At 50.0% G+C, this 114,249-nt stretch carries 119 protein-coding genes, 2 tRNA genes, 1 pseudogene, 1 riboswitch and 1 other annotated feature (2 of these 124 running past the window's edge); of the genes and pseudogenes, 71 read left to right on the top strand and 51 right to left on the bottom strand.

The window, feature by feature from the left end:
• The 29 genes from gmd to ugd all read left to right on the top strand — a co-directional run.
• A protein-coding gene (gene gmd / locus OGV94_RS08165) for a GDP-mannose 4,6-dehydratase (protein WP_047410111.1) crosses the window boundary here: on the top strand, window positions 1-916 show its 3' portion. Its footprint begins 206 nt before the window's first position; 916 of the gene's 1,122 nt are visible here — the last part of the coding sequence; its start codon lies beyond the left edge, outside the window; the stop codon is at window positions 914-916.
• Window positions 917-918: 2 nt separating this feature from the next.
• Window positions 919-1,884, top strand: a complete 966-nt coding sequence (fcl, locus tag OGV94_RS08160) for a GDP-L-fucose synthase (RefSeq protein WP_286523042.1) — start codon at window positions 919-921, stop codon at window positions 1,882-1,884.
• 2 nt (window positions 1,885-1,886) lie between these two features.
• Window positions 1,887-2,366, top strand: a complete 480-nt coding sequence (locus OGV94_RS08155) for a GDP-mannose mannosyl hydrolase (RefSeq protein ID WP_200007740.1) — start codon at window positions 1,887-1,889, stop codon at window positions 2,364-2,366.
• Window positions 2,363-3,589: a colanic acid biosynthesis fucosyltransferase WcaI gene (wcaI, locus tag OGV94_RS08150; RefSeq protein WP_100194540.1), complete on the top strand. Its 1,227-nt coding sequence runs from the start codon at window positions 2,363-2,365 to the stop codon at window positions 3,587-3,589. Before OGV94_RS08155 ends, wcaI begins: the two co-directional genes overlap by 4 nt.
• Window positions 3,589-5,025 carry a mannose-1-phosphate guanyltransferase gene (gene cpsB, locus OGV94_RS08145; protein ID WP_075145955.1) on the top strand — a complete coding sequence of 479 codons (1,437 nt, stop codon included), beginning with the start codon at window positions 3,589-3,591 and terminating at the stop codon, window positions 5,023-5,025. The genes wcaI and cpsB overlap by 1 nt, the downstream gene beginning before the upstream one ends.
• Window positions 5,026-5,152: 127 nt before the next feature.
• Entirely contained in the window at window positions 5,153-6,523 is a 1,371-nt protein-coding gene (gene cpsG / locus OGV94_RS08140) for a colanic acid biosynthesis phosphomannomutase CpsG (RefSeq protein WP_047410126.1), read from the top strand.
• A 54-nt stretch (window positions 6,524-6,577) separates the two neighbouring features.
• A complete protein-coding gene (gene wcaJ / locus OGV94_RS08135) occupies window positions 6,578-7,972 on the top strand; it encodes an undecaprenyl-phosphate glucose phosphotransferase (RefSeq protein WP_043016870.1) in 1,395 nt (464 codons plus the stop codon).
• 1 nt (window position 7,973) lies between these two features.
• The gene (gene wzxC / locus OGV94_RS08130; RefSeq protein WP_286523038.1) at window positions 7,974-9,452 is read left to right on the top strand and encodes a colanic acid undecaprenyl disphosphate flippase WzxC; all 1,479 of its coding nucleotides are present in this window, start codon (window positions 7,974-7,976) and stop codon (window positions 9,450-9,452) included.
• A 63-nt stretch (window positions 9,453-9,515) separates the two neighbouring features.
• The gene (gene wcaK, locus OGV94_RS08125) at window positions 9,516-10,796 is read left to right on the top strand and encodes a colanic acid biosynthesis pyruvyl transferase WcaK (protein ID WP_286523036.1); all 1,281 of its coding nucleotides are present in this window, start codon (window positions 9,516-9,518) and stop codon (window positions 10,794-10,796) included.
• Window positions 10,793-12,013 (top strand): colanic acid biosynthesis glycosyltransferase WcaL, encoded by a 1,221-nt coding sequence (gene wcaL, locus OGV94_RS08120; protein ID WP_200007732.1) that lies wholly within the window; start codon window positions 10,793-10,795, stop codon window positions 12,011-12,013. Before wcaK ends, wcaL begins: the two co-directional genes overlap by 4 nt.
• Window positions 12,014-12,024: 11 nt before the next feature.
• A complete protein-coding gene (wcaM, locus tag OGV94_RS08115) occupies window positions 12,025-13,419 on the top strand; it encodes a colanic acid biosynthesis protein WcaM (protein WP_286523034.1) in 1,395 nt (464 codons plus the stop codon).
• A gap of 165 nt (window positions 13,420-13,584) precedes the next feature.
• Window positions 13,585-14,478: a GalU regulator GalF gene (gene galF / locus OGV94_RS08110; protein WP_000609089.1), complete on the top strand. Its 894-nt coding sequence runs from the start codon at window positions 13,585-13,587 to the stop codon at window positions 14,476-14,478.
• A 443-nt stretch (window positions 14,479-14,921) separates the two neighbouring features.
• Complete coding sequence (gene galE, locus OGV94_RS08105; protein WP_043016865.1) at window positions 14,922-15,938, top strand: UDP-glucose 4-epimerase GalE; 1,017 nt, start codon at window positions 14,922-14,924, stop codon at window positions 15,936-15,938.
• Between the two features lie 33 nt (window positions 15,939-15,971).
• Complete coding sequence (locus tag OGV94_RS08100; RefSeq protein ID WP_172863158.1) at window positions 15,972-18,188, top strand: glycosyltransferase; 2,217 nt, start codon at window positions 15,972-15,974, stop codon at window positions 18,186-18,188.
• Window positions 18,185-18,964 carry an O89/O101/O162 family O-antigen export ABC transporter permease subunit gene (wzm, locus tag OGV94_RS08095; RefSeq protein WP_043016863.1) on the top strand — a complete coding sequence of 260 codons (780 nt, stop codon included), beginning with the start codon at window positions 18,185-18,187 and terminating at the stop codon, window positions 18,962-18,964. Before OGV94_RS08100 ends, wzm begins: the two co-directional genes overlap by 4 nt.
• A 6-nt stretch (window positions 18,965-18,970) precedes the next feature.
• Window positions 18,971-19,723 (top strand): O89/O101/O162 family O-antigen export ABC transporter ATP-binding subunit, encoded by a 753-nt coding sequence (wzt, locus tag OGV94_RS08090; protein ID WP_000018741.1) that lies wholly within the window; start codon window positions 18,971-18,973, stop codon window positions 19,721-19,723.
• 16 nt (window positions 19,724-19,739) lie between these two features.
• The gene (locus OGV94_RS08085) at window positions 19,740-20,819 is read left to right on the top strand and encodes a glycosyltransferase (protein WP_230586317.1); all 1,080 of its coding nucleotides are present in this window, start codon (window positions 19,740-19,742) and stop codon (window positions 20,817-20,819) included.
• Window positions 20,820-20,828: 9 nt separating this feature from the next.
• The gene (locus OGV94_RS08080) at window positions 20,829-21,983 is read left to right on the top strand and encodes a glycosyltransferase family 4 protein (RefSeq protein WP_043016862.1); all 1,155 of its coding nucleotides are present in this window, start codon (window positions 20,829-20,831) and stop codon (window positions 21,981-21,983) included.
• Window positions 21,984-22,029: 46 nt separating this feature from the next.
• Complete coding sequence (locus OGV94_RS08075; RefSeq protein WP_172863157.1) at window positions 22,030-23,220, top strand: class I SAM-dependent methyltransferase; 1,191 nt, start codon at window positions 22,030-22,032, stop codon at window positions 23,218-23,220.
• A gap of 2 nt (window positions 23,221-23,222) precedes the next feature.
• Window positions 23,223-25,304 (top strand): glycosyltransferase, encoded by a 2,082-nt coding sequence (locus OGV94_RS08070; RefSeq protein ID WP_286523029.1) that lies wholly within the window; start codon window positions 23,223-23,225, stop codon window positions 25,302-25,304.
• A gap of 89 nt (window positions 25,305-25,393) precedes the next feature.
• The gene (gnd, locus tag OGV94_RS08065; RefSeq protein WP_172863155.1) at window positions 25,394-26,800 is read left to right on the top strand and encodes an NADP-dependent phosphogluconate dehydrogenase; all 1,407 of its coding nucleotides are present in this window, start codon (window positions 25,394-25,396) and stop codon (window positions 26,798-26,800) included.
• Window positions 26,801-27,073: 273 nt separating this feature from the next.
• The gene (locus tag OGV94_RS08060) at window positions 27,074-27,874 is read left to right on the top strand and encodes a glycosyltransferase family 2 protein (protein ID WP_286523026.1); all 801 of its coding nucleotides are present in this window, start codon (window positions 27,074-27,076) and stop codon (window positions 27,872-27,874) included.
• A 1-nt stretch (window position 27,875) separates the two neighbouring features.
• On the top strand, window positions 27,876-28,745 hold the full coding sequence (locus tag OGV94_RS08055) for a lysylphosphatidylglycerol synthase transmembrane domain-containing protein (RefSeq protein WP_087052560.1): 870 nt from the start codon (window positions 27,876-27,878) through the stop codon (window positions 28,743-28,745).
• Between the two features lie 11 nt (window positions 28,746-28,756).
• Window positions 28,757-30,238, top strand: a complete 1,482-nt coding sequence (locus tag OGV94_RS08050) for a capsular biosynthesis protein (protein ID WP_172863153.1) — start codon at window positions 28,757-28,759, stop codon at window positions 30,236-30,238.
• 9 nt (window positions 30,239-30,247) lie between these two features.
• On the top strand, window positions 30,248-30,646 hold the full coding sequence (locus OGV94_RS08045) for an HAD family hydrolase (RefSeq protein ID WP_085452483.1): 399 nt from the start codon (window positions 30,248-30,250) through the stop codon (window positions 30,644-30,646).
• Window position 30,647: 1 nt separating this feature from the next.
• Entirely contained in the window at window positions 30,648-31,382 is a 735-nt protein-coding gene (locus tag OGV94_RS08040; protein WP_167373422.1) for a glycosyltransferase family 2 protein, read from the top strand.
• A gap of 110 nt (window positions 31,383-31,492) precedes the next feature.
• Entirely contained in the window at window positions 31,493-34,273 is a 2,781-nt protein-coding gene (locus OGV94_RS08035; protein ID WP_286523023.1) for a hypothetical protein, read from the top strand.
• Window positions 34,263-34,637 (top strand): GtrA family protein, encoded by a 375-nt coding sequence (locus OGV94_RS08030; RefSeq protein ID WP_043016855.1) that lies wholly within the window; start codon window positions 34,263-34,265, stop codon window positions 34,635-34,637. The genes OGV94_RS08035 and OGV94_RS08030 overlap by 11 nt, the downstream gene beginning before the upstream one ends.
• 276 nt (window positions 34,638-34,913) lie before the next feature.
• Entirely contained in the window at window positions 34,914-36,080 is a 1,167-nt protein-coding gene (ugd, locus tag OGV94_RS08025) for a UDP-glucose 6-dehydrogenase (protein WP_087052563.1), read from the top strand.
• A 46-nt stretch (window positions 36,081-36,126) separates the two neighbouring features.
• On the opposite strand, the gene hisIE is transcribed toward ugd, so the two are convergent.
• From hisIE to hisL, 9 genes are all read right to left on the bottom strand, one after another.
• Window positions 36,127-36,738 (bottom strand): bifunctional phosphoribosyl-AMP cyclohydrolase/phosphoribosyl-ATP diphosphatase HisIE, encoded by a 612-nt coding sequence (hisIE, locus tag OGV94_RS08020; protein WP_075145972.1) that lies wholly within the window; start codon window positions 36,736-36,738, stop codon window positions 36,127-36,129.
• Window positions 36,732-37,508 (bottom strand): imidazole glycerol phosphate synthase subunit HisF, encoded by a 777-nt coding sequence (gene hisF, locus OGV94_RS08015; protein WP_019077116.1) that lies wholly within the window; start codon window positions 37,506-37,508, stop codon window positions 36,732-36,734. The genes hisIE and hisF overlap by 7 nt, the downstream gene beginning before the upstream one ends.
• The gene (gene hisA / locus OGV94_RS08010; RefSeq protein ID WP_087051366.1) at window positions 37,490-38,227 is read right to left on the bottom strand and encodes a 1-(5-phosphoribosyl)-5-[(5-phosphoribosylamino)methylideneamino]imidazole-4-carboxamide isomerase; all 738 of its coding nucleotides are present in this window, start codon (window positions 38,225-38,227) and stop codon (window positions 37,490-37,492) included. The genes hisF and hisA overlap by 19 nt, the downstream gene beginning before the upstream one ends.
• Window positions 38,227-38,817 (bottom strand): imidazole glycerol phosphate synthase subunit HisH, encoded by a 591-nt coding sequence (hisH, locus tag OGV94_RS08005; RefSeq protein ID WP_043016851.1) that lies wholly within the window; start codon window positions 38,815-38,817, stop codon window positions 38,227-38,229. Before hisH ends, hisA begins: the two co-directional genes overlap by 1 nt.
• Window positions 38,817-39,884: a bifunctional histidinol-phosphatase/imidazoleglycerol-phosphate dehydratase HisB gene (gene hisB, locus OGV94_RS08000; RefSeq protein ID WP_043016850.1), complete on the bottom strand. Its 1,068-nt coding sequence runs from the start codon at window positions 39,882-39,884 to the stop codon at window positions 38,817-38,819. The genes hisH and hisB overlap by 1 nt, the downstream gene beginning before the upstream one ends.
• Window positions 39,881-40,960: a histidinol-phosphate transaminase gene (gene hisC, locus OGV94_RS07995; RefSeq protein ID WP_286523021.1), complete on the bottom strand. Its 1,080-nt coding sequence runs from the start codon at window positions 40,958-40,960 to the stop codon at window positions 39,881-39,883. Before hisC ends, hisB begins: the two co-directional genes overlap by 4 nt.
• Entirely contained in the window at window positions 40,957-42,261 is a 1,305-nt protein-coding gene (gene hisD / locus OGV94_RS07990; RefSeq protein ID WP_286523019.1) for a histidinol dehydrogenase, read from the bottom strand. Before hisD ends, hisC begins: the two co-directional genes overlap by 4 nt.
• A 5-nt stretch (window positions 42,262-42,266) precedes the next feature.
• Window positions 42,267-43,166, bottom strand: a complete 900-nt coding sequence (hisG, locus tag OGV94_RS07985; protein ID WP_003030161.1) for an ATP phosphoribosyltransferase — start codon at window positions 43,164-43,166, stop codon at window positions 42,267-42,269.
• A 44-nt stretch (window positions 43,167-43,210) separates the two neighbouring features.
• Window positions 43,211-43,333: a sequence feature (His leader region), on the bottom strand.
• Window positions 43,309-43,356: a his operon leader peptide gene (gene hisL, locus OGV94_RS07980; RefSeq protein WP_100250077.1), complete on the bottom strand. Its 48-nt coding sequence runs from the start codon at window positions 43,354-43,356 to the stop codon at window positions 43,309-43,311. Its footprint overlaps the feature before it by 25 nt.
• Before the next feature lie 174 nt (window positions 43,357-43,530).
• Here hisL and OGV94_RS07975 point away from each other — a divergent pair, with 174 nt between their 5' ends.
• From OGV94_RS07975 to plaP, 4 genes and pseudogenes are all read left to right on the top strand, one after another.
• Window positions 43,531-44,355: an SDR family oxidoreductase gene (locus tag OGV94_RS07975; protein WP_080624969.1), complete on the top strand. Its 825-nt coding sequence runs from the start codon at window positions 43,531-43,533 to the stop codon at window positions 44,353-44,355.
• A gap of 40 nt (window positions 44,356-44,395) precedes the next feature.
• Window positions 44,396-45,380, top strand: a pseudogene (locus OGV94_RS07970) (LysR family transcriptional regulator).
• A gap of 164 nt (window positions 45,381-45,544) precedes the next feature.
• Window positions 45,545-45,607, top strand: a complete 63-nt coding sequence (yoeI, locus tag OGV94_RS25100; RefSeq protein ID WP_100194947.1) for a membrane protein YoeI — start codon at window positions 45,545-45,547, stop codon at window positions 45,605-45,607.
• Window positions 45,597-46,958 (top strand): putrescine/proton symporter PlaP, encoded by a 1,362-nt coding sequence (gene plaP / locus OGV94_RS07965; protein WP_016153551.1) that lies wholly within the window; start codon window positions 45,597-45,599, stop codon window positions 46,956-46,958. The genes yoeI and plaP overlap by 11 nt, the downstream gene beginning before the upstream one ends.
• A 59-nt stretch (window positions 46,959-47,017) precedes the next feature.
• Here plaP and sbcB read toward each other — a convergent pair whose 3' ends face one another.
• A complete protein-coding gene (sbcB, locus tag OGV94_RS07960) occupies window positions 47,018-48,442 on the bottom strand; it encodes an exodeoxyribonuclease I (RefSeq protein WP_047410206.1) in 1,425 nt (474 codons plus the stop codon).
• A gap of 69 nt (window positions 48,443-48,511) precedes the next feature.
• Here sbcB and OGV94_RS07955 point away from each other — a divergent pair, with 69 nt between their 5' ends.
• From OGV94_RS07955 to OGV94_RS07920, 8 genes are all read left to right on the top strand, one after another.
• Window positions 48,512-48,709 (top strand): hypothetical protein, encoded by a 198-nt coding sequence (locus tag OGV94_RS07955; protein ID WP_286523017.1) that lies wholly within the window; start codon window positions 48,512-48,514, stop codon window positions 48,707-48,709.
• Window positions 48,710-48,843: 134 nt separating this feature from the next.
• Window positions 48,844-51,117 carry a thiosulfate reductase PhsA gene (gene phsA, locus OGV94_RS07950; RefSeq protein ID WP_193145029.1) on the top strand — a complete coding sequence of 758 codons (2,274 nt, stop codon included), beginning with the start codon at window positions 48,844-48,846 and terminating at the stop codon, window positions 51,115-51,117.
• 14 nt (window positions 51,118-51,131) lie between these two features.
• Window positions 51,132-51,710 carry a thiosulfate reductase electron transport protein PhsB gene (gene phsB / locus OGV94_RS07945; protein ID WP_080624974.1) on the top strand — a complete coding sequence of 193 codons (579 nt, stop codon included), beginning with the start codon at window positions 51,132-51,134 and terminating at the stop codon, window positions 51,708-51,710.
• The gene (gene phsC, locus OGV94_RS07940) at window positions 51,707-52,474 is read left to right on the top strand and encodes a thiosulfate reductase cytochrome B subunit (RefSeq protein ID WP_286523013.1); all 768 of its coding nucleotides are present in this window, start codon (window positions 51,707-51,709) and stop codon (window positions 52,472-52,474) included. The genes phsB and phsC overlap by 4 nt, the downstream gene beginning before the upstream one ends.
• 139 nt (window positions 52,475-52,613) lie before the next feature.
• Window positions 52,614-53,786: a serine-type D-Ala-D-Ala carboxypeptidase DacD gene (gene dacD, locus OGV94_RS07935; RefSeq protein WP_043016841.1), complete on the top strand. Its 1,173-nt coding sequence runs from the start codon at window positions 52,614-52,616 to the stop codon at window positions 53,784-53,786.
• Between the two features lie 122 nt (window positions 53,787-53,908).
• Complete coding sequence (gene sbmC, locus OGV94_RS07930; protein WP_043016840.1) at window positions 53,909-54,376, top strand: DNA gyrase inhibitor SbmC; 468 nt, start codon at window positions 53,909-53,911, stop codon at window positions 54,374-54,376.
• An 85-nt stretch (window positions 54,377-54,461) separates the two neighbouring features.
• A complete protein-coding gene (locus OGV94_RS07925; RefSeq protein ID WP_043016839.1) occupies window positions 54,462-55,520 on the top strand; it encodes an FUSC family protein in 1,059 nt (352 codons plus the stop codon).
• A gap of 237 nt (window positions 55,521-55,757) precedes the next feature.
• Window positions 55,758-56,093, top strand: coding sequence for a DUF496 family protein (locus OGV94_RS07920; protein ID WP_043016838.1), 336 nt, complete (start codon window positions 55,758-55,760; stop codon window positions 56,091-56,093).
• Between the two features lie 40 nt (window positions 56,094-56,133).
• Here the strand turns inward: OGV94_RS07920 and OGV94_RS07915 are convergent, their stop codons facing one another.
• From OGV94_RS07915 to pduA, 21 genes are all read right to left on the bottom strand, one after another.
• Window positions 56,134-57,000, bottom strand: a complete 867-nt coding sequence (locus tag OGV94_RS07915) for a GHMP family kinase ATP-binding protein (protein ID WP_075145982.1) — start codon at window positions 56,998-57,000, stop codon at window positions 56,134-56,136.
• Window positions 57,001-57,092: 92 nt separating this feature from the next.
• Window positions 57,093-58,307: an acetate/propionate family kinase gene (locus OGV94_RS07910; protein WP_043016836.1), complete on the bottom strand. Its 1,215-nt coding sequence runs from the start codon at window positions 58,305-58,307 to the stop codon at window positions 57,093-57,095.
• Window positions 58,292-58,744, bottom strand: coding sequence for a propanediol utilization protein PduV (gene pduV, locus OGV94_RS07905; RefSeq protein WP_080624976.1), 453 nt, complete (start codon window positions 58,742-58,744; stop codon window positions 58,292-58,294). Before pduV ends, OGV94_RS07910 begins: the two co-directional genes overlap by 16 nt.
• A gap of 3 nt (window positions 58,745-58,747) precedes the next feature.
• A complete protein-coding gene (pduU, locus tag OGV94_RS07900; protein WP_003030198.1) occupies window positions 58,748-59,098 on the bottom strand; it encodes a propanediol utilization microcompartment protein PduU in 351 nt (116 codons plus the stop codon).
• Window positions 59,098-59,652 (bottom strand): propanediol utilization microcompartment protein PduT, encoded by a 555-nt coding sequence (pduT, locus tag OGV94_RS07895; RefSeq protein ID WP_200007723.1) that lies wholly within the window; start codon window positions 59,650-59,652, stop codon window positions 59,098-59,100. Before pduT ends, pduU begins: the two co-directional genes overlap by 1 nt.
• A gap of 2 nt (window positions 59,653-59,654) precedes the next feature.
• Entirely contained in the window at window positions 59,655-61,010 is a 1,356-nt protein-coding gene (gene pduS / locus OGV94_RS07890; RefSeq protein ID WP_100194520.1) for a cobalamin reductase PduS, read from the bottom strand.
• Window positions 61,007-62,119, bottom strand: coding sequence for a 1-propanol dehydrogenase PduQ (locus tag OGV94_RS07885; RefSeq protein ID WP_200007721.1), 1,113 nt, complete (start codon window positions 62,117-62,119; stop codon window positions 61,007-61,009). The genes pduS and OGV94_RS07885 overlap by 4 nt, the downstream gene beginning before the upstream one ends.
• A gap of 10 nt (window positions 62,120-62,129) precedes the next feature.
• Window positions 62,130-63,515 (bottom strand): CoA-acylating propionaldehyde dehydrogenase PduP, encoded by a 1,386-nt coding sequence (gene pduP, locus OGV94_RS07880; protein ID WP_200007719.1) that lies wholly within the window; start codon window positions 63,513-63,515, stop codon window positions 62,130-62,132.
• Window positions 63,512-64,519, bottom strand: coding sequence for a two-domain cob(I)yrinic acid a,c-diamide adenosyltransferase PduO (pduO, locus tag OGV94_RS07875; protein WP_043016831.1), 1,008 nt, complete (start codon window positions 64,517-64,519; stop codon window positions 63,512-63,514). Before pduO ends, pduP begins: the two co-directional genes overlap by 4 nt.
• Window positions 64,520-64,527: 8 nt before the next feature.
• Window positions 64,528-64,803 carry a EutN/CcmL family microcompartment protein gene (locus OGV94_RS07870; protein ID WP_043016830.1) on the bottom strand — a complete coding sequence of 92 codons (276 nt, stop codon included), beginning with the start codon at window positions 64,801-64,803 and terminating at the stop codon, window positions 64,528-64,530.
• A gap of 3 nt (window positions 64,804-64,806) precedes the next feature.
• Window positions 64,807-65,298 (bottom strand): microcompartment protein PduM, encoded by a 492-nt coding sequence (gene pduM / locus OGV94_RS07865; protein ID WP_087051372.1) that lies wholly within the window; start codon window positions 65,296-65,298, stop codon window positions 64,807-64,809.
• Window positions 65,295-65,927, bottom strand: a complete 633-nt coding sequence (locus tag OGV94_RS07860) for a phosphate propanoyltransferase (RefSeq protein WP_043016828.1) — start codon at window positions 65,925-65,927, stop codon at window positions 65,295-65,297. Before OGV94_RS07860 ends, pduM begins: the two co-directional genes overlap by 4 nt.
• Complete coding sequence (locus OGV94_RS07855) at window positions 65,927-66,391, bottom strand: BMC domain-containing protein (RefSeq protein ID WP_075145986.1); 465 nt, start codon at window positions 66,389-66,391, stop codon at window positions 65,927-65,929. The genes OGV94_RS07860 and OGV94_RS07855 overlap by 1 nt, the downstream gene beginning before the upstream one ends.
• 23 nt (window positions 66,392-66,414) lie before the next feature.
• The gene (gene pduJ / locus OGV94_RS07850; protein WP_001057752.1) at window positions 66,415-66,690 is read right to left on the bottom strand and encodes a propanediol utilization microcompartment protein PduJ; all 276 of its coding nucleotides are present in this window, start codon (window positions 66,688-66,690) and stop codon (window positions 66,415-66,417) included.
• A gap of 19 nt (window positions 66,691-66,709) precedes the next feature.
• On the bottom strand, window positions 66,710-67,060 hold the full coding sequence (locus OGV94_RS07845) for a glycerol dehydratase reactivase beta/small subunit family protein (protein WP_043016826.1): 351 nt from the start codon (window positions 67,058-67,060) through the stop codon (window positions 66,710-66,712).
• Window positions 67,050-68,882, bottom strand: coding sequence for a diol dehydratase reactivase subunit alpha (locus OGV94_RS07840; protein WP_075145987.1), 1,833 nt, complete (start codon window positions 68,880-68,882; stop codon window positions 67,050-67,052). Before OGV94_RS07840 ends, OGV94_RS07845 begins: the two co-directional genes overlap by 11 nt.
• 15 nt (window positions 68,883-68,897) lie before the next feature.
• Window positions 68,898-69,416, bottom strand: coding sequence for a propanediol dehydratase small subunit PduE (pduE, locus tag OGV94_RS07835; RefSeq protein WP_043016824.1), 519 nt, complete (start codon window positions 69,414-69,416; stop codon window positions 68,898-68,900).
• A 14-nt stretch (window positions 69,417-69,430) separates the two neighbouring features.
• A complete protein-coding gene (pduD, locus tag OGV94_RS07830; protein ID WP_043016823.1) occupies window positions 69,431-70,105 on the bottom strand; it encodes a propanediol dehydratase medium subunit PduD in 675 nt (224 codons plus the stop codon).
• A 10-nt stretch (window positions 70,106-70,115) separates the two neighbouring features.
• The gene (pduC, locus tag OGV94_RS07825) at window positions 70,116-71,780 is read right to left on the bottom strand and encodes a propanediol dehydratase large subunit PduC (protein WP_003030249.1); all 1,665 of its coding nucleotides are present in this window, start codon (window positions 71,778-71,780) and stop codon (window positions 70,116-70,118) included.
• Window positions 71,781-71,798: 18 nt separating this feature from the next.
• Window positions 71,799-72,611: a propanediol utilization microcompartment protein PduB gene (gene pduB / locus OGV94_RS07820; protein WP_003834129.1), complete on the bottom strand. Its 813-nt coding sequence runs from the start codon at window positions 72,609-72,611 to the stop codon at window positions 71,799-71,801.
• On the bottom strand, window positions 72,611-72,892 hold the full coding sequence (gene pduA / locus OGV94_RS07815) for a propanediol utilization microcompartment protein PduA (protein WP_003030255.1): 282 nt from the start codon (window positions 72,890-72,892) through the stop codon (window positions 72,611-72,613). The genes pduB and pduA overlap by 1 nt, the downstream gene beginning before the upstream one ends.
• Before the next feature lie 524 nt (window positions 72,893-73,416).
• Between pduA and pduF the strand changes: the two genes are divergently transcribed.
• The 23 genes from pduF (at window position 73,417) to ldtA (ending at window position 93,477) form a co-directional block, all read left to right on the top strand.
• Window positions 73,417-74,226: a propanediol diffusion facilitator PduF gene (pduF, locus tag OGV94_RS07810; protein ID WP_043016822.1), complete on the top strand. Its 810-nt coding sequence runs from the start codon at window positions 73,417-73,419 to the stop codon at window positions 74,224-74,226.
• A gap of 201 nt (window positions 74,227-74,427) precedes the next feature.
• Window positions 74,428-75,339 (top strand): transcriptional regulator PocR, encoded by a 912-nt coding sequence (gene pocR, locus OGV94_RS07805; RefSeq protein WP_043016821.1) that lies wholly within the window; start codon window positions 74,428-74,430, stop codon window positions 75,337-75,339.
• A gap of 332 nt (window positions 75,340-75,671) precedes the next feature.
• Window positions 75,672-75,846: riboswitch (cobalamin riboswitch) on the top strand.
• Between the two features lie 88 nt (window positions 75,847-75,934).
• Window positions 75,935-77,314, top strand: a complete 1,380-nt coding sequence (locus tag OGV94_RS07800) for a cobyrinic acid a,c-diamide synthase CobB (RefSeq protein ID WP_199994422.1) — start codon at window positions 75,935-75,937, stop codon at window positions 77,312-77,314.
• The gene (gene cbiB / locus OGV94_RS07795) at window positions 77,311-78,270 is read left to right on the top strand and encodes an adenosylcobinamide-phosphate synthase CbiB (RefSeq protein WP_220771882.1); all 960 of its coding nucleotides are present in this window, start codon (window positions 77,311-77,313) and stop codon (window positions 78,268-78,270) included. The genes OGV94_RS07800 and cbiB overlap by 4 nt, the downstream gene beginning before the upstream one ends.
• 10 nt (window positions 78,271-78,280) lie before the next feature.
• Complete coding sequence (locus OGV94_RS07790) at window positions 78,281-78,913, top strand: cobalt-precorrin-8 methylmutase (RefSeq protein ID WP_008785140.1); 633 nt, start codon at window positions 78,281-78,283, stop codon at window positions 78,911-78,913.
• The gene (cbiD, locus tag OGV94_RS07785) at window positions 78,910-80,046 is read left to right on the top strand and encodes a cobalt-precorrin-5B (C(1))-methyltransferase CbiD (protein WP_043016817.1); all 1,137 of its coding nucleotides are present in this window, start codon (window positions 78,910-78,912) and stop codon (window positions 80,044-80,046) included. The genes OGV94_RS07790 and cbiD overlap by 4 nt, the downstream gene beginning before the upstream one ends.
• Window positions 80,040-80,645 carry a cobalt-precorrin-7 (C(5))-methyltransferase gene (locus tag OGV94_RS07780; protein ID WP_181231299.1) on the top strand — a complete coding sequence of 202 codons (606 nt, stop codon included), beginning with the start codon at window positions 80,040-80,042 and terminating at the stop codon, window positions 80,643-80,645. Before cbiD ends, OGV94_RS07780 begins: the two co-directional genes overlap by 7 nt.
• Complete coding sequence (locus tag OGV94_RS07775) at window positions 80,635-81,204, top strand: decarboxylating cobalt-precorrin-6B (C(15))-methyltransferase (RefSeq protein WP_043016815.1); 570 nt, start codon at window positions 80,635-80,637, stop codon at window positions 81,202-81,204. Before OGV94_RS07780 ends, OGV94_RS07775 begins: the two co-directional genes overlap by 11 nt.
• Window positions 81,197-81,970 (top strand): cobalt-precorrin-4 methyltransferase, encoded by a 774-nt coding sequence (locus tag OGV94_RS07770; protein WP_043016814.1) that lies wholly within the window; start codon window positions 81,197-81,199, stop codon window positions 81,968-81,970. The genes OGV94_RS07775 and OGV94_RS07770 overlap by 8 nt, the downstream gene beginning before the upstream one ends.
• Entirely contained in the window at window positions 81,951-83,006 is a 1,056-nt protein-coding gene (gene cbiG / locus OGV94_RS07765) for a cobalt-precorrin 5A hydrolase (RefSeq protein WP_043016813.1), read from the top strand. Before OGV94_RS07770 ends, cbiG begins: the two co-directional genes overlap by 20 nt.
• Window positions 83,006-83,731: a precorrin-3B C(17)-methyltransferase gene (locus tag OGV94_RS07760; RefSeq protein WP_003030278.1), complete on the top strand. Its 726-nt coding sequence runs from the start codon at window positions 83,006-83,008 to the stop codon at window positions 83,729-83,731. Before cbiG ends, OGV94_RS07760 begins: the two co-directional genes overlap by 1 nt.
• Window positions 83,728-84,513: a cobalt-precorrin-6A reductase gene (locus OGV94_RS07755; protein ID WP_047410264.1), complete on the top strand. Its 786-nt coding sequence runs from the start codon at window positions 83,728-83,730 to the stop codon at window positions 84,511-84,513. Before OGV94_RS07760 ends, OGV94_RS07755 begins: the two co-directional genes overlap by 4 nt.
• A gap of 10 nt (window positions 84,514-84,523) precedes the next feature.
• Entirely contained in the window at window positions 84,524-85,318 is a 795-nt protein-coding gene (cbiK, locus tag OGV94_RS07750; protein WP_043016811.1) for a sirohydrochlorin cobaltochelatase, read from the top strand.
• Window positions 85,315-86,028: a cobalt-factor II C(20)-methyltransferase gene (locus OGV94_RS07745; protein WP_080624987.1), complete on the top strand. Its 714-nt coding sequence runs from the start codon at window positions 85,315-85,317 to the stop codon at window positions 86,026-86,028. The genes cbiK and OGV94_RS07745 overlap by 4 nt, the downstream gene beginning before the upstream one ends.
• The gene (gene cbiM, locus OGV94_RS07740) at window positions 86,025-86,762 is read left to right on the top strand and encodes a cobalt ECF transporter S component CbiM (RefSeq protein WP_043016809.1); all 738 of its coding nucleotides are present in this window, start codon (window positions 86,025-86,027) and stop codon (window positions 86,760-86,762) included. Before OGV94_RS07745 ends, cbiM begins: the two co-directional genes overlap by 4 nt.
• Before the next feature lie 2 nt (window positions 86,763-86,764).
• Window positions 86,765-87,046, top strand: coding sequence for an energy-coupling factor ABC transporter substrate-binding protein (locus OGV94_RS07735; protein WP_043016808.1), 282 nt, complete (start codon window positions 86,765-86,767; stop codon window positions 87,044-87,046).
• Entirely contained in the window at window positions 87,033-87,710 is a 678-nt protein-coding gene (locus OGV94_RS07730) for an energy-coupling factor ABC transporter transmembrane protein (RefSeq protein ID WP_043016807.1), read from the top strand. The genes OGV94_RS07735 and OGV94_RS07730 overlap by 14 nt, the downstream gene beginning before the upstream one ends.
• An 8-nt stretch (window positions 87,711-87,718) precedes the next feature.
• A complete protein-coding gene (locus OGV94_RS07725; protein WP_043016806.1) occupies window positions 87,719-88,534 on the top strand; it encodes an energy-coupling factor ABC transporter ATP-binding protein in 816 nt (271 codons plus the stop codon).
• Window positions 88,531-90,051 carry a cobyric acid synthase gene (locus tag OGV94_RS07720; protein ID WP_286523003.1) on the top strand — a complete coding sequence of 507 codons (1,521 nt, stop codon included), beginning with the start codon at window positions 88,531-88,533 and terminating at the stop codon, window positions 90,049-90,051. The genes OGV94_RS07725 and OGV94_RS07720 overlap by 4 nt, the downstream gene beginning before the upstream one ends.
• The gene (gene cobU / locus OGV94_RS07715) at window positions 90,048-90,593 is read left to right on the top strand and encodes a bifunctional adenosylcobinamide kinase/adenosylcobinamide-phosphate guanylyltransferase (protein WP_043016804.1); all 546 of its coding nucleotides are present in this window, start codon (window positions 90,048-90,050) and stop codon (window positions 90,591-90,593) included. The genes OGV94_RS07720 and cobU overlap by 4 nt, the downstream gene beginning before the upstream one ends.
• On the top strand, window positions 90,590-91,333 hold the full coding sequence (gene cobS / locus OGV94_RS07710; RefSeq protein WP_019077089.1) for an adenosylcobinamide-GDP ribazoletransferase: 744 nt from the start codon (window positions 90,590-90,592) through the stop codon (window positions 91,331-91,333). Before cobU ends, cobS begins: the two co-directional genes overlap by 4 nt.
• A gap of 24 nt (window positions 91,334-91,357) precedes the next feature.
• Window positions 91,358-92,422 carry a nicotinate-nucleotide--dimethylbenzimidazole phosphoribosyltransferase gene (gene cobT / locus OGV94_RS07705; RefSeq protein ID WP_043016802.1) on the top strand — a complete coding sequence of 355 codons (1,065 nt, stop codon included), beginning with the start codon at window positions 91,358-91,360 and terminating at the stop codon, window positions 92,420-92,422.
• A 125-nt stretch (window positions 92,423-92,547) separates the two neighbouring features.
• Window positions 92,548-93,477, top strand: a complete 930-nt coding sequence (ldtA, locus tag OGV94_RS07700) for a L,D-transpeptidase (RefSeq protein WP_043016801.1) — start codon at window positions 92,548-92,550, stop codon at window positions 93,475-93,477.
• 22 nt (window positions 93,478-93,499) lie between these two features.
• Here ldtA and OGV94_RS07695 read toward each other — a convergent pair whose 3' ends face one another.
• The 5 genes from OGV94_RS07695 to mtfA all read right to left on the bottom strand — a co-directional run bounded on the left by OGV94_RS07695 (window position 93,500) and on the right by mtfA (window position 98,138).
• Window positions 93,500-94,183, bottom strand: coding sequence for an ABC transporter ATP-binding protein (locus tag OGV94_RS07695; protein ID WP_286523001.1), 684 nt, complete (start codon window positions 94,181-94,183; stop codon window positions 93,500-93,502).
• 10 nt (window positions 94,184-94,193) lie between these two features.
• Window positions 94,194-95,882, bottom strand: a complete 1,689-nt coding sequence (locus OGV94_RS07690; protein WP_047410289.1) for an ABC transporter permease — start codon at window positions 95,880-95,882, stop codon at window positions 94,194-94,196.
• Window positions 95,866-96,903, bottom strand: coding sequence for an extracellular solute-binding protein (locus tag OGV94_RS07685; protein WP_075145995.1), 1,038 nt, complete (start codon window positions 96,901-96,903; stop codon window positions 95,866-95,868). Before OGV94_RS07685 ends, OGV94_RS07690 begins: the two co-directional genes overlap by 17 nt.
• Window positions 96,904-97,165: 262 nt before the next feature.
• A tRNA-Asn gene (locus OGV94_RS07680) sits at window positions 97,166-97,241 on the bottom strand.
• Between the two features lie 99 nt (window positions 97,242-97,340).
• Complete coding sequence (gene mtfA, locus OGV94_RS07675; protein WP_075145996.1) at window positions 97,341-98,138, bottom strand: DgsA anti-repressor MtfA; 798 nt, start codon at window positions 98,136-98,138, stop codon at window positions 97,341-97,343.
• Between the two features lie 93 nt (window positions 98,139-98,231).
• On the opposite strand from mtfA, the gene OGV94_RS07670 reads away from it, so the two are divergent.
• A tRNA-Ser gene (locus OGV94_RS07670) sits at window positions 98,232-98,321 on the top strand.
• A gap of 169 nt (window positions 98,322-98,490) precedes the next feature.
• On the opposite strand, the gene ompC is transcribed toward OGV94_RS07670, so the two are convergent.
• The gene (gene ompC, locus OGV94_RS07665; protein WP_286522998.1) at window positions 98,491-99,681 is read right to left on the bottom strand and encodes a porin OmpC; all 1,191 of its coding nucleotides are present in this window, start codon (window positions 99,679-99,681) and stop codon (window positions 98,491-98,493) included.
• Between the two features lie 441 nt (window positions 99,682-100,122).
• On the opposite strand from ompC, the gene OGV94_RS07660 reads away from it, so the two are divergent.
• The 3 genes from OGV94_RS07660 (at window position 100,123) to OGV94_RS07650 (ending at window position 102,770) form a co-directional block, all read left to right on the top strand.
• Window positions 100,123-100,815 carry a phosphohydrolase gene (locus OGV94_RS07660; RefSeq protein WP_047410411.1) on the top strand — a complete coding sequence of 231 codons (693 nt, stop codon included), beginning with the start codon at window positions 100,123-100,125 and terminating at the stop codon, window positions 100,813-100,815.
• A 76-nt stretch (window positions 100,816-100,891) separates the two neighbouring features.
• Window positions 100,892-102,322 carry a DNA cytosine methyltransferase gene (locus tag OGV94_RS07655; protein WP_075145999.1) on the top strand — a complete coding sequence of 477 codons (1,431 nt, stop codon included), beginning with the start codon at window positions 100,892-100,894 and terminating at the stop codon, window positions 102,320-102,322.
• Window positions 102,303-102,770, top strand: a complete 468-nt coding sequence (locus tag OGV94_RS07650) for a very short patch repair endonuclease (protein WP_043016793.1) — start codon at window positions 102,303-102,305, stop codon at window positions 102,768-102,770. The genes OGV94_RS07655 and OGV94_RS07650 overlap by 20 nt, the downstream gene beginning before the upstream one ends.
• On the opposite strand, the gene yedA is transcribed toward OGV94_RS07650, so the two are convergent.
• Complete coding sequence (yedA, locus tag OGV94_RS07645) at window positions 102,762-103,682, bottom strand: drug/metabolite exporter YedA (RefSeq protein WP_181231303.1); 921 nt, start codon at window positions 103,680-103,682, stop codon at window positions 102,762-102,764. The two genes, OGV94_RS07650 and yedA, sit on opposite strands and share 9 nt — an antisense overlap.
• Window positions 103,683-103,857: 175 nt before the next feature.
• Here yedA and OGV94_RS07640 point away from each other — a divergent pair, with 175 nt between their 5' ends.
• Both OGV94_RS07640 and OGV94_RS07635 read left to right on the top strand, forming a co-directional pair.
• Entirely contained in the window at window positions 103,858-104,772 is a 915-nt protein-coding gene (locus OGV94_RS07640; RefSeq protein ID WP_170928033.1) for a DUF808 domain-containing protein, read from the top strand.
• Window positions 104,773-104,849: 77 nt separating this feature from the next.
• A complete protein-coding gene (locus tag OGV94_RS07635; protein WP_043016790.1) occupies window positions 104,850-105,032 on the top strand; it encodes a YodC family protein in 183 nt (60 codons plus the stop codon).
• A 206-nt stretch (window positions 105,033-105,238) separates the two neighbouring features.
• On the opposite strand, the gene yodD is transcribed toward OGV94_RS07635, so the two are convergent.
• Complete coding sequence (gene yodD / locus OGV94_RS07630) at window positions 105,239-105,466, bottom strand: YodD family peroxide/acid resistance protein (RefSeq protein ID WP_286522994.1); 228 nt, start codon at window positions 105,464-105,466, stop codon at window positions 105,239-105,241.
• 163 nt (window positions 105,467-105,629) lie between these two features.
• Between yodD and dsrB the strand changes: the two genes are divergently transcribed.
• Window positions 105,630-105,818 (top strand): protein DsrB, encoded by a 189-nt coding sequence (dsrB, locus tag OGV94_RS07625; protein WP_003030419.1) that lies wholly within the window; start codon window positions 105,630-105,632, stop codon window positions 105,816-105,818.
• A 51-nt stretch (window positions 105,819-105,869) separates the two neighbouring features.
• On the opposite strand, the gene rcsA is transcribed toward dsrB, so the two are convergent.
• From rcsA to fliH, 12 genes are all read right to left on the bottom strand, one after another.
• Window positions 105,870-106,493: a transcriptional regulator RcsA gene (rcsA, locus tag OGV94_RS07620; RefSeq protein WP_043016789.1), complete on the bottom strand. Its 624-nt coding sequence runs from the start codon at window positions 106,491-106,493 to the stop codon at window positions 105,870-105,872.
• Window positions 106,494-106,781: 288 nt separating this feature from the next.
• Window positions 106,782-107,567, bottom strand: a complete 786-nt coding sequence (gene fliR, locus OGV94_RS07615; protein WP_047410421.1) for a flagellar biosynthetic protein FliR — start codon at window positions 107,565-107,567, stop codon at window positions 106,782-106,784.
• A gap of 8 nt (window positions 107,568-107,575) precedes the next feature.
• Entirely contained in the window at window positions 107,576-107,845 is a 270-nt protein-coding gene (gene fliQ, locus OGV94_RS07610) for a flagellar biosynthesis protein FliQ (RefSeq protein WP_003030425.1), read from the bottom strand.
• A 9-nt stretch (window positions 107,846-107,854) separates the two neighbouring features.
• Window positions 107,855-108,592 (bottom strand): flagellar type III secretion system pore protein FliP, encoded by a 738-nt coding sequence (gene fliP / locus OGV94_RS07605; RefSeq protein ID WP_006684053.1) that lies wholly within the window; start codon window positions 108,590-108,592, stop codon window positions 107,855-107,857.
• Window positions 108,592-108,966, bottom strand: coding sequence for a flagellar biosynthetic protein FliO (gene fliO / locus OGV94_RS07600; protein ID WP_047410425.1), 375 nt, complete (start codon window positions 108,964-108,966; stop codon window positions 108,592-108,594). Before fliO ends, fliP begins: the two co-directional genes overlap by 1 nt.
• A gap of 2 nt (window positions 108,967-108,968) precedes the next feature.
• On the bottom strand, window positions 108,969-109,382 hold the full coding sequence (gene fliN, locus OGV94_RS07595; protein WP_003030433.1) for a flagellar motor switch protein FliN: 414 nt from the start codon (window positions 109,380-109,382) through the stop codon (window positions 108,969-108,971).
• On the bottom strand, window positions 109,379-110,383 hold the full coding sequence (gene fliM, locus OGV94_RS07590; RefSeq protein ID WP_003030434.1) for a flagellar motor switch protein FliM: 1,005 nt from the start codon (window positions 110,381-110,383) through the stop codon (window positions 109,379-109,381). Before fliM ends, fliN begins: the two co-directional genes overlap by 4 nt.
• A 4-nt stretch (window positions 110,384-110,387) precedes the next feature.
• Window positions 110,388-110,855 (bottom strand): flagellar basal body-associated protein FliL, encoded by a 468-nt coding sequence (fliL, locus tag OGV94_RS07585; protein ID WP_003030435.1) that lies wholly within the window; start codon window positions 110,853-110,855, stop codon window positions 110,388-110,390.
• Between the two features lie 104 nt (window positions 110,856-110,959).
• Window positions 110,960-112,174, bottom strand: a complete 1,215-nt coding sequence (fliK, locus tag OGV94_RS07580) for a flagellar hook length control protein FliK (RefSeq protein ID WP_075146001.1) — start codon at window positions 112,172-112,174, stop codon at window positions 110,960-110,962.
• The gene (gene fliJ, locus OGV94_RS07575; protein ID WP_003839084.1) at window positions 112,171-112,614 is read right to left on the bottom strand and encodes a flagellar export protein FliJ; all 444 of its coding nucleotides are present in this window, start codon (window positions 112,612-112,614) and stop codon (window positions 112,171-112,173) included. The genes fliK and fliJ overlap by 4 nt, the downstream gene beginning before the upstream one ends.
• Before the next feature lie 21 nt (window positions 112,615-112,635).
• Window positions 112,636-114,006 carry a flagellar protein export ATPase FliI gene (gene fliI, locus OGV94_RS07570; protein ID WP_047410431.1) on the bottom strand — a complete coding sequence of 457 codons (1,371 nt, stop codon included), beginning with the start codon at window positions 114,004-114,006 and terminating at the stop codon, window positions 112,636-112,638.
• A protein-coding gene (gene fliH, locus OGV94_RS07565; protein WP_043016784.1) for a flagellar assembly protein FliH crosses the window boundary here: on the bottom strand, window positions 114,006-114,249 show its 3' end. It continues 464 nt past the right edge of the window; the window shows 244 of its 708 coding nt (coding positions 465-708); the start codon falls outside the window, past its right edge — the gene reads right to left on this strand; it ends in the stop codon at window positions 114,006-114,008. The genes fliI and fliH overlap by 1 nt, the downstream gene beginning before the upstream one ends.

The raw sequence follows: 114,249 nt of genomic DNA, 5'->3' as shown, positions 1-114,249 counted from the left end.
CAACCTGACCCGTATTCTACAAGAGGTCCAACCGGATGAGGTCTATAACCTGGGCGCCATGAGTCATGTCGCGGTGTCGTTTGATTCACCGGAATATACCGCCGATGTCGATGCGATCGGCACCTTACGTTTGCTGGAAGCCATCCGCTTCCTCGGTCTGGAAAAGAAAACGCGTTTTTATCAGGCTTCCACCTCTGAACTGTACGGCCTGGTACAGGAAATTCCGCAGAAAGAGACTACGCCGTTCTACCCGCGCTCGCCGTATGCCGTTGCTAAGCTGTACGCGTATTGGATAACCGTCAACTACCGTGAATCTTACGGTATGTATGCCTGTAACGGCATTCTGTTTAACCACGAATCTCCGCGCCGCGGCGAAACCTTTGTTACTCGCAAAATTACCCGAGCGATCGCCAACATCGCTCAGGGGCTCGAGTCTTGCCTGTATCTGGGCAACATGGATTCACTGCGCGACTGGGGCCATGCCAAAGATTACGTCAGGATGCAGTGGATGATGCTGCAGCAGGATAAACCGGAAGATTTCGTGATTGCCACCGGCGTGCAGTATTCCGTGCGCCAGTTTGTGGAAATGGCGGCCGCTCAGTTGGGGATTAAATTGCGCTTTGAAGGCGAGGGCGTGAATGAAAAAGGCATTGTGGTTTCCGTAACCGGACACGATGCGCCAGGGGTAAAACCTGGAGATGTCATGATTGCCGTCGACCCGCGTTATTTCCGTCCGGCTGAAGTGGAAACGCTGCTGGGCGATCCAGCTAAAGCACATGAAAAACTGGGCTGGAAGCCGGAAATTACGCTGCGCCAGATGATCTCGGAAATGGTTGCCAACGATCTTGATGCGGCGAAGAAACATTCCCTGCTGAAGTCGCACGGTTACGAGGTCGCTATCGCGCTGGAGTACTGAGGATGAAGACACAACGTATTTTTGTGGCGGGCCATCGCGGTATGGTGGGGGCCGCCATCGTCAGACAACTGTCTCAGCGAAATAATATAGAGCTGGTGCTGCGTACCCGCGAGCAACTTAACCTGCTGGACGCCAGCGCAGTGCAGGCGTTCTTTGCCACTGAACGCATTGACCAGGTTTATCTGGCGGCGGCAAAAGTGGGCGGGATTGTGGCGAATAATACTTATCCTGCTGATTTTATTTATGAAAATATGATGATTGAGAGCAACATTATTCATGCTGCGCATTTGCATAACGTGAATAAACTGTTGTTCCTCGGGTCATCCTGTATTTATCCAAAGCAAGCCACCCAGCCAATCGCTGAGAGTGAATTGTTGCAGGGGCAACTTGAGCCGACCAATGAGCCGTATGCGATTGCCAAAATTGCCGGTATCAAGCTGTGCGAATCATATAACCGGCAGTATGGCCGGGATTATCGCTCAGTAATGCCGACCAATCTGTACGGACCGCATGACAACTTCCATCCGAGTAATTCGCATGTGATCCCGGCGCTGCTGCGCCGCTTTCATGAAGCTCGCGAGCAAAATACGTCGGATGTGGTGGTGTGGGGTAGCGGTACGCCGATGCGCGAATTTCTGCATGTCGACGACTTGGCGGCGGCCAGTATTCATGTGATGGAGCTGGCTCAGGAAGTCTGGCAGGAATATACCCAACCAATGCTGTCGCATATCAACGTGGGTACTGGCGTTGATTGCACCATCCGTGAACTGGCCCAGACCATCGCGCAGGTCGTGGGTTACAAGGGGCGAGTGGTGTTCGACGCCAGCAAACCGGACGGCACGCCGCGCAAATTGCTCGACGTTACGCGGTTGCATCAGTTGGGTTGGTATCACGAGATATCCCTGGAAGCGGGGCTTGCCAGTACATATCAGTGGTTCCTTGAAAACCAGCAGCACTACCGGGGGTAAGTATGTTTTTACGTCATGAGGATTTTGCCACCGTTGTCCGTTCAACCCCGCTGATTTCCATCGATTTAATCGTGGAAAACGCCGACGGCGAATTTCTGCTCGGTAAGCGTCTCAATCGTCCGGCGCAGGGGTGCTGGTTCGTGCCCGGCGGTCGGGTGCAAAAAGATGAATCGCTGCGCGTGGCCTTTGAGCGGCTTACTGAAGCTGAGCTGGGGTTACGTTTACCGCTGTCCGCTGCGGAGTTTTACGGTGTCTGGCAGCATTTCTATGACGACAACTTTTCCGGGGAGGATTTCTCAACGCATTACATCGTGCTGGGATTTCGTCTGCGGGTGTCGGAAAACGACCTGCACCTGCCTGACGTTCAACATGATGCGTACCGCTGGCTGGCAGCTACACAGATTCTGGCCAGTGACCACGTGCACGACAACAGCCGGGCTTACTTCTGTGAAACGGCCCAGACCGGAGTACCCGGTCTATGAAGATCCTCGTGTATGGCATCAACTATTCACCGGAGTTGACCGGTATCGGCAAATACACCGGTGAAATGGTGCAGTGGATGGCGCAACAGGGGCATGACGTTCGGGTGATCACCGCGCCGCCTTATTATCCGCAGTGGAAGGTCAACGGTCGCTATTCATCCTGGCGTTACCGTCGTGAAGAGGGTGACGCCATTGTCTGGCGTTGTCCGCTGTATGTGCCTGAGCAACCCTCTACGCTCAAACGGCTGCTGCATTTGGGCAGTTTTGCCCTGAGCAGTTTTTTCCCGCTGCTGGCGCAACGTCGCTGGAAGCCGGACCGCATTATCGGCGTGGTGCCGACGCTGTTTTGTACGCCGGGCATGCGTCTGCTGGCAAAACTTTGTGGCGCGCGCACGTTGTTGCACGTTCAGGATTACGAAGTCGATGCCATGTTGGGACTTGGCATGGCGGGCACAGGCAAGCGCGGTATGGTGGCAAAACTGGCCAGCGCCTTTGAGCGCAGTGGACTGTTGAATATGGACCATATCTCGACCATCTCCCGGACCATGATGCACAAAGCCATGGAAAAAGGCGTTGCGCCGCACAAAGTTATTTTCTTTCCAAACTGGTCGGAAGTGGCACGTTTTCGCGGCGTGAACGATACCGATGCCCTGGCGTTGCGTCAGCAACTGGGCTTGCCTGTCTCCCAAAAGATCGTTCTTTACTCGGGCAATATCGGTGAAAAGCAGGGGCTGGAGAGCGTGGTTGACGCGGCTGTCCTGTTGAGCGAACAGCCCTGGCTGTTTGTGATCGTCGGGCAGGGCGGTGGTAAAGCGCGGCTGGAGAGTATGGTCAGCGAACGCGGCCTGAACAATGTGATGTTCTTTCCACTGCAATCTTATGACGCGCTGCCGGCATTGCTCAAGATGGCGGATTGTCATCTGGTGGTACAAAAGCGCGGTGCGGCGGATGCCGTACTGCCCTCCAAACTGACCAATATCCTCGCCGTTGGCGGTAACGCGGTCATTACCGCCGAGCCTGAAACCGAGTTGGGGCAGCTTTGTGACACTTATCCTGGCATTGCGGTGTGTGTGGAGCCGGAGTCGGTTAACGCGTTGGCCTGCGGTATTCAACGGGCGCTGATGATGCCAAAAGTGAACACGATGGCACGTGATTATGCCGAACGCACGCTGGATAAAGAAAACGTGCTGAGTCAATTTATTGCTGATATTCGGGGTACATGATGAGTCAAAGCAAACTCTTTCCGGTAGTGATGGCCGGTGGCTCGGGTAGCCGTTTATGGCCATTGTCCCGCGTGCTGTATCCAAAGCAGTTCCTGTGTCTGAAAGGCGATCTCACCATGCTGCAGACAACGATCTGCCGTCTGAACGGCGTGGAGTGCGAAAGCCCGGTGGTTATCTGTAACGAACAACACCGTTTCATTGTGGCGGAACAGCTACGACAACTGCACAAGCTGACTGAGAACATTATTCTCGAACCCGCCGGGCGTAATACGGCACCGGCGATAGCGCTGGCTGCGCTGGCGGCAAAACGCCAAAGTCCGGGGGAAGATCCGCTGCTGCTGGTGTTGGCAGCCGATCACATGATTGCCGATGAAGAAGCATTTCGCGAGGCGGTTCGTAATGCGATGCCCTATGCCAGTGCGGGTAAGCTGGTGACGTTTGGTATCGTGCCAGACCAGCCGGAGACCGGCTACGGCTATATCCGTCGTGGCGAGGTTTCACCGACGAATACCGACGCCGTGGCTTTTGAAGTGGCGCAGTTTGTTGAAAAGCCCAATCTGGAAACCGCGCAGGCTTACGTGGCGAGCGGCGACTACTACTGGAACAGCGGCATGTTTTTATTCCGCGCCGGGCGTTATCTGGAAGAACTGAAAAAATATCGTCCCGATATTCTTGAGGCCTGCGAAAACGCCATGAGTACGGTTGACCCCGATCTCGATTTTATCCGCGTTGATGAACAGGCGTTTCTCGCCTGCCCGGAAGAGTCTGTGGACTATGCGGTTATGGAACGTACGGCCGATGCGGTGGTGATGCCAATGAACGCAGGCTGGAGCGATGTTGGCTCCTGGTCATCATTGTGGGAAATCAGCGCCCATACCGCTGAAGGTAATGTGCATCACGGCGACGTCATTAGCCATAAAACGGAGAACAGCTATGTGTATGCCGAATCTGGCCTGGTGACGACCGTCGGGGTGAAAGATCTGGTGGTGGTGCAGACTAAAGACGCAGTGCTGATAGCCGATCGCAACGCGGTGCAGGACGTTAAAAAAGTGGTAGAGCAAATTAAAGCTGACGGACGTCATGAGCACCATATTCACCGTGAAGTTTATCGCCCATGGGGCAAGTACGATTCTATTGATGCCGGAGACCGTTATCAGGTGAAGCGAATTACCGTCAAACCCGGTGAGGGATTGTCCGTGCAGATGCATCATCACCGGGCTGAACACTGGGTTGTGGTGGCTGGCACCGCGAAGGTGACGATTAATGATGATATCAAGCTGCTCGCTGAAAACGAGTCTGTCTATATTCCGCTGGGCGCGACCCATTGTCTGGAGAACCCCGGGAAAATCCCACTCGATCTGATTGAGGTGCGCTCCGGATCTTATCTCGATGAGGATGATGTCGTGCGGTTTGCGGACAGATACGGGCGCGCTTAACACAACATCCTCGTTGCCGGATGGCGGCGTGTACGCCTTATCCGGCCTACAAACGAACGGTTAGTCATTTTTTGAAAAATATCTCCAGTCAGGAGAGGGCTAACTGTTGCCTGAAGAAGGGTAAATCATGACGAAATTAACCTGTTTCAAAGCCTATGACATTCGCGGCAGGCTGGGCGAAGAACTAAATGAAGAGATTGCGTGGCGTATTGGCCGCGCTTACGGCGAGTTCCTGAAGCCAAAAACGATTGTTCTGGGTGGCGACGTGCGCCTGACCAGCGAGACGCTAAAGCTGGCGCTGGCAAAAGGGCTGCAGGATGCGGGGGTGGATGTGCTGGATATTGGTATGTCGGGCACCGAAGAGATTTACTTCGCCACCTTTCATCTGGGCATTGACGGCGGTATTGAAGTGACCGCCAGCCATAATCCAATGAATTACAACGGCATGAAGCTGGTGCGGGAAGGGGCGCGCCCCATCAGCGGTGATACCGGTCTGCGCGACGTGCAGCGCCTGGCGGAAGTCAACGACTTCCCGCCGGTCGATGAGGCAAAACGTGGCCGCTACCAGCGTATTACTACCCGCGATGCCTACATCGACCACCTGTTAGGGTACATCAATCCCGGCAACCTGAAACCGATGAAGCTGGTGCTCAATTCCGGCAACGGCACGGCAGGTCCGGTGATTGACGCCATTGAAGCCCGTTTTAAGGCGCTGGGCGCACCGGTCGAATTTATCAAAATCCACAATACGCCGGATGGCAACTTCCCCAACGGTATTCCCAATCCTCTGCTGCCGGAATGTCGGGCTGACACGCGCAATGCGGTGATTAAACACGGCGCAGATATGGGGATTGCCTTCGATGGGGATTTTGATCGTTGCTTCCTGTTCGATGAAAAAGGTCAGTTTATTGAGGGTTACTACATTGTCGGTCTGCTGGCGGAAGCGTTTCTGGAGAAGAATCCGGGGGCGAAAATTATCCACGACCCGCGCCTGTCCTGGAATACCGTGGATGTGGTGACGGCGGCAGGCGGTAAACCGGTGATGTCAAAAACCGGGCACGCGTTTATCAAAGAGCGCATGCGTCATGAAGATGCCATTTATGGCGGTGAAATGAGTGCGCATCACTATTTCCGCGACTTTGCTTACTGCGACAGCGGCATGATCCCGTGGCTGCTGGTGGCGGAGTTGCTGTGTCTGAAAGGACAGTCGCTGGGCGAACTGGTCCGCGACCGGATGGTGGCCTATCCGGCGAGTGGAGAAATAAACAGTACGCTGGCAGAGCCGGCGGCAGCGATTGCGCGCGTGGAGCAGCATTTTTCCCGTGAGGCGTTGACGGTGGACAGAACGGACGGTATCAGCATGTCGTTTGTCGACTGGCGCTTCAATTTACGCTCTTCCAATACTGAACCGGTGGTGCGTCTGAACGTGGAATCGCGCGGAGATATTCCGTTGATGGAAGCGCGAACGCGCACTCTTCTGGCGTTACTGAATCAGTAATGCCGGTGCTTCCTTTGCCCGATTACGGGCAAAGGGTGACTAACAGGAACCACGATGACACATCTAAAAAAGCGCGAACGCGCCAAAACCAATGCGTCGTTAATTTCGATGGTGCAACGCTTTTCAGATATCACCATCATGTTTGGCGGATTGTGGGTAGTCTGCGAATTAAGCGGTTTGCCTTTCCTGTATATGCACCTGCTGGTGGCGCTGATCACGCTGGTTGTTTTTCAGATGCTCGGGGGCATAACAGATTTTTATCGCTCCTGGCGCGGCGTCAAAATTTCAACTGAGCTGGTGCTGTTGTTGCAAAACTGGACGCTGAGTCTGATTTTTTGCGCAGGTCTGATCGCCTTTAATAACGATTTCGATAACCGTCTCGCCGTCTGGTTGGCGTGGTATCTGTTATCTAGCGTTGGCCTGGTGTTGAGTCGTTCGTTTATTCGCTACGGCGCGGGGTGGCTGCGTAATCGCGGTTACAACACTCGCCGGGTGGCGGTGGCTGGCGACATGCCCGCCGGACAACTGCTGCTGGACAGTTTTCGCCATGAACCGTGGCTGGGATTTGAAGTAGCGGGTGTCTATCACGACCCCATCCCTGGAAAAAACTCTCGCGACTGGGCCGGTAATCTGCAGCAACTGGTGGATGACGCCAAATCCTCGCGTATTCATAACGTTTATATCGCCATGTCGATGAGCGATGGCGCCAGCGTAAAAAAACTGGTGCGCGATCTGGCCGACACCACCTGTTCGGTACTCCTCATTCCCGATGTCTTTACCTTCAATATCCTGCATTCACGGATTGAAGAGATGAACGGCGTTCCGGTGGTGCCGCTGTATGACACGCCGCTCTCGGGGATTAATCGCCTGTTAAAGCGTGCGGAAGATATCGTGCTGGCTTCACTGATCCTGCTGCTTATTTCCCCGGTGCTATGTGGCATAGCGCTGCTGGTAAAACTGACCTCCAAAGGACCGGTGATTTTCCGCCAGACTCGCTATGGCATGGACGGAAAACCAATCAAAGTCTGGAAGTTTCGCTCAATGAAAGTGATGGAAAACGACGCTGTGGTGACGCAGGCGACGCAAAACGATCCGCGCGTAACTCCTGTGGGAAATTTCCTGCGCCGGACGTCGCTCGATGAACTGCCGCAGTTTATTAACGTGCTGACCGGGGGAATGTCTATCGTCGGGCCACGTCCGCATGCGGTGGCGCATAACGAGCAGTACCGCCAGTTGATTGAGGGGTACATGTTACGCCATAAGGTGAAACCGGGGATTACCGGCTGGGCGCAAATCAACGGCTGGCGTGGTGAAACCGATACGCTGGAAAAAATGGAAAAACGTGTGGAGTTTGACCTCGAATACATTCGCGAGTGGAGCGTGTGGTTCGATATCAAAATTGTTTTTCTGACAGTATTCAAAGGCTTTGTTAACAAAGCGGCGTACTAACATGAGCTTACGAGAAAAAACGCTTAACGGCGCTAAGTGGTCGGCGATTGCCACGGTGATCATTATTGGACTCGGACTTATTCAGATGACCGTCCTGGCGCGGATTATTGATAACCACCAGTTCGGGTTGTTAACCGTGTCGCTGGTGATCATTGCGCTGGCCGATACGTTGTCTGACTTTGGTATCGCCAACTCAATTATTCAGCGTAAAGAAATTGGCTATCTTGAACTGACCACGCTGTACTGGCTCAACGTTGGGCTGGGTATCGCGGTATGCGTGGCGATGTTTCTGTTGAGCGAGACGATTGCCCGTGTGCTCAATAACCCCGAACTTGCGCCGCTTATCAAAACCTTATCGCTGGCGTTTGTGGTGATACCGCACGGGCAGCAGTTTCGTGCGTTGATGCAAAAAGAGCTGGCCTTTAACAAAATCGGCATGATCGAAACCAGTTCGGTGCTGGCTGGTTTTACCTTTACCGTGGTCAGCGCCCATTTCTGGCCGCTCGCGCTGACCGCCATTCTTGGGTATCTGGTAAACAGTACGCTACGTACGCTGCTGTTCGGCTATTTTGGCCGTCGGATTTACCGCCCGGGGCTGCATTTTTCGCTGGCATCCGTTTCGTCGAATCTGCGTTTTGGCGCATGGCTGACGGCAGATAGCATCATCAATTACATCAATACCAATCTTTCCACGCTGGTTTTAGCCAGAACGTTGGGAGCTGGTGTGGCGGGTGGATTTAATCTTGCATGGAACGTGGCGGTTGTCCCCCCGATCAAACTGAACCCGATTATTACCCGCGTCCTGTTTCCGGCTTTCGCCAAAATCCAGGACGACAGTGAAAAGCTAAAGGTGAATTTTTACAAACTGTTATCGGTGGTCGGGATTATCAACTTCCCGGTGCTACTGGGATTGATGGTGGTGTCGAACCACGTAGTGCCTTTGGTGTTTGGCGAGAAGTGGAACGGCATTATTCCCGTCTTGCAACTGCTGTGCATCGTGGGTCTGCTGCGCTCGGTAGGGAATCCAATAGGATCGCTTTTGATGGCGAAAGCGCGGGTTGATATCAGTTTCAAGTTTAATGTGTTCAAAACCTTTCTGTTTATTCCAGCCATTTTTATCGGTGGTCATCTTGCCGGGGCGATTGGCGTGACGCTGGGCTTTTTGCTGGTTCAGGTGATTAACACGATCCTCAGCTATTTCGTGATGATTAAGCCTGTTCTTGGCCCCAGCTACCGCCAGTACATGCTCAGTCTTTGGTTGCCGTTGTATCTCTCTTTACCCACCCTTGTGGTGAGCTATGCGCTGGGCTTAACGCTGCGCAGCCACCTGCCATTAGGCGCGTTGCTGGGGATGCAGATTGCGGCAGGTGCGCTGGTATTTGCGGTGATGATTGTGCTGTCGCGCCATCCGCTGGTGGTGGAAATAAAACGTCAGCTTTGTCGCAGTGAAAAAATGAAAACCTTGCTTCGTGCAGGATGAATTGTGCTTGTTGCATGCCGGAGGGCGACAGCCGCCCTCCGGCAATGATTAGAAGAGGTCAGAATGAAATTACTAATTTTAGGCAACCATACCTGTGGGAACCGTGGGGATAGCGCGATTCTGCGCGGTTTGCTGGATGCCATTACCGCCTTGCGTCCCGAGACTGAAGTGGATGTGATGAGCCGTTACCCGGTGAGCTCCTCATGGTTGCTGAACCGCCCGGTGATGGGCGATCCGCTGTATTCGCAGATGAACCAGCACAATAACGCAGCGGGCGTCATGGGGCGCGTGAAGAAAGTGCTGCGTCGTCGCTATCAGCACCAGGTACTGCTCTCGCGCGTCACTGATTCCGGTAATCTGCGCAATATCGCTATCGCCCAGGGATTTACCGATTTTGTTCGTCTGCTGTCGCGCTACGACGCCATTATCCAGGTCGGCGGATCGTTTTTTGTCGATCTGTATGGCGTACCGCAGTTTGAACATGCCCTGTGTTCGTTTATGGCAAAAAAACCGCTGTACATGATTGGCCACAGCGTGGGGCCATTCCAGGATGAGCAGTTTAACCAACTGGCGAACTACGTATTTGGACACTGTAATGCGCTGATTTTGCGTGAGTCCGTCAGTCTGGAACTGATGAAGCGCAGTGCAATAAACACGGATAAAGTCGAAACCGGGGTGGATACCGCCTGGCTGGTAGATAACCATCATGAGGATTATGAGCCCGGTTATGCCGTCCAGCATTGGTTAAAAATGGCGGCTAAACAGAAGACGGTTGCCATAACGTTGCGTGAGTTGGCTCCTTTTGATAAACGCCTGGGGACAACGCAGCAGGCCTATGAGCAAGCCTTTGCCGGAGTGGTGAATCGCATCCTCGATGAAGGTTACCAGGTGATTGCACTGTCAACCTGCACCGGTATTGATAGTTACAACAAAGATGATCGCATGGTGGCGTTAAACCTGCGCCAGTATGTTAACGACCCGGCCCGGTATCACGTGGTGATGGATGAACTCAACGATCTGGAAATGGGGAAAATTTTGGCTGCCTGCGATCTGACGGTGGGGACTCGCTTGCACTCTGCCATCATCTCAATGAATTTTATGACGCCAGCCATCGCCATTAACTACGAGCATAAATCGGCAGGGATTATGCGACAGTTGGGGTTACCAGAGATGGCCGTCGATATTCGCCATCTGCTCGATGGTAGTCTGGAAGGGAAGGTCGCCGATGCTCTCGGACAGCTACCTGAGCTGCGCATACGTCTCGGCGACGCGGTTACGCGTGAGCGCGAACGCGGGGTGAGCATGGTGCAGTCGGTTTTATCGCGTATTGAGGGGGAAAAATGAAGATTGGCTTTTTCCTGCTTAAATTTCCGCTCTCCTCTGAGACCTTTATCCTCAATCAGATTACCGCATTTATCGATATGGGCTACGACGTGGAGATTGTCGCGTTGCAGAAGGGCGATCTTGAAAATACCCATGCTTCATTTAATACCTACCGTCTGGGTGAAAAAACGCGCTGGTTACTGAATGAACCACAGAGCAAGCTGGCGAAGCTGAAGTATAGAGCGGCGGCGACGCTGCACGGGATTACCCGCGCAGCCACCTGGAAAGCGCTTAATGTGGCACGCTATGGCGATGAGGCGCGCAATCTGATTTTAGCGGCTATTTGTGGCGGGAATCCACGGGCGTTTGAGGCGGATGTCTTTATCGCTCATTTTGGACCCGCAGGCGTAACGGCCGCCAAACTGCGTGAGCTTGGGGTGATCCGCGGAAAAATCGCCACGGTATTTCACGGCGTTGATGTTTCGCATCGGGATGTGCTTGCTCACTATACCCCTGAATATCAGCAGCTGTTTCAACGTGGAGATTTGATGTTACCCATCAGTAATCTCTGGGCTGGACGTTTAAAAAACATGGGGTGCCCGCCGCAAAAAATCGCGGTTTCCCGTATGGGTATCGACATGACACGTTTTACGCCTCGTCAACTGAAAGCCCCAGCCGCACCGCTGGAGATTATCTCTGTCGCCCGGTTAACCGAGAAAAAAGGACTGCATGTCGCCATCGAAGCCTGTCGGCAGTTGAAAGAGCAGGGCGTCTTATTTCGCTACCGCATTCTTGGCATTGGTCCCTGGGAGCGTCGTTTGCGTACGCTTATCGAGCAATATCAGCTTGATGATGTGATTGAGATGCCCGGCTTTAAACCTAGTCATCAGGTAAAGGAGATGCTTGAGCAGGCGGATGTATTTTTGCTGCCGTCGATCACCGGAAGGGATGGCGATATGGAGGGTATCCCAGTGGCGCTGATGGAGGCGATGGCAGTGGGGATCCCGGTCATTTCTACCGTCCACAGTGGGATCCCGGAGCTTGTCGAGTCGGGTAAATCTGGCTGGCTGGCACCGGAAAATGACGCGCAGGCTTTGGCAGAGAGATTAGCGGCATTTAGTCTGCTCGAGAGTGAGCAGGTGCAACCGATTGTGCAGTGCGCGCGCGAAAAAATTGAAAAAGAATTTAATCAATTAGCGATCAATAAACAGTTAGCCAGTCTGTTACAAACGATGTAAATCGAGGTTGTATGTCAGAGAACAAACTCTCACGCCGTACTTTTCTGACGGCAGGCTCTGCGCTTGCCGTACTGCATTTTCCCGTTGTCCGGGCGCTTGAATCAACGGTCAGCGTCAACATTCAGGATTACAACCCAAATGATTGGGTCGCTTCTTTCCGGCAGGCGTTCAAAGAAGGACAAACTGTAGTCGTGCCAAAAGGACTGGAATGTAAGGATCTTAATACCGCTATCGTTATTCCCCCTGGCAAAACACTATCCGTGCAAGGTCGAATAAGCGGTAATGGCCGTGGCCGCTTTGTTCTGCAGGATGAATGTAAGGTGCTGGGCGAGCAGGGCGGGAACCTGAGGAATGTTACCCTGGATGTACGGGGATCGGACTGCGTGATAAAAGGGATTGCCATGAGTGGTTTCGGCCCGGTGACGCAAATCTATATCGGCGGAAAAACCTCAAGGCTGATGCGCAATCTGACTATCGATGATATTACCGTCACGCGCGCTAACTACGGGATCCTGCGACAGGGTTTTCATAACCGTATGGATGGTGTGAAGATTACCCACTGCCGTTTTAGCGATCTTCAGGGCGATGCCATTGAGTGGAATGTGGCGATTAACGACAGCAACATCCTCATTTCTGACCACGTCATCGAACGTATCAACTGTACCAACGGCAATGTGAACTGGGGCATAGGCATCGGGCTGGCGGGCAGTACCTATGACAATACCTATCCCGATGAGCTGGCGATAAAAAACTTTGTCGTGGCGAACATCACTGGTACCGACTGTCGACAGTTAGTCCACGTGGAGAACGGCAAGCATTTTATCATTCGTAATATTACCGCGCGAAATATCACCCCGGATTTCAGTAAGAAAGCGGGCATCGATAATGCGACGGTCGCTATTTATGGATGTGATAATTTCGTCATTGATAATATCAATATGGAAAATAGCGCGGGTATGCTCATTGGTTATGGCGTTATCAAAGGGCGATATTTATCCATACCACAAAACTTTAAGTTGAATAATATCCATCTCGATAACACCAAACTTGAATACAAATTACGCGGCATTCAGATCTCATCGGGTAATGCAACATCATTCGTGGCCATTACCAACGTGGAGATGAAGCGCGCTACGCTTGAGTTGCACAACCAACCACAGCATCTTTTCTTGCGTAACATCAGGGTGATGCAGCAATCTGTAACAGGGCCCGCGCTTAAGATGCACTTCGATCTCCGTAAGGATGTACGCGGCAAGTTTATGGCTAAACAGGACACATTGCTCTCACTGGCAAATGTCCATGCGGTAAACGAAACGGGACAAAGTTCAGTTGACATTGACCGCATAAACCATCAGGTGGTGAATGTTGAAGCGGTGAATTTTCGACTGCCAGGGAAGGGGGGGTAACTTTGCGACCATTCCTGGCTAAAGTTGCACCTCCCTGGGATTAAGATTACTGCATTCCGCAGTTAAGCGGCGTAACATACGCTGCATCGGAGTAATGTAATTCATACTGGCTAAAACAAGCTAAAAAGCTATAATTCAGCAACAATTGAATAGGTGAATGACTTAATGATTAATTTGAAAGCAGTTATTCCGGTAGCAGGTCTGGGGATGCACATGTTGCCTGCCACGAAGGCAATCCCTAAAGAGATGCTGCCGATCGTAGACAAGCCGATGATTCAATACATTGTCGACGAAATTGTAGCTGCAGGTATCAAAGAAATCGTTCTGGTAACTCATGCGTCTAAGAACGCGGTTGAGAACCACTTCGACACCTCTTACGAACTCGAATCGTTGCTTGAGCAGCGTGTTAAGCGCCAGCTTTTAGCCGAGGTGCAGTCTATTTGTCCCCCTGGCGTGACTATTATGAACGTTCGTCAGGCTCAGTTGCTGGGCTTAGGTCATTCCATTCTTTGCGCTCGCCCAATTGTTGGGGATAACCCGTTTGTCGTCGTATTACCGGACGTCGTTCTGGATACCGCGAGTGCAGATCCTCTGCGCTACAACCTGGCTGCCATGGTGGCTCGTTTTAATGAAACCGGGCGTAGTCAGGTCTTGGCAAAACGTATGGAAGGCGATCTGTCCGAATACTCGGTTATTCAGACCAAAGAGCCTTTGGACAACGAAGGCAAAGTCAGCCGGATCGTTGAATTTATTGAAAAGCCGGACCAGCCGCAGACGCTGGATTCCGATCTGATGGCTGTAGGGCGTTATGTGCTGTCTGCTGATATTTGGGCCGAATTAGAGCATACCCAACCTGGCGCATGGGGACGTATTCAGTTGACGGATGCCATCGCAGAGCTGGCTAAAAAACAGTCTGTTGATGCCATGCTGATGACAGGCGATAGCTACGACTGCGGTAAGAAAATGGGTTACATGCAGGCATTCGTTAAGTACGGACTGCGCAACCTGAAGGAAGGGCCTAAGTTCCGTAAGAGCATTGAGAAGTTGCTCGGGGAATAATCAAGACAACAGATTATTTATATTGGTAATACTTCATATTAAATGGCAGGGGAAGTCTCTTGATGCTATCGGTAGACAGCATGACTCTACTGCCTTTTTTATGATAAAAATCAAGCAGTAAAAAAATCAATGTTCTACCTTTTCTTGTAGCAAAAATCGATTTTTCCTTGTTTCTTAGTGCGATTAATACGACAATATTTGGAATGTTCTGGGGCTAAATGTGTCAAAATGTAATCGATAATTGACAGGTTGAGCCCCGCAAAAATTGGAGTGTACAGTAGACTGGTAGCTGTTGAGCCAGGGGCGGTAGCGTGTCTGAACAAATTAACATTTCGGTGTTAAAATAAGATAACGTTATGTTAAAGGCTAATTTACAAAATATATAAGATCAAATAATTGAACACGTAATTAGCATAAAAGATTAATACAATTTCGGAGACTTCATGACTATACTTGTGACAGGTGGCGCTGGTTATATTGGTTCACATACCGTTTTACAATTAATTGAGGGCGGTTATGATGTGGTTGTGCTTGATAACCTGAGTAATTCATCCCAAGAGTCACTTCATCGCGTTGGGTCTTTGGTTTCGAAAAATATTCCATTCATTAAAGCTGATATCAACGATAAACAAAAGCTTGAAGAAGTTTTTAAAAACTACGATATTGATGCAGTGATTCATTTTGCAGGATTAAAATCTGTTGGTGAATCAGTAAAGAAACCACTGGAATATTACATTAATAATGTCAGTGGAACCCTCACTCTGCTTGAAGTTATGAAGCAAGCAAATGTTTACAAATTCATTTTTAGTTCGTCTGCGACTGTTTATGGTAATCATTCTCCAGTTCCCAACCTGGAGGAATATCCTATTGGAAATGCTTCATGCCCCTATGGAACTACTAAAGTCATGCTGGAGCAGATTTTATCAGACTATGCGAAATCTGATGATAAATTAAAAATTATTGCTCTGCGTTATTTTAATCCTACAGGTGCACATCCTAGTGGCCTTATTGGGGAAGATCCGAACGGCATTCCAAACAATCTTGTTCCTTATATTTCTCAAGTTGCTATTGGCAAATTGGAAAAACTGTCCGTTTATGGTGGCGATTATGAAACTATTGATGGAACAGGAGTACGCGACTTTATCCATGTAGTAGATCTTGCAGCAGGCCATGTTAGTGCTTTAAGGTATATCGATAAATTGCAAGGATATGACATTTTTAATCTTGGTACCGGCACTGGTGTCTCAGTTTTACAAGTAATTGATGCCTTTGAAAAAGCAAGTAACCAGAAAGTTAATTATGAAATTGTCGCCAGACGTGAGGGCGATATAGGATCTTCTTGGGCTGATGTATCTAAAGCAGAAAGGATTTTAGGCTGGAAATCCAGGTACAATATTGAAGATATGATGGTCCATACCTGGAATTGGCAAAAACAAAACCCTAATGGCTATGGAAGCTAGTACCAATCTATTTAATATTATAATGGCGTATCAATGAATTTATTTTTCATAGTCGATAAGTTGGATTGGGCATTCGGTAGAATAGCCCAAAATATAGCAACAGAATTAAGCGGTTTTAATGTAAAAATAGTTTGCACCGATGATTTTAAAACTGTGGCAGACTTTGTTATGCACCTGGATAAAAACGTAAAAGAAAAGAGTATTTTACACTTCTTTTGGCGTGATTATCTCATGGAAGTGATGAACTTCACTCAGCGGAATCCCCAATATAAAGAAATTTTGATCAGCAATATTGTTACAACGCATATTCCTGATCATCTTTTTACTTATGATGATATTGCAAACTATGAGAGAAGAATTCCTCTTATGAATTTTGTGGATGGGTATTTTGTTACATCCGGAAAATTGAAAGAGCTATATTCTGAACTGTCTGATTTTCCGCCTCCTCATAGTGTTATCTATGATAATCCAGAAATTCCAATGAGCGAGGTAAAAAGTTATGATAATCGTGACAGAAAAAAACTCGTATGGATTGGCAATAGTAAATGGGGGGAATACCTCGGTTACCAGGATTATAAAGGCCTGAATACAATAGTATTGCCGGCTCTAGATAAATTAAAAAAATCTGGATATACATTTGATTATATTGAGTTTGACAGTTCTAAGGGTAAGACCGATCGTGAGGTAATTCTTAAAACACTTTCTGATGCAGATATTCTACTGATTAGTTCGGAATGTGAAGGTACACCATTGCCACTTCTTGAAGCAATGGCAAACAGTTGTGCTGTTGTGTCGACAGATGTTGGCATAGCCAATGAAGTATTACCTGAAAAGCAGCTACAGTATATTGTGTCTCGGGATGCAGAGGCATTTTATGATTCATTGAAAGGTCTTCTTGACGATCAACGTGGTCTTGAAGAATTACAAAGAATGAATTATTTAGCATATCGCCAGCAATTTGTAGATGGTGGCCTTATAGCTGACAAATGGGCATTGTTCTTCAAAGATATGTGTTCAAAATCGCAAAATGAATTTAAGAATATATTCCTTCGCGAGCAGAAAGCTCCATCATTTAAAGAACGATTGATATCAAAAGCTATTTATAATCTAAGCAGACTAGCTCTTCGTTTGAATTTGATGAATACGCTAAAACAATACAGCCTGCTACGAAAAATATATTATAAGGTTGCAGGAACAACCACAAATCAAGTTGATTATGATTTGTTGGATGAGTTTTATAGTAATGCAACAGCAGATAAAGAAGTATTAGCATTTTACTCTGCATATTGGTCTGGTGTTGCCACATCAACTGCTAGTTTCTTTAAAGATGATAGTATCCAATATCCATATTATTCATATGAGTTCCCACAGGTTTCTACTCATGTCTATCTAAACAGGTTGGCAGAAAAACTTGCTGCATCTAAAACACTAAAAAGTGTGATCATGAGCGGTGGAACACAATTACAAATGGAACTTGCCAAAAAAATTAAGGCATTAAGTCCGAAAATAAAAATATTTTTTGCATGGCATGGTTCACCTGCTCAGTGGGTTGACTCCTCGCAATATTCAACGTTTGATGGATGGTATGAACTTTACCGAGAGCGAATTGTTGATGGGGTCATCTCGTTTAAGCCTGAGCTAGATGAAATACTCAATGCTTACGGTATTCGTGCATTCTCAGTATCGAATTATGTTGTATCAGGCACTTCGTTTTCTAAAAAATTAGCTGCACCTGATTCTGCCAATTTCCGCGTAGGTTTGTTCGCTGCAATGTTCAGTTGGTATAAAAATCCATTTCCTCAGTTACTAGCAATTGGTTCATTAAAAGGATGTGAGCTAGTTACAAACCTGCATCTTGAAAATAATATGAAGTGGGTTACTTCAAATATTAAACTTACGGCCTTATCAGAGAATTTAAATAATAAGCGGTTTATCGAACTGCTATCTCGTTTACATGTAGTGTGCTATGTAACGAATACGGAATGTTCACCAATGATAGCGTTGGAATCTGCAAGTGTCGGAACGCCATGCGTTGTGGGGCCAGCCGGAAACATATATAAAGGTTTTCCTGAGTTAGAATTGTATTTGGTTGAAAAAGAGGTTGATAATCCAACTGCAATCAGGAATCGGTTACAATTAGTTCGTGATAATTACGGGGAAATTAAAGTTTTGCTTAACGCATTTGTTTTGGAATACAACTCCCGGTTAGAATTAATTAAAGAAAAGATGTATAAAGAGCTGAAGCAATGAAAGAATCACTAACAGATATATATTCGTCAATAAAATCTTGGCATCTTTGGACTACATTAGGTTGGTTGGAATTAAGACAGAGATATAAAAGATCCATTGTTGGACCGTTTTGGATTACATTAAGTATGGCGGTCCTTATTATTGCCTTAGGGGTGATTTATGGAGAGCTTTTTAAACTAGAAGTTAAAGAATATCTCCCGATGCTAGCAGTTGGTTTGGTTTTCTGGAACTTTATTAGCGGCGTTATAAATGAAGGGTGTGTTACTTTCATATCGTCCAGCTCTTTTATAAGTCAATTACCAACTAAGAAATTCATATATATTATGCAAATGTTATGGCGAAATTTTATGATGCTTTGCCATAATATAGTAATAGTGATTGGTGTGTTGATTATATTCAACGTTTTTTCGTTAAGGAATTTTCCTCTTTTTATACTTGGTTTTATGATCGTAGTTGTTAACTTGATCTGGATTGCGACTTTGTTCGCGGTGATTTCTGTACGTTTTAGAGATTTTCCGCAAATGGTTATGAGCTTTATGCAGGTTGTCTTTTACATAACTCCGATATTATTTTCTGGAACAATGCTGGCTAAATATAGCTTACTGCTGAAGTTAAATCCATTTGCCTGGTTTATTGAGATTATTCGTTCGCCTTTAGTGGGCAAAATGCCAGAGCTATACTGCTATTATAATTCCATTATCCTTGCATGCGTAGGAACAGTTATCTCCCTAATTACATTTGCAAAATGTAGAAACCGCATTGCATATTGGGTGTAAATTATTATGTCTCATTTGATTGACTTGAAAGATGTGGGTGTTGAATTTCCCATTTACGACGCTAAAAGTAGATCGTTTAAATCGCAGGTGGCAAATTTAACCCGTGGTGTAATTTCTTCAAAAAAAGAAAGCAGCACAGTTACGGTTAAATCATTGGACGGTTTGACGTTTAGTCTGAAAGAAGGTGATAAACTCGGACTTATTGGAAACAATGGTGCGGGAAAATCTACGCTACTGAAACTCTTGGCTGGTATTTATGAACCAACATCCGGCACAATTAAACGAAAGGGTAAGATAGTTCCTCTGTTGGACATCGCTCTAGGGATGGATGATGATTCCACAGGATACCAAAATATAAAGCTACGTGGTTTATTACTAGGTATGACGAATGCAGAAATCGAATCCAAAATAGAAGAGATCGCTTGTTTCACTGAACTAGGTGATTATCTAAATCTACCAATTCGTGTCTACTCTACCGGCATGCGCGTGAGATTAGCATTTGCAGTATCAACTTCAGTTGATCCAGATGTACTTCTACTCGACGAAATTATTGGTACTGGCGATGCTTCCTTCTTAAATAAAGCAAAGAAAAGATTCGAGGAATTACAGGAGAGGGCAAAGGTAGTTGTGTTGTCTTCGCATGACAATAATGTCATTCTGAAAACTTGTAATAAAGTCCTGTGGCTAGAGGGCGGTAAACCAAAGATGATTGGAGATCCGGAAGAAGTACTAAATAAATATATGGATAGTGTGATTTAAAAAACAGGTGGTATGAGTGAAAATTGATTATGTCATTACAGGCATGAATGTCGGAGGCGCGGAAATGCAGGTAGTTGAACTGCTTCTCGAGCTTAAAAGGTGTGGGCATTCTGTTCGGTTAATTTCGCTTACACCACCAGTTGATTTGATCGATAGGCTAATTAGAAATAACATCCCAGTTGTTTCATTGGGGATGAAGTCCAAATTAGCTTTACCATTTGCAGCATTTAAATTAGCCAGGTTGATAAGACAGAATTCTCCAGATATTGTGCATTCGCATATGTTTCATGCCAATATCCTGGTACGTCTTGTAAGAGTATTTTTGGTGGATAGCACATCTATTATTTGTACTGCGCACAGCGTTCGTGAAGGTGGCAGTGCCAGAGACTGGCTTTATCGTTTAACTAATAAATTCTGTGACTTAAATACAGTCGTAAGCGATGCGGCACGGCAGCGGTTTATTAACGACAAAGTATTTCCATCAGAGAAAACACTTACTGTTTATAATTGTATCAATATTGATCATTTTCGTATCATTGATAGACAGAGCAGGAAACGATTTCGCTGGATAACCGTTGGGCGGCTTGTAAAAGTAAAAAATCAACTGCTGATTTTGCAAGCGATGATGAAGTTGCCACATAGTGAACTCATCATAATTGGAGAAGGCGAGGAACGACTCTCATTACAAACATTTATCGATCACAATTCTCTAAGCGAACGAGTTACTCTCTTGGGGAAAAAAGATAATGTTGTTGATTATTATCATGATTCCGATGCTTTTGTGCTGGCCTCAGACTATGAAGGATTTGCACTCGTCGTTGCCGAAGCTATGGCATGCGGATTGCCAGTTGTCGCAACAAACTGTGGTGGGCCGGCAGAAATTATTGGAAATGGACAGGATTTTGGCATAACAATTTCGGTTAATGATGTACATCACTTAACCGCTGCGATGCAACAAATTGAATCATTAGATGTTGAACAGCGTAGAGGAAGTGGCTATCGTGCTCGGGAAAGAGTCATTGAGAAATTTTCTGCTAAAAAAATCGTATCTCAATGGGAAGATATCTACCTGCGCATACAGAAAAACAGAATCTAGAACTCACCTATGAAAATAGCATTAATCGGTACTACAGCAGAAAGTCTAATCCAATTCAGAAAAGAACTGATTAATTTATTACATAAAAATGGCCATGTTGTGTATGCGTTTGCAATTGACTATGATGATGTAACAAAAGAAAAAGTTAAATCATTTGGTGCTATACCAGTACATTACCGTTTCAGTCGAACAGGGCTAAATCCATTTTCTGATATTATCAATACCTATAAATTATATAAGATTCTAAAATCACTTAAGTTGGACCTGGCATTTTCATATTTTTCAAAGCCAGCCATTTTTGGTACTTTAGCAGCAAAATTTGCAAGAATACAAAAGCGTTATGCGATGCTTGAAGGGCTTGGTTTTTTCTTTACCAATTCTGGAGGGCAGGTTTCATTACGGACTAAATTACTAAAGAAAGTATTAGTATCGCTTTACAAATTAAGCTTCAGACATATTGAAAGTCTCATCTTGCTTAATGCGGATGATAAGCGAGACCTTTTAGTTAATGAAAAAATTCAAGTCAAAAAGGTTCATATATTAGGGGGGATTGGATTAAATATGTCTGATTACCCCTACTGCCCACCCCCTGTTGATCCAGTGTCTTTCATTTTTGTCGCTAGATTTTTACAAGAAAAGGGAGTTTATGAATTTATTGAGGCTGCAAAAGTAGTCAAAAAGAAATTTCCTGAAACTCATTTTTGCATGCTGGGTCATCTGGATCTCCATAATCCGGGGAGCTTAACTATAGAGCGGCTTAATGATTTGAAGTGTAATAACATCATTGAGTTACCTGGCCACGTTGATAACGTGCAGGAGTGGCTTGCTAAAGCGAGTGTATTTGTATTGCCTTCCTGGCGTGAAGGGTTTCCGAGGAGTACACAGGAGGCGATGGCAATGGGACGCGCTGTCATAACCAGCGATGTGCCAGGCTGCCGAGATACGGTGGTTGATGGTGTTAATGGGTTTTTGATTAAGCCACGTTCTTCTCATGCTTTAGCGGAAAAAATGCTTTGTTTTTTACATCAACCTGAACTAATTACCCAAATGGGGAATGCAAGTCACCAAATAGCTTTACAACAATTTGACTCATATATAGTTAACTCAAAGCTTATGAAAATACTGCGCGTAGATTATGAAAATACAAAATCTAATGACTGTTAAATCATATAAATAAAACTTTATAAAAACACAATTTAGTAGGAATATTATGGAAAGATTAAATTTGAGTGAAAAACCTGCTCACTCTTTACAAGAATCAGCTATTCATTGCGCCAGATATGCTAATATCTTACATCTTGTTAAAGATAAAGTAGTCCTCGACATTGCCTGCGGCGAAGGATATGGCTCAGCACTATTAATGAAGGCTGGTGCTAAACGAGTTGTGGGGGTTGATATCTCTGAAGAGTCAATTGAGCACGCAAAGAAACTTTTTGGGGAATATGATGTTGAGTTTATTGTAAGTGATGCAAACACCATCTCAGATCGTTATGGCGAAGACTTTTTTGATATCGTTGTTTCAATAGAGACAATAGAACACATCAATACCCCTGAAGTTTTTCTTAGTGCTATCAAAAAAACTGCTAAAGAAAATGCGATTTTTTATATAACTTGCCCTAATGATTATTGGTATTATCCAAATGATGAACAATCCAATCCCTTCCATGTACGAAAATATACTTTTCAGGAGTTCACAGAACTTAGTTCAGGGATTTTGGGTAAGAATGTTCAATGGGCATATGGTGGTTCTGTTTTTGGATTTGGCACAGTCTCAGCAAACAATCGAGGTTTTGAAAAGATAGGTTCTTCATGGATGGAAATAAGCAATTCAGAAAATTCAATTAATGTTCTAAACACAGATATTGATGCAGTTAGTGAAAATAATTGCAGTTTTTTTGTGGGCTTATGGAATGCACCTGAAACAAACTTTAGTAACAGTACATTTCCAATAAGTATGGATGCTTATTCGCGCATGACAGAAGAGTTCGAGTCGAATGTAAGTCTGGTACTTCGTGAGGATCAGGCAGAAAATAAAAAAGCCATATCAATATTAAAACAAGATATGAAAAAGTTAACAATGGACCTGAGAAAATCAAACCTTTTATTATCTGCATTAAAAATTGAAAACATTGCGCTGCGTACGAATATTTCCGAATTGCAACAACAGCTTGCCAGACAAATCGCGATGCATGATGAAGTAACCAATACAAAAAATAATTTAGAATTAAAAAACGCAGATTTAATATCGTTGAGTGAGGATTTAGAAACTAAAAATTCAACATTGATGGAAAGAGTATCACAGATGGAAATTCCATATTATCGATACTTAAGGCTCTCCGCTCTTCTTCCGGATGTTTTGAAAAAAATGATACTTAAAATTGTGCGTTTGATCAGGAAATAAAAATGTCTGCACGTTTAAAATTATTACCAGGATTAAAATCAACTGAATATGTGTATTCAGACCTTCATGCTTTGCTCGATTCTAATGCTGGAAGCTCGTTTGGTCCGAATATCGGTAGTGATGGTTCCAACCTAACAATAACATGTTTATCGATGAGCAGAGTTTTTCTTACTGAAAAACTTGTTAATTCTATATATCAGCATATACCTAATTTTAAAGGTGATATCCTGATTGTTGATAATGGCAGTACAGTAGAAGAACTTTCAGTTTTACAAACTTTAAGTGACAGGGTTCCACTAAATATTAGGGTCGTCGAACTTGGTGATAATTTTGGCGTAAGTGGCGGAAGAAATAAAACTTTAGAGCATATAAAAACAGAATGGGCAATGTTTCTTGATAATGATATTTATTTTATAAACAACCCACTCCTGAGATTGCAAAAAGATATTTCAAGACTTGGCTGTCATTTCATCAATATGCCATTGCTGGACTCTGATGGGGAAACATTATTCGCAAATGGGGGGAATATTTTCCTCGATATTGATAATGATTCGGTACATGTTGGTGCAGGAAGTGCATGCGTCCAGGAAAAAACAATTACATATGATGGTGAGGGCTTCCTTTCTACATTTCTCTTTGGCGGTGCGAGTGTTATTAAAATTGACTCTCTAAAAAATTTAGGGAAGTACGATGAAAATATGTTCATTGGGTTTGAAGATATTGACTTATCGCTTCGTCTTTACCAGTCAGGAATGAAAGTAGGCACATGTGGTGCAATATCTTTAATCCATGATCACCCCAAACCTAGTTCCAATAAAGATAAAGATTATGAGAAAATCCGCTTCACGAGAAGTATATTAAAAGAGTCCGCGGATTATCTTGAAAACAAATGGGGAATGGTTTTTTGGTCAGCTCCAGTTGATGATTGGTTGGAAGAGAAGCAACGCAGTTTTGAACTGATAACTCAAAATAAAGGTAACCGTTCGCAAATAGATGATAATGAACTAAGTATCATTTGTGATTTACCATTAGCAAAACCTAGAATTGCATTGATTATTGATACTGAAAACTGGGCATTTTCAAATATAGCAAATCAAATAGTCAATTATCTGTCAGATTCATATGATTTTACAATAATACCAACTGAAATTGTTGATAATATCAGTCAGGTTATTATGATGACCAAAAATTATGATATAACTCATTTCTTCTGGCGTGAATCGCTTAGGCTTATATACGATGAATATTATATAAACTATAACCGTACTATCGGGTTTGATGAACTTAGTTTTAAAAAACAATACTTAGATGGAAGGATAATAACGAGTAGTGTTTATGATCATTTATTTCTGGATGAACAAGCTATAAAATTAAGAAAGACATTTTATAATGATTTAATAACTGCTTATACGGTTAGTTCATCAAAATTATATGATATCTACTCATCCATAGCCGAGTATCCTAATCCGTCAGTTCTTGCTGAAGATGGTGTAAATTTAAAACTATTTTATCCAATCGGCCTTGAACGCTTTAACAATATTGAGTCGAGAACATTGCGCGTAGGTTGGGCTGGTAATTCAAAATGGGCGGGAGAAGTAGAGGATTTTAAAGGTTATCATTCTTTATTAAAGCCAGCCGTTGAACAATTGCAATCAGAAGGATTAAATATTGAATTAGTCCTTGCCGATCGTCAGCTCGGATTTATTCCTCATGATGAAATGGTAAACTATTATAGTCAAATTGATGTCTATGTCTGTCCTTCAAAAATTGAAGGCACACCAAACCCTGTTCTCGAATCTATGGCATGTGGCGTTCCCGTGATAAGTACTGATGTTGGTGTGGTTAATGATGCTTTTGGTGATATGCAAAAAGAATGGATTTTGCCAGTTAGAAACAAGGATATTTTGATAGATAAACTTAGGGATTTTTATAATAAGCGTAGCACAGTGATAAAATGTTTGTCTTCAGAAAATTTGCAGCAAATAAAAAAATGGGATTGGGAAGTTAAATCTGAGAATTTCCGAACTTTTTTCGACAAAGTATTAGAATCGAAAAAGCACAGCAAGATAAACCCTAAAATGTGATCAAGGTATCATTTGAACCTTGGTCCTGGTTTTTTATCATTATCGCGAGTTAATAAGTTCGTGGTATCTACACCTGACAGGAGTATGTAATGTCTAAGCAACAGATCGGCGTCGTCGGTATGGCAGTAATGGGGCGCAACCTGGCGCTCAACATTGAAAGCCGTGGCTATACCGTTTCCGTATTCAACCGCTCCCGTGAAAAGACCGAAGAAGTCATTGCTGAGAATCCGGATAAGAAACTGGTTCCTTATTACACGGTAAAAGAATTTGTTGAATCACTTGAAACTCCTCGTCGTATCCTGTTAATGGTGAAGGCGGGGGCGGGTACAGATGCTGCCATTGATTCACTTAAGCCGTATCTGGAAAAAGGTGACATCATCATTGATGGCGGTAATACTTTCTTCCTGGATACTATTCGCCGTAACCGGGAACTGTCCGCCGAAGGTTTCAATTTCATCGGCACCGGTGTATCCGGTGGTGAAGAAGGGGCGTTGAAAGGTCCATCTATTATGCCTGGTGGTCAGAAAGAAGCGTACGAGTTAGTTGCTCCAATATTGACTAAAATCGCGGCTGTTGCTGAAGATGGCGAACCGTGTGTAACTTATATCGGCGCTGATGGTGCAGGCCATTACGTGAAAATGGTCCACAATGGTATTGAGTACGGCGATATGCAACTGATTGCTGAAGCCTATTCTTTACTAAAAGGTGGTCTTAACCTGTCAAACGAAGAGCTGGCAGACACTTTTACCAAGTGGAATGAAGGTGAGCTGAGCAGTTACCTGATCGACATTACCAAAGACATTTTCACCAAAAAAGATGAAGAGGGTAAATTCCTGGTTGATGTGATCCTGGATGAAGCGGCTAACAAAGGCACTGGTAAATGGACCAGTCAGAGTTCTCTGGACTTGGGCGAACCGCTATCTCTGATTACCGAATCTGTATTCGCTCGGTATATCTCCTCCCTGAAAGACCAACGCGTAGCAGCTTCTAAGATCTTGACCGGACCTAAAGCTCAGCTTGCAGGTGACAAAGTAGAGTTTATTGAGAAAGTTCGTCGTGCATTATATCTGGGGAAAATTGTGTCTTATGCACAAGGATTCTCGCAATTGCGTGCTGCATCTGATGAATATAAGTGGGATCTGCAATACGGTGAGATCGCGAAGATTTTCCGTGCTGGCTGCATCATTCGTGCACAGTTCTTGCAGAAAATCACTGATGCTTATGCAAACAATGATAAAATCGCGAACCTGCTGCTGGATCCCTACTTCAAGAATATTGCTGATGAATACCAGCAAGCTCTGCGTGATGTGGTAGCCTATGCGGTACAAAATGGTATTCCTGCACCAACATTCTCAGCTGCAATCGCGTATTATGATAGCTATAGAGCAGAAGTTCTCCCTGCAAATTTGATCCAGGCACAACGTGATTATTTTGGTGCGCATACTTATAAACGTATAGATAAAGATGGTGTATATCATACGGAATGGATTAATTAATCTCTTTTTTAGAAGTAATAATGTGCGTTAAATCAAATGCTTGCTTCTTTTTGAAGTAAGCATTTATAGCAATATTGATATATTAATATCATTGCTTTTTTATTTGAATTTAGTTGAACTAAAATAACTTTATTTAATATTCACATGCAATGTTATCTGGGATATCTTCGATTAAAACTTGAATTATAGTTAACATTACCCATCTTATAGCTTGTGGGTAATAATTTTTATACTATTGATAATTATAAAATCTGAAATTATTAGGGCAAATCAATGCAAGATAAAATTCTTTTGTTTATTCCTGCTTATAATTGTGAAAAACAAATTCCTCGCGTGCTTAATCAATGTCTAAATATAAGTAAAATCATAAATGAAATTATTGTTGTTGATAATCAAAGCACCGATGATACGTTACTTGCAGCATCTGAAGCAGCGAAAAGTATTGAAACGCCAGTGACAATTGTACGTAACAATGATAATTATGGATTAGGTGGTTCTCATAAAGCTGCATTTCAATATGCTCTAGACAATAATTTTGATTACATTATTGTTTTGCATGGTGATGATCAAGGAACGCTTTCTGATCTTTTACCACTAATTATCGAAGGTAAGCACAGAGACAAAGATTGCCTCCTTGGAGCAAGATTCATGCCGAAATCAAAATTAGAAGGATATTCTTTGTTTCGGACTTTTGGTAATTATGTTTTTAATAATTTATTTTCAATGGCATGTGGGAAAAAGCTCTTTGATTTGGGTTCCGGTTTAAACATGTACAGTGTTAAAGCCTTAGCTTCTGTAAATTATCAAGGTTTTGCTAATAATTTGACATTTAATTACTTCATGATTTTAGCAACAGTAAATTGGAAATGGGATATGGAATTTTTTCCAATTACATGGCGTGAAGATGATCAGATATCTAATGTCAAATTATTTAAACAGTCTCGCGAAGTACTAAAAATATTACTTCGATATGTATTTATGCGTAATAAATTTCTGACCAATAATTATTCAGGTCGCGAATTTAATAGTTATAATTTTACAATTATGGAACAGCATCATCGCAGGGATTTTTAAAATGACTTTCTCTCGAAGAACACAATTAAAGCTATGCCCTACAATAGTTGGTAGTTTGGCATTTGTGTATTTTTCAGTCAGCTCTTTAACGAAATATGACTTCAGCAGTTTCGCTACGGCTCTAATTGTACCCACTGTTGCATATATCGTCGCCCATTTTCTCCGTGCAATACGCTTAGGTGTGTTATTGAAGGCGCAAAAAATACGGAAATTGCTCTCTTTGCATTTCTATACAGCAGCATGTTCGGCTGTAATACCATTCAAACTCGGAGAGTTGATAAGAATAAATGAAGTGTCTCGATGGGAAAACAATTACTGCAAAGGCATTTTAATTGTATGGATTGAAAGAATATTTGATGTTGTTGCTCTAAGTATTTTAGCTCTACTAATCTATCTTTCGGGCGGTGTACAGGTTTTAGCAGGGATGTGGGGATTATTGTGGATAATGCTTGCATTTGTCTTTTTTAGCATTGTTATGTTTTTTGTTCTCCCAGAGCAGTTAAGTGCGTTAAATCTACATGTGATAAGATCTTACAGGGGCCGTAAGGCTATCAAAATATTGCATTTACTAGATATCATCTCCAGTATTTTAGAAAAAGTAAGGCCAATTGTTTCTGAAAAAATTTTAACTCTATCGATATTAACAATTTTTATCTGGATTTTTGAACTAGTATCATTAATGCTTTTCTTAGACCACACACAAATTATCCCAATTGTTAAGGACTTATTAGCTCAATTTTCGTTTGTTCTCACTGACTCCCCAAAATCGTTAGTGCAGCTAATAACTGTTGATGCAGTGAAAAATACTCTATTAATTATTTTTGGTTACGTTTCACTATTTTTCTACATGCAGATGAATTTAAAAAAATAAAAGGAATAAAAATGACAGTTGTAATGGTATATGATAATTCGATACCTGTTCCCCAGGATATATCAAATCTTTTAGGTGTCAGCAAATTTTCAGATATTTATTATCGCAAACGTTCACTGGATAAATGGGTTAGTGATATTTGCGCGGAAGCTAATATCAAATTTGTGGAAATCTCAGGTGATGTTCAAAGCGATGTCGAAAAAATAAGGCAACTCGGTTATTTGAATACACAAAATTTAGTTGTTATGTATATGCCATCTTATGTTGCATTTGGATGTGATGAGATAGATGCTTCCCTTTTTCTTAAAAAAATAAGTTATACAAGGTCTTCAGTTGCCATCGTTGGAAATGAAACTTTAACTGGTGTAAAAGATATTTATCTTAGTGCGGTTGTTGGTCAAACAGCACGAGAACTTTTAAATGCTCTTGAATATAACTCTAAACCTAGAGACTTTATATTTAACTTTATCGATAATCTCAAGTTACTAAAAAGTGATGTTGAACTTATCGATATGTGTGATCCCTTGCGATTTACAGATTATCTTACCAGTAATTTCGATGTTCGTTTTTTTAATTCAGTTCAACCAATTGATAACTTCACTTTAATCAAATATTCAACTGATTCTAAAAAACTTGAGCGAGAATGTAAGTATTACGATCTGTTACCTCCAGAGTTGAAGATGTTCTTTATACAGACATATGATTTCAGATTGGAATCAACTGGAGCGAGCTATAAAATGGAACGCCTTTTTGTGCCTGATATGGCACTTCAATGGATCCATGGGTCGATGAATGAACTAAATTTTGAACGTTTTATTGAAAAAGTATTCCACTTTATAAAACTTCGGCCAGTGAAAAAGGTAGATAGTGTAACAGCACAAAAAATCCATAATGACGCATTTTTCGGCAAGGTAAAAGAACGTCTTTTACAATTGAAGTCTTTACCTGAATATCCATCGTTGGAGCCTTATATCAATTCTCGCTTTGGTGATATTGAATCACTATTCCAACGCTATTACTCCCTATTTGATAAATATGGTCGTTCGCAATCTTCAAACGAGTTAAGAATCGGTCATGGCGATTTGTGTTTTTCTAACATCTTGTACAGTAAAACAACAGGGTTGATGCGATTCATTGACCCTCGTGGGGCCAATACTGAAGATGAGCTTTATGTCAGCCCTTACTATGATCTTGCTAAACTATCACACTCAGTATGCGGAAATTATGATTTTATAAATTATGGACTCTGCTCGCTAGATCTAGAAAAAAATCTCAGTGTAAGACTTACGTTGGATAATAGTAGTCCATTATGGGCGAAAAATATATTCCAGAACAAATTAAAAGAAATAGGTTATAACCCTGTGCTCATTCGTTTATTTGAGGCTTCACTATTTCTAAGTATGGTGCCTCTGCACATTGATTCACCTAAAAAAGTTATCGCTTTTTTAATTAATGCCGAAATCATCCTGGATGAAATTGAAACACAGCTTTAAGGAATTATAATGATTAATAAAACAAGAAGTATTGTATTTGATGTTGATGGTACATTATGTCCAATTCGCAAGCCCGATGAGGATTATTCAGAGCTTGAACCATTTGAGGATATGATTAGTTTACTTCGTGAGTATAAAGCAAAAGGTTTTTATATCATATTATATTCTGCAAGAAACATGAATACATTCCAGGGAAATATTGGACGTATTGCAGCAGTAACGGGTAAGCAACTTATGGAATGGCTGGAACGCCATAATATTCCATATGATGAAATGCACCTGGGAAAACCCTGGCCCGGTCGTGGTGGATTCTATGTAGATGATAAAAGTATACGCCCTGATGAATTTTTAAAATTATCTTATGAAGAAATTCTGGCATTAATTGGTGATGAGCCAGGAGGTCAATAATATGAATATTGTAATTACAATGGCTGGGTTGGGTAAGCGCTTTAGGGATGCTGGGTATACATGTCCTAAGTATGAGATCGTTGTTCATGGATATACGTTATTTTATTGGTCAATGTCCAGTTTGAAAACATTTATTGATGCAGGTGCCAATTTTATTTTTGTTGTTAGAAAAGAGGATAACGCAAAGTGCTTTATTGAGGAGCAATCCTGTAAAGCTAATATTAAGTCATGCAAAATACTTGAAATTGATGAACTTACAGATGGGCAAGCCACCTCAGCATTGCTTGGTGGTGATTTGATTACTGAGCCAGAACTTCCTTTTATTGTATACAACATAGATACCTTTGTTCACCCTGACTCGCTACCTGTGAGTGCTGTACAGGGGGATGGCTGGATTCCATGTTTTCCCGGTAAAGGTGAGGGGTGGAGTTTTGCGCAAGTTGATGTTGATAATCGTGTTATCGATTTACGAGAGAAAGTTCGCATTTCTGAACATGCGACTATTGGTCTCTATTGGTTCTCTTCCTTTAATCTTTATCGTGATATTTATTCTGAATACTATAAAGATTCCTCAAATATGGAAAAAGGTGAGAAATATATTGCACCAATGTACCGTGAGATGATTCAAAAAGGTCTTGATGTTTATATTCATCAGGTACCTTTTGATGCCGTTTCTCCGCTTGGAACACCAACAGAAGTCCAATGTTTCATGTCTGCTAAAAAACCTCGGATTTAATTAACTTAGTGAATTTCTTGCAAATGCGAAATGCTAGAAGCTTATACCCCATATTTTTTTTCGTTGCGTTGACATTGATGTTTCTAGCCCCACTATATAATTCGTTATCATTGAGTAATGTAATTTACTCTCTGATATTATCTGTTAGTGGTGCTGTTTCTTTCTTTTTTATTACAAGAGACAAAAAAGCAATATCTATATGGGTAATAGCGCCACTAGTGGCTGCTCTATTTTTCACTTTCTCAGTTCCGTTAGTTCAGAATGATTTTCCCGTGGTCAGTATCACTGCTACGGGACAGAAAAATCCTGAGTCGATATCTTCTGAGGTTTTTGCTCAATTCGTTACGAATCCTAAATCACATATTTCTGTTTCATATCCCGGCTGGGAAAAAAGACCCGGAGTATATGTTTCTTATCAGAACCAGCCAAATACAATCACATTTTCTGGCCAATGGAGCAATGACTCGCATCTTAGTTTAACTAGTCATGCATACTCTGGTGTTGCTAAATTAAAAATAGGTAATGATGAGCGAGAAATTGATCTCTATTCTTCCAACGCGCATACAATTAACATCCCACTTCCTGATGGCGCTGTTTCTTGGAAGAGCTGGCTGCAGAGGGTTTCAATATTTATATCGCTTAGCCTACTTTTTTTCGCCCTTACAACTCCAGGTAGTGGGCGACAATCTGAAATTGCGAAACTATTAGCCCTGTGTTTGGTAGTAACTGGCGCTTCTCTGTGGTACGTCAAGGATATCTCTTATACAGGCGACCTGGAATTAGTAGTCCTTTCCGGGAATGGCTCTCCATCAAAAATGTCATTCGATGCTGGTTATGGCTTTACTAAAGCCTTAACATTTCCTGTGAAAACAGGTTCTGTTCATACCGAACACTATCCTAATTCAAGCTCGTCTGAGTGGCATCTTGAAGTAAGTGACGGTTCATTCTCTCGCTTTCAGATTGACGGTGAAGTTATTAAAACAGAACAAGTCTGTGATTTTTCGAAAGAAAGTGAAGGTTGCGTATATCAAATATTCGGTAACAGCCCTCATATATGGTTAACAGACGGGCGTATAAAATACCAACTAGAAAATGTTGAGCCAGATAAAAATACGGATAAGTATTTTGTTTATATTTCAAAAAATAAGGATGTGCTTACGGCAACTAGTTCGCGTGCAGTGATTTACGCTAGTGCATGGGACCGTTTTTCTCAGTGGGTTAATTCAGTTTCGGTGACTGATAATAATAACTCAGAGTTTTCAACTCTCATCCGTATCAGTGCTCTTAAACCTGGCTTTTATAAGACTTTGGGTGTAAATGAAAAAGGTGAGGGTGTAAAATTAACCTCTTTCAACTACCCTGACTTTGGTAGCTTTAAAGCTATGAAAGTGGCATTTGTACTTGTTAGTATCAGTTTCGTTTTTTTGGCTTATTTTTTATTTGCAATAATGCGTTGCCTGATTAGTTCTGCGATAAATGCCCAATCTAAAAAGATTTGGATAGTGAGCTTTGGCATCTTTGGGTGGTTGCTCATTGCTATGGTGATCGGATGGCCAGCTGTTCTAGGGTGGGATGGTTTTTCTCCTTATATTCAGGCGCAAGCAGGGCAGATCACTCTTTGGTACGGCATTGGTTATCCCCTAATCGTAGGTGGATTTTTATTGTCAAATATGCCACAAGTCATCACAGTATGGTCGTTTCTGGCTACCTCTATTGTTTTGCTTGGTTCTTGCTCTTTATTTTTTCGTTATTACCAGGGTAAGTTGGCGTGGTGGGGTGTCATCTGGGCTATTGTTTATATTCCATTGACAGTAATTATATTGGGGATGCTTACTCATCTCCGTGATGCTTTCAATGGTTTGACTCTTGCTCTATTCATGCTTGGCAGTTTTTGCCTGGCAATATATTGGCGAAAACTTAGTTTAAATGCAAAACTATTTTTTACAGTCACACTTTTTGTACTTGGCATTGCATTAGCATTATTACGTATTGATAACGTACCTTCATTAATTTTTATCGCTATCGGTCTTAGCCTATTAACTTTTAAACCGAGTGTTAAATTGTTCTCGGTTTTACTGCTTATAGCAATGAGTTGGGGGGCTATAAATAAGGTCGTAGAACCATTAGTTTATCCAGATCGTCATCGCGCGGAGGAAGAGAAATGTCTTTACGCCTCAACTGCTGTTATGAATCCTCTAACAGGTATGTTGGTCTATGGCAAAGATAAGTTGGATCCTCAATTGTATAAAGATATTTATGTGTCGCTAAATAAAATTATGGATGTTGAGTATGCTTTAAAAAACTGGTCTCCTTATAATGTAGTCTATTGGCATCAGACAGCCTCAGAAAGGCCTCTACCAACATCTGAAGTATCTAAACAACTTACGAAATTGTATTTTATAAGTGCTATAAAGGAGCCTGTACTTTTTCTACACCTCCGGCTTTCATCTTTTACAGCTATACTGGGAAAAGATATTTTTCCTTTGCCTCCTATAGCTTCACCACAGTTTAATATTCTTCCTGGATTATCTGATCATCTATTAAGTACAACTAACCCTTGGAAACAAACAGTCGAACTTATGGGGTTTGGCCCACACCCTCATTTATCTGCTAATTTAATGAAAAGCTTAATGAAATGGTCTGATTACATTTCAAGTAATTATTTGCAAATACTTATGTGCTTTATGGCTATAGTGTTTTTTAAACGAGCGCCGTTTGCAGCTGTTATTGCTTGTGCCGAGCTTATTAGAGCCACTGTTTTCCTTTTCTTTGCTCCTGCATCGGTCTTCCTTTATCTTTACGAATTGCAACTTATAGGTTTCATGTTGCCTATGCTCATATTGATAGAATCCAAGGTGAGAAAATATAAAGGTGTAGGCAATGATTGTTAGATTCGCCGTTGTCTCAGGCCTGGGATGGTTAATTGATTTTTCTATCTTCGCATTATTGAATTTATTAGGACTTCCAATCTGGCTAGCTAATATTGTTGGTGCCACTGCTGCTGTATTGTTTGTTTTCTTTGTTTCAGTCAGGAGAATTTTCCAATATAATGGCCACTATATCATTTGGAAACTTTTTAATTATATAGTTTATCAATTAATTGCTATAGTTTGTGCATCACTACTCATTGACTTCATAGCTTTACAATATGAGATATTGCCTATAGTAGCAAAAATTATAGTTACACCTTTAACCTTCTACGCAAACTTCCAGTTTATGTCTTTTTTGACCACTGGACGATTACGTTTAAAGTAGATGTTAATTTAAATATGTAAATATATCATTCAGCGCTATTGCTGAATGCTTTTTTTTTAAGCCCAGCTCTAATTGCCTGGGCTTTTTTTTGTCTAAATTCTTATTGATTTTTACTTTTTCCTTAATATTAACTTAATAAATGAGATCTATAGTTATGAAGTAAATCTGAATTGTACTGTCTTTCATTGACACTTCATCAACTCAGACGTTACAACTTTTAATACATGTCATGATGATACAAACATGATGAGCAAAAGTTAACCCTGAGATAATTAAATGAAAATCACCATTTCTGGTACCGGATATGTTGGCTTGTCAAATGGTATTCTGATTGCTCAGAGCCACGAAGTGGTGGCACTGGATATCATCCAGACGAAAGTCGAGATGCTGAATCAGAAACAATCGCCGATTGTGGATAAAGATATTGAAGAGTATTTGGCGACCAGGTCACTAAACTTCCGCGCAACGACTGATAAGTATGATGCCTACCGCGATGCGGACTACGTCATTATCGCGACACCCACTGATTATGATCCAAAGACTAATTACTTTAATACCTCAAGTGTCGAATCTGTTATTCGCGACGTGGTTGCAATTAATCCAGATGCAGTAATGGTCATTAAATCTACCATCCCAGTAGGTTTTACTAATTCTATTAAAGAAAAATTGGGCACCGACAATATTTTCTTTTCACCAGAATTCCTGCGTGAGGGTAAAGCACTATATGACAACTTGTACCCATCTCGTATTGTCATCGGCGAGCGTTCAGAGCGCGCTGAGCGTTTTGCTGCTCTGCTACAGGAAGGGGCATTAAAGAAAGATATTCCGACCCTATTTACGGACTCAACCGAAGCTGAAGCTATCAAGCTCTTTGCAAATACCTACCTGGCTATGCGCGTAGCCTATTTTAACGAACTTGATAGCTATGCAGAAAGTTTAGGGCTCAATGCGCGACAGATCATAGAAGGTGTCTGTCTGGACCCGCGTATTGGTAACCATTACAACAATCCCTCTTTCGGTTACGGTGGATACTGTCTGCCAAAAGACACGAAGCAATTACTCGCCAACTATCAGTCTGTACCCAATAATATTATTTCAGCAATCGTTGATGCCAACCGGACGCGAAAAGATTTTATTGCTGATGCAATTATTTCACGAAAGCCAAAGGTCGTCGGTATTTATCGACTGATCATGAAAAGTGGCTCAGATAATTTTAGAGCATCGTCTATACAGGGTATTATGAAGCGTATTAAAGCGAAAGGTATCCCTGTCATAATCTATGAACCTGTATTGCCAGAGGATAGTTTTTTTAATTCGCGGGTTGAGCGTGATCTGACTAAATTTAAAAGTGAGTCCGATGTTATCATCTCTAACCGGATGGCCGAAGAACTGCTGGATGTAGCCGATAAAGTTTATACCAGAGATTTATTCGGAAATGATTAAACTATCAATAAAATAAAGATACCGGCATAGTGCCGGTATCTGTCTATTACTGATGTCTTTTGCGTAAATTCTCAATTACCGTCGTCAGGTCGAGTTCCTGATCCTGCAGCAGCACCAGCAGGTGATACATCAGGTCAGAGGCTTCATTCGTTAACTCGAAACGATCGTTCACGGTTGCGGCCAGTGCGGTTTCTACGCCTTCTTCGCCCACTTTCTGGGCAATGCGTTTAGTGCCGCTGGCATACAGCTTCGCGGTGTAGGAACTTGCTGGATCTGCGGTTTTACGTTCGGCGAGCAGTTGCTCGAGTTGATACAGGAACAGCCACTGGTGGCTGGCGTCGCCAAAGCAGCTTGAGGTGCCTTTATGGCAGGTCGGGCCAATCGGGTTAACCAGCACCAGCAGGGTGTCGTTGTCGCAGTCAGGTGCAATGCTCACCACATTAAGAAAGTTGCCAGAGGTTTCACCTTTGGTCCACAGGCGTTGCTTGGTCCGCGAGAAAAAGGTCACTTTGCCGCTTTCGAGCGTTGTATCCAGCGCCTCCGGGTTCATATAACCCAGCATCAATACTTCACCGGAAACCGCATGCTGCACGATAACTGGCATCAGTCCGTCGGTTTTTTCCCAGTCCAGCTCGCGGCATTGTTGTTTCGTTAACATATCCTGATCTCCACGCCCTGTGTTGCCAGGTACGCTTTTAATTCGCCAATATTGATAATTTGCTTGTGAAAGACGGAGGCGGCAAGCGCGCCGTCCACGTCGGCGTCCCGGAAAGCTTCCAGGAAATGTTCCATAGTGCCCGCGCCGCCGGAGGCAATCAGCGGTACATGGCAAACGTCGCGCACTTTTTTCAACTGCTCCAGGTCATAACCGTTACGTACGCCGTCCTGGTTCATCATGTTCAGTACGATTTCGCCTGCGCCGCGTTTTTGGACTTCCTGTACCCAGTCCAGCGTTTCCCACTGCGTGACGCGGGTACGGCTTTCATCCCCGGTATACTGATTCACATGATATTTGCCGGTTTCGGCGTCATACCAGGTATCAATGCCCACCACGATGCACTGCACGCCGAAGCGGTCCGCCAGACGAGTGATAAGCTCCGGTTCGGCCAGCGCCGGGGAGTTGATGGAGATTTTGTCCGCCCCGAAGGAGAGGATACGTGCCGCATCGTCGATGGATTTAATGCCACCGGCAACACAGAACGGGATATCAATCACTTCCGCTACGCGTGATACCCAGCTTTTATCCACTACGCGGCCATCGCTGGACGCGGTGATATCGTAGAACACCAGTTCATCTGCGCCTTCATCGGCATAGCGTTTTGCCAGCGGGACGATGTCGCCAATAATCTCGTGATTGCGGAACTGGACGCCTTTTACCACCTGCCCATCACGGACGTCCAGGCAAGGAATTATGCGTTTTGCCAGCATTGAATGGCCTCCTCAACGGTGAACTTTCCTTCCAGCAGGGCTCGTCCGACAATCACGCCGCGAACTCCGGTCCCGCGCAGGGCTACTACATCCTCAATTCCGCCAATGCCGCCAGATGACTGAAACGCGACCTGTGGGTATTTGGCGCACACTTCTTCATAAAGCGCGACGTTCGAGCCTGCCAGCGTACCATCGCGGGAGATATCGGTGCACAGCACGTGCTTCAGGCCGACGGGTAAATAGGCCTCAACCAGTTCTTCCAGTGAAACCCCGGAATCTTCCTGCCAGCCGCTAACCGCTACCTGTTTATTGCCGCGCTCGTCAATACGAACGTCCAGCGCCAGCACCAGCGCGTCGGCGCCAAAACGGGTAAACCAACTCTTGACTTCCTCGGGGGATTTTACCGCCGTCGAGCCCACCACCACGCGCGCCACGCCTGCGTCAAGAAGCGCCGCAACGTCCGCTTCCGTGCGCACGCCGCCGCCAACCTGAACCGGAACATTGACGCCAGCGACCAGCGTTTTAATCAGCGGGATCTGGCGCTGCGCCGGATCTTTCGCGCCGGTTAAATCTACCAGGTGCAGTACCTCTGCACCCTGGGCTGCATAATCCTGCAAACGGGGAAGAGGATCGTTGCCGTAATCACGTTGCTTAGCGTAATCGCCCTGATGAAGACGCACCACCGTGCCGTCGATTAAATCTAATGCCGGAATAATCATTACATCTCCAGAAAGTTTTTCAGCAACTGCGCCCCAGCCGCGCCCGAACGTTCCGGGTGAAACTGCACGCCAAAGAAATTGTCCTTTTGTACTGCCGCGGTAAACGGTTCGCCGTAATTGCACTGGGCGATGGTCCACGGGTTTACCGGCATAGCGTAGCTGTGTACAAAGTAGAAATACGCGCCATCTTCAATGCCCTGGAACAGACGATTTCCCGCCTGCGGATAGATGCGATTCCAGCCCATATGCGGCAGCGGCAGACCGAAATCGGTCATCTTCGGAACGTCCTGCTCAATAATGCCCAGCAGGGAAACACCGTTACTCTCTTCGCTACGACGGCCAAGCAGTTGCATGCCTAAGCAGATCCCCAGTACCGGTTGCGTACAGGCTTTAATCAGTTCAATCAGATCGCGCTCGTGCAACTGGTCCATAGCCGCCTGGGCGGTACCGACGCCTGGCAGAAACAGTTTATCGGCACGCAGCACTACGTCCGGGTCACGGCTGACAACTGGGTCGTATCCATGGCGTGCGACGGCGGATTTTACCGAGTGCAGGTTGGCGCAACCGGTATCAAGGATCACCACGTTCATTACAGCACTCCTTTTGAGGAGGGCAGCGTGTCGCCTTCTACACGAATCGCCTGACGCAGCGTACGACCAAAGGCTTTAAACAGGCTCTCCACACGGTGGTGGTCATTTTTCCCTTTGGTTTTCAGGTGTAAGGTGACGCCCATGGTATAGGAGAGCGAACGGAAGAAGTGTTCAATCATCTCCGTGCTCAGATCGCCCACGCGCTGGTAGGTAAATTCTGCGCGATATTCCAGGTGCGGACGCCCGGAGATATCCAGCGCGCAACGTGCCAGACACTCGTCCATCGGCAGCACAAAACCAAAACGGTTGATGCCACGTTTATCGCCTAATGCCAGCTTTAAGGCTTCACCCAGCGCCAGACCGGTATCTTCAACGGTGTGGTGATCGTCTATATACAGATCGCCCTTGACGGCAATCTCCATGCGAAAACCGCCGTGGGTGGCGATTTGATCCAGCATGTGGTCAAAGAAGCCAACGCCGGTATTAATTTTGCTACTGCCTTCGCGGTCGAGCCAGACTTTGACGTCAATCTGCGTTTCTTTGGTATTACGTTCAACGTGCGCGTAGCGGTCACGTTTGGTCAGTTGCTCGCCGATCATCGGCCAGTTCAGGGTATCGCGGTGATAGCGTAATCCGCTAATGCCCATATTTTCAGCGAGCTGAATATCGGTCGCCCGGTCGCCAATGACGTAGCTGTTTGCCACATCCATAGCCTGCTCAACCAGATACTGCTCAACCAGCTTCACTTTTGGCTTACGGCAATCGCACTCGTCCGCTGGCAGGTGCGGGCAGATCAGTACCTCATCAAACGCAACGCCCTGAGAGGTGAAGATTTGCATCATCAGGTTATGCGGACCGTCAAAATCAACCTGCGGGAAGCTCTGCGTACCGAGTCCATCCTGGTTAGTAATCATTACCAGCTTAAAGCCCGCCTTTTGCAGTTTCAGCAAAACGGGAACGACTTCCGGCTCGAAGGCGAGTTTGTCAAAGCGATCGACCTGATAGTCACTTGGCGGTTCGGAAATCAGGGTTCCATCACGGTCAATAAAAAGATACTTCTGGCTCATACTTGCTCCGCACGTAAGGCGTCAATGACGCGCTGGCTCTCTTCACGGGTTCCGACAGTAATTCGCAGGCAGCCGCTTAACGAAGGTTGTTTATTCTGATCTCGTAAGATAATGCCCTGATCCCACAAAGATTTAAATACGCTGCTTGATGCGGTGAAGCGCGCCAGAACATAGTTGGTTTCAGAGTTGAAAACCTGTTCTACACAGCGAATTTCTTTCAGGTTCTCCACCAGATACTGACGCTCTTGCAGGATCTGCTCTACGCGTTGGTGCATAGCGGAAATCCCTTGCGGCGTCAGCGCCTGGGCGGCGATATCCGCCACCGGCGTAGAGAGCGGGTAGGGAGCAATCACCTTTAACAGCAGATTGATAACCTCTTCATTCGCCAGCGTAAAGCCGCAGCGTAAACCGGCGAGAGCAAACGCTTTGGACAGCGTGCGTAATATCGCCAGATGCGGATATTCAGAAAGCCAGCCTGCCAGCGTGGCCTGCGGACAGAACTCAATATAGGCCTCATCAGCGACCACAATGGCTTTACCCTGCGTCATTTCGAGCAGTGCGCGCAGGTCTTGTGGGTTAATCAGCTGGCCGGTTGGGTTGTTGGGGCTGCATACGTAGACTACCTTCACGCCATCAAGCTTGTCCGCGATGCCCTGCAAATCCAGTTGCCAGTTATCAAGTGTCGGGACGGTGCGGCATTCAACGCCAATCGTTTCTGCGCTGACGCTGTACATGCCGTAAGTCGGCGGACAGTACAAAATTGCATCTTTACCGGGTTCACAAAATGCACGCACCAGCAGTTCGATCCCTTCATCTGCGCCGCGGCTGACCAGCACCTGTTCCGGTTTGACGCCAGCATACTGCGCGTAATTCTCAATCACCGCTTTCGGCTGGCACTCCGGGTAGCGGTTCAGCGTCTGCTGGCTTAGCTGAAACTCAACGGCGGTGGGGTACTCATTCGCGTTGAGCCAGACATCGCCGTTGCCGCCAAGGCGACGGGCAGACAGATAGGGCGTTAACTCGCGAACATTCTTACGGGCTAAATCAGTGACGCTGAGAAAGTTGTCAGTGCTCATGCTTGCTCCTTCAGGGCGTTAACGCGCAGGGTGACGGCATTTTTGTGGGCAGTCAGTCGTTCAGCAGCGGCCAGTGTTTCAATGGTTGAGGCCAGGGCAGAGAAACCTTGAGGTGTTAATTCCTGTACGGTCATCCGTTTCTGGAAATCCGCCAGCCCAAGGCTTGAGCAGGTCGCGGTATAGCCGTAGGTTGGAAGAACGTGGTTAGTGCCAGAAGCGTAGTCGCCTGCGGATTCCGGTGACCAGTCGCCGAGGAACACCGAACCAGCGCTGGTGATATCGTCAACCAGCTCTCGCGCGTTACGGGTCTGAATAATCAGGTGTTCCGGGCCGTAGGCGTTAGAAATGTCCACGCACTGCTCAAGATCGTTGGCGACAATCAGTCGGCTGGCACTGAGCGCCTGGCGCGCGGTCTCAGCGCGGGAAAGTTCGGCGAGCTGGCGTTCAACGGCTTTGGCAACGCCCTCTGCCAGCGTAGCGTCTGGCGTCAGGAGGATAACCTGCGAGTCGGGGCCGTGTTCGGCCTGAGAAAGCAGATCGGAAGCGACAAAGTCTGGCGTTGCGCCGCTGTCGGCGATAACCAGCACTTCAGACGGGCCAGCAGGCATGTCGATGGCCGCGCCGTCAAGACGCTGGCTAACCTGGCGTTTGGCTTCGGTCACATACGCATTGCCTGGCCCGAAGATTTTATCGACCTTTGGAATAGATTCAGTCCCCAGCGCCAGCGCGGCAATAGCCTGCGCGCCGCCCACATTAAACACCTCTTTTACGCCACACAGCTGCGCGGCGTAGAGGATTTCATCGGCAATCGGCGGCGGTGAGCAGAGCACCACTTTTTGGCACCCGGCGATGCGCGCTGGGGTCGCCAGCATTAATACGGTAGAGAACAGCGGCGCCGACCCCCCCGGAATATACAGCCCCACGGAAGCGATAGGACGGGTCACCTGCTGGCAGCGGACACCCGGCTGGGTTTCGATGTCCACCGGCGGCAGGATTTGCGCGGTGTGGAAAGTAGCAATATTACGCACCGCCGCCTGCATGGCTTGTTTCAGTTCGTCGCTCAGGCGACTGCTGGCCTGCTGAATTTCTTCCTCGGTGACGCGCAGTGCGCTGACCTCGGTTTTATCAAACTTCGCGCTGTATTCACGTAGCGCCCGGTCGCCATTATTTTTGACGTTCTCAAGGATCTCGGCCACCGTGCGGCTGATGCTTTCAGAGGCGGAAATCGCCGGGCGCATCAGCAGTTCGCGCTGCTGCTCAGGGCTACAGCTATTCCAGTCAATCAGGGTATTGAAGCTCATGGTCGTTACTCCATCATCTTCTCAATCGGCAGCACCAGAATTGAGCTGGCACCGAGCGCTTTCAGTTTTTCCATCGTTTCCCAGAACAGGGTTTCGCTGCTGACCATGTGCATGGCAACGCGCTGTTGGTCACCCGCCAGCGGCAGAATAGTCGGGCGCTCAGCGCCAGGCAGCAGAGCGATGACTTCGTCCAGACGCTCGCTCGGCGCGTGCATCATGATGTACTTAGATTCACGGGCCTGAATCACCCCCTGAATACGGGTCAGCAGTTTGTCGATCAGTTGTTGCTTGGCGTCGGCCATTTCGCCGTCGCGCTGAATCAGACAGGCTTTAGAACGGTAAATCACTTCCACTTCACGCAGACCGTTAGCTTCAAGCGTTGCGCCAGTTGAAACCAGATCGCAAATCGCATCAGCCAGACCCGCGCGGGGGGCGACTTCTACAGAGCCGTTTAACAGACAGGATTTAAACGATACCCCTTTTTGATCGAGATAACGTTTGAGCAGGTGCGGGTAAGAAGTCGCGATACGCTTACCGTTCAGTGCTGCCGGGCCATCCCAGGCTTCGTCAACCGGGGTTGCCAGCGAGAGACGGCAGCCGCCGAAGTCCAGGCGGCGCAGGGTAAAATAGCGAGGATCTTCACCCTGTGCCCGGCGGTTGAGCAATTCCTCTTCGAGAACGTTTTCCCCGATGATACCGAGATCAACGACGCCATCCATTACCAGACCAGGGATATCGTCATCACGCACGCGCAGGATATCGATTGGCATATTCTCCGCCATCGCAATCAGGCGCTGGGTGTGGAGATTAATTTTAATGCCGCAACGGGCCAGCAATTCGCGTGAATCATCGCTTAAACGGCCTGATTTCTGCATAGCTATGCGTAAACGGGTGTTATCTAACATTCTTTATTCCTCGTTATCCTGTCTGAATCAGTTTGGGTCACGCACAAAAAAAGCCCCCGGAAGAAATCTTCCGGGGGCTTTCTCATACGCTCATGCACCGCTGGAAGATTTAAATGTCTCCCAGCACACATCGCCTGAAAGACTAGTCAGGATGATGGTGATGATGGTGTTTAAATTGAGCGCGTGTCATAAATTTTCTCGATGAATGTTTATTCATTTGATGTCTTTTAACCTAAACCACTTTAGCTACGGAAAGCAAGGGCTTTTTTTGATCATTAATTCATTTCATATTGATACTATGAATTGTCAGCCACAGTGGGCTAGCGTAGCCTTGCGTTATAGGCCAAAAGTCAGGAGAGAAGGCATGAAAAAGGTCGCAATTGTCGGTTTAGGTTGGTTAGGCATGCCGTTAGCTATGTCGCTGGCGGCGAGAGGCTGGCAGGTTACCGGCAGCAAAACCACATTGGATGGGGTGGAAGCGGCCCGCATGAGTGGTATCGAGAGCTACTCGCTGCGCCTGGAGCCTGAACTGGTCTGTGAGCCAGACGATCTCGACGCACTGATGGACGCCGATGCGTTGGTTATTACGCTACCTGCGCGCCGTAGCGGCCCGGGGGAGGCATTTTACCTGCAAGCTATGCAGGAACTGGTCGACAGTGCGCTGGCGTATCGTATCCCGCGGATTATTTTTACCAGCTCGACGTCGGTTTATGGCGATGCACAAGGCATCGTGAAAGAAGGGACGCCGCGTAACCCGGTTACGGCGAGCGGTCGGGTTCTGAAAGAACTTGAAGACTGGTTGCACAATTTACCAGGCACCTCGGTGGATATTTTGCGCCTGGCCGGGCTTGTGGGGCCGGGCAGACATCCTGGTCGCTTTTTCGCTGGCAAGACGGCGCCAGATGGTCATTATGGCGTCAATCTGGTGCATCTGGATGATGTGGTTTCTGCCATCTCGTTGCTGCTGCAAGCGCCCAAAGGGGGACACATCTATAATATATGTGCGCCTATGCATCCGGCGCGTAATGTGTTCTATCCGCAGATGGCCCGCCAGTTGGGGATGGAGCCGCCAGAATTTCGCGGCGGTGAGGATAACGGTAAAGGTAAAGTCATTGATGGCAACCGTATCTGTAATGAGCTTGGGTTTGAGTACCAGTATCCCGACCCGCTGGTGATGCCGATGGAGTGACAGGCCAGCAGAGTGTCGCTGATACCGCCAGGGGGCGAGTATGAAACCACTGCTGGATGTTCTTATCATTCTCGATGCGTTGGAAAAAGAGGGCAGTTTCGCGGCGGCGTCGGCAAAATTATTTAAGACGCCGTCGGCGCTTAGCTATACCGTCCATAAGTTGGAAAGCGATCTTAATATTCAGCTACTCGATCGCAGCGGACATCGGGCGAAGTTTACCCGCACCGGTCAGATGCTGCTGGAAAAGGGGCGGGAGGTGCTGCACACCGTCCGCGAACTTGAAAAGCAGGCGATTAAACTTCACGAAGGCTGGGAGAATGAACTGGTTATTGGCGTAGATGATACGTTTCCCTTTTCGCTGCTGGCCCCACTCATCGAATCTTTCTATCAACACCACAGTGTGACGCGCCTGAAATTTATCAATGGCGTGCTGGGCGGCTCATGGGATGCCCTCACTCAGGGACGGGCGGATATTATCGTCGGCGCCATGCATGAACCGCCTGCCGCGAGCGAATTTGGCTTTGCGCGGCTGGGGGTTCTGGAACAGGTGTTTGTGGTTGCGCCGCATCACCCGCTGGCACAGGAACAGGAGCCGTTAAGTCGTCGCACCATTCGGCGTTTTCGCGCCATTGTGGTGGGCGACAATGCGCAGCATGCCAGCGCCTCAGGTTCTCAGGTGCTTGACGATCAGGAAGCGATTACCGTTTTTGACTTCAAAACCAAGCTGGAACTGCAAATCAGCGGTCTGGGATGTGGCTATATTCCGCGCTACCTGGCGCAGCGATTTCTGGAGAGCGGCGCGCTGATTGAAAAAAATGTGGTCGCGCAAATTGTCTTTGAACCTGTGTGGATAGGCTGGAATGAACAGACCGCCGGGCTAGCCAGTGCCTGGTGGCGGGATGAGATTTTAGCAAATAGTGCTATTGCGGGGGTGTACGTTAAAACGGCTGCTGATAAATCAATCACTTAAGAAAAAATATTCTTTTACAGCTGCTTCAATCTCTTGTTATTTCTCTCCAAATTAGTGCAAAATACGCCGCTTGCAAAAAATGACATTAACCGACGTTTTCATACGCGTCGGTTATTTTTTTTTGCATCAAACCAATCATTCATAAAAGAGGCCGGGCTTCGTACCGGATAGATACTTACTTAAAAATCGACAGTTGTTGTCGCTGAGGATTAACAAAAAATGGGGCAATTTTTTGCTTACGCGACGGTTTTCACCGTAATGGGGGATAACCATGTCGCATAACGCTACTCCAAACACCTCTCGCGTGGAATTACGTAAAACGCTTACGCTGGTTCCGGTTGTCATGATGGGCCTTGCCTATATGCAGCCGATGACGCTGTTCGATACATTCGGTATCGTATCAGGAATGACCGATGGTCACGTCCCGACAGCTTACGCCTTTGCACTGATCGCCATCCTCTTTACCGCACTGAGCTACGGTAAACTGGTGCGTCGCTATCCGTCTGCAGGCTCTGCCTACACTTACGCCCAGAAATCCATTAGCCCGACCGTTGGCTTTATGGTGGGTTGGTCATCACTGCTGGACTACCTGTTCGCACCGATGATTAACATTCTGTTGGCGAAAATTTATTTTGAAGCTCTGGTGCCGTCGATACCGTCATGGATATTCGTGGTGGCGCTGGTGGCCTTTATGACCGCCTTTAACCTGCGCAGCCTGAAATCTGTTGCGAATTTCAACACCGTCATCGTGTTGTTGCAGGTGGTACTGATTGCAGTGATCCTCGGTATGGTCGTTTATGGCGTGTTCGAAGGGGAAGGTGCCGGTACGCTGGCGAGTAGCCGTCCGTTCTGGTCTGGTGATGCGCATGTGATCCCGATGATCACGGGGGCCACCATCCTGTGCTTCTCGTTCACCGGTTTTGACGGAATCAGCAACCTGTCAGAAGAAACCAAAGACGCTGAACGCGTGATCCCGCGTGCGATTTTCCTGACCGCGCTGATTGGTGGCCTGATCTTTATCGTCTCCACCTATCTGTTGCAGTTGTACTTCCCGGATATCTCGCGCTTCAAGGATCCAGACGCTTCGCAGCCGGAAATCATGCTGTATGTCGCTGGTAAATTCTTCCAGGTTGGCGCGCTGATTTTCTCTACCATTACCGTACTGGCGTCCGGTATGGCGGCGCATGCAGGCGTAGCGCGTCTGATGTACGTGATGGGCCGTGACGGCGTATTCCCGAAAAGTTTCTTCGGTTACGTACACCCGAAATGGCGTACTCCGTCCATGAACATCATTCTGGTTGGTGCGATTGCTCTGCTGGCAATCAACTTCGACCTGGTGATGGCGACGGCGCTGATTAACTTCGGTGCGCTGGTAGCGTTTACCTTCGTTAACCTGTCGGTAATCTCCCAGTTCTGGATCCGTGAGAAGCGTAACAAAACGCTGAAAGACCACTTCCAGTACCTGTTCCTGCCAATGTGCGGTGCGCTGACCGTTGGCGCGCTGTGGGTGAACCTGGAAGAGAGCTCAATGGTTCTGGGCCTGATCTGGGCTGCTATTGGCCTGATCTACCTGGCTTGCGTGACCAAAAGCTTCCGTAATCCGGTACCGCAGTACGACGAAGATATCGCGTAATAGCGGCATTTAGCTGAAAAAAAACGGAGACATGTTCTCCGTTTTTTTATACGTGGGATTTATACAATCTCTTGCGCATACTGCCAGAGTGATTTCAGCAGCATCAGCTTTTCTTTGTTGTCCGCATATTGCTGACTCAGCATCTGTAATTCATTGGCATAATTTTGCAAAAACTCCGGCGTGAATACCTGACGACGATGGTCCAGCCAGCGTTGTTGTTCGGCTTCATCCAGCGTTCCGGGGAAGTTACGCGCGCGGTAATTAAACAGCAGTTTTTCAATGCGTTTATCAACAAAGGAGATATCCAGGGCCGGTAAATTGCGCGGTTCGGTTTCCAGAACGATTTTCATCGCGGCGCGGTCGGCATCGCTGAAAAAGCCGTTGTACAACTGGGCGTCTACGTTGTCAGATGACACAAAGGGTTGTGCATCGGCGAAGATAGCCACGACTTTGTCGCGTACCTGAGGGTTTTCGCGCAGAACCTTGAGATTGTCCAGGCATTGCTGGCGGTTAATACCAAGACGATCGGCATCTTCCGGGCGCAGAGTGTTCGCTTGTGCCAGGACCGGACATTTGTTGATGTGCACCAGTTTAACCGGTACAGCGGGGTTATCTCCCAGATCTGCCTTAGCGGTGTAGAGCCGCTCACGCAGCGCGTCGCTGTCCAGTTCGAGCAGCGGCGAAATATCACCGGCTAAGTCGACCATAATCACCGCGTTGCGATTCTCCGGGTGCCAGGCCAATGGTGCCACCCAACTGGTGTTACCGCGCCACGCGCCAAACATACCCGAAACATGAACCAACGGCTTCATTTGCGGGACATCAATCAGCGCGGCCAGCTTGTGCTTATTACGATGGCTGTAGAGATAATCAAACAGGCGCGGCTGGCGCGACTTCACTAACTGTGCCATCGCGATCGTGGCGTAAACGTCGGCCATCGCATCGTGGGCATTGGCGTGTTCAATACCGTTGGCTTTGGTCAAATGCTCCAGGCGAAAACTGGGTAAGCCGTCGTCGTTTTCCGGCCAGTTAATGCCTTCAGGACGCAGGGCATAGCAGGCGCGCATCACATCCAGTAGATCCCAGCGTGAATTATCGTTCTGCCAGCTCCAGGCATAGGGATCGTAGAAATTGCGATACAGAATGTTGCGCGTCACCTCATCATCGAAGCGCACGTTGTTATAGCCCAGGATACAGGTTTTCGGCACGGTGAACAGGGCGTGGATGCGCGCAGCAAAAGCGGCTTCATTCTCTCCCTTTTCACGTGCTTCCTGCGGGGTGATTCCGGTTATCAGCACCGCCTCAGGCTGCGGCAGATAGTCGTCTGCGGGTTTGCAGTAAAAGACTTCAGGTTCACCGATGATGTTGAAATCGTTATCTGTGCGGATAGCCGCAAATTGCGCGGGCCTGTCCAGCGCCGGATGGGTACCAAAGGTCTCGTAATCGTGGAAGAGAAAACCAGGTTGCTGCTTGCCGTCATTCATTGTTCAGTTATGTCCGGGATCAATTTAGCGCTCGGCCAAGAATACCAAAAAATAGCGAGGTAATCAGCAATGGCATTATCGATGCTGGATGGCGCACGCAATAAAATTGCGATGAATGCGGCTTTAATAGAATTGAATAATAAAATCTGTGCTATTAAAGGAAATTACTGGAATAAATTTTCTGAAATTGATGGGCTGGAAAATAATCTAATTGATAACCATTATTGTTATTTTTTTCTGTCGGTTTGTTGTTTCTGGAAGTTTTAAAAGTCTTTTATAAACAATAGGTTTTTATAATCTTGAATTGACGACTTCATATTGTAATGAAATGTGAGTGAGGTTAAAAATTAATAATTTAAACGCCATATAATCATTGGATATATCTAATAACAGGAGGTTATATGAGCATTAGTCGGCGTAATTTTTTGCGAGGAGTGGGCATCGGTTGCTCAGCCTGCGCGATAGGGAGTTTCCCGCCAGGCGCACTGGCGCGAAATACTCCACAGAGCATTAAGGGGAAAACATCCCTGACGCCAAGTTTGTGCGAAATGTGTTCTTTTCGCTGCCCAATTCAGGCGCAGGTAATTAATAATAAGACGGTTTTTATTCAGGGGAACCCTAATGCGCCTCAGCAGGGGACGCGGATCTGCGCTCGTGGTGGCAGCGGTGTTAGCCTGGTCAACGACCCACATCGTATTGTTAAACCCATGAAGCGCACAGGACCTCGCGGGAGCGGTGAATGGCAGGTAATTAGCTGGCAGCAGGCGTATAAAGAAATTGCTGAAAAAATGACGGCAATAAAGGCGCAGCATGGTCCGCAAGGGGTCGTATTCTCTTCCAAATCCGGTTCGCTTTCTGGTCATTTATTTCATCTGGCAACAGCATTTGGATCGCCAAACACCTTTACTCACGCGTCGACGTGTCCTGCCGGAAAAGCCATTGCCGCGAAAGTAATGATGGGCGGTGACTTAGCCATGGATATCGCCAATACCCGATATATGGTCTCTTTTGGCCATAACCTCTATGAAGGCATTGAAGTTGCCGATACGCATGAGCTAATGACCGCGCAGGAAAAGGGCGCCAAAATGGTCAGTTTCGATCCCCGTCTGTCCGTCTTCTCCAGCAAGGCGGATGAATGGCATGCGCTTAAACCGGGCGGCGACCTGCCGGTGTTAATGGCCATGTGTCACGTCATGATTAATGAAAATCTGTATGACGCAGACTTTGTGGCACGCTACACCACCGGGTTTGACCAACTGGCAGAAGCAGTACAAGAAACCACGCCGGAATGGGCGCAAAAGCAAGCGGATGTGCCTGCTGATGTTATTGTCCGGGTCACCCGCGAAATGGCCGCCTGTGCGCCTCATGCTATCGTCAGCCCAGGCCATCGCGCGACGTTTTCGCAAGAAGAAATTGATATGCGGCGTATGATTTTTACCCTCAATGCGCTGCTGGGTAATATTGAGCGTGAGGGTGGCTTGTACCAGAAAAAAGCCGCGGCAACCTACAACAAGCTGGCCGGAGAGAAGGTTGCTCCTGTGCTGGCAAAACCCGATGTCAAATTACCCAAACCAGCTGCACAGCGCATCGATCTGGTTGCCCCTCAGTTTAAGTACATTGCGGCGGGCGGTGGCGTGGTACAAAGCATTATCGACGCTGTGTTAAATCAGACGCCTTACCCGGTGAAGGGCTGGATTATGTCCCGTCACAATCCCTTCCAGACGGTAACCTGTCGGCCAGATCTGGTTAAAACCGTTGAACAGCTCGATCTGGTGGTCAGTTGCGATGTCTATTTAAGCGAAAGCGCGGCGTATGCCGATTATCTTTTGCCTGAATGTACTTACCTTGAGCGCGATGAAGAAGTCTCTGACATGTCGGGCCTGAATCCGGCCTATGCCCTGCGCCAACAGGTTGTTGAACCTATAGGCGATGCACGTCCGAGCTGGCAAATCTGGAAAGAACTGGCCGTGCAATTAGGTCTTGGGCAATTCTATCCCTGGCAGGATATGCAGACGCGACAACTGTTCCAGCTCAATGGCGATCATGCGCTGTCCGCTGAACTGCGTCAGAAAGGATATCGTGAGTGGGGTGTTCCGCTGCTGCTGCGTGAACCTGAAGCGGTGCGTCAGTTTGTGGCGCGCTATCCGGGCGCTGTGGCGGTTGACGGCGACGGCACCTATGGCGAGCAACTGCGCTTTAAATCCCCGTCGGGAAAAATCGAACTCTACTCTGAGGCGCTGGAAACGCTTCTGCCTGGCTACGGCATTCCGCGCGCCCGCAATTTTGCCCTCAAAAGCGACAATGAACTCTATTTTATTCAGGGAAAAGTGGCGGTACATACCAATGGCGCGACGCAATATGTGCCACTGCTCAGTGAGTTGATGTGGGACAACGCGGTGTGGATCCACCCACAAACGGCCCGCGAAAAAGGGATTAAAAACGGCGATGAGATCTGGCTGGAAAATGCGACCGGCAAGGAAAAAGGCAAAGCGCTGGTCACTGCCGGAATTCGACCCGATACGCTGTTTGTTTATATGGGATTTGGCGCCAAGGCGGGAGCCAAAACAGCGGCGACGACGCACGGTATTCACTGCGGTAATTTGCTTCCGCATGTTACCAGTCCGGTTTCCGGTACGGTGGTACACACCGCCGGCGTTACGCTTCGTCGGGCATGAGAAAGGAGAACATCATGAATCAATCAACAAACCCTTATGTCATGCTGCATGACGAGAAACGCTGTATTGGCTGTCAGGCGTGTACGGTTGCCTGCAAGGTACTGAATGACGTGCCGGAAGGATATAGCCGCCTACAGGTGCAGATCCGTTCACCCGAACATGAACCCGAGGTGCTGTCCCACTTCCAGTTTGTTCGCGTTTCCTGTCAGCATTGTGAAGATGCGCCTTGCGTCAGCGTCTGTCCTACCGGCGCTTCATTTCGTGACGAAAATGGCATTGTGCAAGTGGATAAGTCTCGCTGTATTGGTTGCGACTACTGCGTTGCCGCTTGTCCGTTCCACGTACGCTACCTCAACCCGCAAACGGGGATTGCCGACAAATGTAACTTCTGCGCGGATACTCGCCTGGATAGTGGTCAGTCACCTGCCTGCGTTTCCGTTTGCCCGACGGATGCGCTGAAGTTTGGCCGTCGCGACGACCCGGAAATTCAGCATTGGATAAATCAAAAAGAGGTTTATCGCCAGCAGGATACGCGCAGCGGCCCGGTAAGTATCTATCGGCGTAAAGAGATCCATCAGGAGGGTAATGTATGAATTCTATCTGGGGGGCAGAGCTTAACTATGCGCCAGACTATTGGCCGCTGTGGCTCATTTATGCAGGCGTTGTTGTCGTGCTGATGATTGCGGGCCTGGTCACGCACGCGTTGTTGCGTCGGATGCTGGCGCCCAAAACGACAGCCGGAGAAGAGCATCGGGACTACCTCTATTCGCTGGCGGTCCGCCGCTGGCATTGGGGCAACGCGCTACTCTTTATCCTGCTACTGCTGAGCGGTTTGTTTGGCCACTTCTCAGTCGGACCGGTGGCATTGATGGTGCAAATCCATACCTGGTGCGGTTTTGCATTGTTGGCCTTCTGGATTGGCTTTGTGTTAATAAACGCAACCAGCGGCAACGGCTGCCATTATCGCGTGAAGTTAAACGGGTTGATATCACGCTGCCTGCTGCAAACGCGCTTCTATCTGTATGGCATCATGAAAGGCGAGCCGCACCCGTTTGCCGCAACGGCAGAGGACAAATTCAATCCGCTGCAACAGCTGGCCTATCTTGCCATCATGTACGCGCTGGTTCCGTTGCTGATCATCACGGGGTTGCTATGTCTTTACCCGCAGGTGATTGGGGCGGGGCCGGTGATGCTGGTGCTGCATATGGCGTTAGCGGTTGTGGGCTTACTGTTTATCTGCGCGCATATTTACCTGTGCACGCTGGGCGACACGCCGGGGCAAATTTTCCGCAGTATGATTGATGGCTATCACCGCCATCGCAGCCATCACGCAGAGACTGCGCCGCGTAAAGGGTAGTTCCGGACGAGGCTTGTCTCTGAAAATCTTTCCTGACAGCAAGAAAATGTGCCTTATGTCACATTTTCTTGCAATTTATCCATGTTTGTTCGACAGAACTTCCGTAAAAAGAACGGCTATTTCTCCCTTTTCTGAGGACATGCTGTTGAAACGCCGTTTGTTTATTGCCGCTTCACTATTCACGATGAGTTTTACGTCCGCCTGGGCGAATGATGCCGTAAGCTTCGCCCCACAACCTCCGGCGATCGCTGCCGGGGCGTGGGTATTAATGGATTACACCACGGGCCAAATTCTGACAGCCGGTAATGAACACCAGCAGCGCAATCCCGCCAGCCTGACTAAGCTGATGACCGGCTATGTTGTCGATCGCGCAATCGACAGCAACCGTATTAGTCCGACAGATATTGTCACCGTCGGGCGCGATGCGTGGGCGAAAGATAACCCGGTATTTGTCGGTTCATCCCTGATGTTCCTGAAAGAAGGGGATCGCGTTTCGGTACGCGACCTCAGCCGTGGATTAATCGTTGATTCAGGAAATGACGCTTGTGTGGCGCTGGCGGATTATATCGCCGGGGGACAACCGCAGTTTGTCGCGATGATGAATAACTATGCGCAAAAGCTGAACCTACAGGATACCCATTTTGAAACGGTACATGGCCTGGATGCGCCGGGTCAACATAGCTCGGCGTACGACCTGGCCGTGCTGTCCCGCGCTATCATCCACGGGGAGCCGGATTTCTACCATATGTACAGTGAGAAAAGCCTGACCTGGAACGGCATCACGCAGCAAAACCGTAACGGCTTGTTATGGGATAAAACCATGAACGTTGATGGCCTGAAGACAGGGCACACGTCCGGCGCCGGGTTTAACCTGATTGCTTCCGCCGTTGACGGGCAGCGCCGCCTGATTGCGGTTGTGATGGGCGCGGAGAGTGCGAAAGGGCGCGAAGACCAGGCACGTAAACTGCTGCAGTGGGGGCAACACAACTTTGATACGGTGCAGGTTTTGCGTAGCGGTAAGCAGGTTGGTACTGAACGGATCTGGTATGGCGATAAAGAAAAAATCAGCCTCGGTACCGAGCAGGATTTCTGGATGGCCCTGCCTAAGGCGGAAGTCCCTAACATCAAAGCAAAATATGTCCTTGATAAGAAAGAACTGGTTGCGCCAATCGCCGCGCATCAACGTGTGGGGGAAATTGAACTCTACGATCGCGATAAGCTGGTGGCGCATTGGCCTCTGGTTACGCTGGAGTCCGTTGGCGAAGGCGGCGTCTTTTCGCGTCTGAGCGATTATTTCCACCACAAAGCGTAGTTTTCCCGATGCGCCAGGCTGGCAAGAGTGCGAATCTGCTCACATAATAATCACTGTTTCCTTGTGGCCGACATAGCTAAAAATTACACTGTATATAAATACAGTGTAACAGTGGAGGTTGTATGGAGTACGAGATAAAGCAGGTTGATAAACGCATGATTGCCGGTTTCCATATGGTTGGACCATGGGAACAAACGGTTAAACAGGGTTTTGAGCAGTTAATGAAGTGGGTCGACGGTAAACAGGTTGTGCCATTGGAATGGATAGCTGTTTATTACGACAATCCTGACGTGGTTCCAGCAGAAAAACTGCGCTGTGATACCGTGGTTTCTGTGCCTGAAGGTTTTGAAATACCGGAAAACAGCGAAGGGGTGATCCTCACCGAGCTGGCGGGTGGCGACTATGCTGTAGCCGTAGCGCGCGTTGAAAATCATGATTTTGCGACGCCGTGGTATCAGTTTTTTGAGCGCCTGATGCAGGATACGACTTATACGATAGCCGCTAAACCCTGCTTTGAAGTTTATATGAACAATGGCATGGAGGACGGCTACTGGGACATTGAAATGTATGTGCCGGTGCAACCGAAGTAACTGCTTAAGGTGTAAATCAGGATGATGTTTTCACCGTAAAACAGGTACAATTCGCTTCTTTGCTATTCCCTGACGGAGTGCATGAGTGCGTGCAGATAAGTCACTAAGTCCTTTTGAAATTCGTTTGTATCGTCATTATCGTGTGGTGCATGGTATTCGCATTGCGCTGGCGTTTCTTCTTACTTTTCTGTTGGTACGTCTGTTTAACATTCCTGAAGGTACATGGCCTCTGATCACGCTGGTGGTGATTATGGGGCCAATTTCTTTTTGGGGTAACGTTGTTCCCAGAGCGTTTGAGCGTATAGGCGGAACTATCCTGGGCTCGGTGCTTGGATTGATTGCCCTGCGTCTGGAACTCTTTTCGCTTCCGCTAATGCTGATATGGTGCGCGGTGGCGATGTTTCTCTGCGGCTGGCTGGCGTTGGGTAAAAGGCCCTATCAGGCGCTGTTAATTGGCATCACGCTTGCCGTGGTCGTGGGGGCGCCTGCCGGAGATATGAATACCGCGTTATGGCGCGGTGGCGATGTTATTCTGGGGTCGTTACTGGCGATGCTGTTTACCGGCATCTGGCCGCAGCGGGCATTTATACACTGGCGTATCCAACTGGCGCATTGCGTAACGGGGTACAATCGGGTTTATCAGGCCGCGCTATCCCCTAATCTGCTTGAGCAACCGCGGCTGGAGAAGCATTTACAACAGCTCTTAAGCGACGTTGTCAAAATGCGTGGGCTCATCGTTCCTGCCAGCAAAGAAACCCACATTCAAAAATCGATCTTTGAAGCTATTCAGACGGTTAATCGCAATCTGGTCTGCATGCTTGAGTTGCAAATCAATGCGCTTTGGGCCAGCCGCACCAGCCACTTTGTCATGCTGAATGCGCAAACTTTGCGTGAAAATCAGCTCATGACGCAGCAGGCGCTACTGACGATAACCCACGCTTTGTACGAAGGGAATCCGCAGCCGGTGCTAGCCAATACGGAAAAGCTCAATGACACCGTGGCGGAACTACGCCAGCTCATTGCAGAACAGAAAGGCGATAATGTCGCTGAAACGCCCATTCACGGCTACGTTTGGTTGAACATGGAAATGGCGCGGCAGTTGGAGTTACTCTCACATTTAATCTGTCGCGCGCTGCGCAAATAAAGAGCAGATGAGGGGATTGATTCTGCTGCTGCTTCGATTCAGCAAAGAATAGAGGTATGATACTGAAAAAGGCTAAAACCATTGGTAACTGCAATGGCTTACCCTCAATAATTCAGGTTTCAACCATGCATTGTCGATGCAGATGCAACTTGAAGTATGGCGGGCATGAAAGTAATGTTGACCCACTTTAGCCGTTGTTTTAACGAATCCGAATCTCACATTATCAGGGGTGTAAAAATGGAAACTACCAAGCCTTCTTTCCAGGACGTGCTGGAATTTGTTCGTCTGTTCCGTCGTAAAAACAAACTGCAACGTGAAATCCAGGACGTTGAGAAAAAGATCCGTGACAACCAGAAACGCGTTCTGCTGTTAGACAACCTGAGCGACTACATCAAGCCTGGAATGAGCGTGGAAGCGATTCAGGGCATTATTGCCAGCATGAAAAGCGATTATGAAGATCGTGTTGATGATTACATCATCAAAAATGCCGAGATCTCTAAAGAACGCCGCGATATCTCTAAGAAGCTGAAAGCGATGGGCGAAGTGAAAAACGCCGAAGCGAAAGCCGAGTAACGATTATATCTTTGTTCGGGTCGCTGCATAGCGGCGACCCTTATTGCAGTTCGACCCCGCCAGTAACCATCCGCAACAAATGCTGTTCCGGCCAGTGAGCCGTTAGTTTTTTCTGCGCCAGCATCCATTTAATGTAATCCACATCATGTCGCTTTCTGTCCAGCATCAGCCCAACTACGCTGCCGCTGTGAGCGACGTTGACGCCGTATAAATCGCATTCTTCTACCAGCGCTAACAGTGAATCAAAATCCGGTTTTGGTAACAGTAACTGGCTGGCGATCGCGCTAAGCGTAGCGGCTTCTCCCAGGCGGTAAGGATTTTGGCTGATACAGGCTTCCTGCACTTTTTCCCATGCCCGTTTTAATGCCGCTGCTCCCGCCTGCAGGCCGGAATGACGCGGAATACGGTGATAATCCGCGGTACGTAATGTTTCCGGACTTTCTAGAACCAGCAGATCGAGTTGAGGCTGAGTTTCACAGGCAATTTGCGTGGAGGCGTTGTTATGATCGAAAAGAGTAAGCTTCCGAAAAACGGTGCTGTCGGTCGGCTCCAGCGAAACACAAAGCTGCGCCAGTGCCGGTTCGTCCAGTTGATGGCCCAGGTAATGCGCCGTGGCGATCGCCGTGGCGGCAATATCCGCAGTGCTGCTGGCCATCCCTTTAGCGACGGGAATGGTTGACTGAACATCAATTCGGATATCCTGACTAAGATGCGCCGGGTACTGCCAGTGCTGTAATAACCTGTCTACCATCGCCCGGGAAAGTGGACGTTCGTCCGTTAGCGGTGAGCCTGAACTGACCTCAACGGTGCTATACCATTCGACCGGGCAGGAGACCAGTTTCTCACTGCCCAGAATCCAGCCCTGGATAAGTTCTCCGCACGATGCGGGACATTGCGCAACAGCCACGTCTTCACCTTTGTGTTCAGCAATCCTCGGCGCATAGTGTCATGGCGATCGCGCTATTACCATGATTTGCCGCAATTTGCGGTGTGGCAATATCAGGCGGGAATGCCCAATGTCACAGTTTCTGATATCGCTAAACGCATAACGTCCTGAGCTATCATTAACTCTTCATTGGTATTAATCACCGCCACTTTGACCACCGCATTTTCCGTCTGAATAAAGGTGGCGTTACGCTGATTTTTTTCTTCATCAACGGCCAGACCTAAGAAATTCAGGTTGTGACAAATTGCGGTGCGGGCCCGTGCTGAGTTCTCGCCAATTCCTCCGGTAAACACCAGCGCATCCAGGCCGCCCATCTGCATAATATAGCTGCCAATAGTGGCGCGAATCCGCTCGGCAAAAAGCGTCAACGCCAGTGCGGCCTGGTGATTGCCCGTATCTGCGGCATGTTCAACATCACGATAGTCGGGTGAAATACCAGAAACGCCGAGCAATCCAGATTCATTGTTGAGCAATTGGTTGAGCTGCTGGGGAGTTTTGCCTTCACGCAGGGCAATCCACGGCAAAATGGATGGATCAATATCGCCACTTCGCGTGCCCATCATTACGCCAGACTGCGGCGTAAAGCCCATTGATGTATTTACCGAATGCCCGCCTTTGATAGCACAGATGCTGCTGCCGTTGCCCAAATGACAACAAACAACGCGCAGGGCGCTGAGCGGCACGCCCAGCTTTTCAGCCAGCTTAGCGCTGACGTACTTGTGGCTGGTGCCATGAAAACCATAGCGACGAATACCCAACTCTGAATAGTAGCGCCAGGGCAGAGGATAGATGAAAGAGGGTTCATCAAGGGTCTGATGAAAAGCCGTGTCAAAAACCGCAACGGCCGGCGTATTTGGCAATAGCTGGCGAAATACCGCAATTCCCAACGCATTTACCGGGTTATGAAGCGGTGCCAGTTCCGCAAGGCGTTCGATTTCCGCCAGCGTTTCATCGGTTACCAGCGCGGAATCTTTAAAGGATTCTCCGCCGTGGGCGACGCGATGGCCAACGCCGTCAATCTCTTCCAGACTGCTGATAATATTGTGACTGAGCAGTTTTTCCAGCAGCAGCGTCACTGCTTCACGGTGATCGGCTACGGGCAAAGTCTCCTGCCATTTCTGCGCTGGTGCTTTTAGGGTGACATGCGCATCAGACATACCGATACGCTCGATCAGTCCCTGGCAAATCATTTCACCCTGTGGCATCGCCAGTAGCTGAAACTTAAGCGAGGAGCTGCCTGCATTAATGGCCATTATTTTGTGAGACATGAAGGTTCCTTTGCATTCAGAAAAGTGAACATCTCATCGACACCGGTATTCTCCAGCGCGCTGGTGACAAACACTTTTTGCGCGCCAGCCTGAACTAACCAACTCTCCACAAGAGAAATACGCTGCGGGTTAGCTAAATCGGCTTTGGTGACGAGACCGATAACGGGACGGTTCATGGGACCTGTAAAACCTGGAGAAAAAGGTGACCATGGCGCGTCAGCATTCAGAACCAGCGCGATAATGTCTGCTTCACAGGCGCTGGCCAGCAGCGCGCTGTACAGGCAGCGGTTTTCGAGATATTCACCCGGTGTGTCTATTGTCGTAGGAGACCAGACTATGGCCTGGGTCTTCTGATAGTGAAGTGCCTCTCCCCGCATGCACTGCGTGATCGACGTTTTACCGCACTGGCTGGGGCCAATTAGCATTATGCGTTTCATGCTTTACGTCCGGGTGATGGGGCAAGCGGTAAAACGCATCATTTCGCCCAGCGTTCGGGTTACCTGTTTCAGCGCGTACTCAACGGCGGAAACATCGCCAGTCAGTACCACCGCGCCGGTAAACCGGTCGAGAAAACCAATCTCTACCGCCCCGGATTTCGTGGCGATATCACAGGCGATGATTGAGGCTTCGCTAGGGGTAATGGTCAGAATACCGATTGCGGAAACTGAATCTGGTAATCCCAGTTTCTTGAACAAATCTTTACCTGGATTGGCGATAAGATGCGCCAGCGTGACCTGCTTGCCTGGAACATATTCCTGAATCATTCGATCCGTGGTGGGTTGTCTTTCCATTATCCCTCCACCATTTGTCGCCACATGCTTTCATGCGGGCGAGGTATGACCGAGCGGTAAACCAGCAGGCCTTTTTCACCCGCACTTTCACTGGCAACCGTTACCGCGTTATTCACATCCGACACATCGCCGGCAACGACCATGTAGCACTTGCCGCCAATACCAAATGCCATATGGACGCGAACCAGCGTGACGTTAGAGGCTTTAACCGCCCGGTCGGCGGCGCAGATGCAGGCAGCAACGCTCCATGTTTCGACAATGCCAACTGCCTGACGCTTATCCACGCTGTTTAGTCCGCTGATTGCGGGAAGTACGCTGGTATGAATGTTGGGGAGTACCAAACTGTCAACGAGCATTTCGCCAGCCAGAGATGTTCCAGTGGCTATCGCCTGTTGTACGGCACCTACGTCACCACCGAGCATGAGCAGAAATTTTCCCGGGCAGATGGTCTTGCTGACCAGTAAATTCACATTCGCGCTTTTTAACATGGCATCGCCAGCTTCCATTCCTTTGGCAATGCTGGTGAGTTCTAAAATCCCTATAGCCTGAGACATGATTAACCTCTAATTACCGTGATGGACTGCTCAGTGATTTCGCTGACAATACCGTCAATACTGGCGTGAACAGGCGCGCCTAATGCACCGGACGGCACATCGGCAACGCATTGACCGCGAACAACGCGTTCACCTTGCTGTACACATGGGGTGGCGCTGGCGCCAATATGCTGGCGTAGCAACAGCGTCGTTTTATCGGTGGAATAATCAGTCTCAGCCAGTGGCGCGTCGTGATACCAGTCGCTAAGACCCAGTTTGGTGATAAGGCGTTTAACCGGGATCAGCCGGTACTTCGCCATTTCATCCTCAGGATTTAGCGGCCCTTCATATCGATGGTTGAGAGCCCGCAGCTCGCGTTTAAGCATGCGGTTGATTCGCATCGGTGATATCCCAACCGGACAGGCTACGCTTTCACACACATTGCATTCGGAACAGGTCAGGGCTGTGAGCAGCAGTTGCGGCGTGGCCGCCTGCTGATAATTCACCGCACGAACCAACAGGTGCGGGGATAATTCATGGCCGATCAAATGCCTTGGGCACAAATCCGTACACAAACGGCACTGCTCGCAAACGGTTTTTGCTACAGAAAGCACAGTGCGTTCATCCTGCATCCGCCGCTGAATCAACGCATGAGACTTAGGCAAAACCAGCAGGCCTCCGGTGGTCTTGCTGACTGGGGTATCCAGTGAAGTAATCAGGCCGCCCATCATCGGACCACCGTTGATAAAGCCGGGATCGTCAACGGTTGCGCCGCCGGCCAACGCCAGAACATCACGTAAAGACATTCCGATAGGGACAGTGAGGGTGATTGGTTTGGCGACTGCGCCGTTAACGGTCAGGGTACGACGCGTAACGGCGTACTGTTGCTCAACTGCTCTCGCGATGTTGAGCACGGTCTGGACGTTATTGACTACTACGCCGACGCTAACAGGCAACGCGGCAGGCGGAACTCTCCGACCTGTTGCCATCCAGATGGTCAGAACCTCATCACCTGCCGGGTAGACATCAGGCAAAATATGTAAGCGGATCCCGGCAGGCAGAAGGGGCGTTAACGCCTTGATCGCTTTTTGGTATTTCTCTTTGAGCGCAATAATTCCGACACTGGCTCCGGTAGCCGTCATGGCATATTGAACGCCGCGGATAAGTCGCTCAGCCTGGACGGCCATTAACTGCTGGTCAACTTTCAGCATTGGCTCACATTCCGCCGCATTGACCAGAAATGTATCGACCTGCGCCTGTAATTTTACGTGAGCAGGAAAGCCCGCGCCTCCTGCCCCGACAACACCCGCTGCGCGAACGCGTTCGCGAATTGTCTGCGCATCATAAAGCGTGGACTCTGCCGTCATGGCTGTCTTCATAATAATTCCTCAAGCAGTTCCTGCATGGCGCTGGCGTCGGCAACACGCGGATTGGTTTGCAGGGTGACGTCAGCCAGCGCGGCCTGAACCATCGACGGTATACGTTGTGACCAGGCTTGCTTTCCGTCTTTAAGCGCGTCAACAAAAGAAGGTAACGCACACTGTTTTTTGAGTAGCTCGATATGACGAATAAGCGCATTCAATGCCGCTGTATCGTTCGCGCTATCCGGGCATAAGTGACAGGCTTTAGCGAAACGGGCATAGCGCTTAGCAGCCCGCGGATCGCGGGCATTAAAATGAATGACATGGGTCAGCAGCAGCGCATTGGCAAGTCCGTGCGGCAGATGAAACTGACCGCCCAACTGATGGGCAATCGCATGATTGATCCCCAGTCCAGCCTGACTGAATGCCATTCCCGCGAGCGTTGAGGCGTTGTGCATTTTCCCTCTGGTTGCCAGGCATTCGCCTTTACTGACGGCGACAGGCAGGTACTGGAAGACTATTTGTGCCGCTTTTTCAGCCAGCGCGTCAGTGAAGTCGCTGGCTTTTGTGGACACGTAAGCCTCCAGCGCATGCGTTAACACGTCCATGCCGGTATTTGCGGTTATGGCTGGCGGAACGCTGACGACCAGCGTCGGATCAAGGATGGCCATGTCCGGATAAAGCGCATTATTGAATAATGGATATTTAATGCCTTTATCCGGATCGCTAATCACGCAGGCGCTGGTGACTTCCGAACCTGTGCCGCTGGTGGTAGGGATAGCGACACAGGTTTCAATTTCAATACCGAACTGTCGGCTGAACCAGACGATGGCTTTTGCAGCGTCCAGTGCTGAGCCGCCACCAAAACCAATGACGACATCTGGTCGCAGGGACTGCATTTGCGCAATCCCATATACTACCGTGTTAATGGTAGGATCGGGAGTGATGTCGCTGAAAATGCTGATGCGGTTATCCGCTGGCAGAGCGTCGCGCAGCTTTTCAATCAGGGGGGAGCGCGCGAGAAAACCATCGCAGATGATCCAGATATGCTTATTCGTGAAGCGCTTGAGCACATCCAGACTTCCCTGGCCGCTGTACAATCGAGTTTGCAGTGAAAAGCTTTTCATAACGGCCCCATTAGCGAATAGAAAAACCGTTTGTCAGCACGCAACGACGAGAGCGTGCGAAAGTGCGCGCAGATGTTGTTCCTTCGCCAGTTGGCGTCGCAATGGTGAAAGTAGTAAAGCCTTCACCACCCACGCCAATCCCGGCGTAAGAGGGGCCATTTTTCACAAAGATGGAGGTCTGAAGCGTGCGCGCGGCAAGGTTCAAACGTGACACATTCTGCGAATGCATAATGGCGGTGTGATGCAATCCCTCTTCAACCTTGAGGGCCAACGTTAACGCGCTGTCAAAATCGCTCACCGTGACGACAGGGAGCATTGGCATCAGTTGCTCGCTGGTCACCCACGGGTCGTCAGCCTTGACGATGCCTATCAGTAATCGAGGCGCTTTTGCCGGAACCGATATTCCTGCTGCTTCCAGTAAGATTGCCGGGCTTTTACCCACCAGTTTTTTATTGGCCACGCCTTCTGGCAGACAGGCTGCGCGCAGTTTGTCTACCTCTTCTTTATTGAGTAGCATCGCGCCAAAAGACTGCATTTGTTGAACCAGTCGTTCAGCAACAGCATCAACAACAATCAGGCTCTTCTCAGCAATGCAGGGGAGGTTGTAATCAAAGGATGCGCCATTGATGATATCTTCCGCCGCCTTAACCAGGTCGGCCGTTTCATCAACAATGCAGGGCGGATTCCCTGCGCCTGCGCCAATGACTTTCTTCCCGCTTTTCATGCCCATAGCAACAATGCCTGGACCACCGGTAATCGCCAGAACTGCGATTTTAGGGTGCGCCATCATCTGCTGGGTAGCCTCAAAAGTGGGTTCTGTGACCGTGACGACAAGATTGCGAATCCCGCAGCAACGGAAAGCAATATCTTCAATCATGGCAATCAGCTTCAGTGAGACTGCTTTAGCACCCGGATGCGGGCTAAAATAAACGCTATTTCCCGCAGCCAGCATACTGATGCTGTTGTTAATAATGGTTTCCGTCGGGTTGGTGCTTGGGGCGACGGAGCCAATTACGCCAAATGGAGAATACTCAAATAACACCATGCCGCCGTCGCCGGTTAGCGCCGTGGTGGTGAGATCTTCGATACCCGGGGTGTTGTCCAGCGCGGCTTTATTTTTAAGGAACTTATCCTCTTTGTTGCCCATTCCCGTTTCGGCAGCGCTCTCAGCGGCCAGTGAAGCAAGATGAGGCGTCAGTTCTTCGCGCAGGGCGTTTATGATGGCGCTGCGGGTTTTCAATGGACATTGCTGGTAACGCAGAAAAGCCTGATGAGCGGCATCGATCGCTTCGCCAACGGACGGAAAAATTCCGTTATTTTTAACGTCTGTTTTTGCCGGGGCGAGTTGTTCACTCAAAATGTTACGAATAAGGGTTTCAAGTTCTGAAGTATTCATTGATGTGTTCTCACGTTAATCGCCGCAATGGCCGTTTCTGCAATGTCCATATCCTGCTCAACGCTTCCCCCGCTGATGCCAAGACCCCCAAGGAGTAAACCCTCACGCCATAAAGCGTACCCGCCACCAAAGGTGACGACTTTTCCCTGCATATGGCTTTCCAGACCGTAAAGCGCGGCGCCTGGTTGTACCTCTGATGTCAACTCATGCGTGGCGGTTTTCATCGCCACGGCAGTCCAGGCTTTCTTCGGCGCCAGTTCGCTACTGACGAGTAATGCGTCAGGCATGCGCCAGGCCACCGTTTGGGTCCCGTTCGCATCGACAATGCTGATGACGACCGGAACCTGGAGTTCTTCTGCTCTCGTTACCGCAGCGCAAGTGAGTTGGTGGAGTTCCTGAAAAGACAGAGACATAGCCGGCTCCCTCGTGGCTGAAGTACGGATGGCGGCAAGATAGCGCTCCGCCACCTTCTGAATAATGTCGTTTTGATGGGCGTCATGATCTTCTGCACGTGCAAGCGCATATAAACAGTCGGACAGGCGATTGATATAACGCATTAGCACGTGTCTGACGGCGATCTCGGTGGAGAGCTCGACCAGTCGCCTCTCTGCGCGACGAGCCAGCGTGCGGGCAAAATGCAGACGGCTGGCGGCTTCACTGCGGCCAGGTAAGATAAAGCTGCGCAGGGGAGGTACCCTGCCCATTGCGGTATCGATGGCGGCTTCCAGTGCTGCAATTTCTTCCGAGCTGATATAACGCTGCTCTGGCGTTGGTTCTTCGCTTTCGCTTGCCAGCTCGGCGCTGAACCAAAAAAGCTGCAGTTGAATGTTTTCAAGTAACTGGCGGTGCTGCGGGTTTTTCGCCGCGCAAACGCACAGGCTAAGCGCCGCATTAAGTTCATCCAGCGTACCGTAAGCCTCGACGCGCGGGTGCGTTTTGCTCACGCGTTGCCCGGTAAAAAGGGCCGTTGTGCCAGCATCGCCGGTGCGGGTATAAATCGCCATAGTTCCTCCTAACGAGAAAGCGTGTCGACAATGCCGACGATAGCCAGGTCGATGGCCTCATTAGGGCCAGAAAAAACGTGTCTGGCGCTGGAGCCGCTGCTGAGCAATACCAGTTCGCCGGTACCCGCGCCGACGGAATCAACGGCGACTTCATCTCCGCTTAGCGGGGATGCGGGAAGCTCTCCGTCAGCACTCACCCGACGTACCAGCAGCAGTTTCTTCCCCACCAGCGATGGAGATTTTTGCGTGGAAACCACAACGCCTGTAACCCGTGCCAGATGCATAGTTCACTCCTGCTTAATTAATTGAACATTTCGCGTACTGACCGCTTCCTGAGCCAGGGCCGTCACGACACATCGGCGGCGTAGCACCAGTACGCCACCTTTCAATTGGGCAACGTCGGCATAGCTGAGAAGTTTGTCAGGATGCAAAAAAATGATTCGCCCCAGCTCGTCACTGAACTCCAGCGGCAGACGCGCGAGTTTTTTCACGGGGATCGCGGGTAACAATCGATGATGTAGTGAAATTTTCACGCGGACTCCGCATGCCAGCGCCTCGTGAATGGTTACCACCGGCGCATTGGCTGAGCAATCCTCGGCAATTTGCTGCAACAATGGCAGGTCGACCTGCAGGAGGTGGATCGCCGAGTACTGGCAGCATACTTTCCGTGAATCGAGTTCCCGTAACTGCGCGACGCTAAGAGTGAGCGTGCTTTCCGCGCGTTTTTTTAATCGGGAAACAACCTCCTCGATAATGCGTTGCAGCAGTTCGTTGTTCATCGTGGGCTCACCAGTGTGGCAAATGCCTGCGGATTATCAGCACCTGCAGCATTGGCTTCGTCTGTATCGATATGCATCTCAAGGCGCATATCCGGCGAAACGCGTACGGCGACGTTATCGAAAATCAGTCGACGTTCATCGCCATTAATGGCGACCGAGACTTTATCGCCATGGGATACGCGCAGGATCAGGGCATCGAGAGGCGACATATGGATATGCCGTTGGGCGACAATTACCCCGGATGCTAAGTCCAGCTCAGCAAATGGGCTGACGAGGCGAACGCCAGGCGTGCCCTTGATATTGCCTGACATCCGCAACGGAGCAGCAATTCCCAGCGTGCGGGCGTCGGTACGGGAAATTTCGACCTGACTGGTGCTACGCAGTGGGCCGAGTAGACGCACATTTTTTAACTGGCCTTTTGGCCCCACCAGCGTGACGGTTTGCTCTGCTGCATATTGTCCGGGCTGCAGCAGCTCTTTTTTCTCACTAATAGGGTGATTGGGAAACAAGCGACCGTAATCTTCAGCGCACAGATGAATATGACGATTAGAGATCCCAAGCGGAATCGGGCGCTCGCGCATTTCATCCAGAACCTTAGCGACCGTTGTTTCCAGTTGCTGTTTATCCATTACGCTTCACCTCGTTTGCCAGAGTGCAGACAAAGAGTGCGCGGCTCGCCCTTTTGACGAGGGCAGGCAGGATCAAGACACAGATTGCAGCTAATCAGCTCGGCATCTTGCGGCGCTTCAGGTGCTGCCGGGTCTACAAGCATCTCTTCATGCGCTACGGCTGGAGTGGGTTCGGGTGTAGGTTCAGACTCCTGGGTAACGCTATGTGACAGGATACCGTCCCCTGGTCTGGATATGACTTTGTGGGCCACCAGTCCGTCACGTTGTTCAGCGAAACTGACACCAGTGGAAATGGCCGCCTGAACGGAGGCCACATCCCCGATTATCTTGATCACCGTCCAGCCTGAGCCGTTGGTTTTTTCGAGGCCCACCAGCGTGATGGAGGCGGCTTTCGCCATGACGTCCGCGCAACTGATGGCTAATGCCAGACCACTAACTTCAAGTAATCCCAGTGATTGCTTCACGCTGTGCTCCTTGGTTTTAACGCTTATGCGGATTTAGGTAAAATGGCTTCAACGTCGCTGTGCGGACGCGGGATAACGTGGCAGGATTTCACCTCACCAACGGCGCTTGCCGCTGCGCTTCCGGCATCTACGGCAGCTTTTACCGCGCCGACATCGCCGCGAACCATAACGGTGATCAGGCCTGAGCCGATTTTTTCGTAACCAACCAACTGCACGTTTGCGGATTTCACCATGGCATCAGCGGCTTCAATAGCGCCGACAAGCCCTTTTGTTTCAACCAGTCCCAGTGCGTTATTCATACTGCTTTTCTCCTGTGGGTTATGAGTGGCATTCCCGGAACGGAATGCCTTTAACCAGCCGCGCAGCGTTATTACCAATGCTGCGACGAGCGTGGTTATCTTGTTGATACGTCAGCGTAAAAAGTGGCGCTGATGTGGGTAAGTTTTTGTAGTGCACGACCAGTTTTTCGCGACTGCAGCCAATGCCAACCAGCAATGGCGATTGGCAGGCAGCCAGCCATGCGTTGTGGATAACGTCAGTTGATTGGCTCTCCTGGATGACAAAGGGGATTCCTTCTTCTTCAATACCCAGCAGCACATCACTCCAGACGTCAGCGCAGCCAGCAGTGGTGAAAATTACAATGGCGGGCGTGGTGAGATTACTTTCCATGAGCGAACGCCTTGTACCAGGAGAGAATCAGCCCGGTCGCAACCGCATTGCGTGGACCTTCGGTGCCACGAATGTTGCCGCGCCCGGCAACCAGGCGATAATGTGCCAGCGCATCGGTGACCAGCTGTGGAACTTCGAAGTCCAGCGATGAGCCGCCAACCAGTACCACAAAGGGAATATCCCGAATGTTCCCGGTCGGACTCACCTGACGTAGCGCTCTGAGCGCGTTGGTAACGAAAACGCGTTCTTTCGCGCTGCGGCGGATGGCCCGTACTTTCTCCAGCGCCAGTTCGCCTGGCAGTGGCACCAGTTCATCGGGTTTTACTACACACACGCGGGCAAAAACCGTTGGTGGGAGAGGCGTGGGGAAGAACTGGACGCTGCCATCTTCGTGGCGAAGATGGAATAAGCTTTCGACTTTTGCCAGCGGGTACTTTTTGATCTCTTCAGCGAGATAACGGTCATCCAGCCCCAGTTCACGGGCAATGATCATCGTGACCATATCGCCCGCGCCCGCCAGATGTGTGGCAATAATTTCGCCTTTCGGGTTGATGATGGAGGCGTCAGTCGATCCCGCGCCGAGATCCAGAATGGCCAGCGGGCGCGTCGTACCTGGGGTGGTTAGGGCTCCCAGAATGGCCGCTTCGGCTTCGGCGCCGCCAACCTGGACATCAATGTTGAGCTTTTGCGTGATTTCCTGGGCAATCATCGCCATTTGCAGGCGGTCTGATTTCACCATGGAGGCAATGCCGACGGCCTGTTCAAGGGAGAACTCACCGGCCAGGCCACCTGTCACGCTGACGGGAACCGAGGTATCGACCGCCAGCAGATCCTGAATAAAAATTTCGTGGCTGGGTTTGTTGGTTAATTCAGCCATTGTCTGGCGCACATGCTCCAGCATGCCGCCAATATTGGTGCCAGCCTCTCCGGTGACGTTATCCAGTTTCGGGCATTCACCGACCGCTTTCATAATCGCTTCAGCGCCAGCTGCAACGTCGACACGTACAGTACGACCTTGCGACTGTAGCTCCAGATTTCCGGCGGGAATAGCTCGTGCTTTCACATCGCCTGACGGTGTTTTCACCACCACGGCAGAGCGGTTGCCGATCAGCGCCCGCGCCATCGGGACAATGTTTTTAGTCTCCTCGGCATTGAGGCCAAAGACGGTTGCAATCCCGTAGGGGTTAGAAAGCGTTTCAATAACCTTTCCTGGGACCGCGACCTCAATGGCAGCCAGCATACCCAGAGGGATGCGGTCGATATGAAGGACTTCATCGACGATGGGCAGAGGTTGAGTCAGACGATTACTAACCAGAACGCCATCGTCCTGCTGCAAAATAACGCCAGTCAACTGATATCCGGCACGGACGGAAGCATTAATCATCGTGGCGACATCGGCGAAATCAAATGCCGATGACACCACCAGAATGTAGGGCGTATCCGCCGGGCGACTGAGCAGGTCTTCCGGCGTAATCGTGATGCCTACGCCTAACCCGACGCCGCCCGGCGTTTTGGGGTTATGGCCGATCATGGTGGATTCAGTGATGATGGTTTCGGTTATCGTTTCCATCGCCACGTCGCCAATGACCGGGGTGGCTTCGTTAATACGGATGAGCGAAATATCGCTGACATTGATACCGGCGTTTTTTGCCGCCAGCGTAAGCGCCTCCTGGATGCCAAACACATTACGTAATGTGCCCTTAATCCCGGTGGTTTCTGCCAGTGCGCTGCCGGTGATGCTCAGCGTGCCAGACTCATCCAGGGTTGCCAGAGCAACTTCCGTTGATGAGTTGCCTATGTCAATGCCAGCTATATATCGCATGATCCTGTCCCTGAGTTAGTCGTCGCCTTTGAGTTTTTTACGCTCAACGTACAGCGCTGCCGCTTCACGAACGAAAGCTGCACAGATCTTGGCCTGATAACGATTTTCGAGATCGTCGGCGATGGCCATCAGCTCATCTTTCGTTGAGCGGTACGGGCGCAGCGCGTTGTAGATCTCAAGAATGCGATCGTCAGGAACAGCAGTTAGCTCAGCGGCGCGCTCGAAGTTCATCGCCAGCCTGTCACGTCCGGCATCTTTGGCGATTTCTGCCTGCAGGCGCAGTGTTTCAGGGGTGATGCGCATGTCCTGCGCCGTCACCTTGTTGCTCAGAACATTTTCAAGCGTGAAATCATCCAGAGTTTTGTTGGTTGCGGTTTTTACCCACTCAGGATGTTTATTCGCGAGAGGGTAATCCGTGACTTTCGCGGTATGTGTTGATGAGCTCGCCGCAGCAGGCGTTACGGACTCGCCTTGCAGGCTGTTCATCCGGCTCAGCACATCCCGAACCATCGATTCAATTGCATCGGTATTCATGGAGTTATCCTTTATTAAAGCGCCACGCGCAGTTCCTGCGGGTTTTTGCCCGTCACGACGTATTTAGTCTCTTTTATGTGCAGAATGGCCGATTTCGCCTGGTACTTAGGGCGAGCCATCTGATCATTCAGAGTAGGGACCGGCTGCGGAGATTCACGCTTGGCATAACGCGCGGCGTTTTTACCGATCTGGCGATAGGTTTCCAGCGTCAGAAGCGGTGCCTGAGGGAACAGCTCCAGGTTTGAAAGCGGCGGTAACCCCTGCTGGTGGATAACCGTGGTGCCTTTTGACTGGATGCCGATAGAGATCCCGGAACCGCTCAGACGGTTACCCTCAACGGCGACAAACGCCACATCGGAGGATTTAAAGCAGCGTATAACACGCGCTTTAATACCTTCTTCTTCAATACCGGCAATCACTTCTCGCAAGATATTCTTATGCGGGATCCCTACGATATTGACGGTTTGCGACAGTCCAAACGCCGGACCTACGGCAATTATCACTTCGTCCTGCTGCTGGCCTTGTTTGGCTTCGCCAATCTCGGTCAGAAAGCTGTCTCCTTGTTCCGCAGCAGCCTGTGGTGCGCTAGCCGTTGTCGATGCGCGGAATGAGACAGGTTTGTCGCTGGTTTGCATTTCAGACAGTACGTCTTCAATTATCTGGCGCAGCAGCTTTTCATTGATTTCCATTTTTCACCCCTTAGCCAAGTTCGTTGGGATCAAGTGCGCCAGGGATGTTTTTGATCTCTTCCCAGCGTTCGCCTTGCAGGCGATAACCTGTTGCCGGACCGGCATAGTCGTTGACGTCATTTACCGCGGATAGCACCTGTCCGTCGCCAACGATAATGGCGGAGGTATGCAGATAATCCCCGGTTAACTTGGCTTTCTGGATGTTGAGCATGTCCTGAGCGACATCGGTAAACCCGCCCTGAGCAAGGGCTTTCACCACTTCCAGACCGTTACGGTTTTTATTGATGATCTCTTGCGCAAACTTGATGTCTTCAACGATGTTTCGCTCCGGCATATCTTTCGAACCGTGGGCGTAGGTCGCAGCTTCCACTTCTTCATCAGTGATTGGCGGTAATCCCATTCCAGCAAAGACGGCCTGTAGTGCGCGCGCCGCTTTATTACGAATGGCGATAACGTCTTCTTCACGAACCGGACGCAGACCCCCATCTACCTTGAGGTCACGCTGGAGAACGTTGTAGTCGTCAAAATCTTCGGCATCCTCGTTCGAACCCGCAAACATGTTGTCGTAGTTCGGTACCGCGGAATAACCGGAAGAGATGAAGTCAGTACCCGGCAGGAACTGCATCAACAGGCGGGCAGTACGACGCATATCCGAGTGGGTAAAGGTTTGGTCGTTGCTGGAAGCACATTCCAGATCCAGAGAAGAGCAGATCAGGTTTTCAGCAAGCACAGCACGAATGCCTGATGGCACCGCGGAAGGCACGCCGATGCAGCTTACTGAACCATTTTGTAAACCCTGTACGCCAGCGGCTTTGGTGATGTAAATACAGCGGGCTTCCAGATAAAGCATCGATTTGCCTTCGGCGTAACCCATCTGAACTTCTGAGCCTGAGCCGGAGGTAAAGCGCATCTTCAGGCCACGTGAGGCGTAGGAAGAGGCGAGGAAGCCTTTCGACCATGGTGTATCGTCGCCGTCGGTAAAGACGGGCTCAGTACCATAGACGGAGATGGTTTCCGCGTAGCAGGTGTGGCCTAGCATGCCGAGTTTAAGTTCGGTTGCTTCTTCCAGCGAGCACTGGGTTAATACGCCAGGGCGTCCAACCTGTGAGCCGACTAACAGCGCAATGGCGTTAAATGGCGCATAACGCGCAACGGCAACGGTTGTTTCCTGTTCGTCAAACCCGCGCCATGCGCCTTCAGCAGCATCAGCGGCAATCTGCACCGGGTTATCTTTAACGTTAGTAACGTGCGCCTGTTGAGATGGTGTACGACGCGCACGCATTTTCTGCATGGCCATCATCATCTCAACGACGTTCATATGGGACACCACTTCGACAATTTTTGCCGGCGTCATTGCGGTGGTCAGCGGCACAATGTCTTTGCGCTTCACGTTAGGGTCGCAAAGCATATTGGCAAGTTTTACCGAGTCCATCGCCATGACTTCTTCAGCGCGTGCCAGGTTAATGCCATAGCGGGCAATAAAATGGTCAATCAAGTCAAATTCACTGGCGGATTTACCGTCCAGTTCAGTGACTGTACCGTTGACGATTTTAATCGACGGCTTGGGGTCGTTCGGGCTTTCCATCGCAATGAAGCCTTCTTCGATCCACTCCTTAACGAAGCCATCCTGATTCACAGGGCGCTTCGCCAGTGCTTCAAATCTTTTCGATCTCATGAATCAGCCTCACTGATATCAGATGTAGGACGGACGATCGTTTTTCGGTTCTGAGCCGAGGGTCCCGAGAACGGTTTTACCGATTTCACGGGCGGAGATAACGGCCTGGCGAACAGCGCCGGAATCACCTGAAATGACCAGGATGGCTTCGTTACTGAAGCTGGTTCCATGGGCTGGGGAGCTGTAGGCCACAACTTCCACATTGGCGGATTTCAGCGCGGTATCAGCCATCAGGACACCAACGGATGCTGGCGCGCCGACGATAACGCCACAGGCACGGCCAATCGGTGCGCCAAAGGCTTTTTCAAGTGCGTAGCTGGCGCGTGCGGTGTACTGCATTTCGATGTGACCGGCTTCGTTGGCATAAACATCGCCAAAGGTGCGATCCAGCTCTTTCAGCGCAACTTCAATGCCGCGTTTCACGTCGGAAACATCGTTGCCGCCGAGAATAATCAGCGAGCCGTGTCCTGCGCCGCCTTTGGTATCACGTGGTAACTCAATACTGACGACTTCAGTATTTGTTGCTTTTACCGCTTCATCGGCGGCCATGATGTGAGGACCCGCACCAGTACGTGCGCCGAGGATGCCAATGGAGCGATACCGTTTTTCAAGTTTCATCGCGTCCAGGAGGGCACTGTCTACGTTGGCGATTACCAGACCGACGGTGTCGCCAATCGCAGTACCGACAAACTCCGTTAAACTGCAGCTTTTCTCTGCCATAGCCGTTTCTCGTGTTGGAGGATTATTTTCAGGGATAGCCTGCTGTTCCGGCGTTGCCACACGAGCAATCACCTGCGCCATGATCTGTTCAACCAGCTCATTGCTGCTCATTAGCTAATTCCCTTCGGTAAGATTTTTTCTACATCGGTATGAGGGCGTGGGATGACGTGTACGGCTTTCACTTCTCCCACGTTACGGGCTGCGGCGGCACCTGCATCTGTTGCTGCTTTGACTGCACCGACATCGCCGCGGACAATAACTGTTACCAGCCCCGAACCAATTTTTTCGTAGCCGACCAGCATTACATTGGCTGACTTCACCATTGCATCTGCGGCCTCTATGGCTGCAGTCAAGCCTTTGGTTTCTACCATTCCTAACGCTTCTTGTTGCATAAAGACCTCGCCTGGGTTGTCCCGATTTTCATGACTATAAAAAGAAGCGAGGAAAAAGAATGGCTGAGTTGAAAGTAAGAGTGAAAAAATAGTGAGGATACGGTGATATAAAATTGCTGTGTTTTATTGTATATGGTTGTTTTATATTGTTATTTTATTTTTTTATGATGTGATTATTTGGTTATGTCAATTCCATATTTACACTTTTCTGAGTGACAGTTTAAATATCATTTGCTATGCGGAAAAATGAAATTGTGATGATGGTTTGAAAACGGAATTCTGCTATTAGCAATATTTTATTATTTTGAAAATGTGCTTTTAATAGGGTGAGTCCTCGTTTTATCACCTGTTTTAATAAAGGTGATAGCAAGAATTTGCTATCGCAGCACGATTTTAAAAATCATACCACTCGCAGATTGCCAACAATTTGCCGACATGCCTTTTTATAGTAAGCCTTGAAGTATTCTACTTGCCAGCAAGGAGTCCGCTGGTAAAGACACGAACTCTGCTTAGAAGGTGTCACAATGAACGATTCACTAAAAGCACAATGCATTGCTGAGTTTTTGGGTACCGGGCTGTTTTTATTTTTTGGTATTGGATGCCTGAGTGCCCTGAAAGTCGCGGGTGCCAGCCTGGGATTGTGGGAAATCTGCATCATATGGGGACTGGGGATCTCGCTTGCAGTCTATCTGACTGCCGGGATATCTGGCGCGCATCTCAACCCTGCTATCACTATTGCTCTGTGGCTGTTTGCCTGTTTTCCGGGGCGTAAAGTTTTACCTTACTCCGTGGCACAGGTTGCGGGTGCCTTCGGTGGCGCACTGCTGGGTTATTTGCTCTACGGCAGTCTGTTTACCGAGTATGAATCGGCCCACCAGATGGTGCGCGGTAGTCTGGAAAGCCTGCAACTTGCCAGCATTTTTAGTACGTATCCTGCAGCGGCGCTCAGCGTATGGCAGGCCGCGTTAGTCGAAGTGGTGATTACCTCCATTCTTATGGGAATGATCATGGCGCTGACTGATGATGGTAACGGTGTTCCTAAAGGTCCGTTGGCACCATTGCTGATTGGTATTCTGGTCGCTGTTATCGGCGCATCCACCGGTCCGCTTACCGGATTTGCAATGAATCCGGCGCGTGATTTTGGTCCTAAATTGTTTGCCTGGATGGCCGGATGGGGAGATGTTGCGATGACAGGTGGACGTGATATTCCTTATTTTATCGTGCCGATTGTCGCCCCTATCATCGGTGCTTGCGCGGGCGCAGCAATTTATCGTTATTTTATTGGCAAAAATTTACCGTGTAATACGTGTAAGCTGGAGGAAAATGAGAGCTAGCTTCACAGAAGAAGTTTATTTTTGAAAGGTAAAAACTGTTTTCGTGATCCGGTTTCCTGAACCGCTGAAAAAGTCTCCCAACAATGGGAGACTTTTGTTATGTTCAATGATGACTTTCATCATTGCTCAGGATGGCAGGATGAAAATGAATGTGAATAATATGTTTTGTTTATAACAATAAATTAACTGAGAGGTTTTATCATGATTTCTGCGAGTGCCCTGAACTCAGAACTCATTAATAAAATCGCACAGGATTTTGCGCAGGCCACCAGTCTGGCCGTTGTGGTTGTCAATATTCACGGTGATGAAATTTCTGAGCTTTTTAATTTCACCCCATTTTGCCAGTTGATGCGCCAGCATCCGCAGCACAGTACCCGCTGTCGTATGAGCGATCGCTGTGGGGGACTGGAAGCTTCGAAATCCGATCAACCCTGCATCTATCGCTGTCACGCCGGGCTTACCGATTTCTCAATTCCGCTGGTCATTGCGGGACACCTGGTAGGGTTTGTGCTTTGTGGACAAGTCCGCTTAAGTAATGATGTCGGTCTGGTTGATATTCTGAATGTAGATGATCGCTGGCAAGCGGATCCCGAGCTGGTCAGTGAATTTCGTAATGTACCGGAGATGGACTATTCGCGAGTCATCGCTTCTGCGGATCTTCTCAAACTCATTGTAGAAAATTGTCTTAAGAAACAACTTAATTTTGTTGTTATCAAGGATAATCCGCAGCAGTCAGAGCCGGTTCGTGCGAACCGCAGTACCAACCCTCACGACAGTAAAATGAAAAAAGCTCTGCGCTATATTGATGCGCATTTATCAGACGAATTGCGTCTGGAGGATGTTGCCTCTCATGTTTTCCTGAGTCCTTACTATTTCAGTAAATTGTTCAAAAAATATCAGGGTATCGGTTTTAACGCATGGGTAAACCAGCAGAGAATGGCCAGTGCCAAAGAGTTGCTTTGTCACAGTGACTGGAGTATTGCCAGCATTGCGCGTAATTTGGGCTTCTCGCAAACCAGTTATTTTTGCAAAGTTTTCCGTCAAACGTATCAGGTTACGCCGCAGGCATTTCGCCAGCAAATTAATGTCATTTCACGTAGTGAATCCGCCTAGATAGCAATATTTTGCTATTGCCGATTTTTGATATAGGGCGCTATGTCAGTCATTATAAAATGAAAAGTAACGACACCAGTCAATAAATTGTCATAGCGCAACAAATTAATGGTATCAGAGGGATAAACTGCACCAGTTTTTATTTTTGTGATGAGATACAGTGTCTGTGTGAATGACTTTCTTTATTCTTTACTGACGCTTTCATTCAAAGTTTGAACATATGAATAAGTGGGTTTAGGCCAGATAATTGGCTGAATGAACCCGGAAAGATATTAAATTGAATTATTGTCATGAGGTTGTGAATTTACCTCATAACAGAGAGCTTAATTAACCAGGCTCTTGAACTGACAGGTTTGCCACATTTGTGGTAGGGAAGGGGGTGAGAATCCCCCGCAGCCCCCGCTGCTGTGATGCTGACGACCCCGTATGGACCACTGATCGCAAGATTGGGAAGGACGGGTGAGGATGACGCTAAGCCAGAAGACCTGCCTGTCAGTGACTACCAACAACTTCGGTGGGAAGTGGGTGGTTCAGATGCATACAGTCGAGAGACTGGGTATCTCTACACCCCTACCACCCTGAACAGGATCAGGGTATGGCGGCCAATTTTCACGCATTTGTTCTTGCAGGTACCGGAAGCGGCTGTGGTAAAACCACGGTGACGCTGGGCTTGTTGAGCTTGTTGAAAAAACGCGGTATACGCGTCCAGCCTTGCAAAGTGGGTCCTGATTACCTTGATACCGGCTGGCATACAGCGGTATGCGGTACTGCTTCGCGCAATCTTGATAGCTTCATGCTTCCCGTCCCCACGTTGAACGCTCTATTCTGCGAGCAAATGCAACATGCGGAAATCGCGGTGATTGAAGGTGTTATGGGGCTGTATGACGGTTATGGCACCGACCCAAATTACTGCAGCACCGCCGCGATGGCCAAACAGTTAGGCTGCCCGGTTATCTTACTGGTTGATGGCAAAGCCGTTTCCACCTCGATCGCCGCGACGGTAATGGGATTTCAACATTTTGATCCAACCCTGAACATCGCCGGCGTCATTGTTAACCGGGTCAACAGCGAATCGCATTACCAGCTCCTGAAAGTGGCGATTGAGCGTTACTGCGATGTCCCCGTATTGGGTTATGTTCCCCGAATGGAAGGCGTTGCGCTTCCTGAACGGCATCTGGGTTTGGTTACCGCACGCGAGTCGGTTATTAACCAGCAGCCGTGGCAGGAGTTTGCCGCGACGCTGGAGCAAACTCTTGATATCGATGCGCTGCTGAAATTAAGCCAGTTAACCAACCTTCCCACTGGTGAATGGCCAGCGTTGCCTGCCGCAGACGCCGGAGCAGGGCTAACGCTTGCCATCGCCGATGACGAAGCGTTCAACTTCTACTACCCGGATAACATCACGCTCCTTGCGCGCGCAGGGCTTAAGATTGTTCGTTTTAGCCCGTTGCACGACACCAGCTTACCCGATTGTCAGATGGTCTGGTTAGGTGGCGGATATCCTGAGTTACATGCTGCGACGCTGGCTCGCAATGTTTCGATGCTTAGCCAACTGCGGGCAGCGCATCAGCGGGGTGTCGCGATTTATGCCGAGTGCGGGGGATTGATGTATCTCGGCAGTTCGCTGGAGGATAGCCACGGCGATACCTGGCTGATGGCGGATATCATTCCCGGTCACAGCAAAATGGGGAAACGTCTGACCCGATTTGGCTACTGTGAAGCGCAGGCCACACAGCAAACATTGTTAGCCGCAGAAGGCGAAGTGCTGCGCGGACATGAATTCCACTACTCCGATTTTACCCCTGAAACGCCAGCGGTGATGAACTGTCGCAAAGTGCGCGATGGCAAAACGCTGCAAGCCTGGTCTGGCGGCTGGCAGGTCGGAAACACCTTCGCCAGCTATCTACACGTTCATTTTGCTCAACGTCCGCAGATGCTCAACCATTGGCTGGCAGCCGCGAGGAGTGCGCTATGACGATCCTCGCGTGGTGTGTTGCCTGGCTGCTTGATTATATCATCGGCGATCCGCAGAACTGGCCACATCCGGTGCGCTGGATTGGCAATCTGGTTTCTGCGGTGCAGCGAGTTGTTCGGCGTTACTGCCATAGCGACCGCGCGCTATGTATCGGCGGCGCGGTGATGTGGATTGTGGTGGTCGGTCTGACCTGGATAGTGTCCTGGGGAGTGCTGGCGCTGGCGCAATCTATTCATCCCTGGCTTGGTTGGGTGGTGGAGGTTTGGATGATCTTTACCGTGCTGGCCGGGCGCTGTCTGGCAAACGCGGCGCAGGATGTCGAACGTCCGCTACGTGCCGGTAATCTTGCCGCAAGTCGTGAAAAATTGTCATGGATTGTGGGACGCGATACCTCGCAATTACAACCTCAGCAGATCAATCGCGGCGTAGTAGAAACCGTGGCTGAAAACACTGTCGACGGCATCATCGCGCCGCTGTTTTTCCTCTTTCTCGGCGGTGCGCCTCTGGCGATGGCCTACAAAGCGGTAAACACCCTTGACTCCATGGTGGGCTACAAACATGAGAAATACCGCGCTATCGGTATGGTCAGCGCCCGCCTGGACGATGTCGCAAATTATATCCCTGCGAGGCTGAGCTGGCTGCTGCTGGGCGCAGCGGCGTTTTTATGCCGCCAGGATGGCGCGCGTGCGTTGCAGATTGGCTGGCGCGATCGCTACAACCACAGCAGCCCAAACTGTGCGTGGTCGGAAGCATCCGTTGCCGGCGCATTAGGAATTCGGCTGGGTGGTCCAAATGACTACTTTGGCGAGCGCGTTGAGAAACCGTGGATCGGTGATGCACAACGTGACATTTCGGTAGACGACATTTCCCATACGATTCGATTGATGTGGGTGGCATCGACGCTGGCACTGGCGCTGTTTATTGCGCTGCGATGCCTGCTGGTCGGTGTAGCCTGAGGACAACACAATGCAATATATCCAGCAACCCCAGGCGATTGAGGCCAAAAGTTTCGACATTATTGGCGAGATCATCCGTGAAACCCGCCCGGACTATCAGTTTGCCAGTCCGTTACATGAAGCCATTATCAAGCGGGTCATTCACACGACGGCGGATTTCGACTGGCTGGACATTCTGTGGTTTTCCAGTGATGTGCTGGAGCAGTTTTGTGCGGCGCTTAGCCGTTCGAGCGTGATTTATACCGACACCACGATGGCGCTTTCCGGGATCAATAAAACGCTGTTGGCAAAATTCGGCGGTGAATGCCGCTGCTACATCAGCGACCCGCGCGTCGTACGTACGGCAAAAGAGCAGGGTATTACCCGGTCCATGGCGGCCGTCGACATTGCGGTGAAGGAAGAAGGGGAAAAGCTGTTTGTCTTTGGCAACGCGCCGACAGCGCTGTTTCGCCTGCTAGAGCATGATGTAGCCGTCAGCGGTGTGGTTGGTGTACCGGTCGGGTTCGTTGGCGCAGAAGAGTCGAAAGATGCCCTGACCCAAAGCAATTTGCCCGCCATTGCAGCGCTAGGTCGCAAAGGGGGAAGTAATGTCGCTGCCGCTATCGTCAACGCCATGCTTTATCACATGCAGGGGGCGCGATGAGCGAGGCCTTCGATACGCCGGTTTGGCACAACGGTAAAGCGTTGCGTAAAGGATATACCACGGGATCGTGCGCGACGGCGGCTGCAAAAGTGGCAGCGCTGATGGTACTGCGCCAACACCTGATCCATCAGGTTTCCATTGTCACGCCTTCCGGTGTGACGCTGTGCCTGAACGTGGAGTCGCCGCATATCGAAGGACAGCAGGCGATAGCGGCCATCCGCAAAGACGGTGGCGATGATGTGGACGCCACCCACGGCATGCTGATTTTTGCCCGCGTGACGTTAAACGATAGTAAAGAGATAACCCTTCAGGGCGGGGAAGGCGTTGGCACGGTAACCCGCAAAGGGATTGGCCTGCCGGTGGGGAGTTCGGCGATTAACCGCACACCTCGCCAGACCATTGAGTCTGCGGTACGTGAGGCGATTGGGCCGAATCGTGGAGCGCAGATTGAAATCTTCGCGCCGGAAGGTGAAGAGCGGGCGCAAAAAACCTACAACTCCCGCCTTGGTATTCTGGGCGGCATTTCGATTATCGGCACTACGGGGATCGTCACGCCGATGTCGGAAGAGAGCTGGAAACGTTCACTGTCGCTGGAGCTGGAAATTAAGCGAGCGGCGGGGCTGGAGCGTGTCGTACTGGTGCCTGGAAACCACGGCGAGCGTTTTGTGCGCGAACAGATGGGGATCGACACTCAGGTGGTGGTCACCATGAGCAACTTTGTCGGCTATATGATTGAAGAAGCCGTACGTCTTGGATTCCGGCAAATCGTACTGGTGGGACACCCAGGCAAGCTCGTCAAAATTGCGGCGGGGATCTTCCATACCCACAGCCATATTGCCGATGCCCGCATGGAAACACTGGTGGCCCACCTCGCATTACTTGGCGCGCCGCTGGAACTGCTGACGCTGGTCAGCGACTGCGATACCACCGAGGCGGCGATGGAACACATCGAAGCATACGGTTTTCAGCACATTTATAACCATCTGGCTAAGCGCATCTGTATGCGCGTCCTGCAAACGCTGCGCTTTACCAAAAATCCCCCGACCTGCGACGCCATCATGTTTTCTTTTGATAATCAGGTGCTTGGCAGTAATCGCCCGGTCGCAGAAATTGCTGAGGAGATGCAATGTTAACCGTTGTAGGGATGGGGCCCGCCGGTTTGCATTTAATGACGCCTGCGGCGCGTGAAGCGGTCGCAGAGGCTGATGTTCTGGTCGGTGGAAAGCGGCATTTGCAGCAATTCCCGGATTTTACCGGTGAACAGTTTGCTCTTGGCGCCAATATCACGGAACTCCTGAATTGGATCAGCGCGCACCAGGAACAACACATTGTGGTGCTGGCGTCTGGCGATCCGCTGTTTTACGGCATCGGGACGCGCATGGTGGGCCATTTCGGTATTGAAAATGTACGCATTATTCCCGGCATTAGCGCGGTGCAGTACCTGTGCGCTCAGTCCGGCATTGATATGAACGATATGTGGCTGACCAGTAGCCATGGTCGTAGCGTCTGTTTTGATGAACTGGCGCGACATAACAAGGTGGCGATGGTGACAGATACGCTGTGCGGCCCACGGGAAATTGCACAACAGCTTATCGCACGAGGCAAGGGACATCGCTGGATGGTGATTGGCGAAAACCTGGCGATGGAAAACGAACGGATCCATTTCCTGCCTGTGAGTGAAGTTAACGCCGACTATGACATGAATGCAGTGGTGATCCTCGATGAAAGATGAGCTGTTTCTACGTGGAGAGAAAGTGCCGATGACCAAAGAAGCGGTACGCGCACTTGCCCTCTCAAAACTTGAATTACACCGCGCCAGTCACCTGATTGATATTGGTGCCGGAACCGGCAGCGTGTCGATAGAAGCTGCGCTGCAATACCCTGGATTGCGCGTGACGGCAATCGAGCGTAACCCGGCGGCGCTCAGATTGCTGGATGAAAACCGCCAGCATTTTGCCTGTGCAAACATCGACATTTTTCCTGGCGTTGCGCCAATGACCATCGCGGAAAAAGCCGATGCCATTTTTATGGGCGGCAGCGGCGGCCATTTGACCGAACTGATTGACTGGTCAATGCGTCAATTACATCCCGCCGGGCGGCTGGTGATGACGTTCATCCTCCAGGAAAACCTCAACACCGCGCTGGCGCATCTGGACCATCTTGGCGTACAGGGAGTGGATTGCCTGCAGTTACAGGTTTCCTCGCTTGCCACGCTTGGCAGTGGTCACTATTTCAAACCGAATAACCCCGTATTTGTTATCGCCTGTCAGAAGGAAGGAAACCATGTCTGAGATTTTTGATCCCCGTAGCGTGTGGTTTGTTGGCGCAGGTCCTGGCGATCGCGAGCTGATTACCCTCAAAGGTTACCGGTTGCTACAGCAGGCGCAGGTTGTTATCTACGCCGGATCGCTGATTAACACGGAACTACTGGAATATTGCCCTGCCGGCGCTGAATGTCACGACAGCGCTGAACTGCATCTGGAACAGATCCTCGACCTGATGGAAGCCGGAGTGAAAGCGGGTAAGACCGTTGTCCGCCTGCAAACCGGCGATGTTTCGCTGTACGGTTCCGTGCGCGAGCAGGGCGAGGAGTTGACCAAACGCGGGATCGACTGGCAGGTGGTGCCTGGCGTTAGCGCATTCCTTGGCGCGGCGGCGGAGCTGGGCGTTGAGTATACCGTGCCTGAGGTTTCGCAGAGCCTGATCATTACTCGCCTTGAAGGACGCACGCCGGTACCGGAACGTGAACAGTTGGAGTCTTTTGCCAGTCACCAGACATCTATGGCGATTTATCTGTCCGTCCAGCGTATTCATCGGGTAGCGGAGCGTTTGATTGAAGGCGGTTATCCGGCGACCACGGCAGTGGCGGTGATCTACAAGGCCACCTGGCCAGAAAGCCAGACCGTGCGCGGTACCCTGGCGGATATTGGCGACAAGGTTCGCGATGCGGGCATCCGTAAAACGGCCCTTATTCTGGTCGGTAATTTCCTGGGCTCGGAGTATCACTACTCCAAACTCTATGCGGCGGACTTTAGCCATGAATACCGTAAAGCCTGAATCTATTGCGCTTTTTTGCCTGACCCCCGGCGGCGTTGTGCTGGCGAAACGTCTGGCGGCCATGCTGCCGGTCACCTGTTTTACCAGTGAAAAGCTGCTGGAAGAGGGGTTTGTTCCTTTCGAAAACGGCTTTGCGAATACCGCCCGCGAAGCGTTTGCGAATTACTCGGCGCTGATTTTTATCGGGGCGACCGGCATTGCGGTCCGCGTGTTGGCCCCACTGGTCAACGACAAATTTTGCGATCCGGCTGTGGTGGTCATTGATGAACGTGCCCAGCATGTCATCAGCCTGCTCTCCGGTCACGCAGGGGGCGCGAATGCGCTGGCGCGTTATCTGGCGGGCATGTTGGGCGCAGACCCGGTTATCACTACGGCGACGGATGTGAACGATATGGCGGCACTGGATACGCTGGCATTTCAACTGAATGCCCGGATGAGTGATTTCCGTTCGGCGGTCAAGATCGTTAATCAGATGCTGGTCAGCAATAAGCGAGTTGGACTGTGGTGGGATGACGAACTGACGCAGGATGTCAGCCATTGCGACCGGCGCGGTTTTATCACGGTCACCGATCTCAACCAGCTACCTGAACTGGATGCGCTGGTGTGTATCACCTTACGCACCAATTTACCCGATCTGCCTGTTCCGCACTGGAAGCTGGTGCCGCAGCGTGTGGTGGCCGGAATTGGTTGTCGTCGTGACACGCCGTTCCCGCTGCTGGCCGCGCTGCTAGCCCGCCAACTTGAAGCCCAGCAGCTCGACCCGCTGGCGCTAAAAGCGATTGGCAGTATCACGCTGAAAAAAGATGAACAGGGACTTATCCAGCTGGCTTCGTGCTGTCGCGTTCCTTTCGAAACCTTTACTGCTGACGCCCTGCGTGAGCATGAGCACCGTTTTCCGGCCTCATCGTTTGTGCGCAAAACGGTGGGTACAGGAAGCGTTTCTGGTCCTGCAGCCTGGCTGTTGAGCCACGGAAAACTGTTAGGCGAGACCCTGCGAGAACAGGGCGTCACTATCACTTTGGGAGTTTCACACTGATGTTAAGCGTAATTGGAATTGGCCCTGGCTCGCAGGCAATGATGACCATGGAAGCCGTTGAAGCATTGCAGGCAGCGGAAATCATCGTTGGCTATAAAACCTACACCCATCTGGTAAAAGCGTTCACTGGCGACAAGCAGGTGATCAAAACCGGGATGTGCAAAGAGATTGAACGCTGCCAGGCGGCTATCGAGCTGGCGCAGGCGGGTCACAATGTGGCGCTGATCAGCAGCGGAGACGCGGGGATTTACGGTATGGCTGGGCTGGTGCTCGAACTGGTCAGCAAGCAAAAGCTGGACGTTGAGGTCAGGTTAATCCCTGGCATGACCGCCAGTATTGCCGCCGCCTCTTTGCTGGGCGCGCCGCTGATGCACGACTTTTGCCACATCAGCTTAAGCGATCTGTTAACGCCGTGGCCGGTCATCGAAAAACGTATCGTTGCCGCCGGCGAAGCAGATTTTGTTATCTGTTTCTACAACCCGCGCAGTCGGGGACGCGAAGGTCATCTGGCGCGTGCATTTGAACTGCTGTCTGCCAGCAAAAGCGCGCAAACGCCGGTCGGTATTGTGAAGTCAGCCGGACGTAAAAAGCAGGAAAAATGGCTGACCACTCTTGGCGAAATGGACTTTGAACCGGTTGATATGACCAGTCTTGTGATCGTTGGCAACAAAACCACCTATGTTCAGGACGGCCTGATGATCACGCCACGAGGTTATGTGCTGTGAATTATGGTGATGTGCTGGTCATGGGCGGTACCAGCGATGCGCGCATGCTGTGCCAGCAACTGGATGCGGCAAACGTGGCTTACACCCTGTCGGTTGCAACCCCAACGGGGAAACAGCTGGCGGGAGATATTAAAGGCCAGGTGCGCTGCGGACGTCTGGAACGTGAACAAATGATTGCCTGGCTGCAGGAAAATCAGACGCGCTGGGTGATCGACGCCTCGCATCCGTATGCCGAGGTGGTGAGCCGCAACATCATGAGCGCTTGCGAAGCCGCGGGCGTATTGCTGAGCCGCTATCAGCGTCCTGAGCAGTTGCGCGGTTTAACCCACCCGCAGTTGTATACCGTACAGAGTATTCAGCAAGCGTGCGAGGTGGCTCGACGCTTCGGCGATCGCGTGCTGCTGACGACCGGCAGTAAAGATCTGGCTATTTGGCGCGAAGGGTTGCCTGAAAAAACGCTGCTGGCGCGCGTGCTGCCTGTACCTGAAGTCATTCAGCAATGCGCGGATCTTGGGTTTGGCGTCGGTGAAATATTCGCATTGTGCGGGCCGTTTAGCGCCGAGTTCAACGCTGCGTTTTATCGCCAGTGTCAGGCTGATGTGGTGATCACCAAAGCATCAGGCGCGGAAGGTGGTTATCAGGAAAAAGTTCAACCCTGTCTGGATGCCGGTATCCCCTGCATCGTGATTACACGTCCGGCACCGTTGGTGACGGGAGATGAGTTACTGGAAAGTCAGGCCGCCTTTGGGGCGCGTTTAACGCGCTGGCTGGCCGCTGCTTAAGGAGTTAGAGATGAAAAAGGCGCTTCTGGTGGTCAGCTTTGGCACCAGCTACCACGACACCTGTGAGAAAAATATTGTGGCCTGTGAGCGCGATCTCGCAGCCAGTTGCCCTGACCGCGACCTGTTCCGGGCGTTTACCTCCGGGATGATAATCCGCAAGCTCAAGCAGCGTGACGGCATTGAAATCGACACGCCGCTGCAGGCGCTGCAAAAACTGGCGGAGCAGGGATATCAGGATGTGGCTATTCAGTCGTTGCATATTATCAACGGCGACGAATACGAAAAAATTGTCCGCGAAGTGCAAAGTATGCGCCCGCTTTTTTCTCGCCTGACGCTGGGTGTACCGCTGCTGAGCAGCCATGAAGATTACGCCCAGCTGATGCTGGCGCTGCAACAGCAAATGCCGGCGCTTGGCGAAAATGAAAAAGTGGTCTTTATGGGACACGGCGCCAGCCATCATGCCTTTGCCGCCTATGCCTGCCTCGATCACATGATGACGGCGCAGCGTTACCCGGCGCGGGTTGGGGCGGTGGAAAGCTATCCGGAAGTCGATGTGCTGATTGAAAGTTTGTCCCAGGAAGGAGTGACGGCGGTACATCTGATGCCGCTGATGCTAGTTGCTGGCGATCATGCCATCAATGATATGGCCTCCGACGAAGATGATTCGTGGAAAACATTGTTTAACGCGGCCGGGATACCGGCAACGCCGTGGCTCAGTGGCCTGGGTGAGAATCCAGCGGTTCGCGCTATGTTTGTGGCGCATTTACAGCAGGCGCTTAATGTTGCGCTGGAGGAAGCGGCATGAGCGGAAAACTGTACGCATTAAGCACCGGGCCAGGTGCTTCCGATCTTATTACCGTGCGGGCCGCACGCACGCTGGGCACGTTGGACATTCTCTATGCGCCTGCCGGGCGTAAAGGTGGCGACAGCCTGGCGTTGTCGATCGTGCGGGAATATATCGGCGAGCAGACCGAAGTTCGCTGCTGCCATTTTCCTATGAGTGCCGACAGCGCTGAAAAAGAGGCCGTATGGGATGACGTTGCTGCCGCGTTAGTACAGGAAGTTGAAGCCGGTAAGCAGGTGGGCTTTATCACTCTCGGCGACGCCATGCTGTTCAGCACCTGGGTCTTTTTACTCCAGCGTATAGGCTGTCCTGATTGGTTAGAAATTGTCCCGGGCGTGACCTCTTTCGCCGCGATTGCCGCGCGTTCCAAAACGCCGCTCGCCATGGAGCAACAGTCTCTGGCAGTGGTCTCCTGTACCGCGCCGGAAGCGGAAATCCAGCAGGCATTAAAGCAACATGAAAGTCTGGTGCTGATGAAAGTATACGGTCGTTTTGCGCGCATCAAAGCACTGCTGCGACAAGAGGGATTGTTAGATTGCGCATTGATGATGTCTGAAGCCACGCTGCCGGGTGAGCAGTGCTGGCGTCATCTCGATGAGGTGAGCGACGATCAGCCGCTGCCTTATTTCTCGACCATTCTGGTCAATAAACAGTGGGAGTATGCACAATGAAGCTTGAACAACAGCTAAAACAGCTGTCTTTCAGCGGGTTGGCTGCGGCGCTATTACTGATGATTGTTCCTGAACAAGCGTTCGCCATGCACATAATGGAAGGTTTCTTGCCGCCGATGTGGGCGCTGGCCTGGTGGCTGCTATTTTTGCCCTGTCTGTGGTACGGGCTGGTGCGTCTGCGCCAAATCGTACAGGAAGATAGTCACCAAAAAGTGTTACTGGCTTTGTGCGGCGCGTTTATTTTTGTGCTGTCGGCGCTGAAAATTCCTTCCGTTACCGGAAGTTGTTCACACCCTACCGGCGTAGGTCTGGCGGTTATCCTGTTTGGACCGGGCGTGGTGGCAATCCTTGGGGCAATTGTTCTGCTGTTCCAGGCACTGCTGCTGGCACACGGTGGTTTGACGACGCTCGGCGCTAACGGTATGTCGATGGCGGTGATCGGCCCGGTAGTGGGCTACATGGTGTGGAAAATGGCCTGCCGTGCGGGGCTACGTCGTGATGTCTGCGTCTTCCTCTGCGCGATGCTGGCGGATCTCGTCACTTATTTCGTGACCTCGGTGCAACTGGGCGTTGCGTTCCCGGATCCGTCCGCTGGCGCTACCGGCTCAATCATCAAGTTCATGGGAATTTTCTGCCTGACGCAGATCCCTATTGCGATTGCGGAAGGTCTGCTCACCGTAATGATTTATGACCAGTTAACCAAACGGCAGTTGATTACCGCTCAAGGACATTAACGATGAAAAAGACGCTGATTTTGTTAGTGATGGTTGTCGCGCTGGTGATCCTGCCGTTCTTTATCAACCACGGTGGAGAGTACGGCGGTTCAGACGGTGAGGCGGAGAGTCAGATTCAGGCAATTGCTCCCCATTATGAACCGTGGTTCCAGCCGTTGTATGAACCCGCTAGCGGCGAGATTGAAAGCCTGTTGTTTACGCTTCAGGGATCGCTGGGCGCAGCCGTGATTTTCTACATTCTGGGTTATACCAAGGGCAGGCAACGTCGTGATGACCGGGCTTGACAGGCTTAGCTATCAAAGCCGCTGGTTTCATGTCTCACCGGTGCGGAAATTTCTGCTCTGGCTGATGATGATGATTCTGGCATTTACTCTGCCCCCGTTGGGGCAGGGTATTGAGCTATTATTGATTGCCGCGCTGAGCTGCTGGCTGCTGCGCATTTCCTTCTGGCGCTGGTGTCGCTGGATGGCTTTGCCATTTGGTTTTCTGACAGTTGGCGTGGTGACTATTCTGTTTAGTTTTAGCCGCGATCCACAGACGCTGCTGGCCAGCATCCCTGTAGGAAGCTATTGGTTAGGCGTGAGTGGGCCAGGGCTGGTCACCGCCAATGAAACCTTCTGGCGCAGCCTGGCTGCGCTGGCGGCAACGTTCTGGCTGGTACTGAATCTACCGTTTCCGCAATTAATTATCTTACTTAAACGCGGGCGCGTTCCTCGCCTGTTGACTGAGCAGATCCTGTTAACCTGGCGCTTTATTTTTATCCTGTTAGACGAGGCGCTGGCTATACATCGCGCACAAACGCTGCGTTTTGGTTATCGTAGCTTGCCGTTGGGCTATCGCTCGCTGGCGATGTTGGTGGGATTGCTGTTTACCCGCGTGTTGATCCGCTACCAGCAAATGACCACCACACTGGATATCAAACTGTATCAGGGTGATTTTCACCTGTAAGGATAAGTATGCTTGCCACCTCAGCGCTTTGGTTTCGCTATCAGGATGACCCCATCCTCAAAGGGCTAACGCTGGACTTTTCTACGCATGCCGTCACCGGGCTGGTCGGTGCCAATGGCTGCGGGAAATCTACGCTGTTTATGAACCTGAGTGGCTTACTGCGCCCGCAGCAAGGCACTGTGATGTGGCAAGGCAAACCGCTGGATTACAGCAAGCGCGGCCTGCTGGCGCTGCGTCAGCAGGTGGCAACCGTCTTTCAGGACCCCGATCAGCAAATCTTTTATACCGATATCGACAGCGACATTGCCTTCAGCCTGCGCAACCTTGGCGTGGATGAGGCTGAAATCTCCCGTCGGGTGGACGATGCGCTCACGCTGGTCGACGCCCAGCATTTCCGCCATCAGCCTATTCAGTGTTTAAGCCACGGGCAAAAAAAACGTGTGGCGATTGCAGGGGCATTGGTGTTGCAGGCGCAGTATTTGCTATTGGATGAACCTACTGCAGGCCTTGACCCTTCAGGTCGCACGCAGATGATTGAGATAATCAAACGCATCGTAGCGCAAGGAAATCACGTGGTTATCTCCAGCCATGATATCGATCTTATCTATGAGGTCAGCGATGCAGTTTACGTTTTGCGCCGGGGCGAAGTGCTAACGCATGGCACGCCGGGTGACGTTTTCGCCCAGACGGAACTGATTGAACAAGCGGGACTAACTCAGCCCTGGCTGGTGAAGCTGCATACTGAGCTGGGCTTCCCGCTGTGTAAAACAGAGGCTGAATTTTTTAGTTGTATGCGAGAGAACGCACTGAAGGAGGCGTCATGACGCAGGCAATAATGTTGCAGGGAACGGCATCTGATGTGGGTAAGAGCGTGTTGGTCGCCGGGCTGTGTCGAATTTTTTATCAGGATGGGCTGCGTACCGCACCGTTCAAATCGCAGAATATGGCGCTGAACTCTGGTATTACGCCAGAGGGCAAAGAGATGGGCCGCGCGCAAATCTTTCAGGCTGAGGCTGCCGGCATTACGCCAGATGTGCGTATGAATCCGGTGCTGCTTAAGCCAACCAGCGATCGTAAAGCGCAGGTCGTGCTGATGGGCAAAGTGGCGACCGATATGGACGCGGTGAGTTACCACGAGTACAAACCGCGTCTGCGGGATCAAATCCTGTCAGTTTACAACAGCCTGGCGCAGGAGTTCGATGTACTGGTGCTGGAAGGCGCGGGAAGTCCGGCTGAGATTAACCTGCGCGATCGCGATATCGTCAATATGGGCATGGCTGAAATGGCGCAATGTCCTGTCATTCTGGTGGCAGATATCGATCGCGGCGGGGTGTTTGCCTCCATTTATGGCACGCTGGCGCTGTTGCACGATCACGAACGCGCGCGGGTCAAAGGGGTGATCATCAATAAGTTTCGCGGTGATGTGACGCTGCTGCACTCCGGTATTGAGCAAATTGAAGCGCTGACCGACGTTCCGGTACTGGGCGTCATGCCCTGGCTGGATGTTGATCTGGAAGATGAAGATGGCGTTGCGCTGCAAAAGGGCAAATATTTGCGCACAGACAAACGCGACATCGACATCGCGGTGGTTCAAATACCGCACATTTCTAACTTTACGGATTTCAATGCGCTTGCCGCACAACCGGATGTGCGCGTGCGCTATGTTCGCCAGCCAGAAGAGCTGGCGGGGGCCGATCTGGTGATTCTGCCCGGCAGCAAAAATACGCTGGGCGATCTGGTGTGGCTGCGTGAAAGCGGCATGGCGCACGGCGTCGTGCAATTGCATCGTAATAACGTACCGGTGGTGGGGATTTGCGGCGGTTACCAAATGCTCGGCGATACCATCATTGATGACGTGGAGTCAGGACTCGGTACGCTGCCGGGGCTGGGCTTGCTCAATACCGTAACCCATTTTGCCCAGCATAAAACCACCACCCTGGTTGAAGGGCAAATGTCCTCCTCGCTGCCCGACTGGCTGGCAGGCACGGCGGGGTTATCCGTTCGCGGTTATGAAATCCACATGGGCGAAACGACGTTAACTGAAGAATGCCGGTCGGTGATGACGCTGCGAAAAGACGGCGGCAATGTGGCTGACGGCGCGGTCACTCCGGATGGTCTGGCGTTCGGCACCTACCTTCACGGTCTGTTCGACAGCGATGAATTTACCCGTGCGCTGGTGAATGGCCTGCGAGAGCGTAAAGGATTAGCCCCGCTGGATTCCACCTTCCATTACGCGAAATATAAATCGCAGCAGTTTGATCTGCTGGCGGATGCGATGCGGCAACACATCGATATTGAGAAAATTTATACCATCATGCAGCAACACCGGGAGCCAGTATGATGATTCTGGTTACGGGCGGCGCACGAAGCGGCAAGAGTCGGCATGCGGAGGCGCTGATCGCTGATTCTCCAAACGTTTTGTATATCGCAACTTCGCAGATTTTTGATGAGGAGATGGCTGCGCGAATTCAGCATCATCGCGATGGACGCCCTGCGCACTGGCGTACAGCCGAGCGCTGGCAACATCTGGATGAACTGATAACGGCAACGAACGATCCGCAAGAAGCCATTCTACTGGAGTGCATTACCACGATGGTGACTAATCTGCTGTTTGCGCTGGGCGGTGACAGTGACCCGGATAGCTGGGATTACGCGGCGATGGAGCAGTCCATCGACGACGAAATCCGTTCGCTGATTGCTGCCTGTCAGCGCTGCCCGGCAAAGGTGGTGCTGGTCACCAACGAAGTGGGAATGGGGATTGTTCCGGAAAATCGTCTGGCACGGCATTTTCGCGATATTGCAGGACGCGTGAACCAGCGACTGGCGGCGGCAGCTGATGAGGTCTGGCTGGTGGTATCAGGAATTGGAGTCAAAATTAAATGAGTAAGTTGTTCTGGGCAATGCTCTCTTTTATCAGTCGCTTGCCCGTTCCTGCACGCTGGTCGCAAGGACTGGATTTCGAGCACTATTCGCGCGGTATTGTGATGTTCCCCTTGATTGGCGTGGTGCTGGGAGGCCTGACGGGGCTGGTCTTTATGGCGCTACAGCCCTGGTGCGGAGTGCCATTGGCGGCTCTGTTTGCCGTCCTTACCCTGGCGTTATTGACCGGGGGATTTCATCTCGACGGGCTGGCGGATACCTGTGATGGCATTTTTTCTGCCCGTCGACGTGAGCGGATGCTGGAAATCATGCGTGACAGCCGTCTGGGAACCCACGGCGGACTGGCGTTAATTTTCGTGTTGCTGGCGAAAGTGCTGGTGGTGAGCGAACTGGCTTTGCGTGGCACACCGATGCTGGCGGCGCTTGCTGCAGCGTGTGTCGCCGGACGGGGTACCGCTGTTTTGCTGATGTATCGACATCGTTACGCCCGCGAAGAAGGGCTGGGTAATGTCTTTATTGGTAAAGTCACCGGGCGTCAAACCTGCGTCACGTTGGGATTCGCGGCGATCCTGGCTGCCGTGCTTCTTCCCGGCATGCGCGGCGTTGCAGCGCTGGTTGTTACGATAGTGGCGATTTTTATTCTTGGGCAGTTATTAAAACGCACGTTGGGTGGGCAGACCGGCGATACGCTGGGCGCAGCCATTGAACTTGGCGAGTTGATTTTCCTGCTGGCTCTGCTCTGAGTCAGCCAACATACTGGAATCCTTATGCAGACTTTAACCTCTTTACTCCGCGCAATCCCAACACCTGATAGTGCTGCGATGCGGCGTGCACAACAGCATATCGACGGCTTGCTTAAACCGCCGGGAAGCCTTGGGCGGCTCGAATCGCTCGCCGTGCAACTGGCCGGTATGCCTGGCCTGAAAGGCACCCCGCATGTGAACGGCAAAGCGATGCTGGTGATGTGTGCCGATCACGGCGTGTGGGATGAAGGGGTTGCTGTTTCGCCTAAAATCGTCACGGCTATTCAGGCCGCGAATATGACGCGCGGGACAACCGGCGTTTGTGTGCTGGCCGCGCAAGCGGGGGCAAAGGTACATGTGATTGATGTCGGTATTGATGCCGAACCTATTCCTGGCGTGGTGAACATGCGCGTGGCGCGCGGCTGCGGCAATATTGCCCAAGGCCCGGCAATGAGCCGTTCGCAGGCCGAAGAACTGCTGCTGGAAGTTATTCGTTATACTCATGAGTTGGCCAAAGACGGTGTAACGCTGTTTGGTGTTGGTGAACTTGGTATGGCAAATACGACACCTGCAGCAGCAATCGTCAGCGTGCTGACCGGCAGCGATGCTGAGGATGTGGTAGGTATCGGCGCTAACCTGCCGCTTTCCCGAGTAGGCAATAAAGTTGAGGTTGTGCGGCGAGCTATTGCCGTCAACCAACCGGATCGTAATGACGGTATCGATGTGCTGGCTAAGGTTGGCGGGTTTGATCTTGTCGGTATGGCGGGGGTGATGCTGGGGGCGGCCTCCTGTGGCCTGCCTGTGGTGCTGGACGGTTTTCTCTCTTACTCTGCTGCGTTGGCGGCCAGCCAGATTGCGCCGCAGATTAAACCTTACCTGATCCCATCACACTTCTCCGCTGAGAAGGGCGCTCGCACTGCGCTGGCCCATCTTGAATTGGATCCGTACCTCAACATGGGGATGCGTTTGGGCGAAGGTAGTGGGGCCGCGCTGGCGATGCCGATTATTGAAGCGGCCTGTGCAATGTACTCCAACATGGGGCAGCTCGCCGCCAGTAACATTGTGCTTCCGGATGGTAAGGAAGCGTAGTTATGTGAGTCCTGAACCCCGCGGGATGGCGGGGTTTTTTATGCACATTTTAGACGTAACCCACTAAAACAGATAATAAAAGCTATAATTAACGGATGTCTGCTGCGCCGAAGGAAAGGAAAAAGATGCGTCGTGTGAAACTGCTTTGTTCACTCATTATGCTGCTCGCATGTCAGGGCGCGCAGGCGGTGAGCTATCCGCTGCCGCCAGAAGGAAGTCGCCTGGTGGGAAGCCCTTTGACTATTACGGTCCCTTCAGGAAACACTCAGCCGCTGGAAGCCTTTGCCGCGCAGTACGGGCAGGGGTTGAGCAACATGCTTGAAGCCAATCCCGGCGTAGATGTTTTTCTGCCTCAGTCTGGCTCAACGCTGGTTGTGCCTCAGCAACTGATTTTACCGGATACCGTGCGCGAGGGGATCGTCATTAACGTCGCAGAAATGCGCCTTTACTATTATCCCGCTGGCAGTAATACGGTTGAAGTTTTACCCATTGGCATTGGTCAGGCGGGAAGAGAAACGCCGCGTAACTGGGTGACGGCGGTCGAGCGTAAGCAGGAAGCGCCGAGCTGGACGCCGACGCCGAATACCCGCCGTGAATACGCCGCACGCGGGGAATCCTTGCCTGCGTTTGTGCCCGCTGGACCAGATAACCCGATGGGGCTGTATGCGATTTATATCGGCAGGCTTTATGCCATACATGGCACAAATGCGAATTTTGGCATTGGTCTGCGGGTCAGTCAGGGTTGTATCCGTTTGCGTAATGATGACATTAAATATCTGTTTGATACCGTCCCGGTTGGGACGCGTGTGCAACTGATAGACCGACCGGTGAAATACAGCGTAGAGCCCGACGGTAGTCGTTGGGTGGAAGTGCATGAACCCCTGTCACGAAACCGTTCGGAATATGAGTCTGACAGACAGGTTCCCTTGCCAGTCACTCCCGCGTTGCGCACTTTCATCAGCGGGAATGACGTGGATGTGAGTCGCGGAAATCAGGCGCTGGAAAGACGCTCCGGCATGCCGGTGAACATCAGTCTGGTTCAGACGCACTATTAATTATCACGGCGACCCGGTACCTTTAGCCAGGGTGGGTCGCTGTTTTAATTTGATACTGCCCCATTTTTACCACGCCAATATGGTCAGCCATCAGCTGCGCTTCGTGTTCGCTGTGGGTAACCAGCAGTGCCGTTTGCCCGGCGGCGCGTAAAATATCCCGTACCTCGTTGCCAAGACGCTCACGCGTACGCTTATCCAGGCTGGAGAAAGGCTCATCGAGCAGCAGGATTTCCGGATGCGGGGCCAACGCGCGCGCAAGCGCGATACGCTGCTGCTGCCCGCCGGAAAGTTCATGCGGATAACGGCTGGCATGGCTGTGCAACTCCACCATTTTTAACAGCTCCGCCACCCGAACCAGCTGCTCCTCGCGTGGCATACGTCGTAATCCAAAGGCCACGTTTTGCTGCGCGGTCAGGTGGGGGAACAGCGCATATTCCTGAAAGACCATGCCGACATGACGTTTCTCCGGCGGCAGATGAACCCCGGGACCGGCAACGCGGCGCTGTGACACATAGATCTCTCCGCTTCGCAGCCGTTCAAATCCGGCAACTGCGCGTAGCACCGTAGTTTTTCCACAGCCTGAAGCGCCCAGCAGACAGGCGATTTCTCCTTTACGTACCGACATTGAAAATCCGCTCAGTACCGATTGCTGGCTGTTACCGTAGGCAACGTGCACATCCTGGAGTCGTAATGCATTTTCTGACATTGTTGCTCTCTTAACCACGGCGAGTCATCTGATGACGCACCAACAAAATAACCGGTAGCGTGCCAGCTAAAACAATCATTAGCGCGGCGATAGCGCCTTCTTCATAGGTTCCACGGGCGGCTTCCGCATACAGCAACGTTGCCAGCGTTTCGAAGTTTACCGGGCGCAAAAGCAACGTGGTTGGCAGTTCTTTCATGGCATCGGCAAAAACCAGCAGGGCGCTACTCACTAACGCCGGGCGCAGCAATGGGAAATGAACCCGTGCAAATGTGCCCGCACCATTCTCACCCAGCAGACGTGAAGCCTGTTCCAGCGACGGCGGGATGCGCCCCAGGCCGGAGTCCAGCGCGCCGATAGCAATTGCCTGGAAACGCATGGCACAACAAATTACCAGCAGGATCCCTGCAGACATCAGCGGCAGGCCGCGAACATCAAGTAAATCAGCCAGCCAGCGGTCGACAGCCATGGCGGGGGTTAAAAAACCAATCGCCAGAATGGTGCCGGGAACCGCATAGCCTAAAGACGCCAGACGCATTACACCGCGACGAAATCCCGGCATCGCGTTATCTGCGGCGCTGTGGCGCGCGCTCCAGGCAACCAGCATACTGACACACACCACCACCAGCGTGGTTCCCGCCGCCAGTGATAGCGTATTTTGTAATGCTGACAGTAACGAGGAGGATATTGGGTTCTCATCGCCTATGCGTTTGGCGCTTTCCCAAATTAAAAACAGGACCGGGGCCAGAAAACCCAGCACAACCGGCAGTGAAATAACGCCACCGAGCAGCCAGCCACGCCAGCCCTGCACGCGCGTGGGTTGAATTTCCCGCAGGCTGCGGCTGCTGAAGCCCTGTTTTCTGCGGCCATAAAATTCCAGCGTCAGAATAAAAAATATAAACATCAGCATCATGCAGGCGATTTGCGCCGCGGCAGATAAATCAGAACGCGAGATCCACGTGGTGTACACGGTAACCGTTAAGGTCTGTACCCCGAGGAATTCTGACGCGCCAATATCGTTGAGCGTTTCCAGCAGTGCCAGACTGATCCCAACGGCCAGTGCCGGACGAGCCATGGGGAGTGCGACGCGAAAAAAGGCTCCTGTTGCGCTGCATCCCAGCGTACGCGCAGCTTCCAGTAAATGGGCCGGCTGGCTGATAAACATAGCGCGGGTTGTCAGGTAGACGTAAGGATAAAGCACTAAGCCGAGCAGAATTATTGCGCCGGAAAGAGAACGTAAATCTGGCAGGCGGAATTGTCGCGGGCTGTCAAATCCCAGTAAGAAACGGATAAAGGTTTGCAGGGGACCTATCGGATGCAACAGATCGAGCCACGCAAAGGCGACGATGTAGGTCGGCATCGCTAGCGGCAACAGCAGCGCCCAACTGAGAATTTTTCGCCCAGGGAAATCCCATGCCGTCACAGCCCATGCGCTGCCTACGCCAATGACACCGACCATTACAGCGACACCTGCGAGCAACAGCACGGTGTTTTTTAGCGCAGATGGCAGTACATATGTCATGAGATTATCCCAGTGGGATAAATCGGCCTGGGTGGCCTGCCAGATCAGCGCAACGACAGGGGTCAGGACGCCAAGTGCGACGCACAGCGCGCCAAGATGCAACGGCGTTAATAATGACTGCGGCCCGGAAACCAGGCCGCGTAACGTCGGAAACTGCAGAGATTTATTGATCGAATCCAACTTTATCTACCAGCAGGCTAGCTTGTTTACGATACTTCACGATTTCGATTAGCGGCGTTTTATCTACATCGATTTCACCGATTGTGGCGCTGATAACCGGGTCAAGCGTTACGCCTTTCAGTACCGGATATTCGAAGTTCGCTTTCGCGTACTGCTGCTGGGCAGGCGCCGAAACCAGATATTCCATCAGCTTAACGGCATCGGCTTTATTCGGCGCATAGCGGGCAACGGCAGCGCCGCTGATGTTGACGTGCGTACCGCCATTTTCAAAGGTGGGTTTTACGACTTTGATGGCATCGCCCCATTGACGTGCATCGCTGCCTTCTTTGGCATTTTTCATATGGCCGACGTAATAGGAGTTAGCCAGACCAATATCACAAATTCCGCCTAGGATATCGCGGGCAACATCGCGGTCGCCGCCGGTGGCTTTACGTGCCAGGTTAGCCTTCACGCCGCGCAGCCATTCTTCGGTTTTGGCTTCGCCATGATGGGCAATCATCGCGGCGATCAGCGCCGTGTTGTACGGGTGCTGCCCGGAGCGAATACAGACTTTTCCTTTGTATTCAGGGCTGGCGAGCTGTTCGTAATGCCAGTTATCGATTGGCAGCGACTTCTCGGCATACAGCACGCGAGCGCGCATAGAAAGCGCAAACCACTGATTATCCGCACCGCGCAGATTCGCAGGAATCGCGGCTTTCAGTGCTTCTGACTCTACCGGCTGGGTTACACCGGCTTCCACTAAATCAATGAGATTACCGGCATCGACGGTCATCAGCAGGTCGGCAGGCGAGTTTTTGCCTTCAGCCTTAACACGCTCAAGCATACCGTCTTTGATATAGACCGTACTCACTTTGATGCCGCTGGTTTTAGTCCAGCTGTCAAGTAAAGGCTGGATCAGACCCGGTTCGCGGGTGGTATAAAGCGTTAACGTTTCCTGAGCGAAAGCAGGCAGGCTGACAGCGAAGACGAGGGCAGAGGCAAGCGTGATACGGCGCAATCCGGTGCGAGGCAGAGCATTCATCGTTTTTATCCCAGAGTAATTGGAACATACAGTGAACCGAGCAGGGGCTCGTTCTTTTGGCTCGCGTACAATAAATGATAATCACTAGCACTTACAATAAGTGCAAAGTTTAAACGATTTACATTTACACAACTTTAATCAACGATGTGATGCAACGGCGGATGGGGCGTTATGGCAAGCCGGGCGCTCTCTTACAGGCATTTTTTTAACAGACATGAAAAGCAAAAAGCCTGCTTAGTTTCCTAAGCAGGCTTCTTAAATTTGGCTCCTCTGACTGGACTCGAACCAGTGACATACGGATTAACAGTCCGCCGTTCTACCGACTGAACTACAGAGGAATCGTGTGAACGAGGCGCATATTACTGACCTCACCATGAGGTGTCAACAGTAAAATTAGCGCGTCATTTCAATTGGTTAATTAATCTTCAAATTCAGTCTTAATGCGCATTTGGTGAGCGATAATCGTCGTCTCCCCGGGTATCGCGTAACCGTTCCATGGGGTTCTGGCGATAAAACTGGATGAAACGCTGCCATAAGGCAGGAAAACGCGGAGCAAATAATTCAGGCGCGCTGAAAAAATACTCGGATAACACGGCAAAGCATTCTGCAGGATCGGTCGCTGCGTAGGCATCTATACTGCAGGCCGTTTCTCCAACCAGATCGATCTCATCCTGAATATTGTTCATTGCGGCATGCAGGTCATGTTCCCAACCGGCGATATCGCGCAGGGGGATTGCCGGAACACCGCTGGCACGATCGCCATTACGCATATCAAGCTTGTGTGCCACTTCATGGATGATCAGATTAAAGCCGGAGGCGTCAAAGGAATCTTGAATATCAAGCCAGTTGAGGATTATTGGGCCTTGTTGCCAGCTCTGTCCGGACTGTACAACGCGTTGGTTATGCACCAGCCCAATATCGTCTTCCCATTCATCGTCTACGACAAACGGGGCAGGGTAGATGAGAACTTCATGAAACCCGTCGAGCCACTCAATCCCCAGTTCCAGAACAGGTAAGCAAAACAGCAGAGCAATGCGCGCACTTTTTAGCGGGTCCAGCTCAAATCCCTGAAGAGCGACCATTCTTTTTTGCTGTAAAAAGCGTTCTGCCAGGGCGACAAGTCTGGCTTGTTCTTGCTCGGTGAGATTAACCAAAAGGGGAATAGCCATGGCGTCGTCCCACGGCCAGTCGTCACTCCGGGTTGTTTCTTGTTCTTTCCAGGGCCACTTAATCATCGTTTTGCTCGCAAACTCGTCACTCGAACGAAATTGACGGAACTGGGTCTGTTAAAATGCCAAATTACCTGGCATCATGGCAACCGCCAAAACGGAGAGATGCCAGAGCGGCTGAATGGACCGGTCTCGAAAACCGGAGTAGGGGTAACTCTACCGGGGGTTCAAATCCCCCTCTCTCCGCCACTATTCAAGCACTTGCACGCCTTGCTTTCAACGACAGTTCTCACGGATGTTTTTTTCTTTGAGTATCCTCACAAGTTTATCGTTGTCATGCCCGTGCGGTAAAAAAATACGTTTCATATAAATAAAAAGCCCGCTTCATATGAAGCGGGCTTGCGCGTTTGTGCATCAATTAGAACTGATAGACTAAACCAACGGCAACGATGTCGTCTGTCGCGATACCGTTATCAGAGTAGAAGCTGTCGTCTTCATCCAGCAGGTTGATTTTATAATCAACATAGGTGGACATGTTTTTGTTGAAGTAGTAAGTCATACCCACATCAACATATTTGACCAGATCTTTGTCGGTGTAGCGGTAATTGCCATTGCTGTCGCGATCCCAGCCGCCTAAATCAACACCTTTAGACATCAGGAAAGAAACCGCAGGACGCAGGCCAAAGTCAAACTGGTATTGAGCAGTGACTTCAAAGTTTTGCGTTTTGTTAGCGATACCGCCTTTCGCTGAGCCATCATCGTTATTCCCGCTGCCGTATGCTGTCATGTCACGGGTTTCTGCGTACATAGCAGCCAGATACACGTTGTTAGCGTCATATTTCGCGCCAATAGTCCAGGCATCCGCTGTTTCGCCACCAGCATATTTATCGGTATAGCTACGATCGCCGCGGCCAGCAGAAACTTGCTCGTTGGTACGATCGGAACTGGAGTACGCCGCACCCAGGCTTAAACCGAAGTCAAAGTCATAGGAGGTAGACATACCGAAGCCGTCGCCGTTTTCTTTCGCCAGTTTACGGTTAGTGCTGTTACCGGAACCTTCCTGACCTAAGCTGCTACCTTCGTTATTACCCTGATACTGCAGGGCGAAGTTCAGACCATCAACCTGACCAAAGAAGCCTTTATTGCGATAGGTGGCAACGCCGTTAGCACGACCGGTCATGTACACGTCGGTCTGGGTGTAAGTATCGCCACCAAATTCTGGCAGCATGTCGGTCCAGGCTTCTACGTCATAGACGACGCCATAGTTACGACCGTAATCGAAGGTGCCGTTCTCACCAAATCCTAAGCCAGCGAAAGCCAGACGAGTCCAGGAATCGCCTTTATCACCTTCGGTGCCGTTGGCTTGAATGTTATATTCCCACTGACCATAACCAGTCAGCATATCATTGATCTGCGTTTCGCCTTTGAAACCCAGACGTGCATAGGACATGTCGCCGTCGCTGCCTGCATCGTCAGAGAAATAACGCAGACCATCGACTTTACCGTACAGATCCAGTTTATTGCCGTTCTTATTATAAATTTCAGCCGCATTAGCTGCGCCTGCAGCTAATAAAGCAGGGAGAAGCAGTGCCAGTACTTTTCTTTTCATTATGTATTCCCTTTATATAATAATTAAAATGAATATGTAACACTATTTGAAAGACTACATTCGGATACTATCTATGAAGTTCATTTAATTTAAAATATAACATGTAACAAATGTATTTAAGATATTTCAAAATATGTCACCAGCGCATTATCATCATTAATATTGTATGTTTATCATGTTTTTATTTTTATGATAAATGCTTTGTTATCATTGAGTTATGTTTTATATTTATTTTTATTGTTAAATATATATTATTGATGTTCGTTATTTATTTTGCTGTCATATTTATAATTTATCTGCTCGTCTTGACTAATGCTAATTATATATTCGCAGAAAATATGATTATTATAAAATAATATATAGTGGTGATATGCAGTGTTGGCGGTAGTCTGATATGAGAATTGTTGCTAAGGTGGTTTTCTTTCTGCGAAGAGTGAGAGTATGGAACGACATGACTGGCAGTCGAAATTTGAAGCCTGGTTGCGTGAAAATCATTCAGGGCACGACGCTGCTCACGACATCTTTCATTTTCGGCGTGTGTGGAAGACGGCTCAAAAGCTGAGCACGGATGCGACCGTAGACTGGCTGGTGGTGCTGACGGCATGCTACTTCCATGATCTCGTCAGTTTGCCGAAGAATCATCCCGATCGTCATCGTTCATCGGTAATGGCAGCCCAGGAAACACGTCGCGTTTTGATGCACGATTTCCCTGATTTTCCACACCAACGATTACCTGCCGTGTGCCATGCCATTGAGGCGCACAGTTTCAGCGCCAAAATTGTACCAGAAACCCTTGAGGCCAAAATTGTGCAGGATGCTGACCGGCTTGAGGCGCTGGGGGCGATTGGTTTAGCGCGTGTATTTGCCGTGTCCGGGGCGTTAGGCGTGGCGCTGTTTGATGCGGAAGATCCGTTTGCCAGGCAGCGTAATCTTGATGATAAACAGTACGCGCTCGATCACTTCCAGACCAAACTGTTGACGCTGCCGCTAACGATGCAAACCGCGCAAGGCCGGCATTTGGCGCAACATAATGCTGACTTCTTATTGACGTACATGGCGAAACTGAGTGCGGAGTTAAAAGGAGAATATGAAATGCTGGATCTTGACGCGATTCAACCCCTTATAGCGCGTTAGTTGCCAGTACAGCCGCAACGTCAACCGCGCTATTTTATGTTAATCTGTCGGTTATCCATTTCGGCCGGTTAAATGTATGCAGGATAATTTTTCAGTAGCAGGCTCCATGAATCCGATGACAGATGATAACGACGCCGCCGCACAGGTGATTTTGGCGAAGTTGCTTGAAATTTATGACGTGAAAACGCTGGTTGCTCATCTGAATGGTGTTGGCGAGAACCGCTGGAGTCCGGCCATCTTTAAGCGAGTTGTCGCCAATGAGACATGGCATCGTCTCAGCGATGGCGAGCTGGCTCATCTGAAAGCCTTGCTGCCGACGCCGCCTGCGCATCATCCACATTATGCTTTTCGCTTTATCGATCTTTTTGCCGGTATTGGCGGCATTCGTCGCGGCTTTGAGGCGATTGGCGGGCAGTGCGTGTTCACCAGTGAGTGGAACAAGCATGCGGTGCGTACCTACAAAGCGAATCACTACTGCGATCCTCACCAGCACCATTTTAATGAAGATATTCGCGATATCACCCTCAGTCATCATGATGGGGTGAGCGACCAGCAGGCAGCAGAACATATTCGCCAGCATGTTCCTCAGCATGATGTGCTGTTGGCGGGGTTTCCTTGTCAGCCATTCTCACTGGCCGGCGTATCAAAGAAAAACGCGTTAGGTCGTGCTCATGGCTTCGCCTGCGACACGCAGGGCACACTTTTTTTTGACGTGGTGCGCATCATCGATGCGCGTCGACCAGCAATATTTGTGCTCGAAAACGTCAAAAATCTGAAGAGCCACGATCAGGGAAAAACCTTCCGCATCATTATGCAAACGCTGGACGAGCTGGGTTATGACGTGGCGGATGCAGACGATAACGGACCGGACGATCCGAAAATTATCGACGGGCAACATTTCTTGCCTCAGCATCGCGAACGTATTGTGCTCGTCGGCTTTCGCCGCGATCTAAATCTGAAATCAGACTTCACGCTGCGCGATATTATCTCCCGCTATCCTCAGCGGCGCACTACGCTGGCGGAGCTGCTTGAGCCGACCGTTGATGCAAAATATGTGTTGACGCCGGTGCTGTGGAAATATCTGTATCGCTATGCGAAAAAGCATCAGGCGCGGGGGAATGGGTTTGGCTATGGCATGGTATATCCCGGCAATCCCGATTGCGTAACGCGTACATTATCGGCGCGTTACTATAAAGATGGGGCGGAGATCTTGATCGACCGCGGCTGGGATCTGGCGCTGGGTGAAAAGGATTTTGATGATCCGCACAATCAGCGACACCGTCCTCGCAGGTTGACGCCCAGAGAGTGCGCGCGTCTGATGGGGTTCGAATCACCTCAGGGTTATCAGTTCAGGATCCCGGTGTCGGACACGCAGGCATATCGTCAGTTTGGTAACTCGGTGGTCGTCCCGGCGTTTGCGGCGGTCGCCAGGCTGCTGGAGCCAAAAATCAAACAGGCGGTTGCTATTCGCGAGAAAGAGAACCTGCATGGCAGACGTTCACGATAAGGCAACGCGCAGTAAAAATATGCGGGCGATAGCCACCCGCGATACTGCCATTGAAAAGCGCCTTGCCAGCTTGCTGACAGAGCAGGGGGTAACGTTTCGCGTGCAGGATGCGACGTTACCCGGTCGCCCCGATTTCGTGGTCGATGATTATCGTTGTGTGATTTTTACCCACGGTTGTTTCTGGCATCATCACCACTGCTATCTATTTAAAGTCCCCGCAACACGAACGGAATTCTGGCTGGAAAAAATTGGCAAAAATGTCCAGCGTGACGCGCGGGACGGTGAAATGTTGCAGGCGCTGGGCTGGCGTGTACTGATTGTCTGGGAGTGCGCCCTGCGTGGGCGCGAAAAGCTGGGGGATGACGCGTTATCCGAACGTGTTATCGAGTGGATCTGCGGTGGTGGCGCCAGCGCGCAGATCGACACTCTCGGTATTCATTTACTGTAACGTCTTTTCCGACGGGATCACAACGGCGTCCGCTTTAGCGGGAAATAAGTATTTACCGAGCGTGACCAGTACTACCGCAAATACAATCACGCCAAGCGCCAGCCATTCGATGGGCGCCAGGCTTTCTCCTCCCAGACCGGTACCTAACAATACGGCGACAACCGGGTTCACGTAGGCATAGCTGGTGGCTAATGCCGGACTGACGTTGCGGATCAGGTACATATACGCGTTAATGGCAATAATAGAACCAAACAGGGCCAGATAGGCGACCGCCATAAAGCCTGAAAATGTTGGCATAGTGGTCAACTTTTCCCCGGAAAGCAACGAGGCGCACATCAGCACAATACCGGCGGCTAACATTTCAATGGCCCCGGCCATCATGCCAACGGGTAGCGTTATGCGTGAACCGTACACCGATCCAAATGCCCAGCTCATTGAACCTATCAGGATTAAAACAGCGCCCCACGGATTACCACTCAAATTACCTCCGCTGTTCAGCATGATGATCCCAGCGAGTCCAATTGCGATCCCCATCCACTCCAGCTTGCGCGTTTTAATGCCAAAAAAGTGGCTAAAGCACAGCGTAAACAGCGGCACGGTGGCGACCACTACGGCGGCAATACCGGAAGGCACGTTTTGATGCTCAGCGACAGTCACCAGTCCGTTACCTACAGCCAGCAGCAGGATACCAATTAACGCGGCGTTCAAAAGCTGACGCAGAGGCGGAAGCTTATGTCCGCGAATAAGTAAGAATGCGGTTAACAAAATTCCCGCAGAGAGAAAACGAACGCCAGCCATCATCAACGGCGGCCAGCTTTCAACGCCAATGCGAATAACGAAGTACGTGGAACCCCAAATGATGTACAGCGCGAAAAGCGCACTGAAAAGCGGTAGCAATTGCCTGAAACGCATAATCCCTCACGGTGGAAATAAAAAGGTGCAACATAGTAAACGTTAAAACTATCTTGCTGGCGAGATTTATAATTACCTGCCGATGTTAAAAATTTGTTGACCAGAAAGGTCAGTTTCAGCATTGCGTGTTTTACTTCATACTTATGACTGCAAAAAAATAATATTGAGGGTAAAAATTTTGGCAGGAAGTAGCTTATTGACCTTACTCGATGATATCGCCACGCTGCTGGATGATATCTCCGTCATGGGAAAACTGGCCGCGAAAAAAACCGCGGGCGTACTGGGAGATGACCTGTCGCTTAACGCGCAGCAGGTGTCGGGCGTGCGGGCGAATCGCGAACTCCCGGTGGTCTGGAGCGTGGCGAAGGGATCGTTTGTTAACAAAGTTATCCTTGTGCCGTTGGCGCTATTGATAAGCGCCTTCATTCCCTGGGCGATTACCCCCTTATTAATGGTAGGCGGGGCGTTTCTCTGTTTTGAAGGTGTGGAAAAAGTTCTCCATACCCTGGAAGCGCGTAAACACAAAGAAACTCCGGAAGAACGTCAGCAGCGTCTGACATCTTTGGCGGCGCAGGATCCGCTCACCTTTGAGAAGGATAAAATCAAAGGGGCGATACGTACCGACTTTATTTTATCTGCTGAGATTGTCGCGATTACGCTGGGGATCGTAGCGGATGCGCCATTGTTGAATCAGGTATTGGTGTTATCGGGCATCGCGTTAGTGGTGACCGTGGGGGTCTATGGTCTGGTTGGGATTATCGTTAAGCTCGATGATATTGGGTACTGGCTGGCAGAAAAACGTAGCGCGTTTGCCCAGTCGCTGGGTAAAGGATTGCTGATCGTTGCTCCCTGGTTGATGAAAACACTTTCTGTGGTCGGCACGCTGGCGATGTTTTTGGTCGGCGGCGGAATTGTGGTGCATGGAATATCACCATTGCATCATGCGATTGAACATTTTTCCCAACAGCAAAGTGCATTGATTGCGCTGATGCTTCCAACCCTGCTGAATCTGGTGCTTGGTTTTATCATTGGCGGGATAGTCGTGCTGCTGGTGAAAGCTGTTGCCAGACTGCGCGGAGTTTCGCACTAAATGTCGCAGGGTTGATTACGCAAAACGCCTCTTTGTCGTCTAAGGTGTAAAGGTTTCTCTTGATACAGGAGGCAGGTATGGTCTTTTCTGTCAGTGAGGAAGTCACCTCAAAAGAGGGGGGCCCACGCATGATCGTTACCGGATATGCCAGCGGAATGGTGGAGTGTCGCTGGTACGACGGCTTTGGCGTAAAACGGGAAGCATTCCGTGAAGATGAACTGGTGCCGGGCGAGCGCAGAAAGCTGTGCCAGGATCCCTGAACATCTGGCTTGCGCGTAACCGGGCGATCTCTCAACCATTAGTTATATTTATCATTTTAGTGAGAATTATTTACTTGTCAGGCAAAAAAATTGCAGATAAGGTTTGTTTCACATCAGATTTCCTGGTGTAACGAATTTTCAAGTGCTTCTTGCATAAGCAAGTTTGATCCCGACCCGATAAGGGCCGGGATTTTTTTCGCCCTCAGTCAGCGATTGATTTCCGACACGCTAAAATCATGGATATCCAGCTCGAATGCGTCGGCCAGTTCATGCCATGTATGGTAATCACGCCCGTCGACGCTGACGCGTTCCGGGTCATCCTGGCTGCGATGAATTTCACTCTCGCAGATTTCGTTGATTGCCTTCAGCAGCGCTTCCACATCGACGCTGACTTCACGCTTGGCCGTATCGCTGTACTCTTTCGCGGTTTTCATCCTCATACCTCTCAACCGTTAAGGATACCGGGGGAGCGTATCCGGACATCAGATACGCACAACTTAAGTATAGACCGTCGATAAAACCCGCAATCGCACGAGCCAGGCGCTGCCAGAAAAAGGAAATTGTTCTACACTGGCACAAAGCCACAGGAGGAAAACTATGAAGGTGAATGATCGGGTCACAGTCAAAACGGACGGCGGTCCTCGTCGACCGGGCGTGGTACTGGCTATTGAAGAGTTTAGTGAAGGCACTATGTACCTGGTTTCGCTGGAAGACTACCCGCTCGGTATCTGGTTCTTTAATGAGTCAGGTCATCAGGATGGTATCTTTGTGGAAAAAGTGGAGTAAACCCGTTCTGCAGTGATTCTGACTGGTGGATTCGCCACCAGTCAGAACGTCTTAGCGCATATTCACAAAGATACCATTGGTGACATTATCCGTGAGTCGAACAACGTGATAGATAACTTGCTTATTATGCGTCTTTATCTTTCGTTTTATATTCCCCTTATGGGATGACACGGTCTTGGCCTTGATATTCATTTGGTCGGATATCTGTATTGTTCCCTGACCCTCCATCCACATGCGCAGCATGCTGGACTCGGTACGGCTTAATGACAGTGTCGGCAGATTAACATCAATGACAATATCCACTTCCTTTTTCAGAATATCGCCAAGAAGTGTATCCAATGAATCTGGTTTAATCGACTTAGAACTAATCAATAAATTTTTTCTTACTAATAGATATTCATCAAAATGTACGTTGGCAATTGCCATAAACACAATAAATAATGTACCGGGATGTTGATTAATGATTTGCTTTATTTGCTGGCTATTAGCAGGATCGTGGATAAAGCAGTCCTCATTAATAAACACCACAGCGGGCTGTTGAGAGACACAGGCGAGACTGAGTTCATCAACGTTGGAAATGTTGTTGATTTCCCTTTTTTTCACCCCCCGACTTACCAGATATCCGGTCAACCCTAGCCGGGTGTAACTGCATAAATCCATAATAATCGTTGACATGGCATACCCTCACTCAATGCGTAACGATAATTCCCCTTACCTGATTATTTCATCACAACTAAACGGAATAATAACGACCCAAGATGACGCTTTCGCTGTTTTTCAGGCGAAATTACTATCCCGTAAAGTTGCGTATAATTTGCCAGGAAACATCTTAAAGTAAAGTAAATGTTGCGTTATGTGAGTGAGGCAAAAACAAATAAACCGCGACAGAGATATCCTGGTGGATGTTGTCACTTTTTAAATTTAGGACAATCCTTAGTAAAACAGGATAAAAAATAAGGGTTATTATTTTCCGGGCATTTCGCTGACAATATCAGCCAATAAATTAAAAATTTCGCTGAATAATCGTTCGCAGAATGGCGCAATTAATGGCATCAATGCCGCCATTAATGAAATACCCACGGTGAGGGTGAGTGGAAAGCCGATGACGAAAATCGACAACTGGGGGGCCATACGATTTAACAAACCGAGTGCGAGGTTCAGTGTGAGTAGCAGCGTCATTATCGGCAGGGCCAGCATTAGACCGTTGAGGAAAATCAGGCTACCCGCCCGCGCCAGCGCGAGAAACGCATTGCTGTTCACCGGATTGCCGCCGATTGGCAAGGTATGAAAGGTATCCACCAGCAGTGAAATAAGCCATAAATGACCGTTAAACGTCAGGAACAACAGCATGGCGAGCATGTCGATCAGGCGTGCCAGCACCGGCATGTTCAGACGGCTGCCGGGGTCAAAGAAGGTTGCGAAGGAGAGACCCATTTGGAGGCCGATCAATTCCCCGGCGGTTCGTACTGCCGCAAATGCAAACTGCATGGTGAAGCCTATGGCGATGCCGATCAGGATTTGTTGCATTGCCTGCCATAGCGCGCCAACAGAAAAGATGGGGACGTCTACGGGGGGAATCGATGGGGCGATAACGACGGTTATCATTAATCCAAGCCCCAGTTTTACCCGTTTGGGGATGGCGCGCTCGCTGAGAATAGGGGCCGTTGAGATGAGCGCCAGTATGCGCAGCAAAGGCCAGAAGTAAAGGTTTAGCCAGTGGAGCCATTCAACGCTGGTCACCTGCAGCATAATGTCATCTACCCGATGATATAGGGGATATTGCTGAACAGCGTACGTACGTAGTCGAGCAGCAGGTTAAGCATCCACGGTCCGGCAACAATGATGGCAATAAACACCGCGACAATTTTGGGAATGAAGGACAGCGTCATTTCATTAATCTGGGTCGCCGCCTGCAAAATACTGATGATAAGACCTGTGACGAGGGCGACCAACAGCAACGGCGCGGCAAGGGCCAGGGCGACCTTCATCGCCTCTGTGCCCATCATCATGACCGATTCAGGAGTCATTTCGCGCCTCTAACTGTAAAAGCTTTGTGCCAGCGAGCCGACAAGCAGCTGCCAACCATCTACCAACACAAACAGCATCAGCTTGAACGGCAGCGCGATCGTGGCCGGGGGGACCATCATCATCCCGAGCGCCATCAGCACGCTGGCGATGACCAGGTCGATAATCAGAAACGGAATAAAAATAGTAAAACCTATCTGGAATGCCGTTTTCAGCTCGCTGGTGACATAGGCCGGAAGCAAAATTCGCATCGGTACGGCTTCTGGTCCTTGCAGTGGGCCGCTGTTTGCCAGACGAGCGAACAGCGCCAGATCCGCTTCACGGGTTTGGCGCAGCATAAACTCACGCAGCGGCTGTGCGCCTTTCTCCATGGCTTCCTGCATGGAGATCTTCTCTTCACTGAACGGTTGATACGCGTCGACGTAAATTTTGTCGATTACTGGCGACATGATGAAAAAGGTCAAAAATAGCGCCAGCCCCAGTAGCACCTGGTTCGGCGGTGCAGAAGGTGTTCCCAGCGCATTTCGTAACAGGCCGAAAACGATGATGATGCGGGTGAAGCTGGTCATCATCAATAAAATGGCGGGCAGGAATGTCAGCGAGGTGATAAACACCAGCGTTTGCACTGGCAAAGACCAGCTTTGTCCGCCGCCTGGCAACGGCTGGCTTACCAGTCCCGGAAGCTGAGCGAGGGCAACAGGGCTGAAAAGCCATAAGCCTGCCAGCGTGATGGATAACAAACGGCGCATCAGGATCTCCCAGGACGCTTGAGCAAACTCTTCATCATGGCCTGGAAATCCGCGGGGGAGGCCGGTTTTTCTTCTGCCTCGGCAGGCGCCGCGGGCAGGGTGTGCAATACGTTAATTTGCGAGGCCGTGACGCCCAGCACCAGGCGCGCATCTTCAACCTCAACAATCACCACGCGCTCACGTGGACCCAGTGAGGTGCTCGCAGTAACTTTCAGTCCGCGCGTACCAGCGCTTTTGGGGGCAAACCCCATACGCTTAATGACCCAGGCCGCAGCCAGGATCAATACGATGATCCCAAACAGCGCGCCGCTTACCTGTACCAGCGGTGAGCCGGGTACTGCGGCTGGCTGAGAAACTGTCGCCTGGGTATTCATGCTTAACGGCTCAGACGGCGCATGCGTTCTGATGGGGTAATAATGTCGGTGATACGAACGCCGTATTTATCTGCGACCACCACCACTTCACCCTGGGCAATCAGGTAACCGTTGATCAGGATATCCAGCGGCTCGCCAGCCAGACCATCCAATGCGACGACCGAACCCTGCGTCAGACGCAGCAGCTCTTTGATGGTCATGCGGGTACGGCCCAATTCGACGGTCAGTTTGACCGGAATGTCCATGATCAGATCGATGTCCTGCAAAGCACCGCTGACGTCGCCGCCGCCTAACTGCTGGAATACCGCATCGGCCGCACTTTTGGTGGGCGTGGTTTTTTGCTCGTTTAACGCGTCAGCCCACAGATCGTCCAATGCGCCAGTGTTCTCATCGGACGGATTATTCATATCACTCATTTGGGCTGTTCCTCATTCAGCGAATTCAAAATCGGGTTTATCAGATGTTCTACGCGTAACGCATACTGACCGTTTACGGTGCCATACTGGCTGGTCAGTACAGGCACGCCGTCCACATGAGCAATAATGCGGTCGGGTTTTTCAATCGGCAGTACATCGCCGGGTTTCAGTTTTAAAATCTGGGATAGCCGCAGCGGAATGTCGGCAAAGTTTGCCACCAGCTCCAGCTCAGAATGCTGAACCTGACGCACCAGATTATTGCGCCAGTTCTGATCTTCATTACGCGAGTTTTCCAGCGGCGGGTTCACCAGCAGCTCACGCAACGGTTCAATCATGCTGAATGGCAGACAGATGTTAAATTCACCGGTCAGGTTGCCAATTTCAACGTGGAACGGAGTATTCACCACGATGTCGTTAGGAGAGGTGGTGATATTGGTAAATTTCACCTGCATCTCGGAACGAACGTATTCCACTTCCAGCGGATTGATGGCCTTCCACGCGTCGCTGTAGCTTTCCAGCGCCAGCTTCAGCATGCGGTTGATAACGCGCTGTTCGGTATGGGTAAATTCCCGACCTTCAACTTTCGTCGGGAAGCGTCCATCACCGCCGAACAGGTTATCAACGGCGATAAATACCAGACTCGGTGAGAACACCACCAGACCCGTACCGCGCAGCGGCTTCAGGTGGATTAAGTTCAGGTTGGTCGGAACCGGTAAGTTACGCGCAAACTCGTGGTATGGCTGGATACGGATCGCACCCACGGTAATATCCGGGCTACGGCGCAACAGGTTAAATAATCCCATACGGAACTGGCGCGCGAAGCGTTCGTTAATAATCTCCAGCGCCTGTAAACGCTCACGTACTACGCGGCGCTGGGTGTTGGGATCGTAAGGACGAATATCGCTTTCTTTTGCGATACCGGAAATGGGTTCGTCTTTAGTTTCGCTATCGCCGTTAAGCAATGCGTCGATTTCAGCCTGAGAAAGAATACTGTCGCCCATGTCTTTACCGCAGAATAAAAGCTGTATAAAGAACGTCGGTGACAACCTGTTTGGGTTGACCAACAACGAGCGGAGTCGCGAGCGTCTCTTTGATGGCGGTAATCAACTGTTGCTTACCTTCTTCGGTGGCGAGCGTAGCCGCGTTCTGGCGGGAAAACAGCAGCAGCAAGCGGCTGCGTACTTCCGGCAGATATTCGTTAAGACGTGAACGCGTCGCCTCGTCTTTCATACGCAGTGTGATACCGATATACAGTACACGGTCCGCATCACCCAGATTGACGGTAAAGGTATCCAGCGCGAAGAATACCGGGGCTGGCGGTGGAGCCGGTTCCGCTTTGACGCTGGCGGACGGCTGCTGCTGCATGCGCCAGTAGCTATAACCCGCAGTTGCGCAGGCGGCGAGGGTAATTAATACCAGCAGAGGGATCCAAATAGCGCGTTTACTTTTTTTGTTAATCGCGGAGTCAGTCATCAGATACGGGCTTCCTGTTTCGGTACAGCTTATGGGCTGATTATCCCGTGTCCTGTCCACGACAAAGCGTGGAAAAGACGCGGATAATCATGCTACCTCTGGCGTTAGGCGAAGATGTCTACTGCTCCATCACCGCGTGCTGCGGCTTGCAGTGAGGCTGGCGTAGCCAGTACGGCGTCATCTTCAGCGGCAAAAATGTCTTGTCCCTGAGCGCGACCCGTCTGCTGTTGCTGCCCGGAAGACTGCTGATTGCCGGCAAAGCTTTCACTACTGATACTGCTTTGCCCAAGCTGGATCCCGCTTTCAGCCAACTGCGTACGCAGCATCGGTAACGCGGCTTCCAGCGCAGCACGTACGTGACTGTGTGGCGATACCATTTGCAGCTGCGCGAGGTTGTCATCCAGCTTGAGGGAAATATGCACCTGGCCGAGATCCTGTGGATGCAGGCGCAGTTCTGCGCTTTGCTGACCCTGACGCGTAAACAGCGTGACGTGCTGGCTCAGAGATTGCTGCCATTCGTGGCTACCCAATGGGGCGCTGAGTACGGGGGCGGCGGTCGGTAACGGCTGAGCATGGGGTTGCGGGCTACTTAACGGCGCCGCCGTCACGCCAACGCTGGTTGGCGAAGGGGAACTGTCAATTTCCGCTCTGGTCGTCGCTGCTGCCGCCAACGGGGTTAGCGTCGGATTGTTTGTCTGATCCAGGCTGCTGCCAGGATTGGCAATATCCGCTTTGCCTTTTTTGGCATCACCGGGCAGCAATTCGCCCGCGTTATCGGCGATAGCGCCGTGTACCGTGCCGCGTGACAACGCCGAAAGTGCGGCATCAACTGGGACTGGCGCGCTGTCGATGGCAGGCGTAGCCAGTGGTTGTCCTGGCAGCATGGCGAACAACGCGCTCAGGCTGGCGAGATCGTCATCGCTGAGCGTGGTGGTTTTTTCATCCTGCTGAGCGACTTTGCCCAGTGTTGTCAGGGCATTAGCTTTCAAGGAGGGCGTGAGGGCTGACAACAGTTGCTGAGCGTCTGTCATGTCGGCAAGAGACGCATCGGTTTGCATCTCTTTTTGCGCCAGCAGCTCGGATAACTTGAGCGACGGGGTTGGATCGCCATTTTTTTGCAGCAACCCTTTTTGCAGTTTGCTACCGGCCGCCTGTAAGTCGGCAAGCGACAGCGGGGCGTCTTTACCCTGCGCGTCGCCCGCACCTAATGCGCCAGCCAGCAGCGCTAAAAAATCCTCGGCTGAATCTACCGCTTTGCCAGACTGAAGACCTGCGGCTACGTCGGTGTCGGTGGTAATCAGTTGGGGTAAAGTAATCATTCGGGTTTCCTCATAGCTGCGCGCTGAGCAAATTCATCCATCTTTTTCTGATCCAGGCGGTTTTCAGCCAGCAATGCCGCCGAGGTTTGTCTGTCCTGCAGAGTCTGCCATGCCTGTAAACGTTGTTTTTTATCACGCCAACTGTTCAAAGCCTGGTCCACTTTCTGCGTCCATTGATTGAGCTGTTGGCGATGTTGCTCAATGGCTTTTTCCAGCGTCTGAATAAATTGCTGGTAATTGATCCAGCGATTGCTGGTAATACCCTGACCCATGTCAGTGTTAAGATTGTTGCGATACTCATGCTGATAATCGATCAGCATCTTCAACTGCTCTTCCGCCTGCTGACAGCCACGACGCATCTCTCCCAATAAGACAGCGGCGTCATCTACCTCTTTTTCAGCCAGGTCTTTCAATGTTGCTAATGCACCATGTTGTGCCATGACCTATGCTCTCCTGCTTAATCACACACCAGGGAAAATCAGTTCTAAAGCTTGCAGAGAATCTTCCCAGTCAGCCCGTTCAAAGATGCCTTGCTGTAAGAACGCTTCCAGTTGCGGCCATAAGGCGATGGCTTTATCCAGCATGGGATCGCTGCCTTTGGCATACGCCCCCACGCTAACCAGATCGCGGTTGCGCTGGAAGCTGGATAGCAACTGTTTAAAGTTACGCACCCGCGCATAGTGTTGTTCACTAATGAGCGCGGTCATAGCGCGGCTGATCGAGGCTTCAATATCGATGGCCGGATAGTGACCCGCCTCAGCCAGATGACGTGACAGCACAATGTGGCCGTCCAGAATCGCGCGCGCGGAATCCGCAATGGGGTCCTGCTGGTCGTCACCCTCGGTCAGTACCGTATAAAACGCGGTAACTGAACCGCCGCCGTGAATACCGTTCCCGGCACGTTCAACCAGCGCCGGTAATTTGGCGAATACTGAAGGGGGATAACCTTTGGTTGCCGGCGGCTCGCCGATCGCCAGGGCTATCTCACGTTGCGCCATCGCGTAGCGGGTGAGGGAGTCCATAATCAGCAATACGTGCTGTCCACGATCGCGGAAATCTTCAGCAATACGCGTAGCATAGGCCGCGCCTTGCATACGTAATAGCGGCGAGACATCTGCCGGAGCGGCAATCACCACCGAGCGTGCGCGACCGTCGGCTCCGAGGATATTTTCAATGAAATCTTTAACTTCACGGCCACGTTCGCCAATCAGGCCCACGACGATAACATCGGCCTGGGTATAGCGCGCCATCATGCCGAGCAGAACGCTTTTACCAACGCCGGAGCCTGCGAAAAGTCCCATACGCTGGCCGCGACCAACGGTTAACAACGCGTTGATGGGACGTACGCCGGTATCCAGTACGTGCTCAATCGCGGTACGTTGGAGCGGGTTAAACGGCGGCGTAATCAACGCCCCAGTTTCGGTGGTATCCGGGGCGGGCAGTCCGTCGAGCGGTTTGCCGCTACCGTCTAGCACCCGCCCGAGCAGTGCAGGGCCAAGCGGTAATTGCTTGCCGCTTTGCAGACCTTCGCCAGCAATGTTCTTTGCGTACACGCGCGCGCCAGGCAAAACGCCTTCGACCTCTTCGAGCGGCATCAGAAACAGACGCTGACCGTTAAAGCCCACAACTTCACTTTCGACTTCCTGGGTTTCGTTGCCGTCCTGACGCTCAATAACGCAGGTGGCGCCGAGCGGCAATTGTAATCCCGTGGCCTCCAGCACCAGCCCGGTGGCACGGGTCAGTCGACCGTAACGGCGCACCGCAGGCAGTAGCGACATTTTCTCTTCGAAGTTGTCCAGTGTATTGAGCCAGCGAGTCAGGCGAGTAGTCATTACACGACTCCCGGCGCTGCCAGACGGCAGAGTTCTTGCCAACGCGTGGCGACGCTGGCATCCAGATCGCCTTCGTCGGCTGAGACTTTACAACCGCCGTGATGCAGCGTCGGATCGCCGCGCAACCGCCAGCCGTGCAGGCTGAGGGTCGCACCGAGCATCTCCTCCACACGCTGGAGATCGTCCGGATGCACACGCAATTGCGGTTTACCGCTAAACAACGGCTCCTGCTGCAACAGCTGT

Source organism: Citrobacter sp. Ce006 (assembly GCF_030336535.1).
Lineage (GTDB): Bacteria > Pseudomonadota > Gammaproteobacteria > Enterobacterales > Enterobacteriaceae > Citrobacter > Citrobacter europaeus.
This window is presented reverse-complemented; position numbering and strand designations above follow the sequence as displayed.

Bases quoted from the DNA above. Each gene is read 5' to 3' on its own strand.
- fcl (WP_286523042.1), top strand. From the start codon at position 919: ATGAAGACACAACGTATTTTTGTGGCGGGCCATCGCGGTATGGTGGGG.
- OGV94_RS08155 (WP_200007740.1), top strand. From the start codon at position 1,887: ATGTTTTTACGTCATGAGGATTTTGCCACCGTTGTCCGTTCAACCCCG.
- wcaI (WP_100194540.1), top strand. From the start codon at position 2,363: ATGAAGATCCTCGTGTATGGCATCAACTATTCACCGGAGTTGACCGGT.
- cpsB (WP_075145955.1), top strand. From the start codon at position 3,589: ATGAGTCAAAGCAAACTCTTTCCGGTAGTGATGGCCGGTGGCTCGGGT.
- cpsG (WP_047410126.1), top strand. From the start codon at position 5,153: ATGACGAAATTAACCTGTTTCAAAGCCTATGACATTCGCGGCAGGCTG.
- wcaJ (WP_043016870.1), top strand. From the start codon at position 6,578: ATGACACATCTAAAAAAGCGCGAACGCGCCAAAACCAATGCGTCGTTA.
- wzxC (WP_286523038.1), top strand. From the start codon at position 7,974: ATGAGCTTACGAGAAAAAACGCTTAACGGCGCTAAGTGGTCGGCGATT.
- wcaK (WP_286523036.1), top strand. From the start codon at position 9,516: ATGAAATTACTAATTTTAGGCAACCATACCTGTGGGAACCGTGGGGAT.
- wcaL (WP_200007732.1), top strand. From the start codon at position 10,793: ATGAAGATTGGCTTTTTCCTGCTTAAATTTCCGCTCTCCTCTGAGACC.
- wcaM (WP_286523034.1), top strand. From the start codon at position 12,025: ATGTCAGAGAACAAACTCTCACGCCGTACTTTTCTGACGGCAGGCTCT.
- galF (WP_000609089.1), top strand. From the start codon at position 13,585: ATGATTAATTTGAAAGCAGTTATTCCGGTAGCAGGTCTGGGGATGCAC.
- galE (WP_043016865.1), top strand. From the start codon at position 14,922: ATGACTATACTTGTGACAGGTGGCGCTGGTTATATTGGTTCACATACC.
- OGV94_RS08100 (WP_172863158.1), top strand. From the start codon at position 15,972: ATGAATTTATTTTTCATAGTCGATAAGTTGGATTGGGCATTCGGTAGA.
- wzm (WP_043016863.1), top strand. From the start codon at position 18,185: ATGAAAGAATCACTAACAGATATATATTCGTCAATAAAATCTTGGCAT.
- wzt (WP_000018741.1), top strand. From the start codon at position 18,971: ATGTCTCATTTGATTGACTTGAAAGATGTGGGTGTTGAATTTCCCATT.
- OGV94_RS08080 (WP_043016862.1), top strand. From the start codon at position 20,829: ATGAAAATAGCATTAATCGGTACTACAGCAGAAAGTCTAATCCAATTC.
- OGV94_RS08075 (WP_172863157.1), top strand. From the start codon at position 22,030: ATGGAAAGATTAAATTTGAGTGAAAAACCTGCTCACTCTTTACAAGAA.
- OGV94_RS08070 (WP_286523029.1), top strand. From the start codon at position 23,223: ATGTCTGCACGTTTAAAATTATTACCAGGATTAAAATCAACTGAATAT.
- gnd (WP_172863155.1), top strand. From the start codon at position 25,394: ATGTCTAAGCAACAGATCGGCGTCGTCGGTATGGCAGTAATGGGGCGC.
- OGV94_RS08060 (WP_286523026.1), top strand. From the start codon at position 27,074: ATGCAAGATAAAATTCTTTTGTTTATTCCTGCTTATAATTGTGAAAAA.
- OGV94_RS08055 (WP_087052560.1), top strand. From the start codon at position 27,876: ATGACTTTCTCTCGAAGAACACAATTAAAGCTATGCCCTACAATAGTT.
- OGV94_RS08050 (WP_172863153.1), top strand. From the start codon at position 28,757: ATGACAGTTGTAATGGTATATGATAATTCGATACCTGTTCCCCAGGAT.
- OGV94_RS08045 (WP_085452483.1), top strand. From the start codon at position 30,248: ATGATTAATAAAACAAGAAGTATTGTATTTGATGTTGATGGTACATTA.
- OGV94_RS08040 (WP_167373422.1), top strand. From the start codon at position 30,648: ATGAATATTGTAATTACAATGGCTGGGTTGGGTAAGCGCTTTAGGGAT.
- OGV94_RS08030 (WP_043016855.1), top strand. From the start codon at position 34,263: ATGATTGTTAGATTCGCCGTTGTCTCAGGCCTGGGATGGTTAATTGAT.
- ugd (WP_087052563.1), top strand. From the start codon at position 34,914: ATGAAAATCACCATTTCTGGTACCGGATATGTTGGCTTGTCAAATGGT.
- hisIE (WP_075145972.1), bottom strand. From the start codon at position 36,738: ATGTTAACGAAACAACAATGCCGCGAGCTGGACTGGGAAAAAACCGAC.
- hisF (WP_019077116.1), bottom strand. From the start codon at position 37,508: ATGCTGGCAAAACGCATAATTCCTTGCCTGGACGTCCGTGATGGGCAG.
- hisA (WP_087051366.1), bottom strand. From the start codon at position 38,227: ATGATTATTCCGGCATTAGATTTAATCGACGGCACGGTGGTGCGTCTT.
- hisH (WP_043016851.1), bottom strand. From the start codon at position 38,817: ATGAACGTGGTGATCCTTGATACCGGTTGCGCCAACCTGCACTCGGTA.
- hisB (WP_043016850.1), bottom strand. From the start codon at position 39,884: ATGAGCCAGAAGTATCTTTTTATTGACCGTGATGGAACCCTGATTTCC.
- hisC (WP_286523021.1), bottom strand. From the start codon at position 40,960: ATGAGCACTGACAACTTTCTCAGCGTCACTGATTTAGCCCGTAAGAAT.
- hisD (WP_286523019.1), bottom strand. From the start codon at position 42,261: ATGAGCTTCAATACCCTGATTGACTGGAATAGCTGTAGCCCTGAGCAG.
- hisG (WP_003030161.1), bottom strand. From the start codon at position 43,166: ATGTTAGATAACACCCGTTTACGCATAGCTATGCAGAAATCAGGCCGT.
- OGV94_RS07975 (WP_080624969.1), top strand. From the start codon at position 43,531: ATGAAAAAGGTCGCAATTGTCGGTTTAGGTTGGTTAGGCATGCCGTTA.
- plaP (WP_016153551.1), top strand. From the start codon at position 45,597: ATGTCGCATAACGCTACTCCAAACACCTCTCGCGTGGAATTACGTAAA.
- sbcB (WP_047410206.1), bottom strand. From the start codon at position 48,442: ATGAATGACGGCAAGCAGCAACCTGGTTTTCTCTTCCACGATTACGAG.
- OGV94_RS07955 (WP_286523017.1), top strand. From the start codon at position 48,512: ATGGCATTATCGATGCTGGATGGCGCACGCAATAAAATTGCGATGAAT.
- phsA (WP_193145029.1), top strand. From the start codon at position 48,844: ATGAGCATTAGTCGGCGTAATTTTTTGCGAGGAGTGGGCATCGGTTGC.
- phsB (WP_080624974.1), top strand. From the start codon at position 51,132: ATGAATCAATCAACAAACCCTTATGTCATGCTGCATGACGAGAAACGC.
- phsC (WP_286523013.1), top strand. From the start codon at position 51,707: ATGAATTCTATCTGGGGGGCAGAGCTTAACTATGCGCCAGACTATTGG.
- dacD (WP_043016841.1), top strand. From the start codon at position 52,614: ATGCTGTTGAAACGCCGTTTGTTTATTGCCGCTTCACTATTCACGATG.
- sbmC (WP_043016840.1), top strand. From the start codon at position 53,909: ATGGAGTACGAGATAAAGCAGGTTGATAAACGCATGATTGCCGGTTTC.
- OGV94_RS07920 (WP_043016838.1), top strand. From the start codon at position 55,758: ATGGAAACTACCAAGCCTTCTTTCCAGGACGTGCTGGAATTTGTTCGT.
- OGV94_RS07910 (WP_043016836.1), bottom strand. From the start codon at position 58,307: ATGTCTCACAAAATAATGGCCATTAATGCAGGCAGCTCCTCGCTTAAG.
- pduV (WP_080624976.1), bottom strand. From the start codon at position 58,744: ATGAAACGCATAATGCTAATTGGCCCCAGCCAGTGCGGTAAAACGTCG.
- pduU (WP_003030198.1), bottom strand. From the start codon at position 59,098: ATGGAAAGACAACCCACCACGGATCGAATGATTCAGGAATATGTTCCA.
- pduT (WP_200007723.1), bottom strand. From the start codon at position 59,652: ATGTCTCAGGCTATAGGGATTTTAGAACTCACCAGCATTGCCAAAGGA.
- pduS (WP_100194520.1), bottom strand. From the start codon at position 61,010: ATGAAGACAGCCATGACGGCAGAGTCCACGCTTTATGATGCGCAGACA.
- OGV94_RS07885 (WP_200007721.1), bottom strand. From the start codon at position 62,119: ATGAAAAGCTTTTCACTGCAAACTCGATTGTACAGCGGCCAGGGAAGT.
- pduP (WP_200007719.1), bottom strand. From the start codon at position 63,515: ATGAATACTTCAGAACTTGAAACCCTTATTCGTAACATTTTGAGTGAA.
- pduO (WP_043016831.1), bottom strand. From the start codon at position 64,519: ATGGCGATTTATACCCGCACCGGCGATGCTGGCACAACGGCCCTTTTT.
- OGV94_RS07870 (WP_043016830.1), bottom strand. From the start codon at position 64,803: ATGCATCTGGCACGGGTTACAGGCGTTGTGGTTTCCACGCAAAAATCT.
- pduM (WP_087051372.1), bottom strand. From the start codon at position 65,298: ATGAACAACGAACTGCTGCAACGCATTATCGAGGAGGTTGTTTCCCGA.
- OGV94_RS07860 (WP_043016828.1), bottom strand. From the start codon at position 65,927: ATGGATAAACAGCAACTGGAAACAACGGTCGCTAAGGTTCTGGATGAA.
- pduJ (WP_001057752.1), bottom strand. From the start codon at position 66,690: ATGAATAACGCACTGGGACTGGTTGAAACAAAAGGGCTTGTCGGCGCT.
- OGV94_RS07845 (WP_043016826.1), bottom strand. From the start codon at position 67,060: ATGGAAAGTAATCTCACCACGCCCGCCATTGTAATTTTCACCACTGCT.
- OGV94_RS07840 (WP_075145987.1), bottom strand. From the start codon at position 68,882: ATGCGATATATAGCTGGCATTGACATAGGCAACTCATCAACGGAAGTT.
- pduE (WP_043016824.1), bottom strand. From the start codon at position 69,416: ATGAATACCGATGCAATTGAATCGATGGTTCGGGATGTGCTGAGCCGG.
- pduD (WP_043016823.1), bottom strand. From the start codon at position 70,105: ATGGAAATCAATGAAAAGCTGCTGCGCCAGATAATTGAAGACGTACTG.
- pduC (WP_003030249.1), bottom strand. From the start codon at position 71,780: ATGAGATCGAAAAGATTTGAAGCACTGGCGAAGCGCCCTGTGAATCAG.
- pduB (WP_003834129.1), bottom strand. From the start codon at position 72,611: ATGAGCAGCAATGAGCTGGTTGAACAGATCATGGCGCAGGTGATTGCT.
- pduA (WP_003030255.1), bottom strand. From the start codon at position 72,892: ATGCAACAAGAAGCGTTAGGAATGGTAGAAACCAAAGGCTTGACTGCA.
- pduF (WP_043016822.1), top strand. From the start codon at position 73,417: ATGAACGATTCACTAAAAGCACAATGCATTGCTGAGTTTTTGGGTACC.
- pocR (WP_043016821.1), top strand. From the start codon at position 74,428: ATGATTTCTGCGAGTGCCCTGAACTCAGAACTCATTAATAAAATCGCA.
- OGV94_RS07800 (WP_199994422.1), top strand. From the start codon at position 75,935: ATGGCGGCCAATTTTCACGCATTTGTTCTTGCAGGTACCGGAAGCGGC.
- cbiB (WP_220771882.1), top strand. From the start codon at position 77,311: ATGACGATCCTCGCGTGGTGTGTTGCCTGGCTGCTTGATTATATCATC.
- OGV94_RS07790 (WP_008785140.1), top strand. From the start codon at position 78,281: ATGCAATATATCCAGCAACCCCAGGCGATTGAGGCCAAAAGTTTCGAC.
- cbiD (WP_043016817.1), top strand. From the start codon at position 78,910: ATGAGCGAGGCCTTCGATACGCCGGTTTGGCACAACGGTAAAGCGTTG.
- OGV94_RS07780 (WP_181231299.1), top strand. From the start codon at position 80,040: ATGTTAACCGTTGTAGGGATGGGGCCCGCCGGTTTGCATTTAATGACG.
- OGV94_RS07775 (WP_043016815.1), top strand. From the start codon at position 80,635: ATGAAAGATGAGCTGTTTCTACGTGGAGAGAAAGTGCCGATGACCAAA.
- OGV94_RS07770 (WP_043016814.1), top strand. From the start codon at position 81,197: ATGTCTGAGATTTTTGATCCCCGTAGCGTGTGGTTTGTTGGCGCAGGT.
- cbiG (WP_043016813.1), top strand. From the start codon at position 81,951: ATGAATACCGTAAAGCCTGAATCTATTGCGCTTTTTTGCCTGACCCCC.
- OGV94_RS07760 (WP_003030278.1), top strand. From the start codon at position 83,006: ATGTTAAGCGTAATTGGAATTGGCCCTGGCTCGCAGGCAATGATGACC.
- cbiK (WP_043016811.1), top strand. From the start codon at position 84,524: ATGAAAAAGGCGCTTCTGGTGGTCAGCTTTGGCACCAGCTACCACGAC.
- OGV94_RS07745 (WP_080624987.1), top strand. From the start codon at position 85,315: ATGAGCGGAAAACTGTACGCATTAAGCACCGGGCCAGGTGCTTCCGAT.
- cbiM (WP_043016809.1), top strand. From the start codon at position 86,025: ATGAAGCTTGAACAACAGCTAAAACAGCTGTCTTTCAGCGGGTTGGCT.
- OGV94_RS07735 (WP_043016808.1), top strand. From the start codon at position 86,765: ATGAAAAAGACGCTGATTTTGTTAGTGATGGTTGTCGCGCTGGTGATC.
- OGV94_RS07730 (WP_043016807.1), top strand. From the start codon at position 87,033: ATGACCGGGCTTGACAGGCTTAGCTATCAAAGCCGCTGGTTTCATGTC.
- OGV94_RS07725 (WP_043016806.1), top strand. From the start codon at position 87,719: ATGCTTGCCACCTCAGCGCTTTGGTTTCGCTATCAGGATGACCCCATC.
- OGV94_RS07720 (WP_286523003.1), top strand. From the start codon at position 88,531: ATGACGCAGGCAATAATGTTGCAGGGAACGGCATCTGATGTGGGTAAG.
- cobU (WP_043016804.1), top strand. From the start codon at position 90,048: ATGATGATTCTGGTTACGGGCGGCGCACGAAGCGGCAAGAGTCGGCAT.
- cobS (WP_019077089.1), top strand. From the start codon at position 90,590: ATGAGTAAGTTGTTCTGGGCAATGCTCTCTTTTATCAGTCGCTTGCCC.
- cobT (WP_043016802.1), top strand. From the start codon at position 91,358: ATGCAGACTTTAACCTCTTTACTCCGCGCAATCCCAACACCTGATAGT.
- ldtA (WP_043016801.1), top strand. From the start codon at position 92,548: ATGCGTCGTGTGAAACTGCTTTGTTCACTCATTATGCTGCTCGCATGT.
- OGV94_RS07695 (WP_286523001.1), bottom strand. From the start codon at position 94,183: ATGTCAGAAAATGCATTACGACTCCAGGATGTGCACGTTGCCTACGGT.
- OGV94_RS07685 (WP_075145995.1), bottom strand. From the start codon at position 96,903: ATGAATGCTCTGCCTCGCACCGGATTGCGCCGTATCACGCTTGCCTCT.
- mtfA (WP_075145996.1), bottom strand. From the start codon at position 98,138: ATGATTAAGTGGCCCTGGAAAGAACAAGAAACAACCCGGAGTGACGAC.
- ompC (WP_286522998.1), bottom strand. From the start codon at position 99,681: ATGAAAAGAAAAGTACTGGCACTGCTTCTCCCTGCTTTATTAGCTGCA.
- OGV94_RS07660 (WP_047410411.1), top strand. From the start codon at position 100,123: ATGGAACGACATGACTGGCAGTCGAAATTTGAAGCCTGGTTGCGTGAA.
- OGV94_RS07655 (WP_075145999.1), top strand. From the start codon at position 100,892: ATGCAGGATAATTTTTCAGTAGCAGGCTCCATGAATCCGATGACAGAT.
- OGV94_RS07650 (WP_043016793.1), top strand. From the start codon at position 102,303: ATGGCAGACGTTCACGATAAGGCAACGCGCAGTAAAAATATGCGGGCG.
- yedA (WP_181231303.1), bottom strand. From the start codon at position 103,682: ATGCGTTTCAGGCAATTGCTACCGCTTTTCAGTGCGCTTTTCGCGCTG.
- OGV94_RS07635 (WP_043016790.1), top strand. From the start codon at position 104,850: ATGGTCTTTTCTGTCAGTGAGGAAGTCACCTCAAAAGAGGGGGGCCCA.
- yodD (WP_286522994.1), bottom strand. From the start codon at position 105,466: ATGAAAACCGCGAAAGAGTACAGCGATACGGCCAAGCGTGAAGTCAGC.
- dsrB (WP_003030419.1), top strand. From the start codon at position 105,630: ATGAAGGTGAATGATCGGGTCACAGTCAAAACGGACGGCGGTCCTCGT.
- rcsA (WP_043016789.1), bottom strand. From the start codon at position 106,493: ATGTCAACGATTATTATGGATTTATGCAGTTACACCCGGCTAGGGTTG.
- fliR (WP_047410421.1), bottom strand. From the start codon at position 107,567: ATGCTGCAGGTGACCAGCGTTGAATGGCTCCACTGGCTAAACCTTTAC.
- fliQ (WP_003030425.1), bottom strand. From the start codon at position 107,845: ATGACTCCTGAATCGGTCATGATGATGGGCACAGAGGCGATGAAGGTC.
- fliP (WP_006684053.1), bottom strand. From the start codon at position 108,592: ATGCGCCGTTTGTTATCCATCACGCTGGCAGGCTTATGGCTTTTCAGC.
- fliO (WP_047410425.1), bottom strand. From the start codon at position 108,966: ATGAATACCCAGGCGACAGTTTCTCAGCCAGCCGCAGTACCCGGCTCA.
- fliN (WP_003030433.1), bottom strand. From the start codon at position 109,382: ATGAGTGATATGAATAATCCGTCCGATGAGAACACTGGCGCATTGGAC.
- fliM (WP_003030434.1), bottom strand. From the start codon at position 110,383: ATGGGCGACAGTATTCTTTCTCAGGCTGAAATCGACGCATTGCTTAAC.
- fliL (WP_003030435.1), bottom strand. From the start codon at position 110,855: ATGACTGACTCCGCGATTAACAAAAAAAGTAAACGCGCTATTTGGATC.
- fliK (WP_075146001.1), bottom strand. From the start codon at position 112,174: ATGATTACTTTACCCCAACTGATTACCACCGACACCGACGTAGCCGCA.
- fliJ (WP_003839084.1), bottom strand. From the start codon at position 112,614: ATGGCACAACATGGTGCATTAGCAACATTGAAAGACCTGGCTGAAAAA.
- fliI (WP_047410431.1), bottom strand. From the start codon at position 114,006: ATGACTACTCGCCTGACTCGCTGGCTCAATACACTGGACAACTTCGAA.